This is a genomic window from Bradyrhizobium sp. WSM1417, from assembly GCF_000515415.1.
Classification (GTDB): Bacteria; Pseudomonadota; Alphaproteobacteria; order Rhizobiales; family Xanthobacteraceae; genus Bradyrhizobium.
On sequence record NZ_KI911783.1, the window covers coordinates 7796630 to 7907172 of the forward strand.

The following is a 110543-nucleotide window of genomic DNA, read 5'->3' on the forward strand; positions in this document are numbered from 1 at the left end:
GGTCAAAATTGCCGGTTGATGGGCGTTTTTCGGGGTTTCGCCGCCCCGAAAACTGGTCTAAGACCCACCCGCGCGCGAGGGGGGACCACCGCGCTCTCGGCCAAAGGGACGCGCAGCAGGCGCGCCCTTTTTTTGTGCCCAAATTCCACTTCGGCGAGAGTTGATGCCCAAACGTACAGACATCACCACCATCCTGATCATCGGCGCCGGTCCCATCGTGATCGGCCAGGCCTGCGAGTTCGACTATTCGGGCACCCAGGCGGTGAAAACGCTGAAGGAAGAGGGCTATCGCATCGTCCTCGTCAATTCCAATCCGGCCACCATCATGACCGACCCGGAATTGGCCGATGCGACCTATATCGAGCCGATCACGCCCGAGATCGTCGCAAAGATCATCGAGAAGGAACGTCACGTCATCGCCGGCGGCTTCGCGCTGCTGCCGACCATGGGCGGACAGACCGCGCTGAACTGCGCGCTGTCGCTGCGCCAGCAGGGCACGCTCGACAAGTTCGACGTCGAGATGATCGGCGCCACCGCGGACGCGATCGACAAGGCCGAGGACCGCCAGCTGTTCCGCGAGGCCATGACCAAGATCGGGCTCGAGACGCCGAAGTCGCGGCTCGCCAACGCCTCCGCCCTGAAGAAGTCCTTCCGCGACAAGTACCAGGCCGATCGCGCAAAGGCATCGGGCGCAGAGCTCGCAGAGCTGGAGCGGCAGTGGACGCTCGGCGAGAGCGACCGCCGCAAGCGCTACCAGGAATATGCGCTCGGCCAGGCGCTGATGGCGCTCTCCGAGATCGGCCTGCCCGCGATCATCCGGCCGTCCTTCACCATGGGCGGCACCGGCGGCGGCATTGCCTACAACAAGGAAGAGTTCCTCGATATCATCGAGCGCGGCCTGGATGCGTCTCCCACCAACGAAGTGCTGATCGAAGAATCCGTGCTCGGCTGGAAAGAGTACGAGATGGAGGTGGTGCGCGACAAGAAGGACAATTGCATCATCGTCTGCTCGATCGAGAACCTCGATCCGATGGGCGTGCACACCGGCGATTCCATCACGGTGGCGCCGGCCCTGACGCTGACCGACAAGGAATACCAGATCATGCGCGACGCCTCGCTGGCGGTGCTGCGCGAGATCGGCGTCGAGACCGGCGGCTCCAACGTGCAGTTCGGCGTCAACCCCGAGGACGGCCGCATGGTCGTCATCGAGATGAATCCACGCGTGTCGCGTTCCTCCGCCCTGGCTTCGAAAGCCACCGGCTTTCCGATAGCAAAGGTCGCCGCCAAGCTTGCGGTCGGCTACACGCTCGACGAAATCGCCAACGACATCACCGGCGGCGCCACGCCGGCCTCGTTCGAGCCGACCATCGACTATGTCGTCACCAAGGTGCCGCGTTTCGCTTTCGAGAAATTCCCCGGCGCCTCCACCACGCTGACCACGTCGATGAAGTCGGTCGGCGAAGTCATGGCGATCGGCCGCACCTTCCAGGAAAGCCTTCAGAAGGCCTTGCGCGGGCTCGAGACCGGACTCACCGGCCTCGACGAGATCGAGATCGAAGGTCTCGGCCGCGACGACGACAAGAATGCGATCCGCGCGGCGCTCGGCACGCCGACACCGAACCGGCTGCTCCAGGTCGCGCAGGCGATGCGGCTCGGCTGGTCGGACGAGGAGATCTTCAATTCCTGCAAGATCGATCCGTGGTTCCTCAGCGAGATGCGCGGCATCGTCGACATGGAAGCGAAGGTCCGCAAGAACGGTCTGCCGGGCAACGCCTTTGGCATGCGCACGCTCAAGGCCATGGGCTTCTCCGATGCCCGGCTCGCGGTGATCGCGGAGACGACGGAGGCGGAGGTCACGGCGAAGCGCCACGCACTCGGCGTTCGCCCGGTCTACAAGCGCATCGACACCTGCGCGGCCGAGTTCGCTTCGCCCACCGCCTACATGTACTCGACCTATGAGGCGCCGTTCGCGGGCATGCCTGCGGACGAGAGCTCGCCGTCCGACAAGAAGAAGGTCATCATTCTCGGCGGCGGCCCGAACCGCATCGGCCAGGGAATCGAATTCGACTATTGCTGCTGTCACGCCTGCTTCGCGCTGCACGACGCCGGCTACGAATCCATCATGGTCAACTGCAACCCGGAGACGGTGTCGACCGACTACGACACTGCCGACCGGCTCTATTTCGAGCCGCTCACCGCCGAGGACGTGCTGGAGATCATCGCAAAGGAACGCACGAACGGCACGCTGCATGGCGTGATCGTGCAGTTCGGCGGCCAGACACCGCTCAAGCTCGCACGTGCGCTGGAAGCCGCCGAAGTGCCGATCCTCGGCACCTCGCCCGACGCCATCGACCTTGCGGAAGACCGCGACCGCTTCAAGCGGGTGCTCGACAAGCTGCGGCTGAAGCAGCCCAAGAACGGCATCGCCTATTCGGTCGAGCAAGCGCGGCTGGTCGCGACCGATCTCGGCCTGCCGCTGGTGGTGCGCCCGTCCTACGTGCTCGGCGGCCGCGCGATGCAAATCATCCGCGAGGAGAACCAGCTCAGCGATTACCTGCTCGGCACCTTGCCGGAGCTGGTGCCGGGCGACGTCAAGGCCCGCTACCCGAACGACAAGACCGGCCAGATCAACACCGTGCTCGGCAAGAACCCGCTGCTGTTCGACCGCTATCTCTCCGATGCGACCGAGATCGACGTCGACTGCCTCTGCGACGGCAAGGACACCTTCATCGTCGGCATCATGGAGCACATCGAGGAAGCCGGCATTCATTCCGGCGACAGCGCCTGCTCGCTGCCGCCGCACTCGCTGGACGACAAGATGATAGAGGAGCTGGAGCGGCAGACCCGCGAGCTGGCGCTCGGCCTCGACGTCGTCGGCCTCATGAACGTGCAATACGCCATCAAGGATGGCGAGATCTACGTGCTCGAAGTCAATCCGCGCGCCTCGCGAACGGTACCCTTTGTCGCCAAGGTGGTCGGCACGCCGGTCGCGAAGATCGCGGCGCGTATCATGGCCGGCGAGAAGCTTGCCGATTTCAAGCTGAAGAAGGCGAACTTCGACCATGTCGGCGTAAAGGAATCGGTGTTTCCGTTCGCCCGCTTCCCCGGTGTCGATACCGTGCTCGGCCCCGAGATGCGCTCGACCGGCGAGGTCATGGGCATCGACCGCTCCTTCGCGGTGGCGTTCGCCAAGAGCCAGCTCGGCGGCGGCACGCGGGTGCCGCGCAAGGGCACGGTGTTCGTCTCGGTTCGCGAGAGCGACAAGACGCGCATCACCGAGGCCGTTCGCGAGCTGCATTCGCTCGGCTTCAAGGTGCTGGCGACGTCGGGCACGGCCCGCTTCCTGACCGACCAGGGCATCCCGACCGAGAAGGTGAACAAGGTGCTGGAGGGCCGGCCGCACATCGTCGACGCCATCACCAATGGCGAGGTCCAACTCGTCTTCAACACCACCGAAGGCCCGCAGGCGCTCGCCGACAGCCGTTCGTTGCGGCGCGCGGCCCTCTTGCATAAAGTGCCGTATTACACCACTCTTTCCGGGGCCGTGGCGGCCGCGCAGGGCATCCGCGCCTATCTGGGCGGGGACCTTGAGGTTAGGACCCTGCAGAGCTACTTTTCGGAAACCTGATCGCGAGCGGGAGGCCCAACCTTCCGCTAAGTGATTGGCGATGAAGCCACTATGGCCGGAGGAACTGTCCGGCCATATGGTTGTTCTGTTCCGGCGCCAAGCCCATATGAACGTTCGGCGGCACGCGCGTTGAGCCCCCGGACAGACTGACGAATCAAGTTGCGTGCGCGTTGACATGTCAGGGCGCGCGCGACCGAAGGACGAGAGAAGAGATGGAAAAGGTACCGATGACTGCGGGCGGCTTTGCCGCGCTCGGGGAAGAACTGAAGAAGCGCCAGTCGGAGGACCGTCCGCGGATCATCGAGCATATCGCCGAGGCGCGCTCGCACGGCGACCTGTCGGAGAACGCGGAATACCACGCCGCGAAGGAAGAGCAGTCCCACAATGAAGGCCGCATCGCCGAGCTCGAGGACAAGCTCGCGCGCGCCGACATCATCGACATCTCGAAGCTGTCCGGCGACACCATCAAGTTCGGCGCGACCGTGACTCTGGTCGACGAGGACACCGAAAAGAAGACGGTGTGGCAGATCGTCGGCGAGGTCGAGGCCGACGCCAAGAAGGGCCGCATCTCCATCACCTCGCCGCTCGCGCGCGCGCTGATCGGCAAGAAGAAGGGTTCAACCGTCGAGGTCAACGCACCCGGCGGCGCCAAGGCTTATGAGATCACCAAGGTGGAGTGGCGGTAACGATTTGCCGTTGCATGTGATTTGAAAAAGGCCGCGCACTGCGCGGCCTTTTCTGTATCCGCGTGTTGCTCGCAATGACGGAGGGGACGCTACCTTCGTCCCCTCACGTCCAGCGGCACGGCCGCCTCGTATTTCGAATTGTGCAGCACCAGCGAGGTCCGCACGTTGCGGACGTGCGGGGCGGCGGTCAAATGGGTGACGAAATCCTGGAAGGTGGCCATGTCGGGTGCGACGCATTTCAGGATGAAATCGACTTCGCCCGACAACATCCAGCACTCGCGCACCAGCGGCTCGGCGCGGACGAACTCCTCGAACGCGCGCAAATCCGCCTCGGCCTGGCTGGAGAGGTGCACTGCGGCAAACACCGTGACGTCGAAGCCGAGCTTGCGCGCGTCCAAGAGCCCGCGATAGCCATGGATATACCCCTCCTCCTCCAGCGCCCGGACTCGGCGCAGGCAGGGCGGTGGCGAAATGCCGACGCGCTTGGCCAGCTCGACATTCGTGATTCGACCGTCGGCCTGAATCTCGGTGAGAATTTTCAGGTCGATCTCGTCTAGGTTCCGCGACACGTGATTGGAACTCCTGGCCTTTGCGGCGGTATTGGTGGGTCTGTCGCAATCCTCATAGCGCAGACCACGCACTCGGCGCAATTTTATTGCGCGTGCAGCGCAATCGACTTTTGTTCCCTGTTGGAAAAATCCGCCGACAGGGAATGCAATTCTTGCATAGCTCACCAGAAGGCTTAGATTACCTCTGATATTTCAGCGCCTCCGCGAGGCCTCCCGGCACGTTCCGCGCCCGCGCTGCAGTCCCCCGTGAAAGGCATCTGTCGAAATGTCCGCCGCTGTCCATGCAAAGGTCGTCATCATCGGCTCCGGCCCCGCCGGCTACACGGCGGCGATCTACGCCGCGCGCGCGATGCTCGAGCCGATCCTGATCCAGGGCCTCCAGGCGGGCGGCCAGCTCACCATCACCACCGACGTCGAGAACTATCCGGGTTTCGCCGACGTGATCCAGGGCCCCTGGCTGATGGAGCAGATGGAGAAGCAGGCGCTGCATGTGGGCACCCAGATCAAGACCGATCTGGTGACCAAGCTCGACACCTCGCAGCGACCCTTTCGTCTCACCTGCGATAGCGGTGACGTCTATCTCGCCGACACCGTGATTCTCGCGACCGGCGCCCAGGCGCGCTGGCTCGGGTTGCCGTCCGAAGCAAAATTCCAGGGTGGCGGCGTGTCGGCCTGTGCCACCTGTGACGGCTTCTTCTACCGCAACAAGCAAGTCGTGGTGGTCGGCGGCGGCAATACAGCGGTCGAGGAAGCCCTGTACCTCACCAACCACGCCTCGCAGGTCACCATCGTGCATCGTCGCGATCACTTCCGCGCCGAACGCATCCTGCAGGAGCGTCTGTTCAAGCACCCGAAGATCAAGGTGATATGGGACTCAGCCGTCGACGAAATCTGCGGCACCGAGAACCCGAACAAGGTCACCCATGTGCGACTGAAGAACGTCAAGACCGGCGCCTTGACCGATGTGCCGACCGACGGCGTCTTCGTCGCCATCGGGCATGCCCCGGCGACCGAACTCGTGGCCGGCCAGATCAAGCTGAAGCCGTCGGGCTATGTCGAGGTCGCCCCGAACTCGACCGCGACCTCGGTCCCCGGACTGTTCGCCGCCGGCGACGTCGCCGACGAGACCTATCGTCAAGCGGTCACGGCGGCCGGCCTCGGCTGCATGGCAGCGCTCGAGGCGGAACGATTTTTGGCCCTGCGCGCCAGCGAGCGCGCGGCAGCGGAATAGACATCATGGCAAGAACACGCGACGGATTTACGGATATGGACTGGGACAAGCTGAAGGTGTTTCACGCCGCGGCGGAAGCGGGCAGCTTCACGCACGCAGGTGAGCAGCTCGGCCTGTCGCAATCGGCGGTGTCACGCCAGGTCTCGGCACTGGAGCAGGAGCTCTCGGTCTCGCTGTTCCACCGCCACGCCCGCGGCCTGATCCTCACCGAACAGGGCGACCTCCTGTTCCGCACCGCCCATGACGTGTTCATGCAGCTGCAGGCGGCGCGCGCGAAACTGACCGACAGCCGCGAGCGGCCGAGCGGCGATCTCAAGATCACCACTACCCCAGGCGTCGGCATCAATTGGCTGATCCCCAGGCTTGGCGAATTCACCGCGCTCTATCCGGAAATCCGGATCTCGCTGATCGTCACCGACGAGGAGCTTGATCTCTCGATGCGCGAGGCCGATGTCGCGATCCGCACCCGCAAGCCGACGCAACCGGATCTCATCCAGCGCAAGCTGTTCGCGATGGGCTTCCACGCTTATTGCTCGCCCGATTACATCAAGCGCTTCGGCACGCCGCGCACGCTGGAGGAGCTCGACTCCCACCGCATCATCACGCTCTCCGACGGCAACTTCGCGCCGCATCTTCAGAACCGCAACTGGCTGGTCGAAGCGGGGCGCAACGGCTCGGGTCCGCGCGAAGCCTATTTCAGGGTCAACAACATTCTCGGCCTCGTTCGCGCCTGTCAGCAGGGCCTCGGCATCGCCGCGCTGCCGGACTATCTGATCGAAGAACAGAGCCGCCTCGTGCAGCTGTTCGGCGAATCGGATTCGATCCAGCTCGATACGTATTTTGTTTATCCGGAAGAGCTGAAGACGGTCGCGCGCGTGCAAGTGTTCCGCGACTTCGTGGTGAGCAAGGCGCAGCGCTGGCCGTCCTGATTTCCGCATGTCTGACATGCGGCTTGGACGCTTGATGCATGGCGCGAGGCTAGCCCATAATGTTTTCACGCTGAGCCTTCGCGTTGCGCATTTGTCCCCCTCCTCCAGTGGCGCGGGAGTTCAGTAATCCCTCTTGGAAGGTGATTGTGTCGGCCTCACGTGGCCAATACCTTAAGCCGGGCTCGTTCGAGCCCGGCTTTTTTTTGGCGGATCCGGCCTTCGCCCTCCACGTGTATTGACAGTTCCATGCTTACCCCGCATCATTTGCAAATGATCACGAAGTCGTGCGCAATCTGGTCGCAGGCAATCGCCTCGAAAAAAGGCCCCCATATGGGGACCTCGGATTCTTGCGCGCGCTAACAGCCTTCGTCATCGCGAGCCGAAACTTCGAAAACCCCGCCGCCTGGACGGGGTTTTTTCATGTGCCCTCGTCTCAGGACTTTTCCCGAGAAGGAGATGGAACATGACCGGACTACAGGAACAATTGCACGGGCTCTGGCTGCCGCTGATAACGCCGTTTCGCGACGGCGCCCTCGACGAGAGGTCGCTGCGCCGGCTGACACGGCATTACAGCGGACAGGCTGTCGACGGCTTCATCCTGGGGGCGACCTCCGGTGAAGGCATGACGCTGCGCGACGCCGAGCTCGAACGCCTCGTCGCCATCGTGCGCGACGAGCTGGCCACCGGCCACAGCAAGATTCCGATCTGCCTTGGACTTTCAGGTGCGGACACTTCGCGGCTGAAGCAGCGTCTCGACGAGACCGCGGACTGGCCGATCGACGGTTATCTGATCGCGAGCCCGTATTATGTGCGGCCGTCGCAGCGCGGGTTGCTGGCGCATTTCGAAGCGCTCGCCGATCACGCCGCCTGGCCGCTCGCGCTCTACAACATCCCCTATCGCACCTCGGTCAACATCACCAACCAGACGCTGCTGCGGCTTGCCGGGCATCCGAACATCATCGGCCTGAAGGATTGCGGCGCGAGCCGCGAGCAATCCATCGCGCTGCTGCGCGACCGGCCGAAGGACTTTCGCGTGCTGACCGGCGAGGATGCGAATTATTTCGAGGCGCTCAGCGACGGCGCCGACGGCGGCATCGTGCTGTCGGCCCATCTCGAGACCGCGACGTTTGCGGCTGTTCATGCCGAGCTGAAGCGCGGCAACCATGATGCGGGGCTGGCGCGCTGGCAGGAGGTCGCGGACCTGACGCGCCTGTTGTTCGCCGAGCCCAGTCCCGCGCCGGCAAAATACTGGCTGTGGCGCACCGGCCTGATCGACAGCCCCGAAGTGCGCCTGCCGATGGTGGAGGTCGGCAGCGAACTCGCCGTCCAGCTCGACCGCGAGATCGAGCGGCGGATGCAAGTCGCGGCGTAGCTGATAGCCCCTCACCCCACCCTCTCCCCGTAAGAACGGGGAGAGGGAGTGATAGAGCGTGCCCGTGGTTAACCGCGCCCCAACGGCCTTCGCTGCTGCCGCATGGCGCATCCACGGCTCGTTTACGCAATCGCGCCTATCGTCTTCATTCAAAGTCTTTTCAAATGGGGGAATGATCATGGGGCAGCGCGTCCGTCCGACGGCGGCAGACATGTTCGCGTCCGCTGATTTCTTGCGGGGAATTGTGGTGGTGTCGTCGTTCGGCTTCTGGGCGGTGACGCTCGGCCTGATGCCGGTGCTGGTGTTTCGACTCTGGCTGGCGTGATGCCAGCGCACATCGCGATGGTTAATCCGTGGTAGCAGCTGTGTTCAAAAGCGCGCGAAACTGCGACCCGGAATCTTAAAATATCTCACGTAGCCTTCATGCCCATAAGCGAAGAAATCGCGGGGGCGTTTGTGAATAGTCATAACGAGATGGCGTCGCATTACGACGCTGGACAGCAGGGCTTCACCACCGAGGACATTCTATGGGCCGCCGGCATCTGGTCGGTGATCCTCACTCTGTCGCCGGTGATCGTGTTCTACATGCTGATGGTGGCCTAGCAGCAAAGTCACGTTCCCAAAAACGCAAAACGCGCGGAGGTCCGCGCGTTTTTCGTCCGGGGAATGATTTATGAAAAATTACGCCGCCTGCTTGTGCATTGCGCCGGACGCCGACGCCGTGCCGCGAATAGCCTTTACCGAACGTTCGATCGCCGCCCACAGCCTGGCGATTTCCTGAGCCGCACGACTCTCGGCCTGATATTCCCGCGCGCCCTCGCCGTGGCTCAACGCCATCAGCAGATCCGAACGGTTGGTGATCTGGCCGCCCCACACCGGAGCACGGAACTTCGCCAGCGCCTCGCGGGCGATGGTGACGATCGGGCTTTCGGACTCGTCGCGGCGCGCCGGCGCACCGTTGAGCACGACCGCGTAGGGCTTGCGCGCCGCACGGCACATCTGGATGGTTTCCTGCACCGCGTTGACGTCGAACACGCCGGGACGGGCGGGAATCACCACCATGGTGGCATTGCGGATAGCGTCGTCGACGACGGCCGACAGGTTCGGCGGCGTGTCGATCAGCACCCATTCATAACCGTCGCGCTTGGCCGCGGAGACGATGCCGCTGACCGAGTTCACCGCGGACTTGATCGGCGGCTCGTTGGTGCCACGCAGCTTGTGCCACAGCGTGAGCGAGCCTTGCGGATCCGCATCGACGAGCAGGATCGGCTTGGTCGCCTTGATCTGCGCGGCGAGATGCGCGGCCAGCGTACTCTTGCCTGAGCCACCTTTACGCGATGCAAAAACAATAACGTTCATACCTCTGCCTCCAGATTGACCCCAGGCGGCGAAAATGAATCACCGCGGTGATTCGGGAAAGAAAAATTTATCATAAGTTATGCTGGCGCCATGAAATAACAAAGCGCGTTGGCTTTTGAGTCACACTGCTGCGTGCGACGACGGCTTCACGCCGGCAATCGTGCATTTATTGAGCAGTCCGGCGGGAAAAATGGGATGCAACCTCGCCGCGCAATCCGTTTCGCGACTCGTTTCCATCCCCACATGATCGCAATCGTCGCAAGCGTCCGCACACGGAGGCGAACAAAAGGAGTCCGGTGGCTGGTGTGGGGCTGATGCCTCGGTCAGTTTGACTCAAGGGGCGAGCAAACGAGGGCCGGACACGCAAATGCCCGGGACTTCAAACGCACTGCGCGCTGTGGCCCGGGCATGGTCGAGTTTCAGAAAGGGAACGCGGTGCCCGCGCTCAGCCTTCGCTGGCTTTCTTCTTCTTGGCCGGCTTGGTGCTCTTCTTCGCCGTCCGGGCCGAGCTCTTGGGCGCGATGCTGGTCGGCTTGCCGGCGCGGGGCGCCGCCGCCATGCCCGGCTCCGGTCCCGGCCGGAAGAAGGCCCGGCACTGCGGCGAGAGCTGCGACTTCTTCTGAATCATGCAGGCGGTGATGGCGTCGACGTTCGGAACGAACTCGCCGCACAGCCGCATCGCATCGGGGGTGCAGGCCTGCTGCTCCTCCTGGGAGTAGGCAAAGCCTTCACCCGGGTGGATCAGGACGGCCAGGGCGATCCCCGTGATTGCAGCAGCGAAAGATTTCTTGAAACGGAACGCCGGCATCGATCCCCCCAAATGTCGAGTCGGAGCGGATAGTGGGTGAACGGGGGTTCGTTGGCAACGAGGCGAGATGCGAAAGCCGGGACGTGTGCGGTCTCGGCAACAGGGTGCCCCCAAAACAAAAAACGCGAAAACAACCCCATGCACAGTAGCCAAGTCCATGTACCCATTGAACTTTGCGGATCGCGATTTGCGGATTTTACGAAATCGCATTTGACTCGTCGGGCAAAACAGGAGCATCATGCCATCATCACAGAACGTGCGTGGGGTGGTCGGCTTGTCTCCTGCGCTGGACAAAAGCGTGAGCGGGAGCGGAGACGATTGCATGGAGCGAAATGAGGCGGAGCTGCCGCTGTCCGGCGTGACAGTGGTCTCGCTCGAGCAGGCGATCGCGGCTCCTCTTGCCAGCCGGCATCTTGCGGACTGGGGCGCGCGCGTCATCAAGATCGAGCGGCCGGGCGATGGTGATTTCTGCCGCGACTACGATCACGTGATGAACGGGATGTCGAGCCAGTTCGTCTGGACCAACCGGTCGAAGGAGAGCCTCGCCATCGACATCAAGAGTCCTGATGGCCAGGAGGTGCTCGAGGCCCTGCTGCCCCAGGCCGACGTCTTCATCCAGAACCTGGCGCCCGGCGCGGCGGAGCGGCTGGGCCTCGATGCCGCATCGCTGCTGCGAAAATTTCCCCGGATCATCGCCTGCGACGTGTCGGGCTATGGCGCGGGCGGACCCTACAGCGACAAGAAGGCCTACGACCTCCTGGTGCAGTGCGAGGCCGGCGTCCTCGCCATCAACGGCACCGAGGCGGAGCCCGCCAAGGTCGGGCTTTCGGTGGTCGATATCGCCACCGGCATGTACATCCTCAACGGCGTGCTGATGGCGCTGTATCGCCGCGAGCGCACCGGCAAGGGCACCGCCTTCCAGGCCTCGCTGTTCGATTCCATCACGGACTGGATGAGCTATCCCGCCTTCTACACGCAGAGTACCGGCCGGCCGCTGCCGCGAACCGGGGCCAGGCATGCAACGATAGCGCCGTATGGCCCTTTCCGCGTCGGCGACGGCAACACGATCTTCTTCGGCATCCAGAACGACCGGGAATGGCGCTCGCTGTGCGCGATCGTGCTTGGCGATGCGCCTTTTGCCGACCACCCCCGCTTCCGCACCAATCCGCTGCGCATGCAGAACAGGGACGATCTGCAGGTCCATATCGAGCAGCGTTTTGCAGCGATGAGCAGTGACGAGGTGCTGCGGCTGCTCGACGAGGCCTCGATCGCCAACGCGCATCTGAATTCGGTCGAGGCGTTTCTGGAGCACGAGCAGCTCCGCTCCCGCGACCGCGTGCAAACGGTAAGCACTCCGTGCGGTCCGGTGATGAGCTTCCTGCCGGCTCTCACCATTCCCGGCCTGTCGCCCAGGATGGATCCCGTCCCCAGCGTCGGGCAGCACAACCCATCCATCCTCAGCGAGCTCGGTCTCGCAAAGGAGACATGACGATGGCGCCCCAGCGGCCGACGCGGGTCTATCTGGCCGTTCCCGCGCATCGCTCCCGTCTCGTCGCCAAGGCTGCTGCCTCGGCCGCAGACGCGGTGTTCATGGACCTCGAGGACGCGGTGCCGCCGTCCGAGAAGAGCGTGGCACTGGAAGAAGCCGCGCGGGCGCTGTCCTCGCTGGATTGGGGCAACAAGGTCGTCGCGGTCAGGCTCAACGCCGTCGACAGCCCCTTCATCGCGCAGGAAATCCGCAAGCTCGCCGCGCTGCCCCGGCTGGATTCGGTGATCGTGCCGAAGGCGGAGCGCGCAAGCGATATCGCCGCCATTGCCGATCAGCTGCGCGCGGCCGCGCCGGATCGCCCCTCGCCTGTTGCGCTCGAGCTGCTGATCGAGACCGCGCTGGGTCTCGTCAATGTCGACGCGCTCGCCGCCGCGCACGACAGCGTCGCCGCCCTTCATCTCGGTGTCGGCGATTTCGCCGCGTCGATCGGCGCCCGCTCCTCGGAAATCGGCGCGTCGCCGGACGGCTACAGGCACGTGGGCTCCGCCCAGAGCGGCTATGCCTCCGCCCCGCTCGACCTGTTCGCCTATCCGATGATGCGCCTGCTGGTGGCCGCGCGCGCGTTCGGCCTGCGCGCCATTGACGGTCCGTGCGGCGCGTTCCGCGATGCCAGACTGACCGAAAGCAGCGCGCTCAAGGCGGCTGCGATGGGTTTTGACGGCAAGCAGGTGATTCATCCCGACCAGATCGAGCCGACGCTGCGGGCGTTCGTCCCGTCCGACACTGAACTGGCGCACGCGCGGCGGGTGGTCGAGGCCATGGAGCAGGCCGAGGCGCAGGGCCAGGGCGCGGTGACGCTCGACGGCAAGATGATCGACTATGCCAATGTCCGCATGGCGCGCAGGATCATCGAGATGGGATCGTAGCGGCGCATGTCTACAGTGCTGATCGTCGCGCCGGTGTTTGCGCTGATCGCGGCCGGCTATGCCGCGGTGCTGTTTCGCTTCGTCTCCGAGACCGCGCACAAGGGCATCTCCGAATTCGCCTTCAGCATCGCGATTCCCGCGCTGCTGTTCCGCACCATCGTCGTCTCGGAATTTTCCGGCGTCAGCCCGTGGCGGATGTGGGGCGCCTATTACGGCGCGCTCGCGCTGACCTGGGTTGCGGCGCTGACGCTCTCGGCGCTGCTGCGGCAACAGCGCGAGGACCGCGAGGACGGCGTCGTGTTCGCGATCGGCTCGGTCTACGGCAACATCGTGATGCTCGGCATTCCCCTGACGCTCTCGGCGCTGGGCAACGAGGCCGCAGGCCCGATGGCGCTGATCCTGTCGGTGAACACGCCGCTGCTCTGGCTCTGCGGCACGCTGCAGATGGAGCTGGTCGACCGCAAGCAGACGGCCTCGGCCGCGTCGCTGATCGTGCCGGTGCTGCTGGATCTTTCCCGCAACCCGATCATGCTGGCGATCGGCTTCGGCCTCGTCTGGCGCCTCACCGGCCTCGCCCTGCATCCCGTCGTCGACCGGACCGTCGAGCTGTTGGCGCAGGCGGGATCGCCGGCGGCGCTGATCGCGCTCGGCATCAATCTCTTTCGCTTCGAGGTCAAGGGCGAGAAGCTCGGCATCCTCGCCATGAGCGCGCTCAAGCTGCTGGCAATGCCGGCGGCCGCTTTCGTGCTGGCAAAGCTGCTCGACCTGCCGCCGCTCGCGGCCGGCGTGGTCGTGCTGTTCGCGGCGATGCCGACCGGCGCCAATGCGTATATCTTCGCGGTTCAGTACCAGCGGCTGGTGAACCCGGTGTCGGGCGCGGTGGCGCTGGGCACGCTGCTGGCGGCGGTGACGTTGCCGGTGGTGGTGTGGATGGTGGCGAGGTGAGGTGTCAGAGACTAGCGAGCGCGCCGCACCACCTCCCAAATATCAAATCAGCGCAGGCCCAGGAACGAGAGCACCACACCAACTACGACGACGAGTCCGACCAGATAGATAAGTCCGTTCATGTCTCAGCTCCTCAGCGTTGTCAGTCCTGCCGCAACACAAACACCCAAGGTCGTGAAAAGGTTCGGCGTTGCCCGACGCCGATTTCTCCTGAAATGGGGGAACGAAAGCGACCGATCCTGCCTCGTGGCGTGCTGAGCCCTCGCCCCCACCCTGACTGCCGAAAGGGCTATTGAACACGCTGGCCCTCGCGCCAGGCCATCTCCCAGAAGTCCGCCTCGAGCCGAGTGGCTTCCTTGAAGATCGCGATCAGCTCCGCCTCGCGCGCCGGCGTGGCGTAGAGATCGGCGAGATGCTCCATGTGCGCCCGCGCTTTGGCAGCGACCTCCTGGTACGGCGCGCCGGCGTATTCCGCGATCCAGACGCGGTAGGCGTTCGTCGCGGCGGCCGCGAGGGGGAGCGAGGTGAGCCGCGTCGCGATCTCCGCGTACCCGATCACGCAGGGGGCAAGCGCCACCTTGAGCGCCAGCAGATCGCCGCGCATTCCCGCGTCGAGCACGTAGCGTGTATAGGCCAGCATCTCGGCCGCCGGAGGGGCCTGTTCAAGATCGGTCGGCGATAGACCCCATTCGGCACAAAGCTTCACATGCAGGTTCATCTCGACATCGAGGATGGCCGAAAGGCCGGCCGCTGCTTCACGCATGTCGGCAAGTCTTGGCGACTTGTAGACCGCCAGCGCGTAGGCGCGAGCAAACTCGATGAGGAACAAATAGTCCTGAACGAGGTAGTGACGAAACGCCGCTTCGGGAAGCGAGCCGTCCGCCAATCCGTTCGTGAAGGGATGCTCGGTGTAGGCCCGCCACTCGGCGGATGCTGCTGTCTTGAGACGCTCGAAGAAACTCACGATGTTTTTTGCCTGGCCTGTTTGTTGAACGCCTTTGGTTCGCTACCGATAGCGCATTGCGGACCGAGGAGCTACGGTGACCGCGGACAGAATTGGTTTTGAGCAGCGTTGCGGTAGGGGACTTTCTGCGACGGGGATTTTGTGCACTGTCACCGCAATTAGAAACACAGTCATTCTGCCAAGTCAGCCAGCCATCGTTGGAGCCCGTGACCGTTGATGAGTTCGAGCCGATAAGGCAGCACTTGCTTCATTCCTGGAGCTTCCTCTATGCGAGGAGCGAAATCCGACGTAGTCGCGATGATGCCTTTGCTGACGTTGGCTTCGGTACTTAAGACGCCAAGCATCTCGTGAACGTGTGCGCGGTCGACTAAGCGGTTAGGCGCGTAAGCCTTCATCGACCCTAGAATTCGCAGACACCCGACACCTGGCTTCACGGCAATTACATCGCGTCCGTGATCGCCTGATCTAGGGGTAAGAGTAACCTCATAGCCTTCGGCACTCATCGCACCCGCAAGCATCTCTTCCCACTGCCGGTCACTGAGCTGAAATGCCAGCCCCCAGTCCTCTCCTAAACGTTGGGCTATCTCGACCCAAACTGACGCATAGGACTTAATGAGCAGGCCTTCGGAAGTTTGCTGGTCTGGAACGATCAAGCCGTTCAGCGTAATCGAAGCAACATTTGTGGCGTTGCTCAGCAAAGTAATCGCCTTCTTTCGGGGACTGCTCGCTCCGAGCCTCCCGAAACCCGCGCCCATTCGCCCGAAACCGCCGATCATTTCTTTCCCAATTCAATTCCAAGAACAGTGTGACACTGCACCAATTTATGTTGCCGGAGGGCAACGACGGAGGCACGCGCAACAGATCGAAGACGGAATATTGTGCACTGTCACCCTGACTCTATTATCGACACTACGCGGCGGGCGACGTTTCATCCCCCTAACCACAAGAGGTCATATGGAGCGGCGCGCCTCTCAGAATTGTGGTGGCGACGTCCTATGTCACCTCATGAAGTTTCGTGCACTGTCCCGGCAATATGCTCTCAACGCGCGCCGATGTCTGGGATTACATTGCGGTCCGGCTCTTCAAAACTTGCCAATATCCGGCCAGGAATGCGCTTTATATCAAGATTTTTGATTAAGAATGCACGGCTCCCGAATTTTCCTAACCAATCGGACCGCGCCTGCTTCCAGTCCGAAAAAGCACAGAAGTCCTTCACTGGAATATTGCACGGCTTGGGAGGTGGATCTTTCTGAGAGAAGCCAAGAGGATGCCAATCCGGATAGAGCCCGCCCACGAAGTCTCGAGAAAGTGCTTTTCCGCAAAAGAAATCGTGAGCAAGTTGGCAGTAGCGCGGATAGTGGTTCTTGAATTCGTCCACCCTGTAGGTCCGTATCCCGAAGTCCTTTAGGTCCTCAAGCTCCTCAGAGCTCAACGCCGCATTCGCAAAGAACTTCTCCTTCGCCTCTAACGTGCTGTTGGCTTCGACATCATTGATAACTTGCAACAGGCCTCTTGCGTTTGCCGGATAGAGGCGTGTCCGCAACGGAAAAATGATGGCCGATACGTGCTGCCCGGGTTGATAGCTGCTGCCAATTTTCTCAAGAGCAGACTTTACTGAGAGCCCCACCAACTCGTTGTAGTTTGCCACAAAAGAATAGACCTGCTTCGGCGGCCCGAGACGTTCTAATTGATCGATGCCGAGTTCAGGCCTTTCGATTGGATCGAATGCGATCAAACGTATAACGTAATTTACGCGATTGTTGTTGATCAGGTCATCGAAGGCTTGGTCAACCTTCTTCGTTTGAATAGGATTCTGCGAAACGTAAAATAAAGCCAATGCTGGACCGGCGGCCGAAAACAACAGCCCTCCAACCAAGCAAACAAAGAGCGCAACCTTAACAAAGGTGGATAGCTCTTCCGGCTTGGATTTGACGGCTATGTAAGCCATCACACCAGTGAGCAAGAGCAGGACCAAGCCCACCGCTGAAAGTATGGCGGTAGAAGAAGAGCCTAGGACAAGGCTCAAAACATCGCGTACCGCTTCAAAAAAAGCACTGAGGTCCATTGGGATGCCCTCAAATGTACAAAAGAAATATCCTCTATGTTGGATTGAAATTCATGTTCGCGCAACCCATCTCGAAGTGAATTTCAGGTGAGAAGTCTTGCCGTCGAGCACGGCAAAGTTGGCAGTATGATCACTCAGCGGCCCCTGACGATCTGCAGGGCGACCAAGTGATTCCATTTGTTGCGCTGTTGTTTTCGGACAGCGCAAATCTGGTAGGCTTATTTAGATCCAAGTATGAGCAGTCCAATACCGCTGGTACAGTTGGGTGGGCTCGAACCACCGACCTCCTGTTCCACAGACAGGCGCTCTAACCAACTGAGCTACAACTGCATCCTTGCGAGCCGCCCGAGGGGCGCCCTTGATAGGGCCGGTCACCGAGGGGGGCTGGACGGGGCGGAAACTAGGTGCAACGGGCGTTTTTGGCAAGGCCGCAAACGGACGAAAAACCGGGGTAAATCACCCTCAGCGCAATGAAATCAGGCTTGATGGCGACCGCAGCGAGGTTGCGCTCCCCTCGCCCGCTTGGTCGCGACACTCTCGTTGAGGAAAGAGCCCTCTCCCGGCCTCTCCCGCAAGCGGGAGAGGTGAAGAAAAAACCCGGGCTCTAGGCCCGGGTTTCTTAATTGAGACGGCCGGGCCGGATCAGGCGGCGGGGTAGAGCTTCGCGGCGGAGGCCTTGATCGGCTCGACGGTCGCGGTGGCGACGCGCTGGGTCAGCTCGGCGAGCTCCCTGGCCTGGGTCTGGAAGGTCTCGAGCTGCGCCCTGGAATGGTTGGTCCACAGCGCGAACGCATCCTGCGGCGCCTTCACGCTGAACAGCTCCTGGGTGAAGTCGAGATGGGCCTTGGTGTTGGCCTTCGCGAACTCCATCAGCTTGGCGGTGTATTCGCTCACGCCCTTGTGGGCGGACGAGAACACGGCCTCGACGGTGCCGTTGTGGGTCTCGGCGGCGTCCTTGAACTTGGCGTAGTTCTCGCGGGCCTGCGACACGCCCTTTTCGGCGAACGCACGCATCTGCTCGGGGACCTCGAACGGAATGATCGAGGCAGAAAACGGATCAGTCGCACCTGTCATGGGTATCCCTCACACTAATGAAAAAACGGAGTGAGCCTTCAGGCGCGCCCGCCGGCCAATCGGGTGACGGGTGCGAAGACTGGAAACACAAAACGAATGATGGCTCGCCCAGCGCGGCGACCATGCCTGCCTAAAATGTCAACATTGTGCAACGCAACGGGTTTTGGGGTGCATTGCGCAAATTTAATCGCGGGGAGGATGAGGTTCCCGGGCTGGGGAACCGGTGGTTGAGGGTTTGGGTGCGACCCAGAAGGCGGTCCGCTCCCTCTCCCGCTTGCGGGAGAGGGTTGGGGAGAGGGTGTCTCCGCAATGGGGCAGCCCCAACGCGGAGAGAGCCCTCACCCGCGCCTTCGGCAATAGCCGAGGCTTCGCCTCGGCGTTCCCTAAGAGACGGCCGCCGTAGGCGGCCTGTGCTCTCCCGCAAGCGGGCGAGGTTAGACCGAGCCCGGAGCACCCACCGGTTCAAGCCAGATTATCCAGCTCACTTTTTCCCCTACGCGCGAATCCTGCGGATGCAGCGCCGCGGCGGCTTGCGGGGTCGGGGACATTAAGGTTATCGCGGCTTTAGGCCTTGGCACATAGGCTGGGGCCGTGGACCTGCCCGCGGCCGCGGGCGATACTAACCCTTTCTTAAGGCTGTCATTCCAGGCAGCCCGATGCGCACAAGCGGGACGCGAAGCCGGTCGGATGACGAGTTCGGATTTCCAGTTGCGAGGCGTGGGCGATCCCCGGCTGGCCGTGCACGCGACCTCGCCGCTGCCCGCCTGGCTCTGGTCGATCGACGGCACGCGCGTGCTCTGGGCCAATCCGGTCGGGGCAAGGCTGTTCGGCGCGGGCAATGCCACGGCGCTTGCAGAGAAGACCTTCGGGCCCACCGACAGCCACCGCCGCCAGATCATCCGGCTTGCCGGCCGGCTGCCTCCGAACGGCGCCATCCGGCTCGAACGGCTGCGCGGCTTCGGCGCCCGGCTCGGCACGCTGATGACCTGCGCCTGTGCCCGGCTCGACTTCGCCGATGGCGGCCGCGCTGTGCTCGTCACCGCGATGGACCCGATGCTGCGCTCGATGCCGCTGGTCGAGCGGCTGCTCCGTCTCGTCGACGGCGCCAAGACGCCGATGGCGGCGTTCGCGCCCGACGGCCTGTTCGTCGGCGCCAGCGAAACCGCCCGCACCCTGCTCGGCTTCCGCGATCTGGGCGAGGCCGGCCTCGAACAGGCGCGCAGCGATGCGCTTCGCCAGGGCCGCGCCGAGACACCGATCGGCATCGGCCAGATGGTGCTGCAGCGGGTCGGCAGCGGGGCCGATGTCGGTCTTGTCGCGCTGATCGAGCCTGCGGTGCAGCAGGCGGCGGCTGCGAGCGTGGACGTCGAACCCGGGGCCGCTGAAGAGGTCGCGCGCGAAGACATCGTTCAGCCTGAGCCCGCGCCGCCCCCTGCTCCGGCCGCAGTGCCGGAGCATGTGCAAGCAGCGCCGCCGCACGAGGCGCCATCCGAAATCGCGCTGTTCGACGCCTTTGCCGAGGACGCGCCGGAAGCCACCGGGACGATCGCGCACGAACCGCCCGCGCGCGAGCCGGCGACCGAGATCGTCACCATCCAGCAAGCCGTCGAGGAAGCGGCCGAAGCCGCGCCAGAAACTCCGGTTGAAAACTCGGCCGAAGCCATGGTGTCGCCGCAGGCCGCGCCGACCGTGAGCGGCATGGTCGAACCGCCGTCGGGCCACGAAGAGCCGCCCGCACCGCGTCAGCATCCGCTGCGCTTCCTCTGGAAGGCGGATGCAGAGGGCCGCTTTGTGCTGCTCTCCGACGAGTTCATCCGCCTGATCGGCCCGCGCACGGCCGCCGGCTTCGGCCGCCCCTGGCGCGAGATCGCCGACGCATTCGCGCTCGATCCTGAAGGCCGCGTGGCGCAGGCGCTTGCCAGCAAGGACACCTGGGCCGGGATCACCGTGAACTGGCCGGCCGATGGCGGCGAGCATCTGCCGGTCGAGCTTGCCGGACTTCCGGTTTATGACGGCGAACGCAATTTCGCGGGCTTCAGGGGCTTTGGCGTCTGCCGCGATCTCGACGGCCTCAACCGGCTCGATGCGCTCAGGCGTTTTGAGCTGCTGGCCGAACCGGCGGCGCCGCAAAGCCTGTCCGCCGATGTGGTCGAGCCGGAGCCCGAGCCAAAGCTAGAGGCGCCGCCGCCTCCGCCGATCGAGCCGCCCGCACCTGAGCCTGAAGCCGAACTGCCCCAACCAACACCCGACGCGAATTCACACCCAACCGATCCGGAAACGCCAGTGGAAACGCCTCCCAATGTCCTGCCGTTCCGAGCGCCCGGCGACACGCGATCGCCGACGCTGACGCCGGTCGAGAACAGCGCGTTCAACGAGCTCGCCCGGCAATTGTCCGAGCGCCTCGAACGCGACAAGGAAACCATCGCGGCATCGGCCGAACCGGCGGATGCCGAGATCACGCCCGAGGCGCCGGAGCCCGAGCCCAAGTCTGAGCTTGAGACGCCGCACGCGCCGGCCGAATGGCTGACCGCGCCCGCGCCGCCGGCGCACGGCCACAGCACGCGCGACCGCGCGCTGCTCGACCTGCTGCCATCAGGCATCCTGATCTACCGGCTCGACCGCCTGCTCTACGCCAACCCCGCGTTTCTCGCGCGCATGGGCTATGCCAGCCTGAGCGCACTGGAGAATGCCGGCGGGCTGGATGCGCTCTATGTCGAGCCGGGCGTGTCCGCGGCCAGCAGCACGTCGCAGGCAGGCACGCCTGTCACGATCAGCGCGACGCTCGCCAATGGCGAAGCGCCGCTGCCGACCACCGAGGCGCATCTGCACGCGATCGACTGGGACGGCGAGAGCGCGCATGCGCTGATCTGCGCGCTGCCGCAAGCAGCACCCACTGCGCCCGTCATCGCCGAGACCGTGGTCGCCGAGACCATTGTCCCCGAGATCTTCGCGTCCGAGCCCGAGGTCGGCGAAGCCGACGCGGAAGATCTCGCCGCCATCCTCGACACCACGGCCGAGGGCATCGTGATGTTCGATGCCGAAGGCAACATCCACGCCTGCAACCGCAGCGCCGAGGCGCTGTTCGGCTATGACGGCGAGACGCTGATGCAGCAGAATCTGGTGACGTTGTTCGCGCCGGAGAGCCAGCATGTCGTGATGGACTATCTGGAAAACCTCAAGAGCCAGGACATCGCGAGCCTGCTCGACCACGGCCGCGAGGTGCTGGGACGCGAGAAGAAGGGCGGCGTCATCCCGCTCGCGATGATCATGGGCCGCACCAGGCCCGACGGCCCGAACTTCTTCGCCGTGTTCCGCGACCTCTCGCACAGCAAGCAGGGCGAGAGCGAGCTGACGCAGGCGCGACGTCTGGTCGAAGGCACGGCGAACGCCAAGGCCGACATGCTGGCGCGGATCAGCCACGAGATCCGCACGCCGCTCAACGCCATCATCGGCTTCTCGGAGGTGATGATCTCCGAGCGCTTCGGCACGCTCGGCAACGAGCGCTACGGCGAGTACATGAAGGACATCCGCGCCTCCGGCGAGCGCGTCATCGCCATCATCGACGACCTGCTCGAGCTGTCGCGGATCGAGACCGGCAAGCTCGACCTCACCTTCGCCAACCTCAACCTCAACGATCTGGTCGAGGCCTGCGTGGTGGTGATGCAGCCGCAGGCCAATCGCGAGCGCATCATCATCCGCACCTCGCTCGGCCATGCGCTGCCGCAGGTGAGCGCGGATGCGCGCGCGATGCGGCAGATCACCATGAACCTGATCTCGAACTCGATCCGGCTCGCCAGCGCCGGCGGCCAGGTCATCGTCTCGACCGCCCTCACCGATCGCGGCGAGGTCGCACTCCGGATCCGCGACACCGGCCACGGCCTCAGCGAACGCGAAGTCGCCGCCGCGATGGAGCCGTTCCGGACGCCACCGCCCGGCGACGCCGAGGACAATTCGGCGCTGAGCCTGTCGCTGACCAAGGCCCTTGTCGAAGCCAACCGCGCCCGGTTCAACATCAAGAGCGCGGCGAACTCGGGCTCACTGATCGAGGTGGTGTTCGCGCCGGCGCTGGCGCAGGCGTAAGGCGAGCGCGATTTCCAGCCGGCGGTGCACGGTGGCGCCCGACGCAGGGCGCTACCTCATTGCGACTTCTTCCCGAGCGGAACCGAAGCCCCTTGTTGCGGCTTGAAGCCTGGACCCAGCGTTTCCCCTGCTGATCAGTTCGACACTGCAGCTCGCGCACCCCAGTGACTTCAAATGACCGAACGAGCGAAATCCTTGGCATCGAAGCAGCGTCCGCCCAGGCGGAGCGAGCCGGTGCGGAGCGAGGGAGGCGCGACCCCCACGGACCGAAAGCCGCTGCCCACAGGCGCAGGCGCGCGCATGAACGCGCGGGTCGTGCTTGCCCTCGCGCTGGTCGCACTGGCGTTGTGGACGGCGGCGGGATTTCTCCCCGCATTGATCTGGGCCGCGATTCTCGCAACCAGCCTGTGGCCGCTCTACACCAAGTTTGCGGCACGCGTGAGCTCCGGCCGCTCCAGCCTGGCCCCGCTGGTCTTCACGCTCGTCGTCGCCCTCATCCTGTTTACGCCGATGTCGCTTGCCGCCTATCAGATCGCACAACAAGGCGATCTGCTCGTGGGCTGGATGAAGCAGGCCGGAGAGAGCGGGATCGAAGTGCCCGATTGGCTCGCCCGTCTTCCGATCGCCGCAGAGAGCATGGAGCAGTGGTGGCGCAGCAATCTTTCCGATCCCAAAGCCGCGACCGCATGGCTGAAAAGCGTCAATGCGGACAACGCATCGGAACTGTTTCGAACGTTCGGCGGACAGCTGCTTCACCGCCTGTTTCTTCTGTTCTTTTCGCTGGTGGCCTTGTTCGTCCTGCTGCGCAACGGCCGGTCGATCTCGGACCGCGTGCTGGAAACCTGCGATCGGCTTTTCGGTGAGGCGGGAGAGGGTCTCGCCGAGCAAATGGTCGGTGCGATCCGCGGCACCGTGAACGGTACGGTGCTGGTCGCCGCGGGCGAGGGATTATTGATCGGCGTGGCCTATTTCGTCGCGGGCGTGCCGCATGCCATCGTCTTCACGATATTGACCACGGCCTTCGCCATGCTTCCCTTCGGCGCCTGGCTGGCTTTCACCGCCGCGGCGGTGGTCCTGGTTTCTGGCGGAGGCAGCGGCTTCGCAGCCGCGGGCGTCTTCTTCTGGGGCGCGATCGTCATGTTGGCCGGCGATCATTTCGTATGGCCGACCCTGGTCGGCGACTCGGCGCGGCTGCCGTTTCTGTTCGCGTTCGTCGGGATCTTCGGAGGCCTGGCTGCCTTCGGCCTCCTGGGCTTGTTTTTGGGTCCCGTGATCATGTCGGCGTTGCTGGTGGTGTGGCGCGAGTGGGTGTTCCGACCTGTCGCGATCGAGAAGCACGGCTGAGTCGCCGCGGGCAGACTTGGCCTTGCGGCGCTTGCCTTCCTGGAGGATGTGGCCGGTGAGACGCGCGCCGGTCATGCCGAAGGGATGGCCGATCGGCGCTGGCGAAGGGGTAAGGCGGGATCAGGCTGGGACTGGACTGGCGGCTGCCTATACGTAGTGGCGCAACCCGCTCGGACATGTAGTATGGCCCTGCCGGAGCGGGGTACCAAATTGGACGGAATCAATCTTCACGATCCCCTCTTCGCCACCTATGTCGTTGCCGCCAGCTTGATCATCCTCAAGGCCGTGGCGATGTCGTGGCTCACCGTAGTCCGGATGGTGAGGGCCCAGGGCGGCTACCGTTCGCCGGAGGACATCAAGAAGACACCACTGAATCCCGCGCCCGATCCGGCGCAGCTTCTTCCCAACGAAGATGTGGAGCGGATCCGCCGGATCCAGATGAACGATCTCGAGAGCCTGCCGTATTTCCTGGTCGCGGGCTTTCTTTATGTTCTCACAAAGCCCTCGCTGCTTCTCGCGCAATGCCTGCTCTACGGCTACGTTGCCTCACGCCTGCTGCATTTTCTCGCCTATCTCACCGGGCAAATTCACGACATTCGCGCAATGCTGTGGACCGTCGGCTCGGTCATCCTGGTCTTCATGACCATGCGCACGCTGCTCGTTGCACTCGGCGCTTGAGGCTCAGTCGGCTACGCCGGCGATCTGCTGGGCCGAAAGGTAGCGTTCAAGCGCCTCGTGCTGCTTGAAAAAACGCATGGCGCGCAGATCGCGGATCGTCGTTTTTTGTGCCGCATCGCGAACCCGGGTGACCTCGCGGGCTTCCTCCAGCCGGCCGACCCCGACCAGGTTGGCCGCGAGCATGCGATGTCCGGTGCCGTTGCTCGGATTGTGCCGAACCGACTTGCGCGCCCAGGCAACGCCCTCCTCGTACTGCCCGAGGGCAAAGTAGGACGCGGTCAATCCCGTCATCCACATATGGAGCATGCTGTCCTCGGGGCTGAGGACGAGAGACCGATGCAGGCATGCGAGTGCGTTGGCATAATCGCCTCCCATGCTGTCGATCATTCCGAGTACACCCCATGCGAAAGCCGAACTCGGATTGAGCCTTGCGGCTTCGCTGGCGTGAATGCGCCCCTGATCGTTGTCGCCGGCGGGCCCAAACAGCGTGAAGCCATAGACAGCGTGGGCGAAAGCGTCCCCACTATCCTGCTCAACGGCTCGGCGCGCCAGACCGACCGCCTCGGACGCGGCATCCGCAGACATGTTGGCGCCGAGCGGCGGAGCCATCACGAGTCCCCAAGCCAGCGCCGCCAGCGTCGCCGTTCGCTCCTGATCGAGACTCAGAGACCGCCGAAGCAGATCGATGGCCTTGACGATACCTTCGCGGGTGCCGCCCCATAAATGGTGAAGGCCGCGCAAATACAGATCATAGGCCGAAAGATCAGTTGGCGGCTTGCGGCGTGCGCGTTCGATCTCGGCGCTACGAACGGCGGGATCGACGACTGCGGCAACACTGCTGCTGACGTCGTCCTGCAGGTCGAAGATGTCGACCAGGGGGCGGTCGTAGCGATTGGACCAGACCTGGGCCTCGCTTCCGGTATGAGTGAGCTCGGCCGAGACGCGAATGCGGTTGCCCGCCTTGCGAATATGACCGCTCAGGACGTATTGCGCACCGAGTTGCTGCGCAATCTGCCGGCTGGTCATTCCCGTGTCCCGAAGGGCAAAGCTCGATCCGGCCGCGATCACCACCAGCTCGCGAAAGCGCGATAGAGCGGTGATGATGTCTGCAGTGACGCCATCGGCGAAGTAGTCCTGTTCGGTTTCACCACCCATGTTGCGGAACGGAAGCACCGCCACGAAGGGCCTGTCCTTGCCGAACACGTGCTCCGCCTGGTGCGAAAGGTCTGCCGTCGGCTCCGCTGCCGGCAGAACGATCTTCTGCTCCTGGACCTTGCGCAATTCCGCAGCCAGCGCGCTGGTTGTGGCATCGGGCGCGGTGCCGAGCTCTTGCTTCAGCAAGGCAACGACGGCCTGATAATATTTGAGTGCCTCGGCGTTGCGGCCAGCCGCGGACAACGCGCGCATGATCAGGCGGTGCGCATCCTCGCGCATGCTGTTGAGTGCATTGGCGCGCTGGCCGGCGAGCAGAGCATCGCCGGCACGTCCCTCGGACAGTTCATGCTCGCCGAGCGCCACCATCGCGCCGACAGCCAGCTCCGATAACCGCTCGCGTTCGCCGGCCAGCCACTCGCTCCAGCCCTCAGCGTTGACCGCGATGTCATCGACGAGGCGCCCGCGATAGAGATCTGCCGCCGCGGTCAGCGCGTCACGGCTGCCCTTTCTGACAAGCCGCTCGAATTGCGGCACATCGCACGTGATCACAACGGCATTCAACGAAATGAATTCGCCGTCACTCCTGAGAGCACTCTGACCAAGAACTTGACGTAGCTTGAACAGCGCCTGCCGGAGGTTTTGCTTCGCCTGCGCTTCGAAGTGCGATCCCCACAGCAACGTCGAGAGTTTTTCGCGGTGCTGAGGCTGAGGTGCCGTGCAGGCCAGATAGGCCAGCAATCCCGCGAGCTTCTTGTTCGGCAAGCTGACGGCGCCGTTCGGCCCGATCAGTTCAAAACGTCCAAGAAGCGCGAGAGTAAAACTTGGGCTGCGCGCGGATGCAGTTTCGGTCATTCCGCCTCAAAAATGAGCAGATGCGCTCACGGATATACATCCTACACGAATTGCCGCGTTAGCGAACAATATTAACGCTGCAGTGACGGCTGAGTAACGCCGGCAACGACGACAGTGGGGTCAGATCGCATCGCGACGAGATGCCGGTTGGTTGATCGACGCGGAGCAATTTCATCCGGAAAGCCAGCGTGCGCGCGCATCGCCTCATCATGATCGTCGTTGGCCTGTTCGTGGTCCTCGCCGGATTCGACGCGGCGTTGAGTTCGTTTGCACATCCGACACCCAGGGCCGCTTCGCAGTCGCCGCCCCCAGTCGCGCCGCTCCTATTCGGAGGCGACTGATCGCACGCCGGCATCACAACAGCCATCAAACAGGAGGTCGCATTGACCGACATCGCGCAGCGGGGAAGACAATCGTACAGGCTTCTCGCGTCCGACCAAGAACGGCGATTGGTTTCGAGATGGAGACTTGGAATCGTCGCCTTCTATGGCACGCTCCTGGCGCTGGTGCTTGCCTTCGCGGCGATGAGCAAGGCGCCCCGAGAGCGCCAAGCCGACCGTGCCTCGGACGATTTCGTCACGCACTCCATTTCAGCCCCCCGGCCGTAGACGATCGAGACCAGCGACAGCAGAGCACGTGGAGAAAATCGTGAGCAATCAGAACCGTGCTGCGTCTCCAATCCAGGCCGGATCACCACCATCGCACGACAGAAAGCGAACAGGCGGCGAGACGCGCTTGATGATCCTCGTTCTGCTGGGCTTCGGCCTTGTTCACGTGATCGGCGCGATCCTCATTCAACGCGCGTCGACCGAGCGAGGTGATCCGCCCCTGATCCTCGCTTCGCACACCGACTGACGCCCGCCACATGCAGCCGGTTCATGGGATTTGAAAAACCAGGAAGCAACATGCCAGCAATCATACGCACGATTTCCCATACGGTCCTCTCGGTCACCGGCGCCGAATTGGCGAAGCACGCCCTCTTGTTGTGCGCAGCGTGCGCTTTTGTGTTCGTGCTCTCACGAACCTACGGCCTGGATTTGAGCGCCGGATTCTTCTGACGTTCGCAACGGTGGCCGACATGACTGAAATCTGAAGACGCATCGTCGTCGATGCGCAAGTCTTGAGGAGCTGATATGTACGTTGGCCGGATATTGTCCACGCTTGGCGGACAAGGACCGATGCTCCTGGTGATCTCGCTTTGCGCAGGGCTGGTGATCACTCCCCTCGCTCATCTCGGCTACGATCTTTTGCCTTTTTCGGCATTTCTTCTGACGCTGGGCTCGTTTCTGACGGCGGGCCTTGCTCCCTCTGAAGCCAGCATTCGTCCGCTCCTGATGGGCGTGGTGCTTGCCTGGGTTGGCCTGGTGCTGCCATTCGCTGCTGCGATTCTGCTGTCCTTTGCTCCGCTTGATCCTGCGCTGCGGGCCGGCGTTCTGCTTTCACTGCTGGCGCCGCCGGTCGGAAGCGCCGCTGCGATCGCCGGAATGCTCGGTTTGCGACCACGTCTCGCACTGCTCGTTTCCATCGCACTGACCTTGCTCACGCCGATCTCGATTCCGAGTTTTGCCACGGTGCTCGGACTTGGAATTGCATTCGACATGGGCGGGTTGGCGATCCGGCTCTTCAGCATTATCGGCGCTGCAGGCCTGGTGGCCTTCTTAGCCATGAGGTTTCGTCGTCAAGTGATTCCCGTTCTGCCCGATCAAAGCGCCGCTACCGGGATCGCCGTTGTCGGGCTCATGATCGTGGGGCTTGCCACCTCGCAAGGCATACGGGCGCAATGGACCAGCAACGCCCTGCGTTTCGACGTGATGCTCGCCGCCGCGATCGTGTTCAATTTCGGTCTGTGCGTCCTCGCTGCCATGACGTTCGCGAGACTGGGGTGGCAAACCGCCGGTACCATCGGTCTCGTGAGCGGAAACCGCAACGTCACGCTCGTGTGGGCGGCGGCGAGCTTCGGTCTGCCGTCGCTGGCGGAAGGTTATGTCGCTGCGTGCGTCATCCCGGTCCTCGCGCTTCCCCTCATCATCAAGCTTTGTCTTAGACTACCATCCTTCAGCCGCTTCATCCCACAAAACCGGTGACCCGAAGAGTACACGCCTGACCTGGTGCTCAAACAAAAAGGCACGGCGCTTGCGGCGCCGTGCCTTCCGCATTCATGAGGCTCGATCTCAGCTGTAGATCTCGAACAGTCCGGCACCGCCCTGGCCGCCGCCGATGCACATCGTCACGACGCCCCACTTGGCCTTGCGGCGCTTGCCTTCCTGGAGGATGTGGCCGGTGAGACGCGCGCCGGTCATGCCGAAGGGATGGCCGATCGCAATCGAGCCGCCATTGACGTTGTACTTGGCGGGATCGATGCCGAGCTTGTCGCGCGAATAGAGGCACTGGCTGGCGAAGGCTTCGTTGAGCTCCCAGAGATCGATATCGTCGATCTTCAGGCCATGACGCTTCAACAGCTTCGGCACGGCAAAGATCGGGCCGATGCCCATCTCGTCCGGCTCGCAACCCGCCGCCGCCCAGGCGACGAAGCGGCCCATAGGGTTGAGGCCGCGCTTCTCCGCGTCCTTGGCTTCCATCAGCACCACGGCCGCAGCACCGTCCGACAGCTGGCTGGCATTGCCGGCCGTGACGAACTTGCCGGGTCCCCTGACGGGCTCGAGCTTGGCGAGACCTTCCAGCGTGGTCTCGGGCCGGTTGCACTCGTCGCGGTCGACGACGTAATCGACGATCGACTCGGCCTTGGTCGCCTTGTCGACCACTTTCATCTTGGTCTTCATCGGGACGATCTCGTCCTTGAACTTGCCGGCCTGCTGCGCGGCGGCCATGCGGCGCTGCGACTCCAGCGAATATTCGTCCTGATATTCACGGCTGAGATTGTAGCGTTCGGCGACGATGTCGGCGGTGTCGATCATCGCCATGAAGATCGCCGGCGCCATCTTGAGCAGCTCGGGATCGATCGATTCTTTTGGAGTCCCGCCGCCCGGCATCGAGATGCTCTCGACGCCGCCTGCGACGATGCAGTCGGAACCGTCCGAGCGGATCGAGTTGGCGGCCATCGCAATGGTCTGGAGACCGGACGAGCAGAACCGGTTCACCGAGACGCCCCCGGTGGATTTCGGCATTCCTGCCAGCAGCGCGGCCTGGCGGCCGATGTTCGGCGCGCCATGGGCGCAATTGCCGAGATAGCAATCCTCGACATAGTCCTTCTCGACGCCGGCGCGGTCGACCGCGTGCTTGATGGCGTGGGCCGCGAGCGACATCGGCGGGGTGATGTTGAACCCGCCGCGGCCGGATTTCGCGAGGCCCGTGCGTGCATAGGAAACGATGACGGCTTCACGCATTGTTTTCTCCCTTTTCGAACGATTTTGAACGGAGCGTCGGTCGACGTCTTCTCGGCGCCATTGGTACACAATGTCGAGCGGTCGCGGGAGAAATAAAAACGCCGCCCTCGCGAGAGGGCGGCGTTGTTCCGCGGGTCGGAATATGTCGACGGATCAGAACGTCAGCGCCTTGACCTGCTTGACCTGCGGCAGGGCCTGCACCTTGGCGAGCAGGTCGGCCGGCACCGCGCCGTCGACCTCGATCAGCGCGATGGCATCGGAGCCCGGCGCGACGCGGCCGAGATGGAAGGTCGCGATGTTGATCTTGGCATCGCCGAGCAGGCTCGCGAACTTGCCGATGAAGCCCGGCTTGTCCTCGTTGGTCACGTAGATCATCGACTTGCCGAATTCGGCGTCGACGCGGATGCCCTTGATGTCGACCAGGCGCGGCTTGCCGTCGGCATAGACCGTGCCCGAGACCGACCGCTCCTGCCGCTCGGTGGTGACGGTGACGGTGATCAGGCTTTCATAGTCGCTCTGGGCGGCGCGGACGATCTCGTCCACCACCATGCCGCGCTCCTTGGCGACGACGGGCGCAGAGACGACGTTGACCTCGCCCAGCATCGGCCGCAGCAGGCCGGACAGCACGGCGGAGGTGATCGCCTTGATCTTCATCTCGGCGACATGGCCTTCATAGGTGATCTCGACCTTGAGGATGCCGCTCTCGGTCAGCTGTCCCGCGAACGAGCCGAGCCTTTCGGCGAGCGCGATGAACGGCTTCAGCTTCGGCGCCTCTTCCGCCGTGATCGAGGGGAAGTTGACGGCATTCGAGATCGCGCCGGTGAGCAGGTAATCCGACATCTGCTCGGCGACCTGAAGCGCGACGTTCTCCTGCGCTTCGGTCGTGGACGCGCCGAGATGCGGCGTGCAGATCACGTTGGGATGACCAAACAGCACGTTCGCGGTGGCGGGCTCCTCGACAAAGACGTCGAATGCGGCGCCTGCGATGTGCTTGGAATTCAAAGCGTCGACCACGGCCTGCTCGTCGACGAGGCCGCCGCGGGCGCAGTTGATCAGGCGCACGCCCTTCTTCATCTTGGCGATCGCGGCCGCATCGATGATGTTCTTGGTCTTCTCGGTCAGCGGGGTGTGCAGCGTGATAAAGTCGGCGCGCTTGAGCAGGTCGTCGAGCTCGACCTTCTCGACGCCGATGTCCCTGGCGCGCTCCGGCGACAGGAACGGATCGAACGCGATCACCTTCATGCGCAGGCCGAGCGCGCGGTCCGCGACGATCGAGCCGATGTTGCCGCAGCCCACGACGCCGAGCACCTTGCCGGTGATCTCGACGCCCATGAAGCGGTTCTTCTCCCACTTGCCGGCCTGGGTCGAAGCGTCCGCCTGCGGAATCTCGCGCGCCAGCGCCAGCATCAGGGTAATGGCGTGCTCGGCGGTCGTGATCGAATTGCCGAACGGCGTGTTCATCACGATGATGCCCTTGGCCGTGGCGGCGGGAATCTCGACGTTGTCGACACCGATACCGGCGCGGCCGATCACCTTGAGATTGGTCGCCTTCTCGAGGATCTTCGCGGTCGCCTTGGTCGCCGAGCGGATCGCGAGGCCGTCGTAATTGCCGATGATCTCAGCGAGCTTGTCCTTGTCCTTGCCGAGATTGGGCTGAAAGTCGACCTCGACGCCGCGGTCTTTGAAGATCTGCACGGCGGCCGGAGAGAGCGCGTCGGAAATGAGAACTTTGGGTTTGGTCATGGGAATGTGTCCTCTGCCTTCCTCAAGGGAAGGGCCTTAGACCGGATTGGGTGAATGTCTCGGAGCACTTCTCCCTCTCCCCGTTCTAACGGGGAGAGGGTCGGGGTGAGGGGCAGCCACGGCGAAGGTGCAAATGGAGAGAGCCCCTCACCCGGATCGCACCGGACGATGCTTCGCATCGCGGGAGCGACCCGACCTCTCCCCGTAAGAACGGGGAGAGGTAAAAACTACGCCGCCTTGGCGAGCGTGGCCTTGGTCTCGGCGAAGGCCCAATCGATCCATTGGGTCAGCAGCGCGACATCGCTGGCCTCGACGGTGGCGCCGCACCAGATCCGCAGGCCGGCTGGCGCATCGCGGTAGTAGGCGAAGTCGTAGCCCGCGCCTTCCTTCTCCACCAGCGCCACCAGCTTCTTGGAGAAGTCGGCCTGCGCGTCCTCGGAGAGCGAGGTGATCGCGGGATCGGTGAACTTCAGGCACACCGAAGTGTTGGAGCGGATCGCGGCGTCCTTGGCGAGGAAGTCGATCCAGGGCGTCTTCGCCTTCCAGTCGGCGAGCACCTTGGTGTTGGCGTCGGCGCGCGCGATCAGCGCCTTGAGGCCGCCGATCGACTTGGCCCAGTTCAGCGCGTCGAGATAATCCTCGACGCAGAGCATCGACGGCGTGTTGATGGTCTCGCCGACGAAAATGCCTTCGTTGATCTTGCCGCCCTTGGTCATGCGGAAAATCTTCGGCAGCGGCCAGGCCGGCTTGTAGGTTTCGAGCCGCTCCACGGCGCGGGGCGACAGGATCAGCATGCCGTGCGCGGCTTCGCCGCCGAGCGCCTTCTGCCAGGAGAAGGTGACAACGTCGAGCTTGGCCCAGTCGAGCGGTTGCGCGAACGCGGCCGAGGTGGCGTCGCAGATGGTCAGGCCTTCGCGGGTGGCGCTGATCCAGTCCGCGTTCGGCACGCGCACGCCTGAGGTGGTGCCGTTCCAGGTGAAGACGACGTCGGACTTCGGATCGACCTTGGAGAGGTCTGGGATCTCACCGTAAGCCGCGTTGAGCTTGGTGACGTCCTTGAGCTTCAATTCCTTGACGATGTCGCTGACCCAGCCCTCGCCGAAGGATTCCCAGGCGAGCGTGGTGACGGGGCGCGCACCCAGCATCGACCACAGCGCCATCTCGACCGCGCCGGTATCGGAGGCCGGCACGATGCCGATGCGATAATCGGCGGGCACTTCGAGCACCTCGCGCGTCAAATCGATCGCGAGCTTGAGCTTGGTCTTGCCGACCTTCGCGCGATGCGAACGGCCGAGCGCTGCGTCCTTGAGATTTTGGGCATTCCATCCGGGGCGCTTGGCGCAGGGGCCGGAGGAAAAATGCGGCACGTTCGGCCGCGAAGCGGGCTTCGCTACAGTCATCGTCTACCCTTCCAGATAGTAAGCCTCCCGTTGGGGGGAGGTGTCCCGCCGCGGCTGATACGGGAATCGGGAAGGGTCGTCAAGGAAGTTCCGGGGCCTCACGCGCGAGTGATGGCGCCTCCGGTGCGATTTTGGGGGACTCGACCACGGCCAGCGCGTTCAGCAAGTCGGTGGCATCGTTGATCAATTGCGCGGCGCGGCGGCGGCTGCCGACTTTCAAAATGCATTTGTCATTGGCCTGCACGACGTAGTCGTTGCCGACCTTGATCATCGAATAGCTTGTCATCGAAATCCCCGAACCGACCGAGCCCGGTTTCAGACGCTCGCGTAGCACCGTTCGTTCCTGGTTCCATGTGAACGTCGCACGGGTAGTTTATCAGCTCTTAATATGAACGTATGCGCGATCCGATTTCGCTGCTCGCGCAAGGCTGATAGCGTGCTGCGTCAAAAGCGGACAGTCATGCCGACGTGACTCGCCGTGAACCCAAGCCGCTTGTAGAAGCGCTGCGCATCCGTTCGCGTCTGATGCGTCAGCAGTTCGACGAGATTGCAGCCGCGCGCTTTCGCTTCCGTCACCGCCCATTGCACCAATTGCTCGCCGATGCCGCGGCTGCGGCAATCGGAAGCAACGCGGACGTCTTCGAGCAGACCGCGCAGGCCGCCTTGCGAGCTGAGACCCGGCAGGATCGCAAGTTGCAGGCAGCCGACCACCCTGCCCTCGCTCTCGGCAACCACGAGCTGGATATTTTGGTCGCGCTCGACGCGCGCGAATGCCTCGTAATAGGACCCAGGCAACGGGTCTTCCACGCGCTCGCGTGCGCTCCCGAGATGATCGTCGGCGAGCATCGCCACGATCGCAGCAACATCCTCGCGGCGCGCGGGACGAATGGAGACAGATTCGGCGTTCATTGAGTTACTCCTGCCTCGCGCGCCTAACGCAGCTTGGGGAGCCCGAGAAAGGCCTCGGCTTCGCCGATCCAGCGGCGGATGGCGGCATAACGACCGAGATCGAAGCCGCCTTCGTGCGCGACGCGCGTATAGGCAAGCAGCGAGACGTCGGCAAGCGAAACGTCATCACCGGCGAAGAAGCGGTTTGCCGCCAGATGCTGCTCCATGCGGTCGAGCGCCGCATAGCCGCGCTTGACCTTTTCAGGATCGAGCTCGGAGGCGTCCTTGCCGAGATAGACGAGCTGGAAGCGGCACACCGCGATGTAGGGCTCGTGGCTGTATTGTTCCCAGAACAGCCATTCGTCCATCTTGGCGGCGGTGAAGGCATCGCGCGGAATGAGCGCGCTGTCGCGCGCGAGATAGCGGATGATGGCATTGGATTGCGCCAGCGTGCGGCCGTCGTCGAAGGCGACGGTGGGCACCTGGCCGGCACCGTTCATCTCGAGGAATTGCGGCGTGCGGCTTTCGCCCTTGCGAGTGTCGATCTCGATCCACTGGTAGGGCAGCGCGAGCTTGTCGCAGACCGACTTCACCTTCAGACAATTGCCGGAATTGGTATCGCCGTAGATCCGCATCGCTGCCCCCGCGCGTTCAGCGATAGAGCATCAGGACGGAGGGAACCTGTCAACAGGAAGCGGGCGACTCAGAATTGGTAGCCAACGCCGACGCGGAAGTTGTTCAAGCCGACAGTGATGTCCTTCACGTCCCAGAAGCCGACATGCTCCCATTCGCCGCGAAGCAGGATGTTGTTGCAGATCGCGTACTCGATACCGATACCGGCCGTCCATCCGTACATGAAGCTGTTGGTGCGCAGCTCAGTCTTGGACAGTGTGTCCGTACCGGCGGGCAGATGTCGATGAACGGTTGTGGTTACGCCGCCGTTGACTACAACCTCGTCGAAGTCGTCGTACTTCTGCCAGGATACTGTCGCAAATCTCGAAACTTCGGCGCGTCCGATTGCGAAGCCGGCAAAGGCATACGGCATGAAGTCGCCTCCATCCCAGCCGACCCGGCCGCGGAAGGTGGCGTAATCCTTCAGCTTTAGCGCAGCACCACCACCGAGTGAAGTGACATAGGTATAGGTATGGCCCGCTGGCGCGGCCTCACCGTCGAGAATGCGTGTCATGGAATCACTTGCCGAGGTCGCCAGATTGTTCATGTAGCTGTAATTGGCCTCTAGGCCGAACACCGCATCGTAGAGCTGCCAATTGCGGCCGACATAGGCGCCAAACCCGGTCGACTGCACGTGGTTACTCGGCAGCAGCGACCAGCCGCCGACCGGCGCCTGAAGGATGCTGTTACGAAGCATGAAGTCGGTCATCGTCTTCGGAGCATGACTGAAATCAACGTCGGTCGTGGCAAAACCGAACTGGCCGCCGACATAAAAACCGTCCCAGTTGTGGGACGTCTTTGACAGCCCGTCGCTGAAGCTACCTCGGAGGATGGGAAGATCGGAGAGATCGGCCGCGTGCGCTGCAGAGACCGTCCCCAACATCGCCACCGCCAACAAAAGCCTACGCATCGAACGCTCCATCGAACTCGAACTTTCGCTCGTGATCATGGCTCGTTAACCTTAACCAATGGTTGCGCCGGAGGCTTTCATCGCCGCACGCCATGAAAAATACGCAAAGCAAAACGGCGCGGGATGATCCCGCGCCGTTAAGATGTCTTAAGCGATGAGGCTTGCGATCAGCCCTTGGTGACGAGCGGCGGCATGTAGGCCGGCGGGCTGTTGAGGTCCCAGCGCACGCCGAGCTTGACGTCATGCGAGGTGAGCTCCTTGATCTTGATCGACGTCGGCCCCGAGGCGCTGTTGTCGAACAAGCGGTAGTTGCCGGGCGCCGCATCGCCGAGGTTCATGTAGCTATAGGCCAGTTCGACCGTGAACCCGGGATTGACCTTGTAGGCGAGACCGGCATGGGCGGCCCAAGCGAGGTTCCACTTCCCGTTGTCGGCGAAGTAGGCGACGCTGTTGGCGAGGGGCGGAGTACCACCGACGGTGTATGACACGCCGTCGTCACGGAAGCCGCTGATCTTGTTGTAGGAGCCGCCGACACCGGCACCGATGAACGGCGTGATGCACCACCAGGTGCCGAGATCGACATAGGCATTCGCCATGACGACCCACTCGGACTTGCTGCCGCTGTAATTGTTGGAGCCGACAAAGCCGGGCCCGATCACGTTGTCTGCGCCGTGCAGGTTGGCCTTGCCCCGATACTGGCCGATCACGTCCGTGCGGAACCAGTTGTTGAAGCGGTAGCCGACACCGAGATCGAACAGCGGCGAAGAATCGAAGCCGAGTCCCTCTGTCGACTTCTGATATCCAACGGGCAAGGCGCTGTCGATGCGCTTGGCGCTCTGGTTGGTCATGCCGACGTCGCCGCGCAGATACCAGCCGCCGAAGTCGGCGGGCGGTGCCGGGGGCGCGTACATCGGAGGGGGCGCCGCGATCGGCATGTCGGCGGCGAACGCCATCGAGGAGATCAGGGTTGCCGCACCCGCGGCAAAGAGAGACTTAACGCTACGCATTGGCTTCGTCCTTTTGGCCGGTGAGGCAAATACGGCGCCTCACGTTCTGGAAACTCACGGCCCGGACGATGCCAGCAAATGTTTAAGCGCCACTTAACCCTAATTTTTAAGGTTGATTTTTTCTCAACTCACACACGCGTGCGGCGCGAGCGTTGCAAAAATGCAGCGCAAATACGAGGCCGTCGCCGCATGTCCTAACGATGTATGAAGCCGCGCTGCAGCAAGACAGGATATGTTAACGCGCGTGCCGCGGCAGCTTGGGCAGAAACACCGCAAGCAGGCCGATCGCCGGGAGATAGGCGCAGACCTGGTAGACGAATTCGATCGAGGTGTGGTCGGCGAGCTTGCCGAGCACGGCGGCGCCCAGGCCGCCGATGCCGAAGGCGACACCGAAGAACACGCCGGAGATCATGCCGAAGCGGTGCGGCACCAGCTCCTGCGCGAACACGATGATCGACGACGTCGTCGAGGAGATGATCAGGCCGATGACGACTGATAGCACCGCGCTCGCATAGAGCCCGGCATAGGGCAGCGCCAGCGTGAACGGCAGCGCCCCCAGGATCGAGATCCAGATCACGATCTTGCGGCCGAAGCGATCGCCCAGGGGACCGCCGAGAAAAGCGCCGACCGCGTTCGCCGCGAGGAAAATGAAGAGATACATCTGCGCTGCCTGCGTCGACACGCCGAAGCGGTCGATCAGATAAAAGATGTAGTAGCTCGACAGGCTCGAGACGTAGAGCTGCTTCGAGAACAGCAGCGCGACCAGCACGAGGAGCGCAATGACGACGCGACGCGAGTTCGGCGCGTCGGGATGGGCTCGAGCCACCGCGGTCTTCTTCGCCTTGATCTGCGGTTCGTACCAGCGGCCGATGCGCCAGAGGATGAGGATCGCGAGGAAGGCGATCGAGGAGAACCAGGCGATGCTGCCCTGCCCGAACGGCACCACGATGAGCGCGGCCAGCACCGGTCCCATCGAGGTGCCAAAACTGCCGCCGAGCTGGAACACCGATTGCGCAAAACCGTAGCGGCCGCCGGAGGCCAGCCGCGCGATGCGCGCCGATTCCGGGTGAAACACCGCCGAGCCGAGACCAACCAGCGCGGCGGCGACGAGGATGACCAGATATTGGTGGGCAACGCTAAGCAGCAGCAGACCGAAGAAGGTCGAGGCCATGCCGATCGACAGCGAATAGGGCTGCGCCTTCTTGTCGGTGTAGTGGCCGACCACCGGCTGGAGCAGCGAGGCCGTGAACTGGAAGGCCAGCGTGATCATGCCGATCTGCGCGAAGTCGAGCGCGTAGGTGTCCTTCAGGATCGGATACACGGAAGCGATCAGCGACTGCATGGTGTCGTTGAGGAAGTGCGAGAAGCTGATGCCGGCCAGCACGACATAGGCCGGCCCTGCGGCCTTGGCGGCGGGTGCCACGTCGCTGACGAGGACGGGCTCGGTCAGTGTTTCCTCTGAGACGACGACTGGCTTGTTCACTGGAGCATCCCGGCCGGCGCGGCAGATTGCCGCGACAAGCTAGTTACGCTGCGCGCGGCGACCGATCCACCGCCAATCGTCGATGGCTGGGATGCGCTTCGCTCGATCCTTTGCGGGAGTTCGTATCGTAGCGCCTTAAGCTGCGGCCTGGCCCAGCGCCGAGACGATGGTATCGACGACGTCCTCGACCAGGATGCGATCCTCGCCCTCGCCCATGACGCGGATCACCGGCTCGGTGCCGGAGGAGCGGATCAGCAGGCGGCCGTGGCCGTTGAGCCGCTGCTCGCCGTCGGAGATCGCCGATTTGACGTCGGAATTGTCGAGCGGCTTGCCGCCCTTGTGACGGACGTTCTTCAGGATCTGCGGCAGCGGATCGAAGCGGTGGCAGACTTCCGACACCGGGCGGCGCAGCTTCTGCACCACGGCAAGCACCTGCAATGCGGCAACGAAGCCGTCGCCGGTGGTGGCGTAGTCGGACAGGATGATGTGGCCGGATTGCTCGCCGCCGAGATTGTAGCCGCCGCTCAGCATCTGCTCGAGCACGTAGCGATCGCCGACCGGCGTGCGCACGAGATCGAGCCCCTGCGCATTGAGGAAGCGCTCGAGCCCGAGGTTCGACATCACGGTGGCGACGATGCCCGATCGCGACAGCCGGCCGTCTTCCTTCCAGCTCTGCGCGATCACCGCGAGCAGCTGGTCGCCGTCGACGATGTGGCCGCGCTCGTCGACCAGGATGACGCGATCGGCGTCACCGTCGAGCGCGATGCCGATGTCGGCACGCATCTCGCGGACCTTCCTTGACAGCGCTTCCGGCGAGGTGGAGCCGCATTCCTTGTTGATGTTGAAGCCGTCGGGCTCGACCCCGATCGGAATCACGTCGGCGCCCAGCTCCCACAGCGCTTCCGGCACCACCTTGTAGGCGGCGCCATTGGCGCAATCGACCACGACGCGCAGGCCGTCGAGCGACAGATCGCGCGGCAGCGTGCGCTTGGCGAATTCGATGTAGCGGTCATGCACGCCGTCGATGCGGCGGGCGCGGCCGAGACTGGCGCTCTGGGCGAGACGCTTGTCGATGGGCTCGTCGAGCAGCTGCTCGATCTGCTTCTCGACGTCGTCGGAGAGCTTGAAGCCCTGCGGGCCGAACAGCTTGATGCCGTTGTCCTCGAACAGATTGTGCGAAGCGGAGATCATCACGCCGAGATCGGCGCGCATCGACTTGGTCAGCATCGCGACCGCCGGCGTCGGCATCGGGCCGACCAGCAGCACGTCCATGCCGACCGAGGTGAAGCCCGCGACCATCGCGTATTCGATCATGTAGCCGGACAGGCGGGTGTCCTTGCCGATCACGACCCTGTGGCGGTGGTCACCGCGCTGAAACGCAAGGCCCGCGGCCTGGCCGACCTTGAGCGCGAGCTCCGGCGTGATCAGTCCGTTGGCGCGGCCCCGGATCCCGTCCGTCCCGAAATATTTGCGGCTCATATCGTCCCCCACGCAACAACCAGGGGTCCCCAATACAACCTGCGGGTGCCCCAGCGGGACCCGCATCCCTGATTTGCTGAGGTCTTATAAAGCCATCGCGGCTAACTTGGCTTCAAAAAATATGATGAATCATTACGGAACCGGGCAGGCCCCGGCGCTGATAACGTCTTGTTAACATTATATTTCCAGCGAGGGCGCCGGAACAGGGCGGAACCCGCGCCTAGTCCGAGCGCTTCACATGGCCGTCCCCGCGGCTCGGCGCCGGCTGGGTGACATTGACCGGATCGGAGCCCGGAAAGGTCTCTTCCAGACCTTCTTCCAGCGCTTCCTCGAGATCATGCTTCTCCTTGATCTCCTCCGGCGTCGGTCCGGTGTGCGACCTGGTCATGGCGCCCTCCTCTCCACAAAGAATTTGCAAACGATTTGGCTGAGCATCCAACCATGCTAGATGACCCCTCGATCTTCCGATGCAAGAGTCTTCCAATACGAGACTCTTCCGATCAAGGCGGGCCGGGGAAACGTTCATGAAGCACATCACCTGTATCGACGATCTTCGCACACTGCATCAGCGCCGCGTGCCGAAGGCGTTCTTCGATTATTGCGACCGCGGCTCCTACGCCGAGGAAACGCTGCGCGCCAACCGCGACGACATGCAGGCGATCAAGTTCCGCCAGCGCATCCTGGTCGACGTCTCCAAGCGCGACACCGCGACCACGATCCTCGGCGAGCCCTCGACCATGCCGCTGATGCTCGCGCCTGTGGGCCTGCTCGGCATGCAGCATGGCGACGGCGAGATCCATGCCTGCCGCGCCGCGCAAGCCGCCGGTATCCCGTTCACGCAGTCGACGATGTCGATCTGCTCGATCGAGGACATCGCGGCCAGTGTCGAGAAGCCGTTCTGGTTCCAGCTCTACGTGATGAAGGACCGCGGCTTCATCAAGGAATTGATCCAGCGCGCGATCGCGGCGAAATGCTCCGCGCTGGTGCTGACCGTCGATCTCCAGGTGATCGGCCAGCGCCACGCCGATATCAAGAACGGCATGACGGTGCCGCCGGAATGGTCGCTCTCGAAGCTGTTGGATTTCGCCAGCAAGCCCACCTGGGTCTCCGGCGTGCTGCAAGGCAAGCGCCGCACCTTCGGCAACATCGCCGGCCATGTGAAGAACACCGGGGACCTCAATCGCCTCGCGGAGTGGACGGCCTCGCAGTTCGATACGTCCCTGAACTGGAAGGATGTCGAGTGGGTCCGCAGCATCTGGCCGGGCAAGCTGATCATCAAGGGCATTCTCGACGTCGAGGACGCCGAGGAAGCCGCCAAGACCGGCGCGCAGGCTCTCGTCGTCTCGAACCATGGCGGCCGGCAGCTCGACGGCGCGCCGTCATCGATCGAGGTGCTGCCCGAGATCGCCGAGGCGGTCGGTGACAGGATGGAGATCATGTTCGACGGCGGCATCCGCTCCGGCCAGGACGTGATGCGCGCACTCGCGCTCGGCGCAAAGTCCTGCATGATCGGCCGCGCCTATGCCTACGGCCTTGGCGCCGGCGGCCAGGCCGGCGTCGCCAAGGCGATCGACATCATCCAGAAGGAACTGCTCACCACCATGGGCCTGTGCGGCGTCAACAGGATTGACGAGATCGACGAACATATCATTGCGATGTGATCGGTAACCTCTCCCCGCCCTTCTGCGGGGAGAGGTCGGATCGCCCCCGGCGATGCGAAGCATCGTCCGGCGCGATCCGGGTGAGGGGCAAGGCACGCTGGTGCCAAGATGGAAGTCCATCCGACTCCCGTGATGCCCCACAATCAAAGCTGAATTCGCGAAGAGAGCCCCTCACCCCACCCTCTCCCCGTAAGAACGGGGCGAGGGAGTGAGAGGATTGCGCGTCCCTAACCTTCGCAAGGACGACGCGCAGTGGTCACATCGGCGGCGTCACCCCGTCCCGGCCGACATTGACGCGGTTGGCTTCCAGCGAACCATCGTCCCTCTTCACCGCACCGAAAATGATCAGCTTGGCGCCGGGCTTGAGCTCGGATTTTTCGCTGGCCACGAAGGTGACGATCGGCGTGTCCGGGGGCACCACGACTTTCTTCTCGCCGTCCTTGTACTTGACCGTGATGTTCTGGCCGTCGGTGCCCTTCACCGTCTGCGCCACGGTGGCGTTGGTCATGGTCGAGTTGGCGCGCGCGTCCCAGGGACGAAAACCTTCGGCCGCGCCGCGCTGGTTTTCGGGGAAGATGTGCACCGCGATCGCCTTCTGGGTGCCGTCGGGCTCCGGCAGGCCGGTGACGCCGATATAGGAGCCGTCCTTGATCTCCGACAACGACGTCTTCACCACCGCGAAGACGGCGACGTTGTCGGTCATGCGCACCTTCACGTCGCTGCCTTCGCGCGTCTTGATGCCGAGCGTGTTGCCGTCGACGCTCTCGATGGTGCCGCGGATGCGGACCGTCGGCGTCTGCTGCGCGAAGGCGGATGACGTGACGATGCAGGCGGCGAACGCCGCCACGCCGACATGTGATATCCAGCTTCTCTTCGACATGTTGTTAGTCTCCATTTACATCGGCGGCGTCAGGCCGTCGCGGCCGACGCTGACGCGGTTGGTTTCGAACGAACCGTCCGGCAGCTGCTTCATGAAGGCGATCACCTTGGCGCCGGCCTTCAGATCGGATTTGTCGCCGGGCACGAAGGTCACCACCGGGGTATTGCCGGCCACGAACACCTTCTTCTCGCCGTCCTTGTACTTGACCAGCAGCATATGGCCGTCATTGCCGACCACGCTCTCCGACACGGTCGCATTGGTCATGCTGGAGTTGGGCTTGAGGTCATAGGGGCGCGAGCCTTCGCCGGTGCCGCGCATGCTCTCCGGAAACACGTGGACCTCGACCGCGTTCGCGCCGCCGTCCGGTCCCGGCACGGTGGTGGCGCCGACGAAGGAGCCGGGCTTGATGTCGGCAAGTGAAATCCTGGTAATGCCCGACACGTTCACGTCGGAGGCGATGTGCAGCTTGACATCCTCGCCGCTGCGCGCCTTGACCTGCATCGTGTCGCCATTGACGCTTTCGATCGTGCCGCGCACGCGCGTCGGCACCGGCGCTCTTTGCGCAAGTGCCGAGAGGGTCGAGACGGCCACCATCGCGACGGCGATGAGCGGACGTGTGAAAGTTGCACGTTGAACAGACATGATGGTCTCCGATTGCGCCCTATTGTCCTACGGACATAGAACTCCGGAGATTACGCGCTATTCTCTCAAGTCTTTGTGAGATCGGCCTCGACCAGCGCGCGCAGCTCGGCCGTGACCTGCGGCCGTTGGCCGAACCACAGCTCGAAGCCGCGGACCGCCTGATGCAGCAGCATGCCGAGCCCGTCGGCGGTCTTCAGCCCGCGCGCCTCTGCGGCCGCGAGCAGCGGCGTCGCCAGCGGGACATAGACGAGATCGGCGACCACGGCGCCATCCGGCAGGCGCGCCACGTCAAGGTCGAGTGAAGGCTGACCGTGCATGCCGAGCGAGGTCGTGTTCACGAGAAGTTTTGCACGCGGCAGGATGTCGTCTATGCCGTCCCAGGCAACAGGATGCACCTTCGCCCCGAACTGCCCTGCAAGCATCTCGGCCCGGGCGATGGTGCGATTGGCGAGATGGACGCAGCTGATGCCGCGTTCAAGCAACCCGAACACGATGGCGCGCGAGGAGCCGCCGGCGCCGAGCACCAGCGCCTCTTCGGCTCCGTCCCAGCCGGGCGCGCTGGCATCGAGATTGCCGATGAAGCCCTCGACGTCGGTGTTGGTCGAGCGCAGCTCGCCGTCCGCAAACCACAGCGTGTTGGCCGCACCGACCGCCCGCGCGCGGGCATCGGGTGTCGAGAGCTCAAGCACGCCTTCCTTGTGCGGGATGGTGACGTTGGCGCCGACGAAGCCGCGCAGCGACAGCCGCAGCACGAAGTCGCGTAAATTATCCGGTGGAACCGCCTCGATGACATAGCCGCCCTCGATCCCGAGCGTGCGCAGCCAGTAACGATGGATCAGCGGCGAGCGCGAATGCGCGGCTGGCCATCCGATCAGACAGGCTGCGGGAGCCTTGGTCACGGTCGTCCTCCCCTCGGGTCGTTTCGGAGGCGATCCATTTCGCGTCCCGCAGGCCCTGTCAAGCGCGCGGGCCGTCTCGGGAGAGGCTCGATGTCAGGTCGTGCCCGCGTCACCGGCCACGGGGTGCGCCGCGCCGCCCTTGATGTCGGCGACCGCACGCGCGATGGTCTCACGATAACGCGCGCGCGGCGGCGTGACGCCATGGGTGAGCAGCGCGCGGCGGACCGCAGGCGACGCCCCCGTGATGAACAACCGGATGCCCTGGCGGTGGGCCTTGGCGGCGACGCGGCCGAGCACGTTGGCCGCGGTCGAATCCAAAAACGGCACCGCGGCGAAATCGACCACGAATCCCTTGCGCTTGTCGGCGATGCCGTCGAGCACGCTGCCGATCGCCGAGGCCGCGCCGAAGAAGAACGCGCCGGTGATGCGATAGACCAGCACGTCGCGATCGACCGCGAGCGCGGGATCGTAAGGCACGCGCTCGCCATTTTCGTCATCGGGACGATCGGCGGCCACCATCGGCGAACGTTCCTCGATGCCGGTCATTTCCGCCATGCGATGGATGAATAGCACCGCGCCAAGCGCGAAGCCGACCAGAATGCCCTCGGTCAGATCGCGGAAGATAGTGAGCAGGAAGGTTGCGAGCAGCACGACGGCATCGCCCCATGAGGAGCGCAGAAGCGTCGCGAATTCGTGCTTCTCTGCCATGGTCCAGGCCACCACGACGAGCACGGCGGCGAGCGCGGCCAGCGGGATGTAGCTCGCCAGCGGCGCTGCGATCAGCATGAACAGCAGCAGGAAGATCGAATGCAACATGCCCGCGAGCGGCCCCCGCGCGCCGGCGCGGATGTTGGTCGCGGTACGCGCGATCAGCCCGGTGACGCAAATGCCGCCGAACAGCGCCGCGCCGACATTGGCGGCGCCTTGCGCCACCAGCTCGCAATTGGAGCGGTGACGGCGACCGGTCATGCCGTCGGCCACCACCGCCGACAGCAGCGATTCGATGGCGGCGAGCAGCGCGAAGGAGATCGCATCCGGCAGCACGGCGGTTGCCTTCGCGAGCGAGAATGCAGGCAAGGCCGGCGAGGGCAGTTCGCGCGGAATGCCGCCGAAGCGCGAGCCGACGGTCTCGACCGGCAGCGACAGCACGGCACATGCGACCGCCGCGAGCACGACCGCGATCAGGATACCCGGCCAGGACGGCAGCCAGCGTCGCAGGCCGGCGATGATGGCAATGCTGACGATCGCGACCGCGACGGCCGACGGATTGACGGTGTGCAGGCCCCCGGCAAGCGCGACCAGTTTCGGAACGAACTCGCTCGGCTCCTTCGCGAGCAGCGTGATGCCGCCGAGATCGCGCAGCTGGCTCGCGAAGATGATGACAGCGATGCCGGCCGTGAAGCCGACCGTCACCGGATACGGAATGAACTTGATATAGGTGCCGATCCGCAGGAAGCCCGCAGCGATCAGGAACAGGCCCGCCATCAGCGTGGCCAGGATCACGCCGTCGACCCCGTGACGGTCGGCGGTCGCCGCAACCAGCACGATGAAGGCGCCGGCGGGACCGCCGATCTGGAAGCGGCTGCCGCCGAGCAGTGAGGCAATGAAGCCGCCGACAACGGCGGTGTAGAGTCCGCGGTCCGGCGTCACCCCCGAGGCGATCGCGATCGCCATCGACAGCGGCAACGCGACGATCGCGACCGTGAGGCCCGCGAACACATCGGCGCGGAAATCCGACCAGCCGTAGCCCTCGCGCCATACGGTGACGAGCTTTGGCAGATAGAGTTCGGTAAAGGTCGGCCGACGAAGCTGGTGCAGCTTGCCTGCGTGTTCGCCTGTGATGCTCATGCTCACAACGCTCCGATGCATCGTGCGGCCGCGTATCGGGGCGCGACGGTGCGTTAGTTAGATCTGCTCCCGAGCATGATCATTGCGGGATCACGCCCCCACCCGACGCGGCGGCCCCGGCTCCCTCAGCCGAACGCCACGTCCGCCGCCTTCGCTGCGCGCCTGTTCGCCGATCAGCTCGACGCCGGCCCGATCGAAGGCTTCGACGACCTTCATCAAGGTCTCGACCACGCCGCGAACGTTGCCGGTGCTCGCCTCCATCCGCTGAATGGTCGGCAGCGATACGCCTGCAAGCTCCGCCAAGGCCCTCTGGTCAATGCCGAGCAGCGCGCGCGCTGCCCGCATCTGGAACGACGTGATCACCTTAGCCTCACGTGTCAGCGTTTATAAGTGATATCTGAAGCATGTACAATGATGTAAAATACGTCATTGTCCGCCGAACGCAAGCCCTTAACCTCTCCCCGCGAAAGGGCGGGGAGAGGGAGTGAGACCGTGCTTCGTCCCTTACTTCGGCAGACCGATCACGCCGCGTGTTGATGCGCGGCGATGATCTGGTCGGCGGCGCGCCCCGTGACTTCGGCCATGTGGTCGAACTGGCGGGTGAAGCTGCCGGCGCCTGCCGTGGCCGAGCGCAGTTCGACAATCAACTCGCCGATCTCCGCTTCCGGCATCATGGCGCGGACGCAGTCCCATCCGCTCCAGCCGTCGCGGGTGTCGAAGCCGAGGATCTGGCCGCGCCGCGCCGACAGGATCGCGTTGATCTTGGCGGTGGCGTCGGTCGGGCAGACGATCTCGACCACGTGGATCGGCTCCAGCAGCACCGACTGGCATTGCGGCAGGCCTTCGTTGAGCCCGACCCGCGCCGCCGTGCGAAAGGCGAGGTCGGAGGAATCGACGCTGTGATAGGAGCCGTCGGTCAGCGTCACCTGCAAATCGGTGACCGGGAAACCGAGCGGGCCACGCGCAAGCCCATCGACGACGCCCTCCTCCACCGCGCCGATATAGTTGCGCGGCACCGCACCGCCGACTACCTTCTCGGCGAACCTGAAGCCCTCCCCGCGCGGCAGCGGCCTGATGTCGAGCACGACATCGCCAAACTGGCCATGGCCGCCGGATTGCTTCTTGTGACGGCCGCGCTGGACGATCGGCTTGCGGATGGTTTCCTGATAGCCGATCGCGGGCGGATGCGAGGCGACCTTGACGCCGAAACGGTCGCGTAGCCGCTCGCTCGCGACGCGCAGATGCATCTCGCCCTGCCCCCACAGCACGGTGTCGTGGGTCTGCGCGTTCATCACGAAGACGAGCGAGGGATCCTCCTCGTGCAGGCGCATCAGCGCCTGGCCGAGCTTGACGTCGTCCTTACGGTCGGTGGCCGCAACCGAGATCGCGAGCACCGGCGGAGTGGGCTCGCTGGCGGCGAGCGCTGCCGGCTGGGTCTTGCCGTTCGAGACCGTGTCGCCGGTCTTGATCGGGTCGAGCTTGGCGAGCGCCACCGTGTCGCCGGCTTCCGCCGCGGCACGCTTGGTGTCGTAGGCTCCGGTGACGGCGAGGATGCCGGAGATGCGGCTGGCTCCGCCCGAGGAGGATTGCAGCGTGGCACCGTCGTCGAGATGGCCGGCGAGCATCCGCGTCAGCGACAGCTTTCCGCCGTGCTGCGAATGCAGCGTCTTGAAGACGAAGCCGAGGGCGTCCCTGGTCTCGGGAACGCCGAGACGTTTTGCGGTCTCCGCGATACCTGGCGCCTCGTGGCGCAACGCTTTCATCAAACGCAGCACGCCGTTTTCGCGTGCGGCGGCGCCGAGTAGCACAGGGCAGATCAGCCCGTCGCGCAATTCGCGGGCGAGATCGTCGAACACGGCATCGCGCGGCGGCTGAATGTCCTCGAGCAGCTGCTCCATCAGCGCATCGTCGTGATCGGCGAGCTTCTCCAGCATCGAGAAGCGGGCCTCCTTCTCGCGATCGAGATCGCCGCCTTGGAGCGCGACCACTTCGGAGGCCTTGTGCTCGCGGTAGATGAACGCGCGCTCCAGCGCGAGATCGACGAAGCCTTCGATCAGCTCGTCCTTCCAGATCGGGATCTGGCGCAGCACCAGCGGCACGCGCGATGCGGGCTGGAGCATCTCAAGCGTCTCGCGGATGCGTTTGTTGGCGCGGTCGATCTTGTTGAGGAACAGGAAACGCGGGATCTTCAGCTCTTCCAGCTCGCGCAGAATGATCTGAAGCTGCGGCAGCTTCTTCTCGTCGGCTTCGCAGACCACGATTGCGGCATCTACGGCGGGCAGCGCGGCGCGCATGTCGTGGGCAAATTCGACGGAACCGGGACAATCGAGGAAGGTGTAGCTGTCGCCCATGAAACTCGTGGTGACGGCAGTCAGCCCGACGGTCATCTTGTGATGACGGGCCTCTGGCGTGGCGTCGCCGACGGAGGTTCCGGCATCGACGCTGCCGGCGCGCGGGATTGCGCCGGTTCGTGCCATGATCGCTTCGAGAAGTGTGGTTTTACCGCTTTGGAAAGGGCCCACCAGCGCGATGCACCGTGGACCTCGGGGACTTCTGACATCTTGTCCCATTTCGCCGCCTCCTTGGTGTGGAGCTCGGCCCATGATTGGGTCGGCAAAGGCCGATGCTCTGCCCGTCCCCGAGATTTGGCAAGCATCAAACGTCGCTGCGGTGCGTCGTTGCCGGAATCGCTTCGGAGCGACGCGTTTCACACACGGACTTGTTAACGGCCCGGGCGCAGTTCCAGGCTCTCCAGACCCGCAGCGACGTTGAGGCCGACCTGGCCCTGCACGCTGAGCGGCTGAAGCGCGATCGAATTGTTGGAGCCGCCGACCAGCACGTTGCCGCCGAGGCCGACGCCGACCGAGGCGCTGCCCTGGGCACCGGCATAGGTGCCGGCGAGGTCGCCCGGTCCGAGTCGGTTCACCGGCGCGAACACCCCCCACGCCAAAGCCGTCTCCTGAGTAATGCCGATATCCAGGCCGACCTTGCGAATGGTCGCGACGTAACGGTCGTCCGGCAAACCATCGACCCGCAGCACGCAGCCGAGATGGGTCACCGATCCAACGATGAAGCCCACGCTGGCGCCGCCGCGGCATTCGAGCACGCCCACCTGCACCATCCGAGACTGCGCGCTGGCGTCCGCAACGGAGGCAACGAGGCTCGCAACTGTGAGCCCGGCGAGGAGGAGTGAACGGCGCATGAATGTCTCCGGCGATGAATGTGATGCGAGCAGAGAGAGCGCCCTACCCGTGATGCGCGATGGTCTATGCCACAATAGTTTTGAGGGGGCCAGATCGAACGCGTCTAAAAGCAAGTTCGCGGAGAGAGCCCCTCACCCCACCCTCTCCCCGTAAGAACGGGGCGAGGGAGTGAGAGATCGGCGCGCCCCTTACGATGAACAACGGCCAGGCGTTACTCAAACCTCTCCCCGCTCTTTTGCGGGGAGAGGTCGGATCGCTCTGGCGCGCAAGCGCGCCTGAGCGATCCGGGTGAGGGGCATGGCAGAATGTCGGCCCGAGCAAAGTCCATCCGACTTCACTCATCGAACACAAAAAAGGCCCGCTCGAAGCGGGCCTTTTCGATGTCTTGTCGCGACAGCCTTAGCGCAGATTGCCGCAGAAGCGCTGGATGCGCTTGCAGGCGTCTTCGAGGTCCGAGGTCTTGGTCGCGTAGGAGATGCGGAACGCGGGGCCGAGGCCGAAGGCCGAACCCTGCACCACGGCGACGCCTTCGGTCTCCAACAGCTCGGTGACGAATGTCTCGTCATTGTCGATCACCTTGCCCGACGGCGCGGTCTTGCCGATGGTGCCGGCGCAGGACGGATAGACGTAGAAGGCGCCCTCGGGCCGCGGGCATTCGATGCCCTTGGCCTGGTTGAGCATGGAGACGACGAGGTCGCGGCGCTCCTTGAAGACCTTGTTGTTGGCCGGGATGAAGTCCTGCGGACCGTTCAGCGCCTCAACCGCGGCCCATTGCGCAATCGACGACGGGTTCGAGGTCGACTGCGACTGGATCGTCGACATCGCCTTGATCAGCTGCGCCGGGCCGCCGGCATAGCCGATGCGCCAGCCGGTCATGCAATAGGCCTTCGACACGCCGTTCACGGTGAGCGTGCGGTCGTAGAGTTTCGGCTCGACCTGCGCGACCGTGGTGAACTGGAAGTCGTCATAGACGAGGTGCTCGTACATGTCGTCGGTCATCACCCACACATGGGGATGCTTGACCAGCACGTCGGTGAGCGCCTTGAGCTCGGTCCTGGTGTAGGCAGCTCCTGTCGGATTCGACGGCGAGCACAGGATCACCCATTTGGTCTTCGGCGTGATCGCGCGCTCCAGCGCCTCGGCCTGGAGCTTGAAGCCGGTCGCGGCGGTGCAGACCACCGGCACCGGCTCGCCGCCGGCGAGCGCCACCATCTCGGGATAGCTGACCCAGTACGGCGCGGGGATGATCACCTCGTCGCCCGGGTTCATGGTTGCCATCAGCGCGTTGTAGAGCACCTGCTTGCCGCCGGTGCCGACGATGATCTGGTTCGCCTTGTAGACGACGCCGTTCTCGCGCTGAAACTTGGCGATGATGGCTTCCTTCAACTCGGGAATGCCGTCGACTGCGGTGTACTTGGTCTTGCCGGCTTCGATGGCGTGGATCGCGGCCAGCTTGATGTTGGCGGGCGTGTCGAAGTCGGGCTCGCCGGCACCCAAGCCGATGACGTTGCGGCCCGCCGCTTTCAGCGCACGTGCTTTATCCGTGACCGCGATGGTCGCGGACGGCTTCACACGGTCGAGCGCAGCGGCAAGGAAGGACATCGTCATCTCCTGACAAGCGTCGTGAACCCTTTGGCTTCACGACTCCGATTGTGGGAATGAGCCACCCTAAAACGAGTGCCGTTGCACCGCAAGAAACTTCGGTCCGATCCGCAAAAGTTTACGGGTCTGGCGCGCATCAAGCCGTGATTTCCCGCAATTTTCAGCAACTTTGCGGGGTAAAACCCACATATCCGACAAGGCGTGTCCTCGGAGCAATTTTGAGCCCTTCAAGACGCCCATGAAGCTGACGGCAGTCCGGCGCTCGAGAGATCAGCGGTCGAGGCGATCACGACCGTTCGACCTTCTCACACAAATGCTCCGAGCGATGCGGCCGCGTGGTGACGCAAGCGTGAACTGAGTTGGATGGTCGCACGGAAATGATCTTCCGCCGCATTGCAATGCGGTAGGGTTTTCGAGTTTTTCTATTGGCCGGGTCTTGCGGCGGATTCGCATCGGCATCATTGTTTAGCCGCGTTGCGAGGCAACAAGCGCCGCGCCCTCCCGTCTTCCGGAATCATCCTCAGAATGTACAAGCTCTATTCGATGCAGCGCTCGGGCAACAGCTACAAGGTCCGCCTTGCGCTGGCGCTGCTGAACTTGCCTTACGAAGCGGTTGAGGTGGACATTCTGCGCGGCGAAAGCCGCACCCCGGATTTCCTGGCCAAGAACCCATCCGGCCAGGTGCCGCTGCTCGAGGTCGGCGACGATCGCTATCTCGCCGAGTCCAACGCCATCCTCTGGTACGTCGCCGTCGGCACGCCGCTCGCCCCGGAGAATCGCATTGATCGCGCCGACGCGCTGCAATGGATGTTCTTCGAGCAGCACGCGCTGGAGCCGAACATCGGCGCGGCCTATTTCTGGCTGTCGCTGGTGAGGGGCGGCCGCGACCTGCAGACTCATTCGCTGGAGGACTGGATGGAGCGCGGCTATGGCGCGCTCCAGGTGATGGAGAATCACCTCAAGACCAACGACTATTTTGCTGCGCGCCAGCTCACGGTCGCCGACATCGCGCTGTACGGCTATACCCACCTCGCGGACCGCTGCGACTTCGACCTCTCGACCTTCCCGGCGATCCGGGACTGGCTGAAGCGCGTGGAAGCGGCCCCCGGCTTCGTCGCCATGGACTGGCGGCCGGCCGACATCGAGGACCCCGCCAGCATCGCCGCTGGCGCCTGAGGGGCGATCCCGCTCTGGCGAATAGCGGGCATAACGGTCACCATTGCCGCAATCTCGCCATTTTAGCTCCACTGGCCGCCGCAATATTGCCGACTGCAACAGTGAAATTGTTCGATGTCGCGGGTGATTCGCTCGCGCGTTGAAGGATTTAGACCATGATTCGGGCGTCCGGCACGGCAGGCTTTCAGGGCCCACCCGCTACCGTATCGTCTTCCCGGCTGGCCAATGCGGTCGCGGCTTCGCTCGCCGTCGCCGCGCTCTCGCTGTGCCTGATCGTCACCCTGACGGTGCTGTCCACCAAGGCGACCATGGCGATGGGCCTGCCGGTCTGATTCCCGCTTCATCCTGGACCCGCCTTCAAGGCGCCGCGTGGCCCGCGACGACTGGCATCGCGACAGGATTTCGATGAAATCACCTGTGGTCATCGTTGCAATCACCCTGACCGCGGCCATCCTGGTCGCGGCATCACTGTTGATCCTCGTCGGCACGCGCAAGGGCCAGGGGACGTCGACGCTGAATGCGCCCGCGCTGCAACAACGTCTCAAGCACGCGCACTTGGTCTAAAATCATCCGAAAGCTTTGCGCATGAGCCAAAGCGCACTTTAAGCACACCGCGCGAAACCGCATCGCAATGGCGCAATGTTCGGTCAGTGTTGCCGCCTTACCTCGTCCAGGGAGGAGCGAGACAGGCCCATGCGGTTGGGATGGCGTGCGATCTCCGGTCCGGCGCTGACGGCAGCGACTTTGCTGCTGGCGATGTTTTTTGATCGCTTCGTCCCCGTTGCCTCGCCCGCGCCGCTGCTTGTCTGCATCGTGGCGCTCGCCGGCGCGCTCTCGGGTCCCGCTTCCGCCGTCGCCAGCGCAGCCATCGCCGTCATCGGCGCGGCACTGCTGCTCCTCAGCCGGCACGGCGTTGCAGGCCTTAGCACGGCGGACATGATCCGGCTCGGCCTCCTGGCCGCGACGGCCGCGGGCACCGCAGGCATCACCGGCCTGATGCGCCAGCGGCTGCTCGGCACGTTCGCCGCCGAGCGCCGGAGCCACGCTATCGCCGCGCGGCTCTCGGCCGCGCTCGACCAGGTCGATATCGGCATCGTGCTGCTCGATGCCGAGACGCGCGCCGAATTCATCAACCGGGCGTTCCGCGATTATTTTGCAGTGCCGGACGACATCGCCGACGGCAAGCCGCCGTTCATCGCGCTGATGTATCACGGCCGCGACACCGGCGCGTTCGAATTGCCCGAGGACGAGCTCGGCACCTTCATCGCACAGCGCATGGAGATGGTGCGGATCGGCGATGCCACGCCGATCAACATCGCCTTGCGCAACGGCGAGGTGTTGCGCTTCGTCTGTGCCGCGCTGCCCGATGGCGGGCGCATGCTGAGCTACACGCCCGTGACCGACCTCGTGCGCCACACCGACGCGCCGTCCCGTGCCGACTACTACCGCTCGCTGCGCGATCCCGCGGGCCGCAAGCTGATCCGGTATCTGCGCGTCGCAGAGTGATACGCGATTGATCGGCACGCCCCTCATCACGTATGAAGGACGCCTCATCGCTCGCGGGAATTTCAGATGTCGCTCACCATTCGCTCCGTCACGAGGCAAGACTACGATCAATGGCTGCCGCTGTGGGACGGCTACAACGCCTTCTACGGCCGCTCCGGCCCGACCGCGCTCTCGCCCGAAATCACGCGCGCGACATGGCAGCGCTTTTTCGATGCCTATGAGCCGGTGCACGGATTGGTCGCCGAGAGCGACGGTCGCCTGCTCGGGATGACGAATTATCTCTTTCACCGCAGCACCACCGCGATCGAGCCGTCCTGCTATTTGCAGGACCTGTTCACGACCGAGGCCGCACGCGGCAAGGGCGTCGGCTCGGCGCTGATCCACGGCGTCTACGAGCGCGCGAAGCTCGCAGGCTCTCCGCGCGTGTACTGGCAGACGCATGAGACCAACGTCACGGCGCAGCGCCTGTACGACAAGGTCGCCGAGCGTTCCGGGTTCATCGTCTATCGCAAGATCTTCTGATCCTCGCGATCGCGACGCCTGTGGATAACTCTGCCTGTCACCTGCGCGTAACATAGCGGGACTAGGCTGCAGCTGCGTCTGGTCAGCCCCCCGTCACCGATCAAGCGCCCCAAAGCGGTCCCCGTCAGTCGCCGCGTCTGACAGGGGCCGCATTTTTTTGTCGGCAGTTGTTGTCCGCAGTTCCTTGTCAGCATGGCAGCAACGCGGCGCACGGCTTGCTGCGGCGGCGCACCGCAGTCACAATGCGTCCCTGCCCATCTCCGACAGGGATCTCCCATGGAAATTCGTAATCTCGGCGCCTCCGGCCTGCGCGTGTCTGCGGTCGGCCTCGGCTGCAACAATTTCGGCCAGCGCACGGACCTGGAGACCTCGCGCAAGGTGATCCATCGCGCGCTCGATCTCGGCATCACGCTGTTCGACACCGCCGACATCTATGCCGGCATGGGCGGTTCGGAAACGGTGCTCGGCGCCGTGCTCGGCGACCGCCGCAAGGATATCGTGCTCGCCACCAAATTCTCCAAGCCGATGGCGGCCGACGGAACCAAGCAGGGCGCTTCGCGCCGCTACATCATGAACGCAGTCGAGGCGAGCCTGACGCGGCTCAAGACCGACTATATCGATCTCTATCAGCAGCACGATTACGACCCGCTGACGCCGATGGAGGAGACGCTGCGCGCGCTCGACGATCTCATCCATCAGGGCAAGGTGCGCTACATCGGCAATTCCAATTTTCCGGCTTGGCGCCTGGCGGAAGCCGAGTTCACCGCACGCGCGATGAATGTCAGCCGCTTCGTCTCCTGCCAGGACGAATACAGCCTGCTGGTGCGCGACATCGAAAAGGACCTGCTGCCGGCCGCACAAGAGTACAAGCTCGGCCTCCTGCCGTTCTTCCCGCTCGCAAGTGGGCTCCTCACCGGCAAGTACCAGCGCGGCGCGGCCGCCCCGACCGATACGCGCTTCGGCAAGGTACCGGCGCTACGCGACCGCTACGTCACGCCGCGCAACGAGGACATCGTCGAGAAGCTCACGGCCTTCGCGAAGGCGCGCGGCCACAGCATGCTCGAGCTCGCCTTCTCCTGGCTCGCCGCGCGCCCGCAAGTGTCGAGCGTGATTGCCGGCGCCACCCGCGTCGAGCAGGTCGAGGAGAACGTGAAGGCGATTGCGTGGAAGCTCGGTGCGGAGGAGATGGCGGAAATCGACAAGATCACGCTGGGCTGATCGTTGCGGCGTGGCGCGCTACTTGGCGCCGCGCCCCACCGTCTGCATCACCTCGAAGCCCTCGAACTGGGGATGGCCGAGATAGGTCGGCTTGGTGTCGCCGGCCCGCGCATGCGCGGCGCGAAAAGCATCCGACTTGGTCCAGGCCTCGAACGCCGCATGGTTCGCCCACACCGTGTGCGAGGCGTACAGCGTGTGGTCCTCGAGCTCGGGGCCGCGCAGCAGATGAAACTCGACGAAGCCCGGCACCTTGTCCAAATGAGTATCGCGCGAAAGCCAGACCTGCTCGAAAGCGGCCTCGGAGCCCTTGGCGACGCGGAAGCGGTTCATGGCGATGTACATGGGGATGGTCTCCTGATGTTCGGCTGATGATGTCGTCATTCCAGGACGCGCCGCAAGGCGCGGGCCCGGAATCGCAGTTAAGTAACCAGCCCCTTCATCGGCCGTGCTCCCGCGCTGTCCGGAAACACTGTCTCGGCCAGCGCGCGATCGGACAGGCCGAACTGGTCCTGCAGCACACCCTTGATCACGGAGCGCAGATCGGTGGTGGGCTTGAGATCGCGGGCCTCGAAGAGGTTGGCGGGCTTGAGGCCGGGCCAGTCGGCGATGACGCGGCCGCCCTTCACCGCGCCGCCGGCGAGCAGCGCGATCGTTCCGGTGCCGTGATCGGTGCCGTCGGTGCCGTTGATGCGCGCGGTGCGGCCGAATTCGGTGGCGACCACCACGACGGTGTCTCGCCAGCGTTCCCCTAAGCCGCTTTCGAATTCAGCGAGCGCGCCGTCGAGCCCGCCGAGCAGGAATGCGAGGCGACCGACAGGGCCGCCTTCATTGGCGTGCGTGTCCCAGCCATCGAACGCGAGCGCCGCGATGCGCGGGCCGTCGTCGGACGCCATCAGTTTTGCGGCGCCGCGCGCGACCTGCCGCATCTGTGCGACCGCATTGCCGGGCTTCGGCTTCATGTCGTCGCCGCTCGCGGCCTTCTCGAGCTGAAGGCCCTGCGACAGCACGGCCGCCAGCGTGGGATCGCGATGACGGTAGAGCTCGACCAGACGCATCGCGGTGTCGTCATCGGCTTGCGGCAAAGCCACCGGCGCCCAGCCGACGGTCGGCGCATTGCCGCGCAGCACCAACGGCGTGGTGGGGCCGACGGCAAGAGCACTCGACACCCGCTCGCCGCGCGGCAGCGCCTCCAGCGCGCGGTTGAGCCAGCCGGATTGCACGCGACCGGGTCCGGCATAGCCGCTTTCGAGCACGTCCTGGCCGTCGAAATGCGAGCGGTCGCGATAAGGCGTCGCGACCGCATGGATCACCGCGGCGTGGCTGTCGCGATACATGCGCGCGAACTCGGGCATGGCCGGATGCAGCGCAAAGAAGGAGTCGAGCATGATCGCGGGATGCGCGCCGTCCGCCGTGAGCGCGATCGCCCCGTGCAGGCCGGCGTAATCGGGATCGCCGACCGGTGCGACGGTCGAGAGCCCGTCAAGCGCGCCGCGCAGGATCACCACGATCAGCCGGGGATCGCGGCCGTCCGCGGCGCGCGCGAATTTCGGCAAGTAAGCCCACGCCGCGAAGGAGGCGCCGCCGAGCAGGAGGCCGCGGCGCGAGGTGAGGAGCCGGTTCTCGACGCAGTCGATCATCATCATCTCCTCTGCATTTCCGGCGACATCAACAGCAGCGCCAGTGCCTGCTGCCGCGACTCCGCCCGCTCGATGGTGCGCCGCGTTTCGATCGAGGCCGCATCTGCGGTGGCAAATTCCAACAGATCGAGCGGATCGATGTTGGGCCCGAGCCGCGCGCCCATTTGCGCGGCAATGTCGAGCCGGAGCTTGATGCCTTCGGGCGCAGCCCAGGCGGCGCTGGTATCGGCGAAACCATTCGGGCCGGCCGGCGACCACAGCGGCTGGCCCAGCAGATTGAGGTTGTTGAGATAGGCGCCGGGATCCTCCGGCACGCGCGCGAGCAGCCGGCCGCTCGCGACCAGGAAATCGTAGGGGCTCCGCATCTTCGTCAGCGGCGCCTTCCACGCCTCGTCGGAATCGACCAGTGCGGTTGCGAGTGCCTTGAGATCCCCGTCGGTCTTGATGAAGACGTCGCGCAATCGCGCCACCAGCGCCGGCGGCGGATCGTCTGCGACGAAATGGCGGACGAATTTGGTGGCGATGAAATTCGCGGTCGAAGGATGGCGTGCGATGTCCGCGAGCGCGGCTTCGCCTTGCGCAAGGCCGGTCGGCTCGTAGGTCTTGCCGAGCAGCATTTGCGGCCCGGGCTGGTGCGCATTGACGTTGAACACGAATGAACCGGGCGCTCCCAGCTGTCCCTGCCGGCCGGCAAAGGTCCAGCCGGTGATGATGCGCGCGAGCGAGGTGACGTCGTCCTGCGTGTAGCCGCCGCCAACGCCGAGCGTGTGCAGCTCCATGATCTCGCGCGCGAGATTTTCGTTCAGCCCGCGCTTGCGGTTCTGGCCCGCGCGCGAGTCCGGTCCGAGCGATTGCTGGTTGTCGAGGAAGAACAGCATCGCCGGATGCTGCTCCACCGCTTTCAGCATGTCGGCGAAACGCCCGAGCACATGCGGCCTGATCGCCTCGCGCTCGAACGCGCCGGCCCATATCCGTGCCAGCTCGCCCTTGCTGGCGGAGATGCAGAAATGGTTGGACCAGAACACGACCAGACGTTCGGTGAAGCCGCATTCGACCAGGGTCGCGCGCTGCAATCGCGCCAACGCCTCGGCGCGAAAGGTTTTTTGGATGACGTTGAGCGGCTGCGGGGCGGGTTTTGCGGCAGCCGGCGCCGCCGCGTTAGGCTGCATGCTGTCCGGCTTGGCCATATTGTCCGCCGGCTTATTGTCAGCAGGCTTGTTGTCAGTAGGTTTGGCCTCGGCCATCTGGCCGGCGATCTCGGTTGCCACGGCGTTCAGCGAGAGATTGCGGCGCGGTCCGGGCTTCTGATCGGCCGGCGCTTGCGACGGCGCCTCGGCCGGCGCGCCGGCTTTGGCGGCGGCCTCGCGCGCCTGCTTGACCTGATCCTGATAGGCGAACACGGCCTGCCCGAGCTGCGGCGCGGATTGCAGGCCCGGAGCCTCCAGCAGCACAGCGTTGGGACGAGCGAGTTCCGCCTTCACAAAACCGCGAGGATCGGAGGCCGCGTTGATGAGATCGCCGGATGCGCCGCCGCGGGCGCCGAAGCCGAAACGGTTGAGCGCGACGAGCGCGGCTTGCGAATCGCGGTTCATCGATATGTCCTTCGCGCGTTGCCAACCGCTTTCCTGATACGTGCGCGAGGCCTAATATACCGCAGCGGGAGATGAACCCGGCATGAAAATGACAGCACAGCTTTTGCGCAAATCATGACAAATCCGCGAGAAATCCCAGTACAAGAACCGCGCCGCCTCGCCTGCTCCCGCTGCGGCGCCGAGTTCGGCTGCGACCTCTCAGGCACCTGCTGGTGCGCCGAAGAAACAGCGCGGCTGCCGATGCCGGTCAAGGGCGAGGATTGTTTGTGCCGGGCTTGCCTACGCGAGGCGGCGGCGATGCGTAGCGCGGATGGAGCGCAAGCGTAATCCTCCGCGTCGTCCTGGCGAAAGCCAGGACCCATTCTCCCAGGGGGTTGTTTGGCGAAGACTCGTCGTTCGGAACATCTACCGAGCGCTATCGATGGATTCCGCGGTATGGGTCCTGGCTTTCGCCAGGACGACGCTGAGGAGAGACAGCTCGCGACAACTACACCGCGTGCCCCGGGGATTTCCGCGCCATGCCGTCGAACGCATCGAGCAGCTTTTCGCGCCAGGCGTAGACCGGGTCATCCGCTTCCAGCAGCTTGAACGGGCTCGTCACGCGCGCCCACTGAAAACCGCCGAACACGATGTAGTCGGCATAGTTTGGTGCGGCGCCGCCGATGAAGGGCTGCTTCTTCAGGGTCTGCCGCATCACCTCGAGCGATTTGCGGAAGGCGACCACGCCGGCATCGCGGCTGGCCATGATCTCTTCCAGCGTCTTGCCGCCGAAACGCGCCTCGCGCGACTGGCGGAAATAGGCGGCGTCGACCTCGTCCAGATTCTTCGGGATGTCGGCGATGATCAGGGGAAAGATGCCGCCGACGATGGCGATGTCGCCCCAGGCGTTGAGCATGCGCGCCATGGCGCGGCCACCCTCGCCGCCGAACAGCGACGGCCGGTCCGGAAACTTGTCTTCGAGATAGGTCGCGATCGCCCAGGAATCGACCACCGGCTGGTCGTGATGCAGCAGCACCGGCACCTTCTCCGAGCCGTGCGGCGCAATCGCGCTTTTCTCGGTGAAGCGCCAGGGCAGCGTTTCCGCCGAAAGGCTCTTGTGCGCCAGCGCCATCCGCGTGCGCCAGCAAAACGGGCTGAACGGTCGCGATGCGTCGGTGCCGACGAGTTCGAAGAGTTTGAGCGACATCAAAGGGGTCTCCCGTATTCCGTCATTGCGAGCGAAGCGAAGCAATCCAGGACTGCCGCCGAAGAAACATTCTGGATTGCTTCGCTTCCGCTCGCAATGACGATGTGGCGACAGCTAGCGCCCGTTCGTGCGCAGCAGCCTCTCGCCGTCCTCCGTCACCGCGATGACCAGCCCGAGGCCGGCAATCGTCTCGCGCGCGACATAGCCGCGGTCGGCGGCGTCTTCCCAGATGGTCAGGCGCGGGCACGAGGTCTTCCAGGTCGCGATCACCTCGGCATAGGCGCGCGGCTCGCGCGCAACCCATTCAACGAAGTCCAGCACCAGCGGGTCGGCAGTCTCGCTCATTGCAAACCTCCCTTGTCGAAGGCTGCCAGCACGGGCGTGCGGACCAGCAGCCAGCTGCCATAGGCGACGTAGTAGCAGGCGATGGTGGTGATCAGCTTCATCGACCAGGCCACGAATTGCTGGTCGGTCATGGCTTCCAGGATGCGCCGCGCCAGCGTGGTGCCGAGCATCGAGGCCGCGATCGCGACCCCGGCGAGCACGGGATCGAGCGTCGCCGCCTGGTCGATCACGCCGCCGAAATAGATCAGCTTGGTGAAATGGCTGACGAGCTGGCACATCGCCTTGGTCGCCACCTTCTCGCGCCGGCCGAAATCGCCGCCGAGGAAGAAGGTGTCGAGCAGCGGCCCCGACACGCCGGTCATCAGCATGAGGCCCATGCAGATCGTGCCGTAGACGGTGCCCTGCCCGAGACGGTCGGGATCCGGCTTGATGTTCGCGGGCAGCAGCCGCGCCATGAACGGGGTGATGCCGAGCAGCAGCAGTGCGACCGGCTTGTCCGGCACGTAGCGCGTGAGCGACCACGCCGCGAGCGCGACAGCGGCGCCGACCATATAGTTTGCGACCGGCCGCCAGCGGATATGCGCGCGCCAGAGAAAGGCGCGCCAGCCGTTCGAGGCCATCTGCGTGATCGCATGCAACACCATCGCGGTCGGCAGCGGCATCAAGGCCAGCAGCACGCCGATCAGGATCAGCCCGCCCGCCATCCCGAACAGCCCCGAGAGGAACGCGGTGCCGACCATCAGCAATCCAAGGGCAGCGATCATGATCGGCGTCACGTGATGTTCTCCGGTGGTGGCAGGTAAGGGACGCAAAGGCGCTTCACTCCCTCGCCCCGCTTGCGGGGAGAGGGTGGGGTGAGGGGAGTCTCCGCAAGGGAACCAGCAGTGGGACTCGCGGAGGGGCCCCCTCACCCGGAATCCAAGCTGCGCTTGGATTCCGGCCTCTCCCCGCACGCGGGGAGAGGCGAAGGGCACCGCCTCCGCTTCGGCAAATCAGCCTAGATTACGCCGATATTTCTGCCTGCCTTGCTCCGTCCACGCAAACTGAGTTATCTTGGCCTGGCATCAGCTTTCCTGAGGGTCGGTCATTTGCGGCGCTTGCTGTTTCTCAACGGCATCAAGGCATTCGAAGCCGCGGCGCGGGCCGGCAGCTTTGCCGCGGCCGGGCTCGAACTGAGCGTATCGGCGGCGGCGGTCAGCCGCATGGTGCACATCCTGGAAGAACGGCTCGGCGTCGCGCTGTTCGAGCGCAAGGCCAACAAGCTGCTGCTCACGCAGGCGGGCCGCGCCTATCAGAGCGGGCTGACCCCTATCTTCGATGCGCTCGCAAGCCTCACCGCCCAGGTGACGGCGCCCTCGAGCGTCCGCGTGCTCACGATCGGCATCGGCCACACCTTCGCGATGCGCTGGCTGATCCCGCGCCTGTCGGAGTTTCGCAACGAGGAGCCCGACATCGAGGTGCGCTTCACCACCGGCGGCGCGTCGGTGCCGTTCGGCGAAGACTGGAGCTGCGGCATCCAGCTCGGTACCGGCGACTGGCCAGGGCTGGTCGCCGAGCCGCTGTTCGCCGGCGACCTCACGCCGGTCTGCGTGCCTCGCCTGGCTTCCTCGCTGAAGCGCCCGGCCGATCTTCGGGGACCGAGCCTGATCCGCGTCGCGCATTCGCCCGAGGACTGGCCGATCTGGCTCAAGGCCGCGAACCTCGCGCGTATCAACGCGCGGGGGCCGGAGTTCCAGTTCTACGGCCAGGCGCTTCAGGCCGCCGCCGACGGGCTCGGCATCGCCATGGGCATCCGGCCCTATATCGACGACGATCTCGCCGCCGGCCGGCTGGTGGCGCCATTCGATCTCTCGGTGCCCAAGGGCATGCGCTGGTACCTGCTCTATCGCAGCTTCCAGACCGAGCAGCGCGACTTTGCCGCGTTCCGCCGCTGGATCATGCGCGCGGCGTCGGAGCCCGCCGGCCGGCCCGTCCGGCGCACCGGCCGCACCAGCGCGCGGAACTGATCATCCACACGAGCAGGTTTGCTGAAGCCGCGAGCCCGGAATGCGGTGCACCTCTCCCGCTTGCGGGGGAGGTCGGCGCGAAGCGCGGGGTGGGGGCTCTCTCCACACTGGAAATCCCTCGGTGGAGACACCCCCCACCCCACCCCTCCCCCGCAAGCGGGAGAGGGAGCGCACTGAGTTTGCGGAACCGAATTCATTGGTCCCCAGACAAAAAAGCCTGCCGCTTGTGAACGGCTTCACATCCCAGAATCCGCAAACGTGGTGTTCTGACCCTCCAACAAGGCGCTCGAACAAAACATTTTGGGGACTGCAATGACGACCCTCTACGACGGCTTTGACATCGAATCCTTCGAAGCTGGCCAGGGGCTTTGGCACGCCCGGATCCGGCGTGCCGATTTCAGCCCGGTTGCCATCGACGGCGTGCTGTTTCCGGCCATGGAAGTCGGCTTCGCCTGGCCCGATCCCGATGCCGCGATTGCCCATGCCAAGCATCACATCGATCGCTTCCGCCGGCGAGCCGACGACAGCGACGACGAATAGGCGAGCGGGACTGCAGGCGACCAAGGAACGGCGCAGGGTCAAAGGGGGAAACCGGTCATGTCAGTCATCGAATTTGAAGACACGTCGCGGCCGAGGATTTACACCCGCAATGTGCTGTCCAGCTGCCCGGAATGCGATGGCGATCTCACGGTGCTCCGCGTGATCGGCGGCCGTGCCGGATGCGAGTATTGGGCCATGCGCTGCACCGATTGCGGCGGCATCCATCTCGACATCCTCGAGCCGCGCCAGGCGGCCGGGGACGATGAGGGACCGTCGCCGGCGGCCTGATTGCAAGATCCGGCGATCCAGGCCTGCTGCCAACCTGCTGTCAGCAGTCTGATCCGGGAGGGGCATTCGCTCTTTATTGCGAGGCGGACTCGCCCCATATTCGGAGCATGGCGAAGAAACCTGCATCCTCCGAAAAATCCGGCAAATCTCCCAAGGCCAAGGCTCCGAACGCGAAGGCGCCGAATTCCAAGGCGCCAAATTCCAAGGCGTCTCGCCCCGACGTGCAGCCGATCGGGCCGGCGCTGGCCGAGTTGCTCAATCCGGCGATCAATCGCGGCGATGCCGGGCTCGGATCGGGCACCGGCCTGCAGCCGCCCCCCGACAATTCGCGCGACCGGCGCTCCGGAGGCGAGGCCGCCGCGCATCGCGCGCGCGCCTCGACGCCGAAGGAGTTTCCGCAGGATAATACGAGGCCAATGCCGCTGCGGCCCAACCCGCAGCCGCCCGGCGCCCGCAACGCGGGCCTCGACGAGGCGCCGCAGGCCAATTATGGAACCGCGGCCACGATCCCGACGCTCGATCCTGAATTGGCGCGTCAACTCGGTCTTCCCACCGAAGAGGACGACGCCGAAGCGCTGGCGCGCCCACCGCGCAGCAAGATGGAGGCGCTTGGCGTCAAGGCGACCGCCGACGCGCTGGAATCGCTGATCCGCGAGGGACGGCCTGAGTTCCGCAAGGACGACGGCTCCACCAGGGTGTGGACCCCGCATCGGCCGCCGCGCCCGGAAAAATCCGAAGGCGGCGTGCGCTTCGAGATCAAGTCGCATTACGAGCCGCGCGGCGACCAGCCGACCGCGATCGCCGAGCTGGTCGAGGGCATCAACCGCAACGACCGCTCGCAGGTGCTGCTCGGCGTCACCGGCTCCGGCAAGACCTACACCATGGCGAAGGTGATCGAGGCGACGCAGCGTCCCGCCATCATCCTGGCGCCGAACAAGACGCTCGCCGCCCAGCTCTATGGCGAGTTCAAGAGCTTCTTCCCGGACAATGCCGTCGAATATTTCGTCAGCTATTACGATTATTACCAGCCGGAGGCGTATGTCCCTCGCACCGACACCTACATCGAAAAGGACTCCTCGATCAACGAGCAGATCGACCGCATGCGCCACTCGGCGACGCGCGCGCTGCTCGAACGCGACGACGTCATCATCGTCGCCTCGGTGTCCTGCATCTACGGTATCGGCTCGGTGGAAACCTACACCGCGATGACCTTTGCCCTGAAGAAGGGCGAGCGCATCGACCAGCGCCAGCTGATCGCCGACCTCGTCGCGCTGCAATACAAGCGCACCCAGGCCGATTTTACCCGCGGCACTTTTCGCGTGCGCGGCGATGTCATCGACATTTTCCCGGCGCACTATGAAGACCGTGCCTGGCGCGTGAATCTGTTCGGCGACACCGTCGAGACCATCGAGGAGTTCGACCCGCTCACCGGCCACAAGCAGGACGAGCTCGAATTCATCAAGATCTACGCCAACTCGCACTACGTGACGCCGCGCCCGACGCTGGTGCAGGCGATCAAGTCGATCAAAGCCGAACTGAAGATGCGGCTCGACCAGCTCCACGACCAGGGCCGCCTGCTGGAAGCGCAGCGGCTGGAGCAGCGCACCACCTTCGACCTCGAGATGATGGAGGCCACCGGAAGCTGCGCGGGCATCGAGAACTATTCGCGCTATCTCACCGGGCGCCTGCCCGGCGAGCCGCCGCCGACGCTGTTCGAATACGTGCCCGACAACGCGCTGGTGTTCGCCGACGAGAGCCACGTCACCGTTCCCCAGATCGGCGGTATGTTCCGCGGCGACTTCCGCCGCAAGGCGACACTCGCCGAATATGGTTTCCGGCTGCCCTCCTGCATGGACAACCGCCCGCTGCGCTTCGAGGAATGGGACATGATGCGGCCGCAGACGGTCGCGGTCTCGGCCACGCCCAGCGCCTGGGAGATCAACGAGAGCGGCGGCGTGTTCGTCGAGCAGGTGATCCGGCCGACCGGGCTTATTGATCCGCCGGTCAACATTCGCCCGGCGCGCACCCAGGTCGACGACCTCGTCGGCGAGGTCCGCGCCACAGCCCAAGCCGGCTATCGCTCGCTGATCACGGTGCTGACGAAGCGCATGGCGGAGGACCTCACCGAATATCTGCATGAGCAGGGCATTCGCGTCCGCTACATGCACAGCGATATCGACACCATCGAACGCATCGAGATCATCCGCGATCTGCGCCTCGGCGCCTTCGATGCGCTGGTCGGCATCAATCTGCTGCGCGAAGGCCTCGACATTCCCGAATGCGCGCTGGTCGCGATTCTCGACGCGGACAAGGAAGGCTTTTTGCGCAGCGAGACCTCGCTGATCCAGACCATCGGCCGCGCCGCGCGCAACGTCGACGGCAAGGTGATCCTCTATGCCGACCAGATGACGGGCTCGATGGAGCGCGCCATCGCCGAAACCGACCGCCGCCGCGAGAAGCAGGTCGAGTACAATACGGCGCATGGCATCACGCCGGAGAGCATCAAGAAGTCGATCGGCGACATCATGAACAGCGTCTACGAGCGCGATCATGTGCTGGTCGAGATCGGCGGCCACGACATGACCGACGACGTCATCTCGATCGGCCACAATTTCGAAGCCGTGCTCGGCGATCTCGAAACGAGGATGCGCGAGGCCGCCGCCGATCTGAACTTCGAGGAAGCCGCGCGGCTGCGCGACGAGGTCAAGCGCCTGCGCGCCACCGAGCTCGCGGTGGTCGACGATCCCACCGTCAAGCAGCGCACGGTACAGGGCAAGGCCGGCGCCTATGCGGGCGCGAAGAAATACGGCGACGCCGCCAATCTGCCGGTCAGCGCCATGAAGAAAAAGACCGTGAGCTCCGCGCTGAAGGCGAGCGGCGGCAGCGGCTCGAAGGTGCACAAGCCGCATCTCGACGAGATGCATGGCCCGGAATCCCTGCCCTATCGCGCCGATCGCGCGCTGCCGTCAAAGCCGTTCGGAGGCGAAAGCCGCATCATCCAGCCGACGGATTCACGGCAGTCAGGCCCGGAGTTCGGGCCATCACCGCGGTCGAGCGGAGGGGCGCCGGGGCATAGAGGTGGGTGGAAGAAGAGGTGAGGGCAATCGTTACTTAAATCCCATCTACCAAGATGATTTGCAGGGTTTCGAACATAATATCGTCGCCCCCTTTGAGCGAATGCCTGGGAGAGTCAGGCCCGGTATAACGGCCCAAGTTCGCCCCCGGCACATATTTCACTTTGAAGCCAGTACCACGTTCTGTCAGAGTCTTAACTACAACTGACAGCAAGTCACGATACTGATCTAGATCATCGTCCTTCAGCATCAGGTCGAATTCTTCATCGACATCGGCAACAAAGGCAGGAACCAACAAGGTCGACACTACCGTCAAGCCGCAAAAGTTTATCTCATCCGGATTTAAGTAGAGTTCAGTCTGATATTCGTGCGCATCCGCGCTTGAAAAAACTTGAATCGATAAGCCACCAAAGTGCCGCTGTGAAGCGGACGTCGGATAGGAATATATAGGGATAGTAAGACTTCCGGTTCGACCTATCGCAGCCACCAATTGCTCCAGATTCAGTGCGCCTTCACTTGTGCGCACACAAAAGATTGGGCGCGCGTCTCCCACTAGCCTGCCGAGACACCACGTCGCATGCTCGCGCTCTGAGGCGGAAAGCTTCCCTTTCCGAACACGTTTCACCTGCTCTTTGACCCATGCAGAAATTGCTTCATCTGGAGCAGCAAGGTTTTCCGGACTGCGATTTGCAGCTGAAACTCCGTATTCGGCCACGCCGACGATAGGGTCTCGCTCGTTATATTTGTTGATCGCGACGATGCCCCCCACCGATTTGAACGCCCCATGGTCGTAACGACCCAGGTTCAACCCACAGTAGCCATAGGGTCGATCTGCGGTCGCGAGAAGAGACAGCATATTTTTCTGCCGCGAGTTGTCTTTTTTTCCATCGACATTCACAAGACGCCAAATCGTCTCCAGGTCTTTCTCGTATATGAGCGGCTCGTTGAGACTGATTGAATTGCCGTCAATTCGGAGCGTTACACGGACATCCAATGCGCACACTAGCTGACTTAACCTAGCCGTGAGGCGACTATGCTGCGCATCATCAAGCGAATCATTTCTCGGAACGTCCCAGACACGCCGAGAAAGTGAGCGCAAGAAATCCTCCCCGACACGCACCTTTACCCGAGTATTGGCATTAGGTAGAGAAATTTCCTTCGGCATCTTGACTACTGAAAGATCTCCTCGACCCCGGACGCCATGCTGAAATGAAACCAGCACCCAGTCATCCAACCCACTACGAAACTCCTTCGACATTACAACTACGACATCCGAGTACATGAACACGGAGAAGAATCCGATTCCGAATTTACCTATTGGCTTAAAGTCGCGCTCGCTCGGGAGGCCAGGATACAGACGTGCGGCCGCCGGACTCGCCCAGAAGGACGTCCCGAAATCGAGAAGCGACCTAGTGATGGTCCTCTCAGACATGCCAATGCCGTTGTCTTCAACTATCATCCAGTATTCAGGCGACTGAGGGATGCGCTCGAATTCGATGAGTACTTGCCCGGGATAACGCTCCGTTGAGGTTGGTGAAAAATGTGGATCAACAAAGCGCCGGGCACGAATGGCGTCTACTGAGTTCTGGATAAGCTCTCGGAGAGGAACAATGGGCTCGTCTCCATACAACTGCTTCCCACCCAATCTTTCAATGATGCTACTTGGGTCGGATATCTTAGGTAGTGTATTGACCGGCCTCCAGCCGGAAACTTTCACTGAACTCGACAGAATGTCAGGATCACCAGCGCCGATTACTCTCCGAGCAGCAAGTGCGCGCCTACGGCGATCTGCTAGCAATGCATCGACACCTCTAAGCTCTCGATCCGCAACCTCGATCGCATCGAAACATAACCACCAATCGTCAGCCTCGTTCGCTTGAAAGCTGGATTTGCTTTCGAAGATCAAACCATCCTCTCGACGTTTCGCGGGATATATCTTGTTCTGAAAGTTCCAGTGCCGTTTCGAGACGCCGACTGGCTTTCGAATGGCGTAGAGAAAGCTTGGGGCACGGGTTTCATCTATCGCGCATGCATCCGCGCAGCGCAGGATAGATGCGAGAGTCAGCCCATCCACGTCCCAATCCCTCGGCCACGCCGCCGACGCAGGGGTCGAATCTCCGAAATATCTGGCCACCTCAGGTAGAGGCCAGTGATGGCTTGCCGATATATCCCCGATCAGAAGTCCATAGGACTCTAGGAGGTCGTCATTTTGGACTAGCGCCAGGGCCCGACCGGATGGGAGAGTCCATAGCGCAACGGCGAGCTCCTTGGCTTGTGAAGCATGACGTTCACGAAGGACTTGAAAAATCGCTTCGTCGCTAACATCTGATGGTGGCTGTTCTCGTTGATGACCAGTCGGATCTTCGACTCCTCGGCTCTTCCACGCGGCGACTACAGCATCGCGCCACTCTAACGAATTCTCTATATCCATGATCCCCTTGCGGTATGCAGCGAAAGCCATTCCGGCATCATGCAGCAGGAAGCTCGCGCCTAAGACGAATGCTTCCAAGGGGTTGATTTTGAAATCGGGTCCGCAGATCTCAGATGTGACGTCCCACAGACTATCTGCATGAGTCAGATCGTGGACCGTCAAGTTTGGGAGGGCCGCGTGAATCTCGCCAACCAAGACACCGGCACGATCGCGAAGTTGGCGGTAAGCTTCCGCCAAGGCTTCCCGGTCGCGCCTGTCGGGATCCTCACTTCGCTCGGCAAATGCAGCACGCCAAAGGCTCGACCGATCGTAAGGTCTAATTTTCAAAGCTCCCCCGCCTGAAATCAGGTTAATTTAAGGTTGTATCACCATTTGACCAATTATTGATAGTCGACGAAAGGTCAAAGGTATTCAATGAAGTGAAGACGGCTCCTCACCCCACGCTCGCTGCCAATAGCGACAGCAGCAGCACCGACGCCACCAATTGCATCGACGTCGCAGGCTTGGCGCGCCAGCGGGCGATCTTTTCGGAGAAGGACAGGCTGGCGTCGAAGAACAGCGGTTCGTGGGCGTTTGCAAAGCTCGGGAATGTCGATCCTGCCCAGATGGCGAGACAGCTGTAGAACATCGACGCCATCGCGATGGTGAGTGCGTGACTGCCGCCGCCGTCATGTCCCACGAGCTTCACCATCAGCGACGCCGCGGCGAAGATCGGGAAGCCCTGAAGGATCGTGGTGAGCGCAAAGCCCTCGAGCCAGTTGAGCGGGCCGGATTTCGACGTGGTGATAAAGGGCATGATGCGATCACCCCACGCTCGCCGTCACCACCGCCATCACCGACAGCAGCAGCACGATCGTCATCAGTTGCAGCGAGGCGGCCGGCTGGGTGCGCCATGCCGTGATCTTGTCGGCGAGCGACAGATGGGCCTCGAAGAACTTCGGTTCGTAGACGGTCTTGAAGAAGGCCGGGAAGTTCGGCCCGAAGGTCACCGCGAGCAGCGCATGGGCGAGCGAGGCGATGGCGACGAAGATGGCGACGCCGGGATCGCCGACCAGGTCGTGATTGCCGACCAGCTTGAGCAGGAAGGCGGCGGCGGCGAAGGTCGGGAAGCTCTGCAGCGTCGCGGTCAGCGCGAGGCCTTCGATCGCGTTGTGCAGGCTGGACTTTCTGACTCTGGCGATGGCGGCCATGGCACGTCTCCCTGATGACATGGGGAGGACGATAGCCACAGGGGAAGGCGCGCGATGTGAGCTGGCTCACGCCCGGCCGAGAGCCCGGGACGTGAGGCAGCCGAGACCGGCTCAAAGCTGGCGAAAGAAAACGAGATAGATGGCGAGGCCGATCGTCGAGAATGACAACAAGACGCCGACTCAATTGTACTTGACGCCCGCAGAACGGGAAGCCTTCCCCACGAAAGCGACGACGAAATACAGGAACAGGGTTGCGAGGACGAAACCCCACAAGGACTTCCCGACGTCCATTGTTCCCTCGCCTGGTTCAACCCCAGCGTTCGCGAAGGGAATTTACCATCGAAGCATGCCGGATAAATGACGGCGGAAGCGCAGTTTTCCGTCCCGTTACAGCTTGCCCTGCCCGTTCACCTGGCTCTGCTGCTGACGTTGCCTCTCCTGCTCTTGCTGCTCCTTGGCATGGTGGCGGCCATAGAGGCAGCCGGCGGCGGCGCCGAGGACGCCGTGATGGCCGGCATAGTGGCCGGCGACGCCGCCGACGACGGCGCCCTTGATGCAGCCCTTGGCATTGGCGGCGGAGGTCGCGCCACAGATGAGAAGTACGGCGGCGATGGCGGCGAGGGATTTCATGGATCGATGTCTCCGGATGCGGTGTTGCGACCTCAACGGGCACGGGCCCGTCCCGGTTCCGCGCCGCTTCCTACGCCCACGCCAGCTGCGCGGATTCGTGCAGGTGCCCGGTCGCTCAACCCTAAATTGCAGCCATGAACCTGGCATTGCGCTTGTGCGTCATATGGTCTGCAATATCACCTGTGGTTTTGCGGATTGCCGGTGTCCGAGGCTGCGCGTTAGCCTTTTCGCAACTCCACGCGGCCAATGAGGACGGGCGGAATGACGGTCGAAAAGCTCAATCGCCAGCGCGTGCTGCATCTGCTCGACGCGATCTCGCGCAGCGATCTCGAGGCCGCGCTGTCGTGCTGCACCGACGACGTCGACTTCCTCACCCACGCGCCGATCGACGTGCTGCCCCACATGGGCCCCTGCCACGGCAAGCAGGAGCTCGGCGAATTCTGGCGCACCGTGCAGGAGCGATACGCCGACATCCGCTACGAGGTGCCGCAGATCGTCGCCGAGGGCGACGCGGTCGCGGCCTATCTGCGCGTGTTCTTCAGGAAGCGCAGCAATGACCGCATCATTCAGGTCGACATGGCCATGTTCTACACTTTCCGCAACGGCCAGGTGGCGCAGATCCGCGAGATCATCGATTCCTACGATTTGGTGCAGCAGGTGCTGGAACGCGAGATCGGCCCGCTGATCGTAGGCGAGCGGGTGGACGGGGCTTAGCTCTCTCCAAACCGGCCCGGACCGGGAAAATACGGGGTTCTATTGTAAATCTCACACGCCGCGATCAATTGTGCATTGCGAAAACGTGAATTGCGTTTTGGCCGAATTGACGTATTTTGTTCGTATACAAATGAGTTGAGCGACCCCGCGGCACCTTATCCTGTGTGCTTGGGGTTGTTTTTCGTTTTTTTCGCAAGCCAGCTTCAGGACTGCCCAAAATGACAGAGCACAGCCTCTGGCGTTTCTCGCGCGCATTGCACCGCGCGATCAACGACCGGCATTTCGAGGACATCGAGGCCCTGATCGACGAGGACGTCGAGTGGGCGCTGTACGGCCCGATCGACATGTTTCCGTTTCTCGGCGCGCGCCAGGGCAAGGACGCCGTGCTCGACGTCATCCACCAGCTCGCCGACAATTTCCAGGTCCGCCGCTTCGACCGCGAAAGCATCATGCTCGGCGTCGATTCCGCCGCCTCGATGCTGCGCTATTCGCTGACCGCGCTGGATTCCAGCAAGCCGATCAGCTTGCGGGTGGCGCAGTTCGCCCAGTTCAGGGCGGGCAAGCTCACCAGCATGCGCGTGCTGATCGATACGTTCGATCTGGTCGAGCAGGCACTCGGCCGCGCCATTCATCTGCCGAAGATGACCAGCGTCGGCTGAACGGAACACCAACGGGCCCCGCAGTTCGGGACCGATGGCTGATGCTCCCCGCGACGCGTCCTGGCCTCCAGCCCCGCCGGATGCAATCGTGGAGAAGCTCGTCATCGGGCGCGCGCCTTTCGCGCGGCCCGTTGGTTCGCGTTGATGGAACCGCCACAATTTCGCAACGATGGTTCCGCATCCTCGGCGGGAGCTGGGCTGACGGGCAGGACGATGGAATTCGCGACAGGGTTTGGCTGGACCAGGCTGCCGATGCTGGCGGCCGCTTTCATCTTGGGATCGGTGCTGACGGTGTCGGCGCAGATCATTCCGCCCTTCTCCCCCGGCCCGGCCGCAGCGCCCGACGACGAGGCCGAGACGGCGGAAGCCCCCGACGTCAACGACCCCGACGTGCTGAGCGGCATCGACGTCGACAAGCTCGACTGGGGCCAGCTCGCGATCGACGCGGGCACGCTCAACGACATCATCGCCGCCAAGAAGCGCGCCCAGGCCGCCGCCAAGGACGGGCTGAACTGGGCGACGAACGCCAACGCCAACGGCTCCTCGGCGGTGACGGTGAAGCAGTCGGTATCCTCATTCTGGGACGCCCGCATCGGCGCCGACATGACGGTGGCGAGCGAGCCGCGGACGATGTCGGAGCTGCTGGCACAGAAGGCCACCAATGGCGGCAGCGTGCCTCAGTCGTCCGGCAGCGCCTGGGCGGCCGCGACCGCGCCGGGCGCGGGCGCGATCTGGGACAAGACCGCGGTCGAGGCCCGCGTCGATCCCGGCGCCGAGCAGAGCAAGCTCGGGGCGTCGCTGATCAAGTCGGTGCCGCTCTCAGGCGACACGTCGCTGACGCTGCAGAACGGCTACAGCGTCAACCAGCAGGGCACCACGGCGCTCCCCGGTGTCGGCGGTCACATCACGCGCAATTACGAGACCGACCAATCGGCCAAGGTCACTCTCACCGACACCGGCACCAGCGTCACCGCGGGCCAGTCGCTGTCGACCACTGACGACAAATGGCTGCGCAAGGTCGGCGCCGAACAAAAGCTCTTCGACAACGTCACCGTCTCCGGCTCAGTCGGCGAAACCTCGCAAGGGGCGATCAACAAGAGCCTGACGGCGGGTTTCAAGAAGAGCTGGTAGCTGGGCGCTGATCTTTCTCCTCACCATGAGGAGATAGGTTCTTCTCCGCGGACGCATTCAGACTTCCGTAACCATACGCCACGGCAAAGCCCCCGAATGGACCGCCCTTGCCGCACCTCGGCCAAGTTGCGGCCAAAATCCGACGCCCTAGTCCGGACTGACGTCGTCGTGCGGGGGACACTCGCGCTGCGCTCAACGCGAACAGGGGAACAACGATGAACGCCATGCGTCCGGAAAAGACCGAAGGCACCGAGACCGAGACCATCGACACCAACCTCGCCGCCGTGACGGAAGTCGAAGCCGGCATCCGTGACTTCGTCCGCAACGACATCGCCTATCTGCGCCGTCCGGCAGCGACCGCCACGGACGCGCCGCCGCTTGATCCGAGCGCTGAGGCCACCGTCACCAACGTCAACTCGTTGATCCAGCGCGTCGCCGGCACCTCCCTCGCCGAGATCGAGAATTTGATCTCCGAGCTCGAGAGCCTGCGCGACCTGCTCCACGCCGAAGGCCAGCGCGTCCAGCGCGAGATCTCCGGCTACGCCCAGCTCAGCCAGGCCGCGATGAAGTCGACCCGCATGATCGCCGACAACGTCTCGCAGTGGAAGCGCGCCGCCGACGGCCTGCGCAACAGCTGAGCGCTGACATCACGCATCACCGGCCGCCGCGTTCCGAAAGGGGCGCGGCGGTTTTTGATTCTGGTGTGTGTGCTCTCCCTCGCCCCGTTCTTACGGGGAGAGGGTTGGGGTGAGGGGCTGCTTCAGAAAATTCGGTGACAGATGGACTCGCGGAGAGTCCCCCTCACCCGGATCGCTGTGCGATCCGACCTCTCCCCGCAAGCGGGGCGAGGTGAAGGTCACCCCTTTGAACTTCCCGCATCCTCCCGGCGACTAACGCCAAGCGCTCCTGCCATCGCGGCCGGGCCCGGGGACATTCATGGAAAGCATTCGGCCCGACACCACCGACCCGATACCGCTGCGGCCCGCGCCGAACCAGTTCGGCACGATCATGCTGCGCTTTGTCGGATTGCTGGCGGTTGCGATCGCGATATTGGCGTTCGTCTATAGCCGCTGAAGGCGGAGGCCGCGTTGCGGCCCCGCGGAGTTAACGAAATCTTACCGGGTGGCTTCCACGGTCGAGGCTTCCAGGGTGTAGGCCCCATCGGCATAGCCCTTCACCACCATGCCGGCGACCAGCATCACGGCCAGCGTCGCGGTAGCAAAGATGAATCCGACCAGTTTGAGTGCGCCGCGATCTGCCATGGTCCTCGTCCCCTGTACTCTGCCCAGTTCGTTCAAATAGACAGCGACAGGTTCATAATTGGTTAGCAACTCGATGGTTCCGCGCACTGCTTCGCGGGAAAACCATGTTGCGCAGGCTTATGGCAGCCACCCGGAATCGCGTCCATAGCGCGGGGGCAACACTCGCGCGCTGTTTTTGCCGTTCATCCTGGAACGAATCTAACCGCCGTTCGCACGCATCGGCACGAAAGCACTGGCGGTGATGGCGTAGACGTCCTCGCCGCGCTGGTTGGTGCCGGTGGTGCGCGCGGTCAGGATGCCCCAGCCGGGTCGCGAGGCGGAGCTGCGCTTGTCGATGACGACGTTGACGTAGGTGACGATGTCGCCGGCGAGCACCGGCCTGATCCAGCGCAGGTCGCGAAAGCCCGGCGACGGACCCCACACCGCGACCTCCTCCCCGCGCGAGGCGGCTTCCCGCGCCAGACGCTGGCCGTCGGCGACAAGCAGGCTCATGCAGGCTGAGCCGACATGCCAGCCCGAGGCCGCGAGCCCGCCAAACAGCGAGTTCTTGCCCTCCTCCTCGTCGAGGTGAAAACGCTGCGGATCGAACTTTGCGGCGAATGTCTTGATCGACTCGGCCGTGAACGTATAGGCGCCGATCTCGCGGCGATGCCCAATCTCGATCTCCTCGAAAAACGGCATCAGACCGCCCCCTCGCGCCGCTTGATCAGGATCGGCGAGGTCATCTCGCACAGCGCATCACCCCTGGCGTTACGCACAGTGCATTTGAACTTGACGATGCCGAGCTCCGGGCGGCTCTTCGAGGTGCGGGCCTCCAGCACGTCGACGTCGAGCATGAGGTCGTCGCCGGGCCTGAGCGGCGACAACCAGCGCACCTCATCGACGCCGGGAGATCCCAGCGAAGCGGCGCGGGTAATGAAGCCGTCGGCCATCATCCGCATCATCAGCGAACAGAGATGCCAGCCCGAGCCGGACAGGCCGCGCAGCATGCTTTTGCTGGCGGCCTCCTCGTCGAGGTGCATCGGCTGCGGATCGAACTCGGCGGCAAAGGCCACGATCTCGTCGCGCGTGACATGGCGCGGGCCGAATGTTCCGAACCGGCCGGGCGGGAAATCTTCGAAGGTCAGGGTCATCTTGGGAAAGGTTTGAGGGAATGACAGATTGTGGCCGCACTTTGCGGCAATCTCAACCCGCCGGCCCGCATGGCTCGTGCTACATTCGGCGCGCCGGCGTCGATCTTGAGTCGGATCGATCAGGGGCCACGATCCATTTGCAAAGCCCGACAACACCTGAATTGCCCTGGGGAGAGCAATGTTTTCATTCAGCGACCTGTTTCAATGGGACCGCTTCATCACGCCGACGATCATCAAGACCTTCTACTGGCTGGTGATCGCGCTGATCTGCCTGTTCGGCCTCTCCGGCATCTTCTCCGGCCTCGCGATGATGGCAATCAGCCCGTTCGGCGGCTTCCTGATGCTGCTGTCGTCGATCGCGAGCGTCGTCGTCGGAATCGTGTTCTCGCGCATCATCGCGGAGCTGATCCTGATCATCTTCCGGATCAACGAGCATCTCGGCGCGATCAGAGATCAGGGCGGCGGGGTACGGTGAGGCTTCCGTGTCCCGGACGGTGCGTCCGGGGCACGAACTCCAGAATCTTACGTATTGAACCTGAAATGCATCACGTCGCCGTCGGCGACGACGTATTCCTTGCCTTCGAGGCGGAGCTTGCCCGCATCGCGGGCGCCGGCTTCGCCGCCGAGCGCGACGTAGTCCTCATACGCGATGGTCTCGGCGCGGATAAAACCCTTCTCGAAGTCGGTGTGGATCACACCGGCCGCGCCCGGCGCCTTGGTGCCGCGATAGATGGTCCAGGCGCGCGCTTCCTTCGGGCCCACCGTGAAATAGGTGATGAGGTCGAGCAGCGTGTAGCCGGCGCGGATCAGGCGATCGAGGCCGGCCTCTTCGAGACCCAGCGTCTCCAGGAAGTCGGCGCGTTCGTCACGTGAGATGGTGGCGATCTCGGATTCGATTTTTGCCGAGATGACGACGGCAATGGCGCCCTCCTTGGCAGCCTGGTCCTGCACCGCCTTCGAGAACGAATTGCCAGTCGCGGCCGAGCCTTCCTCGACGTTGCAGACGTAGAGCACGGGCTTGGACGATAGCAGGCCGAGCATCCCGAAGGCGCGCTCCTCCTCGGCCTTGCGTTCGACGAGGCGCGCAGGCTTGCCCTCGCGCAGCAGCACCAGGGTGCGATTGACGAGGTCGAGCTGCTCCTTGGCGTCCTTGTCGTTGCCCTTGGCCTTCTTGGACAGATTGTCGACGCGCTTTTCGAGGCTGTCGAGATCGGCGAGCATCAGTTCGGTCTCGATGGTCTCGATGTCGGCGAGCGGGGCGATCTTGCCCTCGACATGGGTGATGTCGGAATCCTCGAAGCAGCGCACGACATGCGCGATGGCGTCGACCTCGCGGATGTTGGCGAGGAATTGGTTGCCGAGGCCTTCACCCTTGGACGCGCCGCGCACGAGGCCAGCGATATCCACGAAGGTCAGCCGGGTCGGGATGATCTGGCCCGACTTGGCGATCGCTGCGAGCTTGTCGAGCCGCGGATCCGGCACCGCGACCTCGCCGACATTCGGCTCGATCGTGCAGAACGGATAGTTCGCCGCCTGCGCCGCGGCCGTCTCGGTCAGCGCGTTGAACAAGGTCGATTTGCCGACATTGGGCAATCCGACGATCCCGCATTTAAATCCCACGAGCGTTAATCCTTGCCGTTGTCGTCCTTGGTCAAAAATCCCTTCGCCTGCATGGCGAGGTGCACCCTGTTGGCGAAGGTCGCGTCCGTGCCTTTGGCAACCAATGCCGCGTGCTCGGCCACCGCGTCGCAGAGCGTCGCCACCCAGTCGTTGTCGGCTTTGGCGAAGTCCGACAGCACATGGCCGTGCACCAATTCCTTGACGCCGGGATGACCGATACCGAGCCGCACTCGGCGGTAGTCGTTGCCGATATGGGCGGAGATCGAGCGCAGGCCGTTGTGGCCGGCGATGCCGCCGCCGATCTTCACCCGCACCTTGCCCGGCGGCAATTCGAGCTCGTCATGGAATACGGTGACGTCGCCCGTCGCGATCTTGAAGAAGCTTGCCGCTTCCTGAACGCTGCGGCCGGACTCGTTCATGTAGGTCATCGGCTTGAGCAGGATCACGCGCTCGGTGCCGAGCGTGCCTTCCGAGGTCTCGCCCTGAAACCTGCGGCGCCAGGGCGCGAAACCATGACGCCGCGCGATCTCGTCGACGGCCATGAAGCCGACATTGTGCCGGTTACGTGCGAATTTCGGGCCGGGATTGCCGAGCCCAACAAACAGTCGCATGACGCGGCGCGCCCCTCGCTCGGCGCGCGGTCAGGGACCGCGCGCCAGCTTTGAGAGATTACTTCTTCTTGTCGCCGCCGGCGGGAGCCTTGGCAGCCGGGGCCTTGGCAGCCGCTGCCGGAGCAGCAGCACCAGCAGCCGGAGCGGCACCAGCCGCCGGAGCCGCAGCACCCGCAGCAGGAGCAGCAGCCGCGGCCTTCAGCTCTTCGGCGTAGCCGGACGGCGGCACGATGGTGACGAGGGTCGCGTCCTCGGCGGTCAGCGCCTTCACGCCGGCCGGCAGCTTGATGTCGGAGAGATGCAGCGAGTGGCCGATCTCGAGCGAACCGACGTCGGCCTCGATGAACTGCGGGATGTTCTCCACGCCGCACTCGAGCTCGATCGCGTGCGCAACGATGTTCACGGCGCCGCCGCGCTTCACGCCGGGCGAACCTTCGGCCTTCACCACGTGCAAGGGAACGCTGATGCGGATGGTGGCGCCTTCGCCGAGCCGCATGAAGTCGACATGGATCGGGAAGTCCTTGACCGGATCGAGGTGGTAGTCGCGCGGAATCACGCGGTGCTTGTTGCCTTCGAGGTCGATGTCGACCAGCGTGGTCAGGAACCGGCCGGCGAGGATGCGCGAGCGCAGTTCGCGATCGTCAACCGAGATGGTCAGCGGGGGCTGGTTGTTGCCATAGATCACTCCGGGCACTCTCCCGGCGCGACGCTCAGCCCGGGCGGCCCCCTTGCCGCTCTTCGGACGTGCGGTCGCCTTCAATTCCTTGACGGTCGCCATAACGTTAAGTCCTTGTTTTTGCAAAAGTTAATGGGCCGCAGCGCGGCCCATGGCATACGCCGCAGCAAGCCTCCAGGGGTGCGGGGGCTGCGGACGTGGCGGGCTTTTACCCGGAAGACGCGGAAATGACAAGGAGAATGGGCCGCCGGGCGGAACCCGATCGCCCGGACGGAGCCGGCAGAATTACCCGCCGAGCTTGGCCTCTAGCGCCGCGATGCGCGCCTTCAGAGCCTCGTTCTCCTCACGCGCCAAGCGCGCCATGTCCTTGACCGCCTCGAACTCCTCGCGCTTGACCAGGTCCATGTCGCGCAGAAATTTTTCGGCCTGGGTGCGCATCACCGTGTCGAACTCGCGCTTGACGCCCTGCGCGGCACCGGCGGCGTCGTTCATCAGGCGGCCGATCTCGTCGAAAAACCGGTTGTTGGTCTGGGTCATGTCGGTCTCCTGGCGGCTTTCGATGAACTCTGCGCGAACGCGCGGGAAGACAATGGCAATCCGTTTGGGCCGGTTCAAGGGCCGATCGGCGGTATCCTTGTCATGCCCCGGTTTCCTTGCAATCGTATTGAACGTCCCTGCATAAGAAGAATCACAAAGGCGCTCGAGATGATCGACCAGCAGATCGCGATCCCCACCAAGGACGGTCACACCGCAACCTTCATCAGCCATCCCGAACGCGGCGGGCCGTTTCCGGTCATCCTGTTCTACATGGACGCGCCGGCGATCCGCGAAGAGCTGCGCGACATGGCGCGCCGGCTCGCGACATCGGGCTATTACGTGATGCTGCCGAACCTCTATTACCGGTCCGGGGTGATGGAGCTCGGCGCGCTGCCGGCCGATCCGAACGCGCCGGAGCGCAAGCGCATGTTCGCGCTGATGGGATCGCTCACGATCCCCATGATCATGGACGACACGCGGGCACTGCTCACCTATGCCGAGGGTCAGGCGGCCGCGAACACCAAACTGATCGGCACTGTCGGCTACTGCATGAGTGGCCGCTACGCGGTCAACGCCGCCACGCATTTCCCCGATCGCGTCAAGGCCGCCGCCTCGGTCTACGGCACGCAGCTCGCAACCGACCAGGACGATAGCCCGCATCTCGCGGCAGCCAAGACCAAGGCCGAACTCTACTTCGCCTGCGCCGAGACCGACATCTACGCACCCGCCGAAATCATCGAGAAGGTGAAGCAGGGCATGAGCGGCGCCAAAGCCGAAGTCGAGATCTATCCCGGCACCCATCACGGCTTCGCCTTCCCCAAGCGTCCGGTCTACGACCGCGACGCTGCCGAGCGGCATTGGGAGCGTCTGCTGGCGCTCTATCGCCGCAATCTCGTGTGAGCAGGATGGATCAGCGCATCCGCGGACTCGGTGCACCTCTCCCGCTTGCGGGGGAGGTCGGCGCAAAGCGCCGGGTGGGGGCTCTCTCCTCACTGGGAGTCTTTCGGCGGAAACACCCTCTCCCCTACCCTCTCCCGCAGGCGGGAGAGGGGACGCAGCTCCGTCGGGGCCGCAGCTTGCCCTCCAGTCTCTAGAAGCAAGGCGCGATGCCCTTTCTCCTCATCGACTTCCCCGCCTTCAAGCCGATCGCGATCGAGATCGGTCCGTTCGCGATCCGCTGGTATGCGCTGGCCTATATCTGCGGAATCGTGTTCGGTTGGCTCTATGCGCGTTCGCTCCTGAAGAAAGAGGGGCTGTGGGGCGGCCCGGCGCCGATGTCGCTGCTGCAGATCGACGACTTCATTCTGTGGGTCACCCTCGGCATCATCCTCGGCGGCCGCACCGGCTATGTGCTGTTCTACAATCTGCCTTTCTTCTTCGATCATCCCGCCGCGATCTTCAGGTTGTGGGAAGGCGGAATGTCCTTCCACGGCGGCTTTCTCGGCTGCGTCGTGGCGGTGATGTGGTTCGCCTATCGCAACGGCATCTCGATCCTGTCGCTCGGCGACATCACCACCGCCGTTGCTCCGGTCGGGTTGCTGCTCGGACGCATCGCCAACTTCATCAATGGCGAATTATGGGGCCGCGCCGCCGACCCGGAGCTGCCCTGGGCGATGATCTTCCCCAACGATCCCACCCAGCTGCCGCGCCATCCGAGCCAGCTCTACGAGGCCGGCATGGAGGGCATTTTGCTGTTCACGGTGCTCGCGATCATGATCCGCTTCGGCGCCCTGAAACGGCCCGGTATGATCCTCGGCGCCTTCATCCTGATCTATGGTCTGAGCCGGATTGCCGGCGAGCATTTCCGCGAACCGGACGTCCAACTCGGCTTCCTCTGGGGCGGATTAACCATGGGCATGCTGTTGTCGATCCCGATGCTTATTGTGGGCGGCATACTTATTGTATTGGCAGTGAGGCGCGGTGCGCCGAAGCCCGCAGGGGCTATTCGTTAATTCCTTTTGAGAAGATAGGCCGTGACCGACCAGCCGTTACTCGACGAGATCAAGGCGCTGATCAAATCCTCAGGCCCCATGCCGGTCTGGCGGTACATGGAACTGTGCCTGATGCATCCGCGCTATGGCTATTACGTCTCGCGCGATCCGTTGGGACGAGAAGGCGATTTCACCACCGCGCCCGAGGTGAGCCAGATGTTCGGCGAGCTCTTGGGCCTGTGGACTGCTTCGGTGTGGAAGCAGATGGGGTCGCCGCAATTCCTGCGGCTGATCGAGCTCGGCCCCGGCCGCGGCACCATGATGGCGGATGCGCTGCGCGCGCTCCGCGTGCTGCCGCCGCTCTACCAGGCGCTCCACATCCACATGGTCGAGGTCAATCCGGTCCTGCGCGAGCGGCAGAGTGCGACGCTGTCGGGCGTGCGCAACATCGCCTGGCACGACAGCATCGACGACGTGCCCGAGGGACCGAGCATCATCCTCGCCAACGAATATTTCGACGTGCTGCCGATCCATCAGATGGTCCGTCACGAGAACGGCTGGCACGAGCGCGTGATCGAAGTCGACGCCAACGGAAAACTTCAATTCGGCGCGGCGGCCGAGCCGACGCCGCGCTTCGAGGTGCTGCTGCCGCCTCTGGTGCGCGCCGCGCCCGTCGGGGCCGTGTTCGAATGGCGGCCCGATGCGGAGATCATGAAGCTCGCCAGCCGCGTGCGCGACCAGGACGGCGCGGCGCTGATCATCGACTACGGCCATCTGCGCAGCGATGCCGGCGACACCTTCCAGGCGATCGCGCGCCACACCTTCACCGATCCCCTGAAGGCGCCGGGCCAGGCCGACGTCACGGCCCATGTCGACTTCCAGGCGCTCGCGCGCGGGGCGGAGGACGTCGGCGCCCGCGTGCACGGGCCGGTGACGCAGGGTGATTTCCTCAAACGCGTCGGCATCGAGACCCGTGCAGCCGCCTTGATGCAGAAGGCGGCGCCCGACGTTGCCACCGACATTTCGATCGCGCTCAAGCGCCTGACCGAAACCGGGCGCAGCGGCATGGGTTCGATGTTCAAGGTGCTCGGCATCTCCGAGCCGCGGCTGACGGGCCTTGCGGGCCTGAGCGATCTCGAACGCGGCGGAGACGATTCATGACGCTTGCCTCCTCGCTGCTGTCGGCGGTGCCGGGCCTGCGCCACGCCTTCTTCACCCGCGAGGGCGGCGTCTCGGGCGGCATTTACTCCGCGCTGAACGGCGGGCTCGGCTCCAACGACGATCAGGCCCTTGTCGCGGAGAACCGCCGCCGCATGGCCGAGCATGTCGGCGTCGCACCGGAACGCTTTCTCAGCCTGCACCAGATCCATTCGCCCGACGTGCTCGTGGCCGACGCTCCGTGGCCGAGCGGGCCGCGGCCAAAGGGCGATGCGCTGGTGACGAAGGTGCCCGGCATCGCGCTCGGCGTCTCCACCGCCGATTGTGGGCCCGTGCTGTTCGTCGATCCCGACGCGGGCGTGATCGGCGGCGCGCATGCCGGCTGGAAGGGCGCGCTCACCGGCGTGCTGGAGCAGACCATTTCGGCGATGGAAAAACTCGGCGCCTCGCGGAGCCGCATCATCGCCGCGATCGGCCCGCTGATCCGCCAGGACAGTTATGAAGTCGGCAATGAGTTCGTGGCGCGCTTCATCGAGGCGGATGCGGACAACGCGATGTTCTTCATCCCGTCGGTGCGCGAGGGCCACGCGATGTTCGACCTCGCCGGCTTCATCCGGATGCGTCTGGAAGCCGCGGGCATTCTGATGATCGACGATCTCGGTCTGGACACCTACGCCGACGAACGCTTCTTCAGCTACCGCCGCTCGGTGCATCGCAAGGAGCCGGATTACGGCCGCCACGTCCACGCGATTGCGCTCGAAGCGTGAACACAAGAGCAACCCCGTGTCATTCCGGGGCTATGCCTGCGCGCGATGACAGTGGGCTGTGGCGCACCCGCCCTAGACGTTAATGCGTTTTAACGATATCGCTGCCCTCCATAATGAGGGACGCGTCATTCATCTTGCGCCGCGCGGGTTCGCGCGTGCTGGCGGTCATGCTGCTGACGGCTGCGACTGCGCTTGGCGGCTGCGCCGGCGGCGGTGGTGCCGCGAACTCCTATGCGATGGCGCCGAGCTCCGGGGCGACGGTCGCGTTCGAATCGATCGACGGGCCGCCGCCGCAAGTGTTCGACCGCATGGTCGGCGTGCTCGACAGCGAATCCAAGCTGCGCAGCCTGTCCGTGGTCTCCCGCGAGGGGACGGCTGCCTACCGCGTGCGCAGCTACCTCTCCGCCCAGATCGTGCGCGGCAAGACGGTGATCGCCTGGGTCTGGGACGTCTACGACGCCAACCAGCAGCGGGCGCTGCGCCTTTCCGGCGAGGAACCGACCGCGGCCAAGGGCGGCCGCGATGCTGGCCGGGATCCTTGGGGCGCTGCCGACGACCTCGTGCTGCGGAAGATCGCCCAAGCCGGATTCAGCGGACTTTCCAACATGATCAACGGCACGCCGGATGCGCCGGGCTCGGCTCCCGGCTTGCGCGGGCCGGCCGTGGCGAGCGTGATCCCGGAGGCTCCGGTGGGCGAGATGCCGGCCTCGGCTCTAGGCTATGCCGAGCGATAACCCCCGCGAAACCACGGTCCCAACTTCCGGCCAAACCGTTGGCCGGACTCGGGATTTCGCAGGGAAAACGTAGCGTCCCGGGTTGCCATTGCAGCCTCCGGCCTGATATTTCCTCGCCCGTCGTAACCGTGCTCCGTGGGTATCCGAGATGTTGAACATCGTGTCCAGCAAAGCGCGGGAGGAAGCGTCCATGTCGGCCAAGAACGGCTCCATCAAGCTCGTCGCCGGTAACTCCAATCCGGCTCTCGCACAGGCTATCGCACAGGGCCTGGACATGCCGCTGACCAAAGCGGTGGTCCGGCGCTTCGCCGACATGGAAATCTTCGTCGAGGTCCAGGAGAACATCCGCGGCTCGGATGCCTTCATCATCCAGTCGACTTCGTTTCCGACGAACGACAACCTGATGGAGTTGCTGATCATCACCGACGCGCTGCGCCGCTCCTCGGCCCGCCGCATCACCGCAGTGATCCCCTATTTCGGCTATGCCAGGCAGGATCGCCGTTCCGGCTCCCGCACGCCAATCTCGGCGAAGCTCGTCGCCAATCTGATCACCCATGCCGGCGTCGATCGCGTCATGACGCTCGACCTGCATGCCGGCCAGATCCAGGGCTTCTTCGACATCCCAACCGACAATTTGTTCGCTGCGCCCCTGATGGTGCGCGACATCCGCGAACGCTTCGATCTCGGGAAGGTGATGGTGGTGTCGCCCGACGTCGGCGGCGTGGCCCGCGCCCGCGGCCTCGCCAAGCGCATCAACACCCCGCTTGCGATCGTCGACAAGCGCCGCGAACGCGCGGGCGAATCCGAGGTCATGAACGTGATCGGCGATGTCTCCGGCTACAGCTGCATCCTGGTCGACGACATCGTCGATTCCGGCGGCACGCTGGTGAACGCGGCCGATGCGCTGATCGCCAAGGGCGCCAAGGACGTCTACGCCTACATCACCCACGGCGTGCTCTCCGGCGGCGCGGCGGCCCGGATCGCGAACTCCAGGCTGAAGGAGCTGGTGATCACCGACTCGATCCTGCCGACCGAGGCGGTGAGCAAGGCGCCGAACATCCGTACGTTGCCGATCGGCAGCCTGATCTCCGACGCGATCGCGCGCACCGCGGCGGAAGAGTCAGTGTCGAGCCTGTTCGACTGACCTTCTTACCTCGCCCCGCTTGCGAGGCGAGGGAGTGCGAGCATCTACCGTCCCTTACGACGCCCCCCGGGTTGTTGCCAACGACCGCCCATGACATCATCCGAATCCCGAGTCATCTCTGCCCTCTGGATGCCCGATGCCACGCCGGAAATTTGCCTGGGAGAAGCTGTCGGATGACGCGTTGCTCAAGCAACGTCTCTCCAGCCTGAGGGTTACGGTCGAAGGCACCTGGCTCGAGGATTGCGTCAGCACACTCTATGAGGAGCTGGAAGAACGGGATATCCGGCTGCGGCCGCACACCTGGATGTCGAGCGAATGGTTCAGTCCGGGCGGCGTTCCCGGCATCGCCATTCCGTTCTATCTTGCTCATCCTCGCCTGATGAAGCTCGAAAAGAAGATGATGTTCGACGTCGAGGGCGGGACCTGGCGCGAGTGCATGGCCATCCTCCGTCACGAGGCGGGCCACGCGATCCAGCACGGCTACCAGCTACAGCGCCGGCGGCGCTGGCAGCAGCTGTTCGGCCCGTCGTCGAAACACTACCCGCGGTACTACCGGCCCAATCCGGCGAGCAGGCGTTACGTCCAGCATCTGCGGCTGTGGTATGCGCAGAGCCATCCGGACGAGGATTTCGCCGAGACCTTTGCGGTGTGGCTGCGGCCCCGTTCGAACTGGCGGACGCGATATGCTGGTTGGCCGGCGCTGAAGAAGCTCGAATATGTCGACGAGCTGATGGGCGAGATCGCGGGAAAGCGGCCGCCGATCGCGACGCGGGAGCGTGTCGATACGCTGGGTCGGCTCAGCCAGACGCTCGAAGAGCACTACAAGAAGAAGCAGGCGTTCTACGCCTTCACGCCCCCCAAGACCTACGACCGCGATCTCTCCCGGCTGTTTTCAGCCGATCCACGGCATCACCGCTCAAAGCCGGCTTCGGCCCTGATCCGGCGCCACCGCTCCCAGATCAGGCAATTGGTCGCGCGATGGACCGGCGAGAATCAGCTTACGCTCGATGCCGTGCTTGACGAGATGATCTCTCGCTGTCGCGAGCTCGATCTGCGTGCCGTCGGCCCTGAACAGAAGCTCGTTCTCGACTTCATCGTCCTCGTGACAGCCAAGACGATGCACACGATGTTTGGCCCGTCTCGACGAAAATGGATCGCGCTATGAGACGTCTGCGCATTCTGGTCCTCATGCATCCGGACTTCGTGCCGCCGGACTCCAGCGACGGGCACACCGCGCAGGAAATCAACGCGTGGAAAACCGAATACGACGTGGTGAGTACCTTGCGCGCGGCAGGCCATGAGGTTCGCCCGCTAGGCGCGCAGGAGGAAATCAGGCCGGTGCGCGAAGCGATCGAGGAGTTCAAGCCGCACGTGGTTTTCACGTTGCTGGAGGAATTCCATAACAACGTCGCCTTCGACCAGCACATCGCGAGCTATCTCGAGCTGATGAAGGTCCCTTATACCGGATGCAATCCGCGCGGCCTGACCCTGGCCCGCGGCAAGGATTTGTCCAAGACGCTGGTGCATCACCGCCGGATCGCCGCTCCGGCTTTTGCCGTCTTCCCGATGCGCCGCAAGGTGAAACGCCCGACGCGTCTTGCGCTGCCGCTGATCGTCAAGAGCCTGAACATGGATGGCTCGTTCGGCATCTCGCAAGCCTCGATCGTCGATACCGACGAGAAGCTGGCCGAGCGGGTTGCCTTCATCCACGAGCGGGTCGAATCCGCCGCCATCGCCGAGCAGTTCATCGAGGGGCGAGAGCTCTACGTCGGCGTGCTCGGCAACAACCGCTTACGCGTTCTGCCGATCTGGGAGTTGAAATTCGGCAGCATGGGCGGCCGCTCGTCACGGCATATCGCCACGGAGAAGGCCAAGCACGACACCGACTATCAGGAAAAGGTCGGCATCGTCGATGGACCTGCGAAGGATCTGGCGCCGGAAGTGACCGCCAGGATCCAGCGGGCCGCGAAACGCATCTACCGGGTGCTTGGCCTCGACGGCTACGCGCGCATCGATTTTCGTCTCACCGCCGACGGCACGCCGTATTTCATCGAAGCCAATCCCAATCCCGAGATCGCCAAGAGCCAGGAATTCGCCACGGCGGCTCTACATGCCGGGCTGAAATATCCGGCTCTTCTGCAGCGCATCCTGGCCCTCGGGATCAGCCGCGCCAAAGCGGGGGTGTCATTGGGGTGATGACGGCGGCGATCGCCCCTCATCCTTCGAGACGCGCTTGGCGCCCCTCCGGATGAGGGATCGTCGTTGCGCTGCGTTACACGATTCCCGCCGCGACCTGGCCGCGCAGGCGTTCGAGCCCGAGCAATGTCTCCGCACAGGCGGCCGCCACCTCGACGCCCTTGATCGCAAAATGCCTGCGGAAGAAATCGTAGTGCACCTCGGTCTCGTGGAATTGCTGCGGTGTCAGCACCGCGGAGAACACGGGCACCTCGGTGCGCAGCTGCACGTCCATCAACGCCTTGATCACGGTGTCGGCGACGAACTCATGGCGGTAGATGCCGCCGTCGACGACGAGGCCGGCCGCGACGATCGCGGTGTAGCGTCGTGTCTTGGCGAGGATCTGCGCATGCAGCGGGATCTCGAACGAGCCCGGCACCTCGAACACGTCGACATGATTGAGGTGGCGCGCTTCGGCCTCCTTCACGAAGGCGATACGGGCCTCCGCGACCACGTCGCGGTGCCAGCAGGCCTGCACGAAGGCCACCCGCTGCGGTTTCGCAAAGCGCGGATGGTCGGGCGCCGGATCGTGCGGAACCGGCGGTGGCGTTCGGGTTGGTTGGGACGTTTCGGCTTGGGAAGTTTGGACTTGGGGATCTTGCAACATCTGATTCATGGCTTTCCTCAGTTAAGGACCAGAATCAGGGCACACGGAACGACAAACAGCCGCATCCTGCGATGCGTCTGCCACCGACCGTTCTCTTTCATCCGGACTTTAACCGTCGGCCTCGGAGTTGCACCGAATCTGCTGACCCTTCCCCTCAGCAACAGACTTTGAGGAAGGCGCTCGCGGGCTTAGGCCTTACGGCCCTTACCGCCGGTGGGGACTTTCACCCCGCCCTGAGAACATCGGCCGCCCGGAATGAACGGCCTGACCGAAATATGACGCCGGTTCGGGGCCGCGGCAAGCGGGTTCCGCATGGGAAAACCGCATGGTCCCATGCCGGGATGGCGGTCCAGGGGGCACGCGGCGGAATTAGCGATTGGCGGGCCATCGAATCCGATTCCGGTTTGTTCTTCCCGTTAATAATTGTGGCCGAGATGAGCTGTGGACGAACGAGTCCTGACTTGTGGACGGACTCGGCAGCCAGTTGCGCAGATTCCGCAAATCACATCAGTTGATCCGCGACAAGCCCGCGCTGATCCGAACGGATCGCCTTAGCAATATTAAGGAGCGCGCGCCGGACCAACCGCGTGCGTATCAAAGACAACAAAAAGGCAAGAGGTCGAGACGGCATGTCCCTGCTCGAAGGCACTATCGATTCCAAAAACCATCCGCTCGCGGTGGTCGAGGATATCGCTGCCAGCAACAACTGGCCGTTCGAACGCTCCGGCGAAGACGAACTCACGATTGTCTCCAAGGGACAATGGACCGACTACCAGATCTCCTTCACCTGGATGGGTGAGATCGAGGCGCTGCATCTGGCCTGCGCGTTCGACATGAAGATTCCGGTCGCGCGACGGGGCGAAGTGCAGCGGCTCGTGGCCGCGGTCAACGAGCAGCTGTGGGTCGGGCATTTCGACCTGTGGACCACCACCGGCATGATCATGCATCGGCAGGCCCTGGTGCTGCCGGGCGGGCTCATCGCCTCCACCGGGCAGTGCGAAGCCATGCTCGCCGGCGCCATCCACGCCTGCGAACGCTATTTCCCGGCATTCCAGTTCGTGGTGTGGGCCGGCAAGTCCACGGGGGAAGCCATGGACGCGGCCATGTTCGACACGGTGGGCGAGGCGTAAGACCTCACCCCTCTCCAACGTCGTCCCGGACAAGCGTAGCGAAGCGGAGCGCAGATCCGGGACCCATACCGCATGATTTCGCTGTATCGCGCGATGCTTGTTGCTCTGCCTTCCATCCACTAGAAACATTCGGGGTTATGGGTCCCGGCCTTCGCCGGGACGACACCGAATTTGTGGTGACCACAGTGGCGAACAGCACTCTCCAAAACATCACCGGCACCATCCTTCTCGCCGGCGCCGGCAAGATGGGCGGCGCGATGCTGACCGGATGGCTTTCGGGCGGTCTCGATCCGCGCCGCGTCGCGGTGATCGATCCGCACATCTCGGCCGAGATCACCGCACTTGCCGCCAAGGGGGTTGCGCTCAATCCGGACGTGACGGCGGCGGGCCAGGCCGAGACGCTCGTGGTCGCGGTGAAGCCGCAAATGTTCCGCGAGGCCGGCGCCAAGCTGAAGCTATTCGTCTCCGACAAGACCTCCGTGCTGTCGATCATGGCGGGAACCACGATCGCCTCGCTCGAGGAGGTCTGCGGCGGCGCGGTCGTGCGCGCGATGCCGAACACGCCGGCCGCGATCGGTCGCGGCATCACGGTGGCTGTCGCCGCGAACAACGTCAGCGCACAGCAACGCGCGGTGGCCGATGCGCTGCTACGCGCCACCGGCTCGGTCGAATGGGTCGACGATGAGAGCCTGATGGACGCGGTGACCGCGGTGTCGGGCTCGGGCCCGGCCTATGTGTTTTTGCTGGCCGAAGAGCTCGCGCGCGCCGGTGTCGAGGCCGGATTGCCCGAGGCGCTCGCGACAAAACTCGCACGCGAGACCGTCGCCGGCTCGGGTGAACTTCTCCACCAGTCGGAGCTTGCCTCCGGCACGCTGCGCCAGAACGTCACCTCGCCCGGCGGCACCACCGCCGCGGCGCTCGGTGTGCTGATGGGCGAACCAGGCCTGCGCGATCTGATGATCCGCGCGATCGCGGCGGCGACGCAGCGGTCGAAGGAATTGGCGAAGTAGCGGCTACGCCCCCAACCGCTTGTTGAACATCGCGACATTGACGAGCCCGCGGGCGTGGCGGCCTTCGCCGAGTTTTCGCGAGCCCTCGAAGGCCTCGACCTCGAAGCGGATGACGCGGCGCTCGACTGCGAAAACCTTCGCGGTGGTCCGCACCGTCGCACCGACAAGGGCTGCTGCAAGATGGCGGATATCGACCTCGGTGCCGACGGTGACCCAGCCGGACTGAAGGACGCTGCGAATCGCATCGCCCGACGTCATCTCCATTTCCAGAATCATCATCGGCGTCGCATAGACCATCGGCATGCCGGGCACGAAATGCCCGACCGTGCGCTCCACCGGCACCACCAGCGTGCGCTCGGCGCTCATGCCGACCTTGATGAAGTCGCGTGCGTCCATGGGGCCTCACTATTGGTGTCGTCCCGGCCTAGTGCGCAATTGCGCACGGGGGCCGGGCCCCATAACCACCGAATTAAGTTTGCCGAAGACTTGCGATTGACAGCTCGCGCAACAATGCAGGCCTGTGGCTATGGGTCCCGGCCTTCGCCGGGACGACGATGGTGTCTGCAGCTACAGCGGTGACTACTTCTTCGCAGCCGCCGCGCGCTCCACGAACGTCTTGCCGCCCTTCATCTTGTGGCGGAGCGGGGCCTCGTTGATCTGGATGACGACGGCGTCGGCATCGACGCCGAGATTCTTCACCAGTGCCTGGGTGATGTCGCGCATCATGCCGGCCTTCTGCTCGTCGGTGCGGCCTTCGGCCATGCTGACAGTGATCTCAGGCATTTTTCTCTCCCTTGGGCCTAACACCGGCCATTGACGGGCGCCATCAAACAGGAGGCGGATGCCCGGGACAAGCCCGGGCATGGCGGCGTCAGCGAATAGCTAGCCCCAGCTCACGTCATGGCGCGCCAGCACCTCGCGAACTTTGGCGACAAGATCGGCCTCGCTGCACGAGAACTGCGCCGGGCGGCTCTCACGCCATTCCTGGTTGGAAGCGATCGCGGCCGCCGCCTTCGCGCCCTCGATCAGATCCTTGATCTGCACCTCGCCACGCGCTTTTTCATCCGAGCCCTGGATGATGACGCAAGGCGCATTGCGGCGATCGGCATATTTGAGCTGGTTGCCCATGTTCTTGGGATTGCCGAGATAGAGTTCGGCGCGAATGCCGGCGCTGCGCAAGCTCGCGACCATCTTCTGATAGTCGGCGACGCGGTCGCGGTCGAACACGGTGACAACGACGGGGCCGAACCCGGGCTTCGTGTCGAGCTTGCCGAGCAGGGTCAGCGCGGCCTGAAGCCGCGACACGCCGATGGAGAATCCGGTCGCCGGCACCGGCTCCCCGCGGAAGCGCGAGACCAGGCCATCATAGCGGCCACCACCGCCGACCGAGCCGAACCGCACGGGGCGGCCTTTTTCATCCTTGGTGTCGAGCAGCAGTTCGACCTCGTAGACGGGGCCGGTGTAATATTCGAGGCCGCGCACCACGGAGGGATCGATCTTGATGCGGTCTGCCCCGTAACCCGACGCCGTCACCAGCTTGGCGATCTCTTCCAACTCGCTCACGCCGGCCTGACCAACTTCGCTCTTGGCGAGATAGGTTTCCGCCGCGGCAATGGCCTCTTTCCAGTCGTCGCGCGGTTTGGTGATGGCCAGCACAACGTCGGCCTCCGACGCGTTCAGGTTGGCGCCCTTCGTGAAGTCGCCCTTGCCTTCTTCGCCGCCATCCCATCTGCCGGGACCGAGCAGCTTGCGAACTTCCTCGGCGGGAAATTTGTCGAGCTTGTCGATTGCGCGCAACACGGTCAGTCTGCGGCCCGCGTTCTCTTCGCCGCCGAGCCCGATTGCTTCCAGAACGCCGTCGAGCACCTTGCGGTTGTTCACCTTCACGACATACGAGCCGCGCGCAATGCCCAGCGCTTCCATCGTGTCCGCCGCCATCATGCAGATCTCCGCGTCCGCCGCCGGCGTCGCCGATCCCACCGTATCGGCGTCGAACTGCATGAACTGGCGGAAGCGGCCGGGGCCGGGCTTCTCGTTGCGGAACACGTAGCCGACCCGGTAGCTGCGGTAGGGCAGGACCAGGCCGTCGGTCCCGTAGCGCTCGCCGACGTAGCGGGCGAGCGGCGCGGTCAGATCGTAGCGCAAGCTAATCCACTGCTCGTCGTCGTCCTGGAACGAGAACACGCCCTCGTTCGGACGATCCTGGTCGGGCAGGAACTTGCCGAGCGCATCGGTGTATTCCATCGCCGGCGTTTCCACGGGCTCGAACCCGTAGAGCTCGTAGACCGTCCGGATCTTTTCCACCATCTCGCGCGTCGCCCGGATCGCGGCGGGATCGCGATCCTCAAGCCCGCGCGGCAGGCGCGCCTTCAGTTTCTGGGGTTTTTTGGATTTTTCGGCCATGCGCGGCATTTACCAGCCGACGCGCGAAGCGGCAACTGCCGGGTAGGCCCTTACGGCTGCTCCATCCGTGCCCGCAGCGCATCGGCATCCGCTTTCGGCAGCGACTTCAGCGTCGGCTTGATGGTTTCGCCGCCAACGATCTTCCCGTTGCGCATGAACATCCAGTCCGAGATGTCGGCTTCGCTGAACTTGACCTCGTCGCCTGCCCGCTTGCCGGGTAGATCGCGTGGCTCATTGGCGAAGAGGCCGGAATAGCCCCCATTCGGCAGCTTCTTCACCTCGGCGATCCAGATGTGCTCACCGCCCTTGCGGGTCGAAAAGTGTACCTTCAGGGCGTGCCCTGTCTCTGACGGTTTCGGCGCCTCGTAGGAGGCCCAGAAGGTCGGCAGCGTGCCACGCGCGCGCGCGATCGCGGTGTTCATCTCCGGATCGGTGGTGCGCACGTCGACGACGGGCGAACGGCCCTCAGCTGAGACATCCGGCTTGGGGCCGATGGTCAGAATGCCGAAGACAGTGACGCCGGCGATTGCGGCGAGAACGGCCCATTTCAGGGGTTGGGGAAGAGTGGATGCCATGGTCGCGATGTCCGGATGGATGAATATCTCCGGGCTTTGTCGCGGGAACGTGGCGGGGCGTTCATGGCCGTCGCCGCAAGCAGAGGCAACGGAAGAGAGATTGTTCCGCGCCCAAGGCTTACGGCTGCTCCATCCGGGCCCGGAGCGCGTCGGCGTCCGCCTTCGGCATGGATTTGAGCAGCGGCTTGATGGTTTCGCCGCCGACGATCTTGCCGTTGCGCATAAACATCCAGTCCGAGATGTCGGCATCCTTGAAGGCGGCGAGGTCTCCCAACCGCTTTCCTGGCAGATTGCGCGGCGTATCCCCAAACCGCGCTGCATATTCCCCACCCGGAAGCTTCTTCACTTCACTCATCCAGATGTGCTCGTCGTTCCCGGTGCTCGGAAATCGAACCTTGAGAGTGTGCTCCGTCTCCGTTCGCTTTGGTGCTTCATAGGAAGCCCAGAAGACAGGCAGGGTAGCGCGTGCCCGAGCGATCGCGGCATTCATTTCGGCGTCCGTGTCGGCCACGCTGATGATCCGGTCCGCCACCTCGACCGCCGGCCCGGGACCCAATGTTAGAATGCCGAATAGAGCGACTGCCGTTACGACAGCGGATACGGCCCACTTGATTGGCTGGGAGAGAGGGGCAGGCATGTCGCGAGGTCTGAGAGGCTTGATGTCTCGTCATCCTCGCACAGTTGCAGTGATGGATTCAACAACTAAAGGTTAGCGCCGTTCGTGCAAACGCGGCGCACTTCCTTCGCAGGAAGGTGCGCTGCGGATCCGTTTCGCGAGCTTGGCCCCGCGCTCGGCCCAGGAGACGAGGTCTCAAATCACCTTTTTGATCCAGTTGTGCGGATCATTGGTGCGGCCGTACTGGATGTCGACGAGCTGCTTGCGCAGGCCCATGGCGACGGGGCCGGCGGCGCCGCCCGAGATCTCGAAATCGCCGCTCACTGAGCGCACTGTGCCGATCGGCGAGATCACGGCGGCCGTGCCGCAGGCAAACGCCTCCTTCAGCTTGCCGCTTGCCGCATCCTTGCGCCACTGGTCGAGCGAGTACGGCTCCTCGCGCACGGTCTTGCCGGCGTCTTTGGCCAGCGCGATGATGGAATCGCGGGTGATGCCGGGCAGGATGGTGCCGAGCGGCGGCGTCGAGAGCGAGCCGTCGTCGAACACGAAGAACACGTTCATGCCACCGAGCTCCTCGATGTAGCGCCGCTCGATCGCATCGAGAAAGACGACCTGATCGCAGCCGTGCTGGATCGCTTCGGCCTGGGCGCGCAGGCTTGCGGCATAGTTGCCGCCGCATTTGACGGCGCCGGTGCCGCCGACCGCAGCGCGCGTGTAGTTCTCGGACACCCAGATCGAGACTGGCGCGGGGCCGCCCTTGAAGTAGGAGCCGACCGGCGAGGCGATCACCGCGAAAATGTATTCGGACGAGGGCTTGACGCCGAGGAAGGTCTCGCTCGCGATCATGAAGGGGCGCAGGTAAAGACTGCCCTCGCCGCCCGGCATCCAGGCGCGATCGATGCGCACGACCTGCTCGACCGCCTCGATGAAGACGTCTTCAGGGAGCTGCGCCATCGCCATGCGGTCGGCCGAGTCCTTGAAGCGCCGCGCATTGGCGTCGGGACGGAACAGGTTCACGCCGCCGTCGTCGCGCTTGTAGGCCTTGAGGCCTTCAAAAATTTCCTGGGCGTAGTGCAGGACGGCGCCGGCCGGATCGAGCTGGAAATTGGTGCGCGCCTCGACACGCGCCTCGTACCAGCCGCCCTTGGCCTGGTTGTAGCGGACCACCGCCATGTGGTCGGTGAAGACCCGCCCGAAGCCGGGGTCGACCAGCTTGGCGACCCGATCCTTCTCGGACGTCGGATTGGATGCGGGCTGGATGTCGAATTTCATGCTCATGTCCTTGCCTCCCGCTGCCGGTGGCGGCGCCGTTCTGGCACCCGCCTGCCCCGATTTGGGCCCGGCTGGCTCGATTGGTTTCTGGCCGGACCGCCGCCAGCCTTGTTACGGCCGGTTTCCGTGGCCAGCATGTCACCGAGGACATGCTTTTGCGGAAGACGGAAGTCCAGTATGTTTTGCCGAAATGCCGTTCGACAATCGCACGGTAGATCTGCTCCGGCCGTCGCCGCCTGTCCGGCCCACTGTGGCCGCCTTGCTTCGAAGCCCACCCGACGCGAAACGATCTAAAATTTCGTGCGGGCTAATCGTTTTGTAACATTGAGACCAAGATACGTCAATATGCCTGACATAAATTTCGCGACTCCTTCTCAAGACGCTGCCGGGCCGCGGCCGGCGGCAGACGACGGAGGCAATTTGCGCTGGGATATCATCGAACTGCTGTTCTTCGCCTATCGCGATTTCGTCGGCGATCCCGACCAGGAGCTGGAGGCGTTCGGCTTCGGCCGGGCCCATCATCGCGTCATGCACTTTGTCTATCGTTATCCAGGTCTCAAGGTCGCCGACCTCCTCGACGTCCTGCGCATCACCAAGCAGTCGCTCGGCCGAGTGCTCAAGCAGCTCCTGGACGAGGGCTATATCGTCCAGAAGACCGGCGACAATGATCGCCGCCAACGCCTGCTGTTTGCGACTCCGAAGGGCGAGGCTCTGGTGCAGAAGCTCGCCGGCCTCCAGACCACGCGCATCACCAAGGCGCTCGCCGAGATGACGCCGCAGGATGCCGAGACCGTCAAGCGCTTCCTGCGCGCGATGATCGACCGCGACGATCCGGACAAGGTGCTCGAGACGATCTTTGCCAGCGTCAATCAGGACAAGGAGTGACCGTGCCGCTCGCTGCCACGCTCGCACGCCCGCCGGCACGCCCCGCCGACGATGCCCCGCATCTCCTGCTGGTCGACGACGACCGCCGCATCCGCGATCTGCTCTCGCGCTTCCTTGCTGGCGAAGGGTATCGCGTCTCGACCGCCGCCAGCGCCAGTGACGCCCGCGCGAAGCTGATGGGCCTGCACTTCGACCTCTTGATCCTCGATGTCATGATGCCCGGCGAGACCGGCTTCGATCTCGCCCGTTTCATCCGGACCTCGTCCTCGGTGCCGATCGTGATGCTGACGGCGCGGCACGAAGCCGAAGCGCGCATCGAGGGCCTGCAGATCGGTGCCGACGACTACGTCGCAAAGCCGTTCGAGCCGCGCGAGCTTGCGCTGCGCATCAACAACATTCTCAAGCGCGCCGCGCCGCCGCCACAGGCCGCTGCGGTCGAGAAGATCGCGTTTGGTCCGTACATCTACCACCTCGAGCGCGGCGAATTGCGCCAGGGCGATGACGTCATTCACCTCACCGACCGCGAGCGCGAGATGCTGCGGATCCTGTCGGAGACACCGGGCGAGACCGTGCCGCGTAGCGCGCTGACCGGCAATGGCAGCGTCAACGAGCGCGCCGTCGACGTGCAGATCAACCGCCTGCGGCGCAAGATCGAGACCGATCCCGCCAATCCGCTGTTCCTCCAGGCCGTGCGCGGCATCGGCTACCGGCTGGTAGCCTCGCCATAAAGAGTGAAGCGCCACCGATGAGCACGATCGATAGCGGCCTGACGCTTTTGAAGAGCGCCGCCGGCCGCGTCTCCGCCGCCAATGGCTGGATGGGCAATGCGTTCAAGGGCTGGATGCCGACCGGCCTCTACGCGCGTGCGCTGCTGATCATGATCGTGCCGATGGTGATCCTGCAATCGGTCGTCGCCTTCGTGTTCATGGAGCGGCACTGGAACACCGTGACGCGCCGCCTGTCGGCCGCGGTGGTGCAGGACATCGCCGCGCTGATCGACGTCTACAAGGGCTATCCTCAAGACAAGGATCGCGACCAGATCCGCCGCATCGCGCAGCAGCGCCTCGGCCTCGTGGTCGATTTCCTCCCGGCCGGCGACATGCCGCCGCCGGGACCGAAGCCGTTCTTCTCGCTGCTCGACCAGACACTGTCGGTGCAGCTCGGCCGCCAGATCGGGCGCTCCTTCTGGATCGACACGGTCGGCCGCTCCAACCTCGTCGAGATCCGGATCCAGCTCGACGACGCCGTGATGCGCGTGTTCGCGCAGCGCAGCGCCGCCTATGCCTCGAACTCCGAGATCTTCCTGTTCTGGATGGTCGGAACGTCCTCGATCCTGCTGATCGTCGCGGTGCTATTCCTGCGCAACCAGATCAAGCCGATCCTGCGACTTGCCGACGCCGCTGAAAGTTTTGGCAAGGGCCGCGAGGCGCCGAATTTCCGCCCGCGCGGTGCGCGCGAGGTGCGGCGCGCATCGGTCGCCTTCCTGGAAATGAAGTCGCGCATCGAGCGGACGATGGAGCAGCGCACCGCGATGCTTGCCGGCGTCAGCCACGATCTGCGCACGATCCTGACGCGGTTCAAGCTCGAGCTGGCGCTGATCGGCGACAGCCCCGAAATGGAGGGCATGCGCAAGGATGTCGACGAGATGTCGATGATGCTCGAGGATTACCTCGCCTTTGCCCGCGGCGATTCCGGCGAGCAGTCGCAGCCGACCGACATGGCCCAGGCGCTCGAGGAGCTGCGCAGCGACGCCGAACGCCACGGCCACACGGCGACCGTCGCGTTCAACGGCCTGCCCGTGGTCACGGTGAAGCCGGCCTCGTTCAAGCGCTGCCTCGCCAACCTCGTCACCAACGCCGCCCGCTACGGCAAGAGCATCGCCATCACCGGCCAGCGCGATCACCGTTATTTGACCGTGACGGTCGACGATGACGGGCCGGGCATTCCCGCCCATTTACGCGAAGAGGTGTTCAAGCCGTTCCTGCGGCTGGACAACGCCCGCAACCAGGACGAAGGCGGCACGGGCCTCGGCCTCGCCATCGCCCGCGACATCGCCCGTTCGCATGGCGGCGACATCACACTTGGCGACAGCCCGATGGGCGGATTGAGGGCGAGCGTGCGGATACCGGTTTAACCGGCTCTTCACCTCGCCCCCGCTTGCGGGGAGAGGTCGAATTCGATCGCTGATCGAATTCGGGTGAGGGGGTACAGGTCCCTCAACAATCGCGCGTGTGGAGAGAGGCCCCTCACCCCAACCCTCTCAGTGCGAGCGAAGCTCGTCGCGGCCCCGTAAGAACGGGGCGAGGGAGCGCACCGGCCGCGCGGGACCTACTTCGGCAGCAGCGCTTTCAGCTTGTCCATGTCACGCACGTTCATCTTGAAGCCGCCGGGCATCACGATGTCACCGGGCTTCTGGTCCGGCTTGCAGGCCCCCATCCATTTCGCTTCGAGCTGCATGGTCGTGTCGCGGCCCGCCGCGCCGGCGGCGCCGCCTTGCGCGTGCGACGACGTCTTCACCGTATAGGCCGAATTGAAATCGCCGGTGATCTCAGCATGCGAGGTCGTGCTGATGCCGGCGACATTGCATTCGGAATCGCCGACATAGCCGGTCGCGGTCTTCTTGATGTCCTGCTTGGCGCAGATCTGCTTGGCCATCGGTGAGACGTTGTTGTTCATCTCCTTGTCGACGGTCTCGTCGGTGCAGTGCTGCATAGTCATCTCGGGCACCTGCGTGCCGGTCCTGACCATCTTCAATTCCCACAGCCCCGCCTTGCGCACCGGCAGATCGTCGGCACAGGCCGCACTCGCCGACAACACAACAAGGGCCGAGCCGAGCAAAGCGAATTTGCGCGTCATGTGGGAAGCTCCCGGCTGCGAGATGGCGGCGCTACGAAAGCGCCTCAGTAGAGCGTGCGGATCGGCTGGTCGGCGGCGCCATAGGGCACCCAGCGGCACGAGAACGAGATGTAGCCGCCCTCATAGGCCTGCACCGCCAGGAATTTGGCGACCTTGCCGTAGCGCGCACAGTGATCGACCGCGACCTGCCGCGCATCGACCTGGGTTGCCATTGAATAGGCGATGATGCCGCCGGTGTCGTTGCCCTTGAACGGAGGCACCGGAAGCAGATCGGCGCGCGCCGACTGGCTCGCCATCATACCCAGGGCAAGTAGACCCGCGGCCGCAATGATTCGCATTCCCGTCACTCCGATTGATTGGCGGCAGTTTACGGTGCCGGCGCGGCGGTGGAAAGAACGGAAGACCCCTCTAGTGCAGCATTGCGGTCAACTCGTCGGCAAGTGTTGCCGCGCTGCACTTGACCTCCTCCGGCCTTCGCGGCACCGTCCCACCCTCACAGATCATGCTGTCTGGATCATCCATGCGCGCCTCGACCTTCCCGAAATCGCTCCGCTTTGCCGCCGTGCTCGGCCTCCTGTTCGGGGTGCTGTCGCTCGGCGAGGCCAGGGCCGCCAATCCGCTGGAGCTGAATTTCTGGCTGAGCGGGCCGCGCTATGACGGCAACGTCTCCGAATGCGACAGGGCGCTGCCGACGATCGCCAGCCAGTTCTGGGAGAAAGAAAGCTCGTTCTGGAATTCCTCGTTGAAGATCACCGGCTTTTCGGCTGTTCACGAGACCGCGTTCCGGCCCTGGGCCTCCGACAACATCCCGCGCCGCTATTGCACCGGTGAGGCCATGCTCACGGACGGCAAGCTGCGCAAGGTGCATTTCTCGATCGTCGAGGATGGCGGCTTCGCCGGCTACGGCCAGGGCGTCGAATGGTGCGTGGTCGGGCTCGACCGCAACTGGGCCTACAACCCAGCCTGCCGCGCCGCCAAGCAATAATTGCGCTGATCCGGACCGATCAGGCGGCCCAACGATGGTCGCCCGAAATTTGTTCTTGAAATGTTCCTATCGCCTGCTAGGCTCGTCTGCACAGTCTAGTTGAGGGGCGTCGCCATGTTTTATTCCAGATTGCATTCGTTCTCCCGCCTGATGATCTCGCTAACACTTGCGGCCGGGCTGGCTGCGTCGGCCGGTGGCGCAAAGGCCCAGGACAAGCGGCAGAACACGCCCGGCGAATTCGATTTTTATGTGCTGTCGCTGTCGTGGTCGCCCTCCTTCTGCGAAGAGGCGGCGGAGCGCGGCGGCCGCTCGCAGATCCAGTGCAGCGGACGGCCCTACGCTTTCGTGGTGCATGGTCTGTGGCCGCAATATGAGAACGGCTTTCCGGAATATTGCCAGCGGCCGTCGCCGCGGCTGAACCGCAGCATCGTCTCCTCCATGCTCGATCTGATGCCGGCGCCGGGGCTGATCTTCAACGAGTGGGACAAGCACGGCACCTGCTCGGGGCTCGCCGACCGCAGCTATTTCGAGACGATCCGGAAGGCCCGCGCCGCGATCAAGATTCCGGCCGAATATCTCGATTTGTCGCAGGCCAAGACCCTGGCGCCGGCGGAGGTGGAGGAAGCCTTCATCAAGGCCAATCCGGGCCTCAGCAATGCCGCCGTCTCGATCACCTGCAACCGGACGCGGCTGTCGGAAGTCCGCATCTGCCTCAGCAAGGACCTGCAATTCCGCGCCTGCGAGGAGATCGACCGCCGTGCCTGCCGCCGCGACCAAGTGGCGATGCCGCCGATCCGGGGTGGGTAACCCAGGCGTCGTGCCTCTTTGCTCAGGCCGTCACGTGGCGTAGTGCTCTTGCATGAATTACCGCCATGCCTTTCACGCCGGAAGCTTCGCTGACGTCATCAAGCACATCGTGCTGGCACGCATCATCACCTATCTCCAGGACAAGCCGGGCGCGTTTCGCGTCATCGACACCCATGCCGGCGCCGGCCTTTACGATCTCGAAAGCGACGAGGCGCGCCGCGGCGGCGAGTGGCTGACGGGCATTGCGCGGCTGATGCAGGCGCGGCTGTCGAACGACGCCATGGCGCTGACCAAGCCCTATCTCGACATCGTCCGCGCCTTCAATCCGAAGGGCGAGCTCAAGGCCTATCCGGGCTCGCCGCTGATCGCGCGCGCCCTGATGCGGCCGCAGGACCGCCTCGTCGCCTGCGAAATCGAGCCGAAGGCGCGCAAGGCGCTGATCGGTGTGCTGCGCCACGACGAGCAGGCCCGCGTGGTCGACCTCGACGGCTGGATGGCGTTGCCGGCTTTCGTGCCGCCGAAGGAACGGCGTGGGCTCGTGCTGATCGACCCACCGTTCGAGGCAAAGGACGAGTTCGAAAAGCTCGGAGAGGCCTTCTCGGCCGCTTTCGCGAAATGGCCGACCGGTATCTATGTAATCTGGTATCCCGCCAAAAGCCGGCGCGCCACCGATGCGCTGGTGCAATCAGTGGCGCGGCTCGCAGCCGCAGCAAAACCGCCGGGAAAATGTCTGCGCCTCGAATTCAGCGTGGCGCCGCAGGCCGACGGCGCAGCTCTCACCTCCACCGGGCTCTTGATCGTCAATCCTCCTTACACACTGCACGGCGAGCTCAAGACGATCCTGCCTGAGCTGGAAATGCCGCTCGGCCAGGGTGGCGCTGCCAGATTCCGATTAGAGGTGCCGAGACCGTAACACTCCGGCATCTTGGGAAAAATATGCAGGAGCGGTGGTCAATCTGCAGAGAACCGTATTATGCTGTTGCGGTGACTGGCTTTACGTTCCGCTTCCGCGAATGGTTGCGGCGGAGTGAAGGCCTAAGAAAGATCCAGTCGGACCGAATGGTCTGCCCAAGGATGGCCAGCTCCCGGGCTTCGTAAGGCCCGGTCATGTCGTGACGTGCGTCTGCGTCACGACGGAGGAGCAATGAGGGGGAGTTTCCCGATGGCCATGACGGGAACGGTCAAGTTTTTCAACGGTGAGCGCGGCTACGGATTCATCAAACCGGACGACGGGGGCCGCGACGTCTTCGTACATATTACTGCTGTGGAGCGGGCCGGACTGAAGGACCTTGCCGAAGGACAGCGTATTACTTTCGAAGTCGAACCGGACAAGAAGGGCAAGGGGCCGAAGGCGGTCGATTTGGTCATCCTGCCCTAGCGAGCCTGGCGTAAAAAAAATCCCGGCCGCAAGCGGCCGGGAGGTTGGTCCGGTATTTTCTTCTTTAGCTATCAGAAGTGATAGTTCACGCCTGCGCGCACAACGCTGGCGCTATAGCCGTTTGACACGCCTGTAATTGCGAACTGACTCGTCGACAGATCGATGTAGAGATATTCGAGCTTGGCACTCCAGTTCGGCGCGAACCCGACTTCCGCGCCGGCACCGATGGTCCAGCCGGCGCTGGTGTGCGACTCGGTCCAGCCGAACGTCTGCGCGCGCAGCTCGCCGAAGGCGAGGCCCGCTGTGCCATAGAACAGCACGTTGCTGAAGGCGTAGCCGGCGCGGCCGCGCAGGGTACCGAACCACGGATTGGAGAACTTCCACGGCGCGAAGGTGTCGTCGGCACCGGCGGCCTGGATGTCGCCCTCGACGCCGAACACCCATGGGCCGGTCTGGAAATTGTAGCCGGCCTGAACGCCGCCGACGAAGCCCGAGGGTTTGGCGGGATTGTTGTTCACCGAACCCCATTCGTAGCCAAGATTGGCACCGAGATACGGGCCGGCCCAGCTATAGGCATTGAGCGGCTGATTGACCGTGTAGGGCGCACGCTGCCCATAATTGAGATCGGCGGCCTCTGCCGAAGCCGTCCAGCCGACTGCAGCCAACACGGCTGCGCCCACAACGAGCCCCTTCATCACACACTCCAACGCAACTGCCGCCACCGGTGCGATGCCCGCGCCGCCGCGCCAGGCAAAACCGCATGGTTACGGAACCACCACTTTTTCGCGTAAGATTTATCGAGAGTTTTAAGTTAAAGGCCTGTTAAGCCGGGTTACCGCGCTGTTAACAGGCTTAAGCAAGCGTTACCGGGAACTGCGCCGCCATCCTGTGCGTGCCGCACGGCCGGAACTTCAAATCGGCACCCGCAGCGCCTAAATTCGCACCATGGTTCACGATTCCCCCGACAATCCGGACGACGCACGCGCGCGCAAACCCGTGCGCGGCAACGCGCCCGACGTCCCGCCTCAGGAGACGGAAGCGGCGCCGCCGGACCTCGATCCCGCCACCGCGAACGGCGACGACGAGGACGATGCGCGGCTGCCGGACATCCTGGAAGAGAGCGGCACCGTCGGCGAAGAGCCGCTGGCGACCGGCCACGAGGCGATCGAACGCGCGGTCCGCCTCGCCCCCACCTCGCCCGGCGTCTACCGCATGCTCAATGCGAATGCCGACGTGCTCTATGTCGGCAAGGCCAAGAACGTCAAGAAGCGCCTGTCGAACTATGCGCGCCAGAGCGCGCCGCAGCCGGCGCGCATCCTGCGCATGATCGCCGCCACGGTTACCGTGGAAATCATCTCGACCCACACCGAGACCGAAGCGCTGCTGCTGGAGGCCAACCTCATCAAGCAGCTTCGGCCGCGCTTCAACGTGCAGCTGCGCGACGACAAGTCGTTTCCCTATATCCTGATCACGGGCGACCATTGGGCGCCGCAGATCCTGAAGCATCGCGGCGCGCAGACGCGGCCCGGTCGCTATTTCGGCCCGTTCGCCTCCGCCGGCGCCGTCAACCGCACCATCACCGCACTTCAGCGCGCGTTCCTGATCCGCTCCTGCACGGATTCCTTCTTCGAGAGCCGTTCGCGGCCCTGCCTGCTCTACCAGATCCGCCGTTGCGCCGGCCCCTGCACCCGCGAGATCGACTTCCCCGGCTACACGACCCTGGTGCGCGAGGCGAGCGACTTCCTGTCCGGCAGGAGCCATGCGGTGAAACAGGAGCTTGCCGCCGAGATGGAGAAGGCCTCCGGCGAGCTCGAATTCGAGAGCGCCGCGCTCTACCGCGACCGTCTCGCTGCGTTGTCCGCGATCCAGTCGCAGCAGGGCATCAATCCGCGCACGGTGGAAGAAGCCGACGTGTTCGCCATCCACCAGGAGGGCGGCTTCTCCTGCGTCGAGGTGTTCTTCTTCCGCACCGGCCAGAACTGGGGCAACCGCGCCTATTTCCCGCGCGCGGAGAAGACGTATACGCCGGAAGAGGTGCTCGGCTCCTTCCTCGCCCAGTTCTATGACGACAAGCCGCCGCCGAGGCACATCCTGCTCTCGCACGAGATCGAGGAGAGCGAGCTGCTCGCCAATGCGCTGTCGATCAAGGCCGGCCGCAAGGTCGAGGTATCCACGCCGAAGCGCGGCGAGAAGAAGGAGCTCGTCACCCACGCGCTCACCAACGCGCGCGAGGCCCTGGGCCGCAAGCTCGCGGACACCGCGACGCAGAGCCGCCTGCTGGACGCCATGGCCACGACCCTGAGCCTGACGCATGCGCCGAAGCGGATCGAGGTCTACGACAACAGCCACATCCAGGGCACCAACGCGGTCGGCGCCATGATCGTCGCCGGCCCGGACGGTTTTGTGAAAAACCAGTACCGCAAGTTCAACATCAAGTCGGAGGGCCTGACGCCCGGCGACGATTACGGGATGATGCGCGAGGTGCTCGAGCGCCGCTTCAAGCGCTTGATCAATCCACCCGAGGACAACGCGGCCAAAACCAAGGACGACGACTTCCCGCAATGGCCCGATCTCGTGATCATCGACGGCGGCCGCGGCCAGCTCAATGCGGTCCGGGACATCTTTGCAAATCTCGGCCTGACCCAGGTGGCGCTGATGTCGGTGGCCAAGGGGCCGGACCGGGATGCCGGCCGCGAGACCCTGTTCATGCCGGAGCGCGAGGCGATCAAGCTGGAGCCGCGCGACCCCGTGCTCTATTTCATCCAGCGGCTGCGGGACGAGGCGCACCGCTTCGTCATCGGTTCGCACCGCAAGCTGCGTAAGAAGGACATCCGCGAGGCTGGCTTGCAGGAGATTCCGGGCATCGGTCCGTCACGCAAACGTGCCTTGCTGCATCACTTCGGAACCCTGAAGGAGATCGAACGCGCCTCGATCACCGATCTCGGCAAGGTTCCGGGGGTGAGCGCGGAGAGCGCCCGCAGGATTTTCGAGTATTTCCATCCCCAGCCGGGGTGAAATAAAGGGGGCCGCGGTCATATGGTCGTTGCATCCCGCACCCCATTTGGGGAGCGGAACGGTTGACCTTCAGGCTGCAGCGGTATTGGTAGGACGGATGAACATCGCCACGACACGAGGGACCACCAGCCGCGCGATGTCCCTCCCGAACATCCTGACTTACGGCCGGATCGCCGCGATCCCGGTCGTGGTCGGGTGCATCTACGCGCAGTCGATCATGGACGGCCCGCTGTGGCTGCGCTGGGTCGCGGTCGCCATTTTCATCGCGGCTGCGGTCACCGATTACCTCGACGGCTATTACGCGCGGATCTGGAATCAGCAATCGGCGTTCGGCCGAATGCTCGACCCGATCGCCGACAAGCTTCTGGTCGCCTCGTGCCTGCTGATGCTGGCCGCCGACGGCATCATTCACGGCTGGTCGCTGTGGGCCGCCATCGTGATCCTGTGCCGCGAGATCCTGGTCTCGGGCCTGCGCGAATATCTCGCCGCGCTGCGCGTCAGCGTGCCCGTGACCAAGCTTGCGAAGTGGAAGACGACGGTTCAGCTCATCGCGATCGGCTTCCTGCTGGCTGGTCCGGCCGGCGATGAGGTTGTGCCCATGGTCTCGATGATCGGGCTGGCGCTGCTCTGGGCCTCGGCGATCCTCACCATGTACACGGGCTACGACTATTTCGGCGCCGGCATCCATCACCTCATCAAGGAGGATGAGGGATGAAAGTGAAGTACTTCGCCTGGGTGCGCGAGCGCGTCGGCAAGGCCGAGGAGACCATCGAGCCGCCCTCAACCGTGCGCACGGTGGAAGAGCTGATCGCCTGGCTGTCCGGCCAAGGCGAAGCCTACGCCTACGCGTTCGAGAAGCCGAAGGTGATCCGCACCGCGATCGACCATGCCCACGTCAAATCGGACGCCGCGATCGCGGGCGCTCGCGAGATCGCGTTCTTTCCGCCGATGACTGGCGGCTAGACCATGCCCGGCACCACCTGCCCCGTCACCATCCGTATCCAGCAAGACGATTTCGACATCGCGCGCGAGATCGCGGTGCTGACCGGGAACCGCACCGACATCGGTGCGGTCGTGAGCTTTTCCGGCATCTGCCGCGGCGACGAGGACAGCGCGAAGATCGCCGCGCTCTCGCTCGAGCATTATCCTGGTATGGCCGAGGAAGAGATCAGGCGCCATGCCGACGAGGCCATTTCGCGCTGGCCGCTCAACGGCGTCACGGTGATCCATCGCGTCGGCCGTTTCGTGCCCGGCCAGAACATCGTGCTGGTGCTGACCGCCTCGCAGCACCGCCAGGCAGCGTTCCAGGCCGCCGAGTTCCTGATGGATTATCTCAAGACCAACGCGCCGTTCTGGAAGAAGGAAGAGAGCGCCACCGGCACCGGCTGGGTCGACGCCCAGGCCCGCGACGACGAAGCCGCCGCACGCTGGACCCGATCCTGATGGCAGCAACATCCAAAAAGACCGTGCGCGGCCGCGCCGCGCCAAAGCTCGCGAAACTGGGCCGCTGCGAGCTTCTCACGCTGATCGATTTCGTCCGCTATGCGGTGAGCCGCTTCAATGAGGCCAAGCTCGCCTTTGCCCATGGCACGCCCGATCCGGTCGCGGAAGCGGCTTTCCTGGTCTGTGAAGCCCTGCATCTGCATCCCGAGCAGTTCGAGATTTTTGCCAACGCGCGCGTCACGGCCGCCGAGGGCAGGACCATCATCGATCTCATCCACCAGCGCGTCACCACGCGCAAACCGGCCGCCTATCTCGTCAACAAGATCTATATGCGCGGCCTGCCGTTCTATGTCGACGAGCGCGTCATCGTTCCCCGCTCGTTCATCGGTGAGCTCCTGGAGTCGCATTTCGGCGGCGACGGCGAAGCCGGCTCGCTGATCGACGACCCCAGCGCGGTCGAAGGCGTGCTCGATCTCTGCACTGGGTCGGGATGCCTCGCGATCCTCGCCGCGCATCATTTTCCGAATGCTACGATCGACGCCGTCGATATCTCCAAGGGCGCGATCGACGTCGCCAGACGGAATGTCGGCGAATACAGGCTCGATGACCGGATCAGCCTGCATCGCGGTGACCTGTTCACTCCGCTCGGTGACGCCAAATACGACCTGATCATCACCAACCCGCCTTATGTCGATGCCGAAGGCATGGCGGCGCTGCCGCCGGAGTGCCGGGCCGAGCCGAAGCTCGCCTTCGACGGCGGCGCCGACGGTCTCGACGTGGTGCGCCGGATCCTGCGCGACGCGCCCGGCCACCTGACGCCGGATGGCGGGCTGATCTGCGAGATCGGCCGCGGCCGCGAAATGGTCGACGAGGCCTTTCCTGAATTGCCGCTGCTTTGGCTCGACACCGAGGACTCAGAGGGCGAAGTGTTCTGGATCGCGGCAGCCGATCTCGGCTGATCCATCACGGCGGACCGAGCTCGTTCGGAACAAGTCAAATACCGCCACGTTCATCCCCCGACGAATTTTCTCGCACTCGGAGGATCACCGCATGCTTGCGCCATCGGGCGAATTGCTGCGCGCCGGCGTCGCGCTCAAGCTCAACCATCTCAAGCGCGCCGCCCAGTCCTATGCCCGTGACCGGAGCAATCAAGCCACGGGGCGCATGACCTCTTACGCGACTGCGGCCGGACTGCTCGCCGTTGCGGGCTTGTTCGTCGTCGCAGCCTTCTTTGTCGGCCTGATCGCCCTGTACCGCTGGGTTGCAATCCATTACGGGCAATTCTGGGGATTCGGCGCCGCCGGCGGTGTCCTCCTGGTCCTGGCCGCCGCCTGCGCCGGCGTGGCCATGGCTCAGATGAAGCGCAAGACCAAGCCGATAGTGCCGCTCGCCAGCCGGCTGCGGGTGGCGATCGCCACCCCGCGCATCCCGCGCGGAACGGTGAAGGACGCGGTGAAGGAGGTCGCGACGACAATTCCCCTCGCGCCGCTCGCGCCGGGCGAACGAGGACATGAACGGGGACATGGCGGCAGCACGTGGCCGGCTCGGTCCAACCGGCCCGTGCAACTCGGGCTGATGCTCGCAGCCGTTGGGCTGGTCGGGCTGACGGCCGCGCGCCGGCGGCGTCACGGCCACGGAGCGGATGCCTGAAAATGCCTATGCGGCGCGCCGAGCAATTCGACAGCTGGCTGTTAGTGGCAGCCACGACCGTGTTCGTGCTCACCGCGGAGCGGTATTTCCAGGATTCCGGCCTGATCCGGCCAGGACCTCCGCAAGACCATCGCAACAGCGAGGCGAATTCGCCGGAAACGAGCCCGACGGGCGCAGCCTCGCAGCCCGGCCGCGGCCGCCGCGCAAAAAGCCCGTTCGCGATCCCGTGGGCAGGCTGGAAGGACATCCTCTGGCGCACCTATCAGCGCATCGACGAGGATCGCCTGCTCGCGACCGCCGGCGGCGTCGTCTTTTTCGGGCTGCTCGCGATCTTTCCCGCCATCACGGCTCTGGTTTCATTCTATGGCCTGTTCGCCGATCCCTCGACGATCAGTTCCAACCTGCAATCGCTCGCGATGATGCTGCCCGAGGGCGCGTTCCAGATCGTCGAGGACCAGGTGGCGCGCGTCGTGTCGAACGGCGGCGCGACCCTTGGTTTCACTTTCCTGTTTGGCCTCGTGCTCGCGATCTGGAGCGCCAATGCCGGCGTCAAAGCCATCTTCGACGCCCTCAACGTCGCCTATGAGGAGCGTGAAAAACGCAGCTTCATCCGGCTGAACACGGTTTCGTTGGCCTTCACGGTCGGTGGCATCGTTGCCCTGTTGCTGATGGTGGGCGCCGTCGTCGCCTTCCCGCTCGCGCTCAATCACCTCGGCATGGCGCCCGAAAGCAAGCTGATCGTGGCGCTGGCAAGATGGCCGGTGCTATTCGTCATTCTCCTTGCGGCGCTCGCCGTCCTCTACCGCTTCGCGCCCAGCCGCGACGCCCCGCGCTGGCAATGGCTGAGCCCCGGCGCGGTAACGGCCGCGATCCTCTGGATCGCCGGCTCGGCGCTGCTGTCCTGGTATCTCTCCGAATTCGCCAATTACAACGCGACCTACGGTTCGCTCGGCGCTGCGATCGGCTTGATGATGTGGATGTGGATGTCCGCCATCGTCATCATGTTCGGGGCCGAGCTAAATTCGGAGATCGAACGGCAGACCCTGCGTGACACGACCACCGGGGCGCCCAGGCCGCTTGGCACCCGCGAGGCCGTCTCGGCCGACACGGTCGGCGCTGCGGCGCCATCCTGACGCGATGGTCAGGCCAAAGCCGGCCTGACCATGTGTTGACCACAATCAACGCTTGGTGATCACCGCCTCCAGATATTCGCTGTGCACGACCACCGTGCCGTCATCGGCATGATTGAACTCACCGAGCAGGGTCATGAGATCGTGCCGCAGCGCGGCCTGGGCGGTCTCGTCGAGCGCCGCGAAGGCCTTCAGCATCGGGCCATAATAGGACTTGAAGACGTCGAGCCAGTGGTCGGGCGAGCGATAGCGGAACACGAACATGCGCGGCTCGGCTGCGATCTCCGAGGCCGCGCCGCCGAACATTTCCTCAAGTCGAGCCTGCGTGCCCCACAGCGCCGGCGACTTCACACCGGCCGGCGGAGGCAAATGCTTGCCGATGATCTTGAACAGTTGGCCGATGAAGCCCTGTGGAGTCCAGTTGGCAAGGCCGATCTTGCCGCCGGATTTGCAGACCCGCGCGAGCTCGGAGGCCGCCTGGTCCTGGTCGGGCGTGAACATCACTCCGAAGGTCGAGAGCACGACATCGTAGCTCGCATCGGCAAAGGGGAGCGCTTCGGCGTCCGCTTCGCGAAATTCGACCGTTAGATGGTCCGCCGCCGCCCGCTCCTGCCCACGCTCGAGCAGCGCTGGCACGTAATCGGTGGATGTAACGTCGCACCAGCGTCGTGCGGCGGCCAGCGTCGCATTGCCATTGCCGGCGGCGACGTCCAGCACCTTGTTGCCAGCGCGTAAATCCAAGGCCTCACAAAGCTGCTCGCCGACGATCTGCAATGTGGTGCCGACGATGGCATAGTCGCCGGACGACCACGCAACGTGCTGGCGCTGCTTCAGGACAGCAAGGTCGGGTTGGGCGGCGGTCGGCTTGAGAGCTGTGGATGTCGACATGGCAATCTCCTGCGGTTGAAAACGCCGGGACGATAGGGCGCATGTGGCCTTCTGGCCTTGAGACCGGCGTTATTTTAGGCTGAGAGCACCTTGATTTCCGGGTGTGGACCGGGGCGCAGCGTGGCGCATCGATTTGAGGATTTCGTGCTCGATCCCGAGCGGCGCGAGCTGCGGCGGTCGGGTGCGCTCGTCTCCCTTGAGCCCCAGGTGTTCGACCTCCTCCTCTATCTGGTCCGCAACCGCGAACGCGTGGTGACGCGGGACAGTCTGCTCGATGCGATTTGGAACGGCCGCGTCGTCTCGGAATCGACACTGACCAGCCGGATCAACGCTGCGCGGCGCGCGGTCAACGACACTGGCGAGCAGCAGCGGTTGATCCGCACCATTGCGCGCAAGGGCGTGCGGTTCGTCGGCGAGGTGACTGAACTCACCGAGGCGACAAAGTCGGCTGCTGCGATCAAGCCGGCTGCTCCGACACCGGCGGGCTTGCCGCTGCCCGACCGTCCCGCGATCGCCGTCCTGCCCTTCACCAATATGAGCGGCGAGGCCGAGCAGGATTATTTTTCCGATGGCATCAGCGAGGACATCATCACTGCGCTGTCCAGGTTGCGTTGGTTCTTCGTCATCGCGCGCAACTCCTCCTTCATCTACAAGGGCCGTACGGTTCACCAGCGGCAGGTCGCTGAGGAGCTCGGCGTGCGTTATGTCGTGGAGGGCAGCGTTCGCAAAGAGGGCGACCGCGTCCGCATCACCGCGCAGCTCAACGACACCGCCACCGGAAGCCATCTCTGGGCCGAACGCTACGACCGCAAGCTCGCCGATGTCTTCGCCGTGCAGGACGAGATCACCGAACAGATCGTCGCCGCGATCGAGCCGCAGCTCTACGCTGCGGAAAATTTTCGCGCCCAGCGCAAGGCGCCCGAGAGCATGGATGCTTGGGATCTGCTGATGCGCGCGCTCTCCCACTATTGGCGCGTGACACGGCAGGACCACCTGGTCGCACAGGCCCTGCTCGAAAAGGCCATCGCACTCGACCCCAACTACGGCAAGGCGCTCGGACTGCTCGGCACCAGCTACATGTTCACGGCGCATATGGGCTGGATGGATATGACCGCGGCAATGCCGGCCGCCGAGCGTGCGGCGCGGGCCGCGATTCGCGCCGACGACGAGGATGCCTGGGCCCATAATGCGCTCGGCCATGTCGATCTGTTCGCGCGGCGATTCGACGATTCGCTTGCCGAATTCGAGACCGCGCTGCGGCTCAATCCAAACTTTGCGCTAGCGCAGGGCTATTATGGCCTGGCGCTGGGCTATTGCGGGCGCTGGCAGGATGCCGACGAGGCCGCGCGCCGCGCCATCCGTCTCAGTCCGCGCGACCCCTATGCCCCCGTCTATTTCGGCATCGCCGCCTATGCCCGTTTTCTTGGCGGCGACGACGAGGAGGCCATCCGGCTCGCCCAGGAGGCCTTGCGCCAGCGTAGCGACTTCGTCGGGGCGCACCGGGTACTGACTGCGGCCGCCGGCATGGCGGGTCACGGCGGGATTGCCCGTGCGGCGCTGAAGGAACTCCGCCGCGCCCAGCCGAACGTCTCGCTCGCCTGGATCGCAGAGTTCATGCCGATCAAGCTCGCCCCCGACCGCGAGCGCTATCTGGAAGGTTTTCGCCGGGCTGGCCTGACTTGAGCCGCAAGAGAGCCGCTATCCCCTCGAATCAACAATGATGTTAAGCTCATGCCGCTTGGGGGAGCATGCGGCGTGACGGGTTCGAAACGCCACCCGTGTTTTCCCGGTCAGGCAGGTCAGCTCTTGAGGCGTAACGCGCGGCATGATTCGTATTTCGACGATCTTCATCGCCATCTGCATGGTTCTGGTCGCCGCCTCGCTCGGGCTCGTGCTCTACGCGGTCGCCGGCATCAGCGGAACCGAATCCGCGATCGTGGCGCTGACGGCGCTGACCTTCCTGATCCTCTACAATGCAGTGTCGATGCGACTGCGCGACCGCAGCGACGTCGGCGGCCAGATCACCGACCTTTCGCGCGGCACCGCCGATCTCGCCCGCCAGGTCGCCGAGTTCGGCCGCCGGCTCGCCACGGTCGAAGCACGCATCGCCTCCTCCAATTCGGCCAACTCCGACCGTATCCAGTCGGTGGTCGGCGAGATCAACGAGCTCGGCGGATTGGTCAGGCAGCTCGCCACCACCGTCTCGGCCCATGAGGATCTGATGGCCGGCAACGCGCCGGTGCCGGCACCAACTTCAATCGCAAGGCAGGAGCCGGACGCGCCGCTCGACCTGATGGCCCCGTTCGAGGAGGAGCGGTCGGCTGCCGCTCCCCCAGCGCCCGCGCCGCCGCCAGTGCGGCCGGCAGCACCGGCGATCCAGACCAATCCGGTTCAGACCGCCAACGGCCGCAACCAGACCCAATTG

116 protein-coding genes, 1 tRNA gene and 1 riboswitch (2 of these 118 running past the window's edge) are annotated in these 110543 nt (G+C 64.1%); of the genes, 61 read left to right on the plus strand and 56 right to left on the minus strand.

Annotation, left to right across the window (positions count from 1 at the left end):
- The 3 genes from BRA1417_RS0138160 to greA all read left to right on the plus strand — a co-directional run.
- Positions 1–19, plus strand: the 3' end of a protein-coding gene (locus tag BRA1417_RS0138160; protein WP_027520304.1) for an MFS transporter. Its footprint begins 1151 nt before the window's first position; only the last 19 of its 1170 coding nucleotides appear in the window; its start codon lies beyond the left edge, outside the window; it ends in the stop codon at positions 17–19.
- A 144-nt stretch (positions 20–163) separates the two neighbouring features.
- Positions 164–3628 (plus strand): carbamoyl-phosphate synthase large subunit, encoded by a 3465-nt coding sequence (gene carB / locus BRA1417_RS0138165; RefSeq protein ID WP_027520305.1) that lies wholly within the window; start codon positions 164–166, stop codon positions 3626–3628.
- Between the two features lie 212 nt (positions 3629–3840).
- Positions 3841–4314, plus strand: coding sequence for a transcription elongation factor GreA (gene greA / locus BRA1417_RS0138170; protein WP_007596674.1), 474 nt, complete (start codon positions 3841–3843; stop codon positions 4312–4314).
- 89 nt (positions 4315–4403) lie between these two features.
- Here the strand turns inward: greA and BRA1417_RS0138175 are convergent, their stop codons facing one another.
- Positions 4404–4883, minus strand: coding sequence for an Lrp/AsnC family transcriptional regulator (locus BRA1417_RS0138175; protein WP_007596676.1), 480 nt, complete (start codon positions 4881–4883; stop codon positions 4404–4406).
- Positions 4884–5148: 265 nt separating this feature from the next.
- Here BRA1417_RS0138175 and trxB point away from each other — a divergent pair, with 265 nt between their 5' ends.
- The 5 genes from trxB to BRA1417_RS0138200 all read left to right on the plus strand — a co-directional run bounded on the left by trxB (position 5149) and on the right by BRA1417_RS0138200 (position 9018).
- Positions 5149–6114, plus strand: coding sequence for a thioredoxin-disulfide reductase (gene trxB, locus BRA1417_RS0138180; protein WP_027520306.1), 966 nt, complete (start codon positions 5149–5151; stop codon positions 6112–6114).
- Positions 6115–6119: 5 nt separating this feature from the next.
- Positions 6120–7043, plus strand: a complete 924-nt coding sequence (locus BRA1417_RS0138185) for a LysR family transcriptional regulator (protein WP_007614700.1) — start codon at positions 6120–6122, stop codon at positions 7041–7043.
- Between the two features lie 463 nt (positions 7044–7506).
- Entirely contained in the window at positions 7507–8415 is a 909-nt protein-coding gene (locus BRA1417_RS0138190; protein WP_027520307.1) for a 4-hydroxy-tetrahydrodipicolinate synthase, read from the plus strand.
- Positions 8416–8473: 58 nt separating this feature from the next.
- Positions 8474–8740, plus strand: coding sequence for a hypothetical protein (locus tag BRA1417_RS44580; protein WP_156949111.1), 267 nt, complete (start codon positions 8474–8476; stop codon positions 8738–8740).
- 98 nt (positions 8741–8838) lie between these two features.
- Entirely contained in the window at positions 8839–9018 is a 180-nt protein-coding gene (locus tag BRA1417_RS0138200) for a hypothetical protein (protein WP_007596684.1), read from the plus strand.
- A 78-nt stretch (positions 9019–9096) separates the two neighbouring features.
- Here BRA1417_RS0138200 and BRA1417_RS0138205 read toward each other — a convergent pair whose 3' ends face one another.
- Together BRA1417_RS0138205 and BRA1417_RS0138210 are read right to left on the minus strand one after the other, a co-directional pair.
- Positions 9097–9774 carry a ParA family protein gene (locus tag BRA1417_RS0138205; protein ID WP_007596685.1) on the minus strand — a complete coding sequence of 226 codons (678 nt, stop codon included), beginning with the start codon at positions 9772–9774 and terminating at the stop codon, positions 9097–9099.
- 445 nt (positions 9775–10219) lie between these two features.
- The gene (locus BRA1417_RS0138210) at positions 10220–10582 is read right to left on the minus strand and encodes a hypothetical protein (protein WP_027520308.1); all 363 of its coding nucleotides are present in this window, start codon (positions 10580–10582) and stop codon (positions 10220–10222) included.
- Positions 10583–10904: 322 nt separating this feature from the next.
- On the opposite strand from BRA1417_RS0138210, the gene BRA1417_RS0138215 reads away from it, so the two are divergent.
- Genes BRA1417_RS0138215 through BRA1417_RS0138225 form a run of 3 tightly spaced genes read left to right on the plus strand, consistent with a single transcriptional unit; the run spans position 10905 to position 13942 of the window.
- Positions 10905–12071: a CaiB/BaiF CoA-transferase family protein gene (locus BRA1417_RS0138215; protein ID WP_027520309.1), complete on the plus strand. Its 1167-nt coding sequence runs from the start codon at positions 10905–10907 to the stop codon at positions 12069–12071.
- Entirely contained in the window at positions 12068–12997 is a 930-nt protein-coding gene (locus BRA1417_RS0138220) for a CoA ester lyase (protein WP_245286330.1), read from the plus strand. The genes BRA1417_RS0138215 and BRA1417_RS0138220 overlap by 4 nt, the downstream gene beginning before the upstream one ends.
- A gap of 6 nt (positions 12998–13003) precedes the next feature.
- Positions 13004–13942: an AEC family transporter gene (locus BRA1417_RS0138225; protein WP_027520311.1), complete on the plus strand. Its 939-nt coding sequence runs from the start codon at positions 13004–13006 to the stop codon at positions 13940–13942.
- Positions 13943–14231: 289 nt separating this feature from the next.
- On the opposite strand, the gene tenA is transcribed toward BRA1417_RS0138225, so the two are convergent.
- The 5 genes from tenA to BRA1417_RS0138250 all read right to left on the minus strand — a co-directional run bounded on the left by tenA (position 14232) and on the right by BRA1417_RS0138250 (position 18045).
- On the minus strand, positions 14232–14906 hold the full coding sequence (tenA, locus tag BRA1417_RS0138230) for a thiaminase II (RefSeq protein ID WP_027520312.1): 675 nt from the start codon (positions 14904–14906) through the stop codon (positions 14232–14234).
- A gap of 170 nt (positions 14907–15076) precedes the next feature.
- Positions 15077–15682, minus strand: a complete 606-nt coding sequence (locus tag BRA1417_RS41995; RefSeq protein WP_051448455.1) for a restriction endonuclease — start codon at positions 15680–15682, stop codon at positions 15077–15079.
- Positions 15683–15945: 263 nt separating this feature from the next.
- Positions 15946–16971 carry a hypothetical protein gene (locus BRA1417_RS0138240; protein ID WP_027520313.1) on the minus strand — a complete coding sequence of 342 codons (1026 nt, stop codon included), beginning with the start codon at positions 16969–16971 and terminating at the stop codon, positions 15946–15948.
- 253 nt (positions 16972–17224) lie between these two features.
- A tRNA-His gene (locus BRA1417_RS0138245) sits at positions 17225–17301 on the minus strand.
- A 312-nt stretch (positions 17302–17613) separates the two neighbouring features.
- Entirely contained in the window at positions 17614–18045 is a 432-nt protein-coding gene (locus BRA1417_RS0138250; RefSeq protein WP_027520314.1) for a phasin, read from the minus strand.
- A 687-nt stretch (positions 18046–18732) separates the two neighbouring features.
- Here BRA1417_RS0138250 and BRA1417_RS0138255 point away from each other — a divergent pair.
- From BRA1417_RS0138255 to BRA1417_RS0138265, 3 genes are all read left to right on the plus strand, one after another.
- Complete coding sequence (locus BRA1417_RS0138255; protein WP_027520315.1) at positions 18733–22125, plus strand: PAS domain-containing protein; 3393 nt, start codon at positions 18733–18735, stop codon at positions 22123–22125.
- 300 nt (positions 22126–22425) lie between these two features.
- Positions 22426–23469 carry an AI-2E family transporter gene (locus BRA1417_RS0138260; protein ID WP_063628423.1) on the plus strand — a complete coding sequence of 348 codons (1044 nt, stop codon included), beginning with the start codon at positions 22426–22428 and terminating at the stop codon, positions 23467–23469.
- A gap of 183 nt (positions 23470–23652) precedes the next feature.
- Positions 23653–24147, plus strand: coding sequence for an MAPEG family protein (locus tag BRA1417_RS0138265; RefSeq protein ID WP_156949112.1), 495 nt, complete (start codon positions 23653–23655; stop codon positions 24145–24147).
- A gap of 3 nt (positions 24148–24150) precedes the next feature.
- Here BRA1417_RS0138265 and BRA1417_RS0138270 read toward each other — a convergent pair whose 3' ends face one another.
- Positions 24151–26064, minus strand: coding sequence for a BTAD domain-containing putative transcriptional regulator (locus tag BRA1417_RS0138270; RefSeq protein ID WP_245286331.1), 1914 nt, complete (start codon positions 26062–26064; stop codon positions 24151–24153).
- A 473-nt stretch (positions 26065–26537) separates the two neighbouring features.
- Between BRA1417_RS0138270 and BRA1417_RS0138280 the strand changes: the two genes are divergently transcribed.
- From BRA1417_RS0138280 to BRA1417_RS0138295, 3 genes are all read left to right on the plus strand, one after another.
- Positions 26538–26762 carry a hypothetical protein gene (locus BRA1417_RS0138280; protein WP_027520319.1) on the plus strand — a complete coding sequence of 75 codons (225 nt, stop codon included), beginning with the start codon at positions 26538–26540 and terminating at the stop codon, positions 26760–26762.
- Between the two features lie 40 nt (positions 26763–26802).
- Entirely contained in the window at positions 26803–27009 is a 207-nt protein-coding gene (locus BRA1417_RS44590) for a hypothetical protein (RefSeq protein WP_156949113.1), read from the plus strand.
- A gap of 323 nt (positions 27010–27332) precedes the next feature.
- On the plus strand, positions 27333–28238 hold the full coding sequence (locus BRA1417_RS0138295) for a hypothetical protein (RefSeq protein ID WP_051448456.1): 906 nt from the start codon (positions 27333–27335) through the stop codon (positions 28236–28238).
- An 87-nt stretch (positions 28239–28325) separates the two neighbouring features.
- Here BRA1417_RS0138295 and BRA1417_RS0138300 read toward each other — a convergent pair whose 3' ends face one another.
- From BRA1417_RS0138300 to BRA1417_RS45190, 11 genes are all read right to left on the minus strand, one after another.
- Positions 28326–29498 carry an acetyl-CoA C-acyltransferase gene (locus tag BRA1417_RS0138300; protein ID WP_027520321.1) on the minus strand — a complete coding sequence of 391 codons (1173 nt, stop codon included), beginning with the start codon at positions 29496–29498 and terminating at the stop codon, positions 28326–28328.
- Positions 29499–29651: 153 nt separating this feature from the next.
- The gene (gene serA / locus BRA1417_RS0138305; protein ID WP_027520322.1) at positions 29652–31241 is read right to left on the minus strand and encodes a phosphoglycerate dehydrogenase; all 1590 of its coding nucleotides are present in this window, start codon (positions 31239–31241) and stop codon (positions 29652–29654) included.
- Positions 31242–31468: 227 nt separating this feature from the next.
- Positions 31469–32641 (minus strand): phosphoserine transaminase, encoded by a 1173-nt coding sequence (locus BRA1417_RS0138310; RefSeq protein ID WP_027520323.1) that lies wholly within the window; start codon positions 32639–32641, stop codon positions 31469–31471.
- A gap of 79 nt (positions 32642–32720) precedes the next feature.
- Positions 32721–32912: a hypothetical protein gene (locus BRA1417_RS0138315; protein WP_245286332.1), complete on the minus strand. Its 192-nt coding sequence runs from the start codon at positions 32910–32912 to the stop codon at positions 32721–32723.
- Between the two features lie 173 nt (positions 32913–33085).
- Positions 33086–33550, minus strand: a complete 465-nt coding sequence (locus tag BRA1417_RS0138320) for a GNAT family N-acetyltransferase (protein WP_027520325.1) — start codon at positions 33548–33550, stop codon at positions 33086–33088.
- A gap of 23 nt (positions 33551–33573) precedes the next feature.
- On the minus strand, positions 33574–34164 hold the full coding sequence (locus BRA1417_RS0138325) for a glutathione S-transferase family protein (protein WP_027520326.1): 591 nt from the start codon (positions 34162–34164) through the stop codon (positions 33574–33576).
- A 68-nt stretch (positions 34165–34232) separates the two neighbouring features.
- Positions 34233–35150 carry an outer membrane protein gene (locus BRA1417_RS0138330; protein ID WP_084462435.1) on the minus strand — a complete coding sequence of 306 codons (918 nt, stop codon included), beginning with the start codon at positions 35148–35150 and terminating at the stop codon, positions 34233–34235.
- A gap of 128 nt (positions 35151–35278) precedes the next feature.
- Positions 35279–36118 carry an outer membrane protein gene (locus tag BRA1417_RS0138335; protein WP_027520328.1) on the minus strand — a complete coding sequence of 280 codons (840 nt, stop codon included), beginning with the start codon at positions 36116–36118 and terminating at the stop codon, positions 35279–35281.
- Between the two features lie 235 nt (positions 36119–36353).
- A complete protein-coding gene (locus BRA1417_RS0138340) occupies positions 36354–37601 on the minus strand; it encodes an MFS transporter (RefSeq protein ID WP_027520329.1) in 1248 nt (415 codons plus the stop codon).
- 135 nt (positions 37602–37736) lie between these two features.
- Positions 37737–39080, minus strand: coding sequence for a phosphoglucosamine mutase (glmM, locus tag BRA1417_RS0138345; protein ID WP_027520330.1), 1344 nt, complete (start codon positions 39078–39080; stop codon positions 37737–37739).
- Between the two features lie 220 nt (positions 39081–39300).
- The gene (locus tag BRA1417_RS45190) at positions 39301–39468 is read right to left on the minus strand and encodes a hypothetical protein (RefSeq protein ID WP_198034905.1); all 168 of its coding nucleotides are present in this window, start codon (positions 39466–39468) and stop codon (positions 39301–39303) included.
- A gap of 136 nt (positions 39469–39604) precedes the next feature.
- On the opposite strand from BRA1417_RS45190, the gene BRA1417_RS0138355 reads away from it, so the two are divergent.
- Entirely contained in the window at positions 39605–40741 is a 1137-nt protein-coding gene (locus tag BRA1417_RS0138355; RefSeq protein ID WP_027520331.1) for an alpha-hydroxy acid oxidase, read from the plus strand.
- Positions 40742–40997: 256 nt separating this feature from the next.
- On the opposite strand, the gene BRA1417_RS0138360 is transcribed toward BRA1417_RS0138355, so the two are convergent.
- The 8 genes from BRA1417_RS0138360 to BRA1417_RS0138395 form a co-directional block, all read right to left on the minus strand.
- On the minus strand, positions 40998–41621 hold the full coding sequence (locus BRA1417_RS0138360; RefSeq protein WP_027520332.1) for a hypothetical protein: 624 nt from the start codon (positions 41619–41621) through the stop codon (positions 40998–41000).
- A 15-nt stretch (positions 41622–41636) separates the two neighbouring features.
- The gene (locus BRA1417_RS0138365; RefSeq protein ID WP_027520333.1) at positions 41637–42263 is read right to left on the minus strand and encodes a hypothetical protein; all 627 of its coding nucleotides are present in this window, start codon (positions 42261–42263) and stop codon (positions 41637–41639) included.
- Between the two features lie 65 nt (positions 42264–42328).
- On the minus strand, positions 42329–43162 hold the full coding sequence (locus tag BRA1417_RS0138370) for a shikimate dehydrogenase (protein ID WP_027520334.1): 834 nt from the start codon (positions 43160–43162) through the stop codon (positions 42329–42331).
- Between the two features lie 93 nt (positions 43163–43255).
- On the minus strand, positions 43256–45010 hold the full coding sequence (locus BRA1417_RS0138375) for a SulP family inorganic anion transporter (protein WP_027520335.1): 1755 nt from the start codon (positions 45008–45010) through the stop codon (positions 43256–43258).
- A gap of 90 nt (positions 45011–45100) precedes the next feature.
- The gene (locus BRA1417_RS0138380) at positions 45101–45373 is read right to left on the minus strand and encodes a helix-turn-helix domain-containing protein (protein ID WP_027520336.1); all 273 of its coding nucleotides are present in this window, start codon (positions 45371–45373) and stop codon (positions 45101–45103) included.
- Positions 45374–45531: 158 nt separating this feature from the next.
- On the minus strand, positions 45532–47580 hold the full coding sequence (locus tag BRA1417_RS0138385) for an elongation factor G (protein WP_027520337.1): 2049 nt from the start codon (positions 47578–47580) through the stop codon (positions 45532–45534).
- A 152-nt stretch (positions 47581–47732) separates the two neighbouring features.
- Positions 47733–48212: a DUF992 domain-containing protein gene (locus BRA1417_RS0138390; RefSeq protein ID WP_027520338.1), complete on the minus strand. Its 480-nt coding sequence runs from the start codon at positions 48210–48212 to the stop codon at positions 47733–47735.
- Positions 48213–48612: 400 nt separating this feature from the next.
- Positions 48613–49815 carry a pyridoxal phosphate-dependent aminotransferase gene (locus BRA1417_RS0138395; protein WP_007614764.1) on the minus strand — a complete coding sequence of 401 codons (1203 nt, stop codon included), beginning with the start codon at positions 49813–49815 and terminating at the stop codon, positions 48613–48615.
- Between the two features lie 525 nt (positions 49816–50340).
- Here BRA1417_RS0138395 and BRA1417_RS0138400 point away from each other — a divergent pair.
- The 6 genes from BRA1417_RS0138400 to BRA1417_RS0138425 all read left to right on the plus strand — a co-directional run bounded on the left by BRA1417_RS0138400 (position 50341) and on the right by BRA1417_RS0138425 (position 54237).
- Complete coding sequence (locus BRA1417_RS0138400) at positions 50341–50991, plus strand: glutathione S-transferase family protein (RefSeq protein ID WP_007614765.1); 651 nt, start codon at positions 50341–50343, stop codon at positions 50989–50991.
- Positions 50992–51146: 155 nt separating this feature from the next.
- Positions 51147–51323: a hypothetical protein gene (locus BRA1417_RS45195; protein ID WP_198034906.1), complete on the plus strand. Its 177-nt coding sequence runs from the start codon at positions 51147–51149 to the stop codon at positions 51321–51323.
- A 37-nt stretch (positions 51324–51360) separates the two neighbouring features.
- Positions 51361–51555, plus strand: coding sequence for a hypothetical protein (locus BRA1417_RS41565; RefSeq protein ID WP_035969076.1), 195 nt, complete (start codon positions 51361–51363; stop codon positions 51553–51555).
- Positions 51556–51684: 129 nt separating this feature from the next.
- Positions 51685–52497, plus strand: coding sequence for a PAS-domain containing protein (locus BRA1417_RS0138415; RefSeq protein ID WP_027520339.1), 813 nt, complete (start codon positions 51685–51687; stop codon positions 52495–52497).
- A gap of 66 nt (positions 52498–52563) precedes the next feature.
- Positions 52564–53019, plus strand: coding sequence for a GNAT family N-acetyltransferase (locus BRA1417_RS0138420; protein ID WP_027520340.1), 456 nt, complete (start codon positions 52564–52566; stop codon positions 53017–53019).
- A 276-nt stretch (positions 53020–53295) separates the two neighbouring features.
- On the plus strand, positions 53296–54237 hold the full coding sequence (locus BRA1417_RS0138425) for an aldo/keto reductase (RefSeq protein ID WP_027520341.1): 942 nt from the start codon (positions 53296–53298) through the stop codon (positions 54235–54237).
- 18 nt (positions 54238–54255) lie between these two features.
- On the opposite strand, the gene BRA1417_RS0138430 is transcribed toward BRA1417_RS0138425, so the two are convergent.
- From BRA1417_RS0138430 to BRA1417_RS0138440, 3 genes are all read right to left on the minus strand, one after another.
- Positions 54256–54579: an antibiotic biosynthesis monooxygenase gene (locus tag BRA1417_RS0138430; protein WP_007596764.1), complete on the minus strand. Its 324-nt coding sequence runs from the start codon at positions 54577–54579 to the stop codon at positions 54256–54258.
- A 77-nt stretch (positions 54580–54656) separates the two neighbouring features.
- The gene (locus BRA1417_RS0138435; RefSeq protein ID WP_027520342.1) at positions 54657–55874 is read right to left on the minus strand and encodes a DUF1501 domain-containing protein; all 1218 of its coding nucleotides are present in this window, start codon (positions 55872–55874) and stop codon (positions 54657–54659) included.
- 2 nt (positions 55875–55876) lie between these two features.
- The gene (locus BRA1417_RS0138440; protein ID WP_027520343.1) at positions 55877–57466 is read right to left on the minus strand and encodes a DUF1800 family protein; all 1590 of its coding nucleotides are present in this window, start codon (positions 57464–57466) and stop codon (positions 55877–55879) included.
- A gap of 114 nt (positions 57467–57580) precedes the next feature.
- Here BRA1417_RS0138440 and BRA1417_RS45895 point away from each other — a divergent pair, with 114 nt between their 5' ends.
- Positions 57581–57793: a cysteine-rich CWC family protein gene (locus BRA1417_RS45895; RefSeq protein WP_084462437.1), complete on the plus strand. Its 213-nt coding sequence runs from the start codon at positions 57581–57583 to the stop codon at positions 57791–57793.
- A gap of 160 nt (positions 57794–57953) precedes the next feature.
- Here BRA1417_RS45895 and BRA1417_RS0138445 read toward each other — a convergent pair whose 3' ends face one another.
- The 3 genes from BRA1417_RS0138445 to BRA1417_RS0138455 form a co-directional block, all read right to left on the minus strand.
- On the minus strand, positions 57954–58652 hold the full coding sequence (locus tag BRA1417_RS0138445) for a glutathione S-transferase family protein (protein ID WP_027520344.1): 699 nt from the start codon (positions 58650–58652) through the stop codon (positions 57954–57956).
- Between the two features lie 114 nt (positions 58653–58766).
- A complete protein-coding gene (locus tag BRA1417_RS0138450; RefSeq protein ID WP_027520345.1) occupies positions 58767–58997 on the minus strand; it encodes a hypothetical protein in 231 nt (76 codons plus the stop codon).
- The gene (locus BRA1417_RS0138455; protein WP_027520346.1) at positions 58994–59773 is read right to left on the minus strand and encodes a sulfite exporter TauE/SafE family protein; all 780 of its coding nucleotides are present in this window, start codon (positions 59771–59773) and stop codon (positions 58994–58996) included. Before BRA1417_RS0138455 ends, BRA1417_RS0138450 begins: the two co-directional genes overlap by 4 nt.
- 312 nt (positions 59774–60085) lie before the next feature.
- Here BRA1417_RS0138455 and BRA1417_RS0138460 point away from each other — a divergent pair, with 312 nt between their 5' ends.
- From BRA1417_RS0138460 to uvrB, 4 genes are all read left to right on the plus strand, one after another.
- Entirely contained in the window at positions 60086–61003 is a 918-nt protein-coding gene (locus BRA1417_RS0138460; RefSeq protein ID WP_027520347.1) for a LysR substrate-binding domain-containing protein, read from the plus strand.
- Between the two features lie 312 nt (positions 61004–61315).
- On the plus strand, positions 61316–61543 hold the full coding sequence (locus BRA1417_RS0138465; RefSeq protein WP_007596778.1) for a hypothetical protein: 228 nt from the start codon (positions 61316–61318) through the stop codon (positions 61541–61543).
- Between the two features lie 57 nt (positions 61544–61600).
- Positions 61601–61831: a hypothetical protein gene (locus BRA1417_RS0138470; protein WP_027520348.1), complete on the plus strand. Its 231-nt coding sequence runs from the start codon at positions 61601–61603 to the stop codon at positions 61829–61831.
- A gap of 107 nt (positions 61832–61938) precedes the next feature.
- Entirely contained in the window at positions 61939–64929 is a 2991-nt protein-coding gene (uvrB, locus tag BRA1417_RS41570; RefSeq protein ID WP_084462438.1) for an excinuclease ABC subunit UvrB, read from the plus strand.
- A gap of 13 nt (positions 64930–64942) precedes the next feature.
- On the opposite strand, the gene BRA1417_RS42000 is transcribed toward uvrB, so the two are convergent.
- The 4 genes from BRA1417_RS42000 to BRA1417_RS0138500 form a co-directional block, all read right to left on the minus strand.
- On the minus strand, positions 64943–67663 hold the full coding sequence (locus BRA1417_RS42000) for an ATP-binding protein (protein WP_156949115.1): 2721 nt from the start codon (positions 67661–67663) through the stop codon (positions 64943–64945).
- A gap of 106 nt (positions 67664–67769) precedes the next feature.
- A complete protein-coding gene (locus BRA1417_RS0138485) occupies positions 67770–68132 on the minus strand; it encodes a hypothetical protein (protein WP_027520349.1) in 363 nt (120 codons plus the stop codon).
- 7 nt (positions 68133–68139) lie between these two features.
- On the minus strand, positions 68140–68526 hold the full coding sequence (locus BRA1417_RS0138490) for a hypothetical protein (protein ID WP_027520350.1): 387 nt from the start codon (positions 68524–68526) through the stop codon (positions 68140–68142).
- A 387-nt stretch (positions 68527–68913) separates the two neighbouring features.
- Positions 68914–69156: a hypothetical protein gene (locus BRA1417_RS0138500; protein WP_027520351.1), complete on the minus strand. Its 243-nt coding sequence runs from the start codon at positions 69154–69156 to the stop codon at positions 68914–68916.
- Positions 69157–69417: 261 nt separating this feature from the next.
- Between BRA1417_RS0138500 and BRA1417_RS0138505 the strand changes: the two genes are divergently transcribed.
- The 5 genes from BRA1417_RS0138505 (at position 69418) to BRA1417_RS45200 (ending at position 72734) form a co-directional block, all read left to right on the plus strand.
- Positions 69418–69870 carry a nuclear transport factor 2 family protein gene (locus BRA1417_RS0138505; protein ID WP_027520352.1) on the plus strand — a complete coding sequence of 151 codons (453 nt, stop codon included), beginning with the start codon at positions 69418–69420 and terminating at the stop codon, positions 69868–69870.
- Between the two features lie 218 nt (positions 69871–70088).
- Positions 70089–70529 carry a nuclear transport factor 2 family protein gene (locus BRA1417_RS0138510; RefSeq protein ID WP_007614806.1) on the plus strand — a complete coding sequence of 147 codons (441 nt, stop codon included), beginning with the start codon at positions 70089–70091 and terminating at the stop codon, positions 70527–70529.
- 213 nt (positions 70530–70742) lie between these two features.
- The gene (locus tag BRA1417_RS0138515; protein ID WP_027520353.1) at positions 70743–71660 is read left to right on the plus strand and encodes a hypothetical protein; all 918 of its coding nucleotides are present in this window, start codon (positions 70743–70745) and stop codon (positions 71658–71660) included.
- A gap of 215 nt (positions 71661–71875) precedes the next feature.
- A complete protein-coding gene (locus BRA1417_RS0138520; RefSeq protein ID WP_007614810.1) occupies positions 71876–72298 on the plus strand; it encodes a hypothetical protein in 423 nt (140 codons plus the stop codon).
- A gap of 298 nt (positions 72299–72596) precedes the next feature.
- The gene (locus BRA1417_RS45200) at positions 72597–72734 is read left to right on the plus strand and encodes a hypothetical protein (protein ID WP_007614812.1); all 138 of its coding nucleotides are present in this window, start codon (positions 72597–72599) and stop codon (positions 72732–72734) included.
- 41 nt (positions 72735–72775) lie between these two features.
- On the opposite strand, the gene BRA1417_RS45205 is transcribed toward BRA1417_RS45200, so the two are convergent.
- The 3 genes from BRA1417_RS45205 to BRA1417_RS0138540 all read right to left on the minus strand — a co-directional run bounded on the left by BRA1417_RS45205 (position 72776) and on the right by BRA1417_RS0138540 (position 74055).
- Entirely contained in the window at positions 72776–72922 is a 147-nt protein-coding gene (locus BRA1417_RS45205) for a hypothetical protein (RefSeq protein WP_007614826.1), read from the minus strand.
- 198 nt (positions 72923–73120) lie between these two features.
- Positions 73121–73603, minus strand: coding sequence for a MaoC family dehydratase (locus BRA1417_RS0138535; RefSeq protein ID WP_027520354.1), 483 nt, complete (start codon positions 73601–73603; stop codon positions 73121–73123).
- Positions 73603–74055: a MaoC family dehydratase gene (locus tag BRA1417_RS0138540; RefSeq protein WP_027520355.1), complete on the minus strand. Its 453-nt coding sequence runs from the start codon at positions 74053–74055 to the stop codon at positions 73603–73605. Before BRA1417_RS0138540 ends, BRA1417_RS0138535 begins: the two co-directional genes overlap by 1 nt.
- A gap of 178 nt (positions 74056–74233) precedes the next feature.
- Between BRA1417_RS0138540 and BRA1417_RS0138545 the strand changes: the two genes are divergently transcribed.
- Positions 74234–74530 (plus strand): DUF4282 domain-containing protein, encoded by a 297-nt coding sequence (locus BRA1417_RS0138545; RefSeq protein ID WP_007596805.1) that lies wholly within the window; start codon positions 74234–74236, stop codon positions 74528–74530.
- 47 nt (positions 74531–74577) lie between these two features.
- Here BRA1417_RS0138545 and ychF read toward each other — a convergent pair whose 3' ends face one another.
- From ychF to BRA1417_RS0138565, 4 genes are all read right to left on the minus strand, one after another.
- The gene (ychF, locus tag BRA1417_RS0138550; RefSeq protein WP_007614830.1) at positions 74578–75675 is read right to left on the minus strand and encodes a redox-regulated ATPase YchF; all 1098 of its coding nucleotides are present in this window, start codon (positions 75673–75675) and stop codon (positions 74578–74580) included.
- 5 nt (positions 75676–75680) lie between these two features.
- Positions 75681–76286, minus strand: coding sequence for an aminoacyl-tRNA hydrolase (pth, locus tag BRA1417_RS0138555; RefSeq protein WP_027520356.1), 606 nt, complete (start codon positions 76284–76286; stop codon positions 75681–75683).
- A gap of 58 nt (positions 76287–76344) precedes the next feature.
- On the minus strand, positions 76345–77064 hold the full coding sequence (locus tag BRA1417_RS0138560) for a 50S ribosomal protein L25/general stress protein Ctc (protein ID WP_007614832.1): 720 nt from the start codon (positions 77062–77064) through the stop codon (positions 76345–76347).
- A 183-nt stretch (positions 77065–77247) separates the two neighbouring features.
- On the minus strand, positions 77248–77499 hold the full coding sequence (locus BRA1417_RS0138565) for an accessory factor UbiK family protein (RefSeq protein ID WP_007596812.1): 252 nt from the start codon (positions 77497–77499) through the stop codon (positions 77248–77250).
- A 168-nt stretch (positions 77500–77667) separates the two neighbouring features.
- On the opposite strand from BRA1417_RS0138565, the gene BRA1417_RS0138570 reads away from it, so the two are divergent.
- The 8 genes from BRA1417_RS0138570 (at position 77668) to BRA1417_RS0138605 (ending at position 85429) form a co-directional block, all read left to right on the plus strand.
- A complete protein-coding gene (locus tag BRA1417_RS0138570; RefSeq protein ID WP_027520357.1) occupies positions 77668–78399 on the plus strand; it encodes a dienelactone hydrolase family protein in 732 nt (243 codons plus the stop codon).
- Positions 78400–78605: 206 nt separating this feature from the next.
- Positions 78606–79451 carry a prolipoprotein diacylglyceryl transferase gene (gene lgt, locus BRA1417_RS0138575; RefSeq protein ID WP_027520358.1) on the plus strand — a complete coding sequence of 282 codons (846 nt, stop codon included), beginning with the start codon at positions 78606–78608 and terminating at the stop codon, positions 79449–79451.
- A 21-nt stretch (positions 79452–79472) separates the two neighbouring features.
- The gene (locus BRA1417_RS0138580; RefSeq protein WP_027520359.1) at positions 79473–80591 is read left to right on the plus strand and encodes a class I SAM-dependent methyltransferase; all 1119 of its coding nucleotides are present in this window, start codon (positions 79473–79475) and stop codon (positions 80589–80591) included.
- On the plus strand, positions 80588–81355 hold the full coding sequence (gene pgeF / locus BRA1417_RS0138585) for a peptidoglycan editing factor PgeF (RefSeq protein WP_027520360.1): 768 nt from the start codon (positions 80588–80590) through the stop codon (positions 81353–81355). Before BRA1417_RS0138580 ends, pgeF begins: the two co-directional genes overlap by 4 nt.
- Positions 81356–81468: 113 nt before the next feature.
- Entirely contained in the window at positions 81469–82089 is a 621-nt protein-coding gene (locus BRA1417_RS0138590; protein WP_027520361.1) for a hypothetical protein, read from the plus strand.
- Positions 82090–82279: 190 nt separating this feature from the next.
- Complete coding sequence (locus BRA1417_RS0138595; protein ID WP_027520362.1) at positions 82280–83233, plus strand: ribose-phosphate pyrophosphokinase; 954 nt, start codon at positions 82280–82282, stop codon at positions 83231–83233.
- Positions 83234–83369: 136 nt separating this feature from the next.
- Entirely contained in the window at positions 83370–84398 is a 1029-nt protein-coding gene (locus tag BRA1417_RS0138600; protein WP_027520363.1) for a putative zinc-binding metallopeptidase, read from the plus strand.
- Positions 84395–85429: an ATP-grasp domain-containing protein gene (locus BRA1417_RS0138605; protein ID WP_027520364.1), complete on the plus strand. Its 1035-nt coding sequence runs from the start codon at positions 84395–84397 to the stop codon at positions 85427–85429. The genes BRA1417_RS0138600 and BRA1417_RS0138605 overlap by 4 nt, the downstream gene beginning before the upstream one ends.
- A 76-nt stretch (positions 85430–85505) precedes the next feature.
- Here BRA1417_RS0138605 and BRA1417_RS0138610 read toward each other — a convergent pair whose 3' ends face one another.
- On the minus strand, positions 85506–86084 hold the full coding sequence (locus tag BRA1417_RS0138610; RefSeq protein ID WP_027520365.1) for a 6,7-dimethyl-8-ribityllumazine synthase: 579 nt from the start codon (positions 86082–86084) through the stop codon (positions 85506–85508).
- Positions 86085–86160: 76 nt separating this feature from the next.
- Positions 86161–86320: riboswitch (FMN riboswitch) on the minus strand.
- Positions 86321–86704: 384 nt separating this feature from the next.
- On the opposite strand from BRA1417_RS0138610, the gene BRA1417_RS0138615 reads away from it, so the two are divergent.
- On the plus strand, positions 86705–87205 hold the full coding sequence (locus BRA1417_RS0138615) for a YbjN domain-containing protein (protein ID WP_027520366.1): 501 nt from the start codon (positions 86705–86707) through the stop codon (positions 87203–87205).
- 137 nt (positions 87206–87342) lie between these two features.
- Complete coding sequence (gene proC, locus BRA1417_RS0138620; protein WP_156949118.1) at positions 87343–88215, plus strand: pyrroline-5-carboxylate reductase; 873 nt, start codon at positions 87343–87345, stop codon at positions 88213–88215.
- Between the two features lie 3 nt (positions 88216–88218).
- On the opposite strand, the gene BRA1417_RS0138625 is transcribed toward proC, so the two are convergent.
- The 6 genes from BRA1417_RS0138625 to BRA1417_RS0138650 all read right to left on the minus strand — a co-directional run bounded on the left by BRA1417_RS0138625 (position 88219) and on the right by BRA1417_RS0138650 (position 93087).
- Positions 88219–88611 (minus strand): thioesterase family protein, encoded by a 393-nt coding sequence (locus tag BRA1417_RS0138625; protein WP_027520368.1) that lies wholly within the window; start codon positions 88609–88611, stop codon positions 88219–88221.
- 183 nt (positions 88612–88794) lie between these two features.
- A complete protein-coding gene (locus BRA1417_RS0138630; RefSeq protein WP_256379222.1) occupies positions 88795–89079 on the minus strand; it encodes a tautomerase family protein in 285 nt (94 codons plus the stop codon).
- 18 nt (positions 89080–89097) lie between these two features.
- Positions 89098–90618, minus strand: a complete 1521-nt coding sequence (gene hisS, locus BRA1417_RS0138635; RefSeq protein ID WP_027520369.1) for a histidine--tRNA ligase — start codon at positions 90616–90618, stop codon at positions 89098–89100.
- Between the two features lie 50 nt (positions 90619–90668).
- Positions 90669–91193 carry a YegJ family protein gene (locus tag BRA1417_RS0138640; RefSeq protein ID WP_027520370.1) on the minus strand — a complete coding sequence of 175 codons (525 nt, stop codon included), beginning with the start codon at positions 91191–91193 and terminating at the stop codon, positions 90669–90671.
- A gap of 118 nt (positions 91194–91311) precedes the next feature.
- On the minus strand, positions 91312–91704 hold the full coding sequence (locus tag BRA1417_RS0138645) for a DUF2314 domain-containing protein (protein WP_245286333.1): 393 nt from the start codon (positions 91702–91704) through the stop codon (positions 91312–91314).
- 300 nt (positions 91705–92004) lie between these two features.
- Entirely contained in the window at positions 92005–93087 is a 1083-nt protein-coding gene (locus BRA1417_RS0138650; protein ID WP_027520372.1) for a branched-chain amino acid aminotransferase, read from the minus strand.
- Positions 93088–93426: 339 nt separating this feature from the next.
- On the opposite strand from BRA1417_RS0138650, the gene BRA1417_RS0138655 reads away from it, so the two are divergent.
- Genes BRA1417_RS0138655 through BRA1417_RS0138665 form a run of 3 tightly spaced genes read left to right on the plus strand, consistent with a single transcriptional unit; the run spans position 93427 to position 96100 of the window.
- Positions 93427–93966: a MarR family winged helix-turn-helix transcriptional regulator gene (locus tag BRA1417_RS0138655; protein ID WP_027520373.1), complete on the plus strand. Its 540-nt coding sequence runs from the start codon at positions 93427–93429 to the stop codon at positions 93964–93966.
- Positions 93963–94694 (plus strand): response regulator, encoded by a 732-nt coding sequence (locus tag BRA1417_RS0138660; protein ID WP_027520374.1) that lies wholly within the window; start codon positions 93963–93965, stop codon positions 94692–94694. The genes BRA1417_RS0138655 and BRA1417_RS0138660 overlap by 4 nt, the downstream gene beginning before the upstream one ends.
- 17 nt (positions 94695–94711) lie before the next feature.
- Entirely contained in the window at positions 94712–96100 is a 1389-nt protein-coding gene (locus BRA1417_RS0138665; protein ID WP_027520375.1) for an ATP-binding protein, read from the plus strand.
- A gap of 194 nt (positions 96101–96294) precedes the next feature.
- On the opposite strand, the gene BRA1417_RS0138670 is transcribed toward BRA1417_RS0138665, so the two are convergent.
- Both BRA1417_RS0138670 and BRA1417_RS0138675 read right to left on the minus strand, forming a co-directional pair.
- Entirely contained in the window at positions 96295–96822 is a 528-nt protein-coding gene (locus BRA1417_RS0138670) for a DUF3617 family protein (protein WP_027520376.1), read from the minus strand.
- A 44-nt stretch (positions 96823–96866) separates the two neighbouring features.
- On the minus strand, positions 96867–97160 hold the full coding sequence (locus BRA1417_RS0138675; protein WP_027520377.1) for a hypothetical protein: 294 nt from the start codon (positions 97158–97160) through the stop codon (positions 96867–96869).
- Positions 97161–97342: 182 nt separating this feature from the next.
- Between BRA1417_RS0138675 and BRA1417_RS0138685 the strand changes: the two genes are divergently transcribed.
- The 4 genes from BRA1417_RS0138685 (at position 97343) to BRA1417_RS0138700 (ending at position 99992) form a co-directional block, all read left to right on the plus strand.
- Entirely contained in the window at positions 97343–97807 is a 465-nt protein-coding gene (locus tag BRA1417_RS0138685) for a hypothetical protein (protein ID WP_027520378.1), read from the plus strand.
- Positions 97808–97921: 114 nt separating this feature from the next.
- Complete coding sequence (locus BRA1417_RS0138690) at positions 97922–98614, plus strand: ribonuclease T2 (RefSeq protein WP_027520379.1); 693 nt, start codon at positions 97922–97924, stop codon at positions 98612–98614.
- Between the two features lie 52 nt (positions 98615–98666).
- A complete protein-coding gene (locus tag BRA1417_RS0138695) occupies positions 98667–99527 on the plus strand; it encodes a 23S rRNA (adenine(2030)-N(6))-methyltransferase RlmJ (protein ID WP_027520380.1) in 861 nt (286 codons plus the stop codon).
- Positions 99528–99776: 249 nt separating this feature from the next.
- A complete protein-coding gene (locus BRA1417_RS0138700) occupies positions 99777–99992 on the plus strand; it encodes a cold-shock protein (RefSeq protein ID WP_007614865.1) in 216 nt (71 codons plus the stop codon).
- Positions 99993–100063: 71 nt separating this feature from the next.
- Here the strand turns inward: BRA1417_RS0138700 and BRA1417_RS0138705 are convergent, their stop codons facing one another.
- Positions 100064–100687 (minus strand): outer membrane protein, encoded by a 624-nt coding sequence (locus tag BRA1417_RS0138705; RefSeq protein WP_027520381.1) that lies wholly within the window; start codon positions 100685–100687, stop codon positions 100064–100066.
- 250 nt (positions 100688–100937) lie between these two features.
- On the opposite strand from BRA1417_RS0138705, the gene uvrC reads away from it, so the two are divergent.
- From uvrC to BRA1417_RS0138740, 7 genes are all read left to right on the plus strand, one after another.
- Entirely contained in the window at positions 100938–103007 is a 2070-nt protein-coding gene (gene uvrC, locus BRA1417_RS0138710) for an excinuclease ABC subunit UvrC (protein ID WP_027520382.1), read from the plus strand.
- Between the two features lie 97 nt (positions 103008–103104).
- Complete coding sequence (gene pgsA, locus BRA1417_RS0138715; RefSeq protein ID WP_007596859.1) at positions 103105–103722, plus strand: CDP-diacylglycerol--glycerol-3-phosphate 3-phosphatidyltransferase; 618 nt, start codon at positions 103105–103107, stop codon at positions 103720–103722.
- Entirely contained in the window at positions 103719–103970 is a 252-nt protein-coding gene (gene moaD, locus BRA1417_RS0138720; protein WP_027520383.1) for a molybdopterin converting factor subunit 1, read from the plus strand. The genes pgsA and moaD overlap by 4 nt, the downstream gene beginning before the upstream one ends.
- A gap of 3 nt (positions 103971–103973) precedes the next feature.
- Positions 103974–104450 carry a molybdenum cofactor biosynthesis protein MoaE gene (locus BRA1417_RS0138725; RefSeq protein ID WP_027520384.1) on the plus strand — a complete coding sequence of 159 codons (477 nt, stop codon included), beginning with the start codon at positions 103974–103976 and terminating at the stop codon, positions 104448–104450.
- Complete coding sequence (prmB, locus tag BRA1417_RS0138730) at positions 104450–105409, plus strand: 50S ribosomal protein L3 N(5)-glutamine methyltransferase (protein ID WP_027520385.1); 960 nt, start codon at positions 104450–104452, stop codon at positions 105407–105409. The genes BRA1417_RS0138725 and prmB overlap by 1 nt, the downstream gene beginning before the upstream one ends.
- Positions 105410–105500: 91 nt before the next feature.
- Positions 105501–106100 (plus strand): phage holin family protein, encoded by a 600-nt coding sequence (locus BRA1417_RS0138735; protein ID WP_027520386.1) that lies wholly within the window; start codon positions 105501–105503, stop codon positions 106098–106100.
- 2 nt (positions 106101–106102) lie between these two features.
- A complete protein-coding gene (locus tag BRA1417_RS0138740) occupies positions 106103–107233 on the plus strand; it encodes a YihY/virulence factor BrkB family protein (RefSeq protein WP_027520387.1) in 1131 nt (376 codons plus the stop codon).
- A gap of 45 nt (positions 107234–107278) precedes the next feature.
- Here the strand turns inward: BRA1417_RS0138740 and BRA1417_RS0138745 are convergent, their stop codons facing one another.
- Positions 107279–108118, minus strand: a complete 840-nt coding sequence (locus tag BRA1417_RS0138745; RefSeq protein WP_027520388.1) for a class I SAM-dependent methyltransferase — start codon at positions 108116–108118, stop codon at positions 107279–107281.
- 120 nt (positions 108119–108238) lie between these two features.
- Between BRA1417_RS0138745 and BRA1417_RS0138750 the strand changes: the two genes are divergently transcribed.
- Together BRA1417_RS0138750 and BRA1417_RS0138755 are read left to right on the plus strand one after the other, a co-directional pair.
- Positions 108239–109801 carry a winged helix-turn-helix domain-containing tetratricopeptide repeat protein gene (locus tag BRA1417_RS0138750; protein WP_198034907.1) on the plus strand — a complete coding sequence of 521 codons (1563 nt, stop codon included), beginning with the start codon at positions 108239–108241 and terminating at the stop codon, positions 109799–109801.
- 142 nt (positions 109802–109943) lie between these two features.
- Positions 109944–110543 carry the start of an EAL domain-containing protein gene (locus BRA1417_RS0138755; RefSeq protein ID WP_027520390.1) on the plus strand. Its footprint extends 870 nt past the window's final position, so the window shows 600 of its 1470 coding nt (coding positions 1–600); its start codon is at positions 109944–109946; the stop codon falls past the right edge of the window.

What these genes read in the sequence shown, in the direction of transcription:
- BRA1417_RS0138200 (WP_007596684.1), top strand. Translation starts at nt 8,839, where the DNA reads ATGCCCATAAGCGAAGAAATCGCGGGGGCGTTTGTGAATAGTCATAAC.
- glmM (WP_027520330.1), bottom strand. Translation starts at nt 39,080, where the DNA reads ATGAGCCGCAAATATTTCGGGACGGACGGGATCCGGGGCCGCGCCAAC.
- BRA1417_RS0138400 (WP_007614765.1), top strand. Translation starts at nt 50,341, where the DNA reads ATGTACAAGCTCTATTCGATGCAGCGCTCGGGCAACAGCTACAAGGTC.
- BRA1417_RS0138675 (WP_027520377.1), bottom strand. Translation starts at nt 97,160, where the DNA reads ATGCGAATCATTGCGGCCGCGGGTCTACTTGCCCTGGGTATGATGGCG.
- BRA1417_RS0138600 (WP_027520363.1), top strand. Translation starts at nt 83,370, where the DNA reads ATGCCACGCCGGAAATTTGCCTGGGAGAAGCTGTCGGATGACGCGTTG.
- BRA1417_RS0138510 (WP_007614806.1), top strand. Translation starts at nt 70,089, where the DNA reads ATGACAGAGCACAGCCTCTGGCGTTTCTCGCGCGCATTGCACCGCGCG.
- BRA1417_RS45895 (WP_084462437.1), top strand. Translation starts at nt 57,581, where the DNA reads ATGACAAATCCGCGAGAAATCCCAGTACAAGAACCGCGCCGCCTCGCC.
- BRA1417_RS0138185 (WP_007614700.1), top strand. Translation starts at nt 6,120, where the DNA reads ATGGCAAGAACACGCGACGGATTTACGGATATGGACTGGGACAAGCTG.
- BRA1417_RS0138595 (WP_027520362.1), top strand. Translation starts at nt 82,280, where the DNA reads ATGTCGGCCAAGAACGGCTCCATCAAGCTCGTCGCCGGTAACTCCAAT.
- BRA1417_RS0138365 (WP_027520333.1), bottom strand. Translation starts at nt 42,263, where the DNA reads ATGTCTGTTCAACGTGCAACTTTCACACGTCCGCTCATCGCCGTCGCG.
- BRA1417_RS0138215 (WP_027520309.1), top strand. Translation starts at nt 10,905, where the DNA reads ATGGAGCGAAATGAGGCGGAGCTGCCGCTGTCCGGCGTGACAGTGGTC.
- BRA1417_RS0138210 (WP_027520308.1), bottom strand. Translation starts at nt 10,582, where the DNA reads ATGCCGGCGTTCCGTTTCAAGAAATCTTTCGCTGCTGCAATCACGGGG.
- BRA1417_RS0138650 (WP_027520372.1), bottom strand. Translation starts at nt 93,087, where the DNA reads ATGAGCATGAAATTCGACATCCAGCCCGCATCCAATCCGACGTCCGAG.
- BRA1417_RS0138690 (WP_027520379.1), top strand. Translation starts at nt 97,922, where the DNA reads ATGTTTTATTCCAGATTGCATTCGTTCTCCCGCCTGATGATCTCGCTA.
- BRA1417_RS0138735 (WP_027520386.1), top strand. Translation starts at nt 105,501, where the DNA reads ATGCTTGCGCCATCGGGCGAATTGCTGCGCGCCGGCGTCGCGCTCAAG.
- BRA1417_RS0138220 (WP_245286330.1), top strand. Translation starts at nt 12,068, where the DNA reads ATGACGATGGCGCCCCAGCGGCCGACGCGGGTCTATCTGGCCGTTCCC.
- BRA1417_RS0138565 (WP_007596812.1), bottom strand. Translation starts at nt 77,499, where the DNA reads ATGACCCAGACCAACAACCGGTTTTTCGACGAGATCGGCCGCCTGATG.
- BRA1417_RS0138250 (WP_027520314.1), bottom strand. Translation starts at nt 18,045, where the DNA reads ATGACAGGTGCGACTGATCCGTTTTCTGCCTCGATCATTCCGTTCGAG.
- BRA1417_RS0138240 (WP_027520313.1), bottom strand. Translation starts at nt 16,971, where the DNA reads ATGGACCTCAGTGCTTTTTTTGAAGCGGTACGCGATGTTTTGAGCCTT.
- BRA1417_RS0138570 (WP_027520357.1), top strand. Translation starts at nt 77,668, where the DNA reads ATGATCGACCAGCAGATCGCGATCCCCACCAAGGACGGTCACACCGCA.
- BRA1417_RS0138500 (WP_027520351.1), bottom strand. Translation starts at nt 69,156, where the DNA reads ATGAAATCCCTCGCCGCCATCGCCGCCGTACTTCTCATCTGTGGCGCG.
- BRA1417_RS0138630 (WP_256379222.1), bottom strand. Translation starts at nt 89,079, where the DNA reads ATGCCCGGGCTTGTCCCGGGCATCCGCCTCCTGTTTGATGGCGCCCGT.
- BRA1417_RS0138335 (WP_027520328.1), bottom strand. Translation starts at nt 36,118, where the DNA reads ATGCGTAGCGTTAAGTCTCTCTTTGCCGCGGGTGCGGCAACCCTGATC.
- uvrC (WP_027520382.1), top strand. Translation starts at nt 100,938, where the DNA reads ATGGTTCACGATTCCCCCGACAATCCGGACGACGCACGCGCGCGCAAA.
- BRA1417_RS0138670 (WP_027520376.1), bottom strand. Translation starts at nt 96,822, where the DNA reads ATGACGCGCAAATTCGCTTTGCTCGGCTCGGCCCTTGTTGTGTTGTCG.
- BRA1417_RS0138450 (WP_027520345.1), bottom strand. Translation starts at nt 58,997, where the DNA reads ATGAGCGAGACTGCCGACCCGCTGGTGCTGGACTTCGTTGAATGGGTT.
- uvrB (WP_084462438.1), top strand. Translation starts at nt 61,939, where the DNA reads ATGGCGAAGAAACCTGCATCCTCCGAAAAATCCGGCAAATCTCCCAAG.
- BRA1417_RS0138320 (WP_027520325.1), bottom strand. Translation starts at nt 33,550, where the DNA reads ATGAACGCCGAATCTGTCTCCATTCGTCCCGCGCGCCGCGAGGATGTT.
- moaD (WP_027520383.1), top strand. Translation starts at nt 103,719, where the DNA reads ATGAAAGTGAAGTACTTCGCCTGGGTGCGCGAGCGCGTCGGCAAGGCC.
- pgsA (WP_007596859.1), top strand. Translation starts at nt 103,105, where the DNA reads ATGAACATCGCCACGACACGAGGGACCACCAGCCGCGCGATGTCCCTC.
- BRA1417_RS0138265 (WP_156949112.1), top strand. Translation starts at nt 23,653, where the DNA reads ATGGCCCTGCCGGAGCGGGGTACCAAATTGGACGGAATCAATCTTCAC.
- BRA1417_RS0138535 (WP_027520354.1), bottom strand. Translation starts at nt 73,603, where the DNA reads ATGCCGTTTTTCGAGGAGATCGAGATTGGGCATCGCCGCGAGATCGGC.
- BRA1417_RS0138515 (WP_027520353.1), top strand. Translation starts at nt 70,743, where the DNA reads ATGGAATTCGCGACAGGGTTTGGCTGGACCAGGCTGCCGATGCTGGCG.
- BRA1417_RS45200 (WP_007614812.1), top strand. Translation starts at nt 72,597, where the DNA reads ATGGAAAGCATTCGGCCCGACACCACCGACCCGATACCGCTGCGGCCC.
- BRA1417_RS0138725 (WP_027520384.1), top strand. Translation starts at nt 103,974, where the DNA reads ATGCCCGGCACCACCTGCCCCGTCACCATCCGTATCCAGCAAGACGAT.
- BRA1417_RS0138490 (WP_027520350.1), bottom strand. Translation starts at nt 68,526, where the DNA reads ATGGCCGCCATCGCCAGAGTCAGAAAGTCCAGCCTGCACAACGCGATC.
- BRA1417_RS0138705 (WP_027520381.1), bottom strand. Translation starts at nt 100,687, where the DNA reads ATGAAGGGGCTCGTTGTGGGCGCAGCCGTGTTGGCTGCAGTCGGCTGG.
- BRA1417_RS0138440 (WP_027520343.1), bottom strand. Translation starts at nt 57,466, where the DNA reads ATGAACCGCGATTCGCAAGCCGCGCTCGTCGCGCTCAACCGTTTCGGC.
- BRA1417_RS0138640 (WP_027520370.1), bottom strand. Translation starts at nt 91,193, where the DNA reads ATGGCATCCACTCTTCCCCAACCCCTGAAATGGGCCGTTCTCGCCGCA.
- BRA1417_RS0138330 (WP_084462435.1), bottom strand. Translation starts at nt 35,150, where the DNA reads ATGATCACGAGCGAAAGTTCGAGTTCGATGGAGCGTTCGATGCGTAGG.
- BRA1417_RS45190 (WP_198034905.1), bottom strand. Translation starts at nt 39,468, where the DNA reads ATGACCAGGTCGCACACCGGACCGACGCCGGAGGAGATCAAGGAGAAG.
- BRA1417_RS0138390 (WP_027520338.1), bottom strand. Translation starts at nt 48,212, where the DNA reads ATGCGCCGTTCACTCCTCCTCGCCGGGCTCACAGTTGCGAGCCTCGTT.
- pgeF (WP_027520360.1), top strand. Translation starts at nt 80,588, where the DNA reads ATGACGCTTGCCTCCTCGCTGCTGTCGGCGGTGCCGGGCCTGCGCCAC.
- BRA1417_RS0138415 (WP_027520339.1), top strand. Translation starts at nt 51,685, where the DNA reads ATGCGGTTGGGATGGCGTGCGATCTCCGGTCCGGCGCTGACGGCAGCG.
- trxB (WP_027520306.1), top strand. Translation starts at nt 5,149, where the DNA reads ATGTCCGCCGCTGTCCATGCAAAGGTCGTCATCATCGGCTCCGGCCCC.
- BRA1417_RS0138560 (WP_007614832.1), bottom strand. Translation starts at nt 77,064, where the DNA reads ATGGCGACCGTCAAGGAATTGAAGGCGACCGCACGTCCGAAGAGCGGC.
- BRA1417_RS0138445 (WP_027520344.1), bottom strand. Translation starts at nt 58,652, where the DNA reads ATGTCGCTCAAACTCTTCGAACTCGTCGGCACCGACGCATCGCGACCG.
- BRA1417_RS0138315 (WP_245286332.1), bottom strand. Translation starts at nt 32,912, where the DNA reads ATGATCAAGGTCGGCAACGACTACGTCGTGCAGGCCAATGACAAATGC.
- hisS (WP_027520369.1), bottom strand. Translation starts at nt 90,618, where the DNA reads ATGGCCGAAAAATCCAAAAAACCCCAGAAACTGAAGGCGCGCCTGCCG.
- prmB (WP_027520385.1), top strand. Translation starts at nt 104,450, where the DNA reads ATGGCAGCAACATCCAAAAAGACCGTGCGCGGCCGCGCCGCGCCAAAG.
- BRA1417_RS0138465 (WP_007596778.1), top strand. Translation starts at nt 61,316, where the DNA reads ATGACGACCCTCTACGACGGCTTTGACATCGAATCCTTCGAAGCTGGC.
- BRA1417_RS0138540 (WP_027520355.1), bottom strand. Translation starts at nt 74,055, where the DNA reads ATGACCCTGACCTTCGAAGATTTCCCGCCCGGCCGGTTCGGAACATTC.
- BRA1417_RS0138485 (WP_027520349.1), bottom strand. Translation starts at nt 68,132, where the DNA reads ATGCCCTTTATCACCACGTCGAAATCCGGCCCGCTCAACTGGCTCGAG.
- BRA1417_RS0138745 (WP_027520388.1), bottom strand. Translation starts at nt 108,118, where the DNA reads ATGTCGACATCCACAGCTCTCAAGCCGACCGCCGCCCAACCCGACCTT.
- BRA1417_RS0138695 (WP_027520380.1), top strand. Translation starts at nt 98,667, where the DNA reads ATGAATTACCGCCATGCCTTTCACGCCGGAAGCTTCGCTGACGTCATC.
- proC (WP_156949118.1), top strand. Translation starts at nt 87,343, where the DNA reads ATGGGTCCCGGCCTTCGCCGGGACGACACCGAATTTGTGGTGACCACA.
- pth (WP_027520356.1), bottom strand. Translation starts at nt 76,286, where the DNA reads ATGCGACTGTTTGTTGGGCTCGGCAATCCCGGCCCGAAATTCGCACGT.
- BRA1417_RS0138740 (WP_027520387.1), top strand. Translation starts at nt 106,103, where the DNA reads ATGCCTATGCGGCGCGCCGAGCAATTCGACAGCTGGCTGTTAGTGGCA.
- BRA1417_RS0138625 (WP_027520368.1), bottom strand. Translation starts at nt 88,611, where the DNA reads ATGGACGCACGCGACTTCATCAAGGTCGGCATGAGCGCCGAGCGCACG.
- BRA1417_RS0138545 (WP_007596805.1), top strand. Translation starts at nt 74,234, where the DNA reads ATGTTTTCATTCAGCGACCTGTTTCAATGGGACCGCTTCATCACGCCG.
- BRA1417_RS0138385 (WP_027520337.1), bottom strand. Translation starts at nt 47,580, where the DNA reads ATGGGACAAGATGTCAGAAGTCCCCGAGGTCCACGGTGCATCGCGCTG.
- BRA1417_RS45205 (WP_007614826.1), bottom strand. Translation starts at nt 72,922, where the DNA reads ATGGCAGATCGCGGCGCACTCAAACTGGTCGGATTCATCTTTGCTACC.
- BRA1417_RS0138420 (WP_027520340.1), top strand. Translation starts at nt 52,564, where the DNA reads ATGTCGCTCACCATTCGCTCCGTCACGAGGCAAGACTACGATCAATGG.
- BRA1417_RS0138685 (WP_027520378.1), top strand. Translation starts at nt 97,343, where the DNA reads ATGCGCGCCTCGACCTTCCCGAAATCGCTCCGCTTTGCCGCCGTGCTC.
- BRA1417_RS0138325 (WP_027520326.1), bottom strand. Translation starts at nt 34,164, where the DNA reads ATGCGGATCTACGGCGATACCAATTCCGGCAATTGTCTGAAGGTGAAG.
- BRA1417_RS0138295 (WP_051448456.1), top strand. Translation starts at nt 27,333, where the DNA reads ATGCTCCTGGTGATCTCGCTTTGCGCAGGGCTGGTGATCACTCCCCTC.
- BRA1417_RS0138430 (WP_007596764.1), bottom strand. Translation starts at nt 54,579, where the DNA reads ATGTACATCGCCATGAACCGCTTCCGCGTCGCCAAGGGCTCCGAGGCC.
- BRA1417_RS0138655 (WP_027520373.1), top strand. Translation starts at nt 93,427, where the DNA reads ATGCCTGACATAAATTTCGCGACTCCTTCTCAAGACGCTGCCGGGCCG.
- BRA1417_RS0138300 (WP_027520321.1), bottom strand. Translation starts at nt 29,498, where the DNA reads ATGCGTGAAGCCGTCATCGTTTCCTATGCACGCACGGGCCTCGCGAAA.
- BRA1417_RS0138425 (WP_027520341.1), top strand. Translation starts at nt 53,296, where the DNA reads ATGGAAATTCGTAATCTCGGCGCCTCCGGCCTGCGCGTGTCTGCGGTC.
- BRA1417_RS0138435 (WP_027520342.1), bottom strand. Translation starts at nt 55,874, where the DNA reads ATGATCGACTGCGTCGAGAACCGGCTCCTCACCTCGCGCCGCGGCCTC.
- BRA1417_RS0138310 (WP_027520323.1), bottom strand. Translation starts at nt 32,641, where the DNA reads ATGACTGTAGCGAAGCCCGCTTCGCGGCCGAACGTGCCGCATTTTTCC.
- serA (WP_027520322.1), bottom strand. Translation starts at nt 31,241, where the DNA reads ATGACCAAACCCAAAGTTCTCATTTCCGACGCGCTCTCTCCGGCCGCC.
- BRA1417_RS0138255 (WP_027520315.1), top strand. Translation starts at nt 18,733, where the DNA reads ATGACGAGTTCGGATTTCCAGTTGCGAGGCGTGGGCGATCCCCGGCTG.
- BRA1417_RS0138605 (WP_027520364.1), top strand. Translation starts at nt 84,395, where the DNA reads ATGAGACGTCTGCGCATTCTGGTCCTCATGCATCCGGACTTCGTGCCG.
- BRA1417_RS0138225 (WP_027520311.1), top strand. Translation starts at nt 13,004, where the DNA reads ATGTCTACAGTGCTGATCGTCGCGCCGGTGTTTGCGCTGATCGCGGCC.
- BRA1417_RS0138205 (WP_007596685.1), bottom strand. Translation starts at nt 9,774, where the DNA reads ATGAACGTTATTGTTTTTGCATCGCGTAAAGGTGGCTCAGGCAAGAGT.
- lgt (WP_027520358.1), top strand. Translation starts at nt 78,606, where the DNA reads ATGCCCTTTCTCCTCATCGACTTCCCCGCCTTCAAGCCGATCGCGATC.
- BRA1417_RS0138590 (WP_027520361.1), top strand. Translation starts at nt 81,469, where the DNA reads ATGAGGGACGCGTCATTCATCTTGCGCCGCGCGGGTTCGCGCGTGCTG.
- BRA1417_RS0138190 (WP_027520307.1), top strand. Translation starts at nt 7,507, where the DNA reads ATGACCGGACTACAGGAACAATTGCACGGGCTCTGGCTGCCGCTGATA.
- BRA1417_RS0138260 (WP_063628423.1), top strand. Translation starts at nt 22,426, where the DNA reads ATGAACGCGCGGGTCGTGCTTGCCCTCGCGCTGGTCGCACTGGCGTTG.
- BRA1417_RS0138375 (WP_027520335.1), bottom strand. Translation starts at nt 45,010, where the DNA reads ATGAGCATCACAGGCGAACACGCAGGCAAGCTGCACCAGCTTCGTCGG.
- BRA1417_RS45195 (WP_198034906.1), top strand. Translation starts at nt 51,147, where the DNA reads ATGATTCGGGCGTCCGGCACGGCAGGCTTTCAGGGCCCACCCGCTACC.
- carB (WP_027520305.1), top strand. Translation starts at nt 164, where the DNA reads ATGCCCAAACGTACAGACATCACCACCATCCTGATCATCGGCGCCGGT.
- greA (WP_007596674.1), top strand. Translation starts at nt 3,841, where the DNA reads ATGGAAAAGGTACCGATGACTGCGGGCGGCTTTGCCGCGCTCGGGGAA.
- BRA1417_RS0138610 (WP_027520365.1), bottom strand. Translation starts at nt 86,084, where the DNA reads ATGAATCAGATGTTGCAAGATCCCCAAGTCCAAACTTCCCAAGCCGAA.
- BRA1417_RS0138505 (WP_027520352.1), top strand. Translation starts at nt 69,418, where the DNA reads ATGACGGTCGAAAAGCTCAATCGCCAGCGCGTGCTGCATCTGCTCGAC.
- BRA1417_RS0138615 (WP_027520366.1), top strand. Translation starts at nt 86,705, where the DNA reads ATGTCCCTGCTCGAAGGCACTATCGATTCCAAAAACCATCCGCTCGCG.
- BRA1417_RS0138355 (WP_027520331.1), top strand. Translation starts at nt 39,605, where the DNA reads ATGAAGCACATCACCTGTATCGACGATCTTCGCACACTGCATCAGCGC.
- BRA1417_RS0138700 (WP_007614865.1), top strand. Translation starts at nt 99,777, where the DNA reads ATGGCCATGACGGGAACGGTCAAGTTTTTCAACGGTGAGCGCGGCTAC.
- BRA1417_RS41995 (WP_051448455.1), bottom strand. Translation starts at nt 15,682, where the DNA reads ATGATCGGCGGTTTCGGGCGAATGGGCGCGGGTTTCGGGAGGCTCGGA.
- BRA1417_RS0138360 (WP_027520332.1), bottom strand. Translation starts at nt 41,621, where the DNA reads ATGTCGAAGAGAAGCTGGATATCACATGTCGGCGTGGCGGCGTTCGCC.
- BRA1417_RS0138520 (WP_007614810.1), top strand. Translation starts at nt 71,876, where the DNA reads ATGAACGCCATGCGTCCGGAAAAGACCGAAGGCACCGAGACCGAGACC.
- BRA1417_RS0138470 (WP_027520348.1), top strand. Translation starts at nt 61,601, where the DNA reads ATGTCAGTCATCGAATTTGAAGACACGTCGCGGCCGAGGATTTACACC.
- BRA1417_RS0138395 (WP_007614764.1), bottom strand. Translation starts at nt 49,815, where the DNA reads ATGTCCTTCCTTGCCGCTGCGCTCGACCGTGTGAAGCCGTCCGCGACC.
- BRA1417_RS0138665 (WP_027520375.1), top strand. Translation starts at nt 94,712, where the DNA reads ATGAGCACGATCGATAGCGGCCTGACGCTTTTGAAGAGCGCCGCCGGC.